Genomic DNA, 114,736 nt, shown 5'->3' on the forward strand with positions numbered 1-114,736 from the left:
CAAGCCGGCGTGCGGCAAGGCCGGTTGCCAGACCTACAAGTGGGAGACCTTCCTGACCTCCGAGCTGCCCTCGTGGCTGGAGGCCAACCGAGGGGTGCGGTCCACCGACAACGCCGCCATCGGTCTGTCGATGGCCGGTTCGGCCTCGCTGACCCTGTCGGTCTACCACCCGAACCAGTTCGTCTACGCCTCCTCGATGTCGGGCTTCCTGAACCCGTCCGAGGGCTGGTGGCCCTTCCTGATCAACATCTCGATGGGTGACGCCGGCGGCTACAAGGCCGACGACATGTGGGGCTCGACGGGCGACCCGAACAACGCCTGGAAGCGCAACGACCCGATGGTGCAGATCCCCCAGATCGTCGCCAACGGCACCCGCATCTGGATCTACTGCGGTAACGGCCAGCCCAACGAGCTCGGCGGCGGCGACCTGCCTGCCACCTTCCTGGAGGGCCTGACCATCCGTACCAACATCACCTTCCGCGACAACTACATCGCTGCCGGTGGTACCAACGGTGTGTTCAACTTCCCGGACAACGGCACCCACAACTGGGCCTACTGGGGCCGCGAACTGCAGACCATGAAGCCGGACCTGCAGCGCGTGTTGCTTCACAGCTGAGTCCAGTAGTCATCGAAAAGGTCCCTCACCCTCGGGTGAGGGACCTTTTCGATATCCGGCGCCGGCCCGGGTGATGTCGTCGCCGGCGCTCGATTGTGTTTGGCTAGAGGCATGAGATTTCCCCGGCTTCGCGCCGTCGCCGCGGCCGCCGCGGCGCTGACCCTGATCCTGACGGGTTGCAGCCCCCCGTCGCACGACAACGACCGCGGCCCGGCCGCCACCGCCACTTCCGCGGCCGATCTGGGGGGACTCGACGGATTGATCGCCAAGGCCAAGGCCGAGGGGGAACTCAACGTCATCGCGCTGCCGACCCGGTGGGCCAACTACGGCGAGATCATTGACGCGTTCACCGCCAAGTACGGCATCAAGGTCAACTCCGCGCTGCCGGACGCCAACAGCCAGGAGGAGATCAACGCAGCCGTCCAGCAGCGTGGCAAGAAGACCGCCCCCGACGTGTTCGACCTCGGGCAGGCCGTCACCCTGGCCAACGTCGACAAGTTCGCGCCGTACAAGGTCGCGACGTTCGCCGACATTGCCGACAAGCTGAAGGATTCCGAGGGCCGCTGGGTCGCCGACTACGGCGGCTTCATGTCGATCGGCTACGACTCCGCCAAGGTGCCCACTGTGGGTTCCGTGGCTGACCTGCTGAAACCCGAGTTCAAGGGCAAGGTCGCCCTCAACGGCGACCCCACCCAGGCCGGCGCCGGGTTCTCCGGCGTGCTGATGGCCTCGCTGGCCCGCGGTGGGTCGGCCGATGACATCGGACCCGGCGTGGACTTCTTCCGGGATCTCAACCAGGCGGGCAACTTCCTGCCGGTCGACCCCACCCCGGCGACCATCGAAGCCGGCCAGACGCCGGTGGTGATCGACTGGAACTATCTCAATGGCGCCGAGACCGAGCAGGTGCCGACGTGGCGGGTGTTCGTGCCCAACGACGCCGCGGTGGCCGGTTACTACTTCCAGGCCATCAATGCCGACGCCCCGCATCCGGCCGCCGCCCGGCTCTGGCAGGAGTTCCTGTTCAGCGACGAGGGGCAGAACCTGTTCGCCCACAGCGGGGTGCGGCCGGTGCGCGCCGACGTCATGATGATCAACCGGACCCTGGACCGCAAGGCCTTCGAAACGATGGTCACCATCGACGGGCCGATCACCATCCCCACCGAGGACCAGGTGCGCGCCGCCACCGTCTACCTCGCCGACAATTGGGCCAAGGCCATAGGGTGATTCGGCGAGACTCGGTGGAGTGGACGGGAGCGCAGCGAGTGGCCGCGGAGCCGAGGGGAGGCCGGGATCACCCGCAGAAACATAGGGTGATTCGGCGAGACTCGGTGGAGTGGACGGGAGCGCAGCGAGTGGCCGCGGAGCCGAGGGGAAGCCGGGATCACCCGCAGAAGTATCGGCTGATGACGGTCCTTCGACGCGTGGTCGCGGCGGCTCCGCTGCTGCCGCTGCTGCTGTTCATCGCGGTATTCCTGGTGGTGCCGTCGGGAACCGTACTGATCAACGCGTTCGTCGACGACGGCTCGTTCACCTGGATCCATATCGAGGCGCTGTTCTCCTCCACCGCGCTGCACGCGCTGGGCCGCAGCCTGGCGCTGTCGGCGGCCAGCGCGGCGCTCGGGGCGGTGTTCGGCGGACTGCTGGCCTGGCTGATCGTCGCGCTGCGGCCCACCTCCCTGGTGCGGCGCGCGGCGCTCGCGCTGTCCGGTGTGCTGGCCCAGTTCGGCGGGGTGGCGCTGGCATTCGCCTACCAGGCCGCGCTCGGGCTCCTCACGCTGTGGGTGACGCAACTGTTCGGCGTGGATCTGGTGCCCGGTCGCTGGATGTACGGACCGGTCGGCCTGACCCTGGTCTATACCTTCTTCCAGATCCCGCTGATGGTGGTGATCTTTCTGCCGGCCCTGGAGGGGTTGCGACGACGGTGGCGTGAGGCGGCGGTCAACCTCGGAGCGACGGAATGGCAGTACTGGCGCGAGGTCGCCGTCCCGGTGCTGTGGCCGGTGTTCCTCGGCTCGACGCTGCTGCTGTTCGCCAACGCCTTCGCCGCCTATGCGACGGCGGCCGCCCTGATCAGCCAGGGCAACCTGATCCTGCCGCTGCTGATCCGCTCGGCGCTGACCAGCGAGGTGGTCCTCGGCCAGACCGGGATGGCCTATGCGCTGGCACTGGAGATGATCGTCGTCGTCGGCGCGGTGATGTTCGGCTACACCCGTCTGGTCCGGCGTACCGCGCGGTGGCTGTCATGATCAGGGAGCGGTGGATCCGCGGCAGTCTGGCGCTGGGGTTCGCGGTCTTCTTTCTGTTCCCGCTGTTCGCCATGGCCGACTTCTCCACCCGCGACCTGCGCACGGGCGGACGGACCCTGGCGTCCTGGCGGAACTTGGTATCCGACCCGGCGATGCTCGACGCCATCGGCGCCTCGCTAGGGCTGGCGGCGCTGACCTCCCTGGTGCTGCTGGTGGTGCTGTTGCCGACACTGATCTGGGTGCGGCTGCGCGCCCGGTGGGCCCAGGGGCCGCTGGAATTCCTTTGCCTGCTGCCGCTGGTGGTGCCGGCGCTGGTGATCGTGGTCGGACTGCGCAACGTCTACCTGTGGATCGCCTACCTGCTCGGTGACTCTCCGCTAACCCTGACGTTCGTGTACGTGGTGCTGGTGCTGCCGTTCGGCTACCGGGCGTTGGACACGGCGCTGGCCGGGGTCGATCTGCGGACCCTGGTGGAGGCGGCCCGTTCGCTCGGCGCCGGCTGGACGACTACCGTCGTACGCGTGGTGATCCCCAACATCTGGTCGGGAATCCTTGCCGCCGCTTTCATTTCGACCGCCGTCGTGCTGGGTGAATACACCATCGCGTCGCTGCTCACCTTCCACACGCTGCCGGTCGAGATCGTGGCGGTCGGTGGGACCGACGGCCGGACCTCGATCGCGGCGTCGCTGGCGGTACTACTGTTCGGTTTCGCGCTGCTGCTGGGCCTGACGCTGTTGACCGGCGGGCGGCGCCGACGGAACTCGGCGGGGGTGTGATGACTGCGCGCCAATCGGTTTCGGTGGACGTGGTCGACCTCGGCCGGCAGTATGGGACAGTCCGCGCGCTCGACGGGTTGACGCTGCGAATCGAACCGGGTGAACTGGTCGCGCTGCTGGGCCCGTCGGGCTGCGGTAAGACCACCGCGCTGCGCATCGTGGCCGGCCTCGACGAACCGAGCACCGGCTCGGTGTATCTGGACGGCGTCGACGTCACCCGGGTGCCGGCCAACAAGCGGGACATGGGCATGGTGTTCCAGGCCTACAGTCTCTTTCCGCATCTGAGCGCGCTCGACAACGTCGCCTTCGGACTGAAGGTCCGCGGCCGCGGTGCCACGCAGCGACGCCGGCGTGCGGGCGAGATGCTGGACTTGGTCGGGCTTTCCGGGCACGCCGACAAGTTCGCCGATCAACTCTCCGGTGGCGAACAGCAGCGAGTGGCGCTGGCCCGGGCGCTGGCGATCGAACCCCGGGTGTTGCTGCTCGACGAACCGCTGTCGGCGCTGGACGCCAAGGTGCGTGCTCAACTGCGCGAACAGATGCGCCACTTGCAGTTGGAACTGGGCATCACCACCCTGTTCGTCACCCACGATCAGGAGGAGGCGCTGGCGCTGGCGGACCGGGTCGCGGTGATGAATGACGGTAGGCTTGAACAGATCGACACCCCAGCCGAGTTGTACGCGCATCCGGCCACCCCGTTCGTGGCCGACTTCGTCGGGTTGTCCAACTACATTCCCGCCCGGGTGATCGACGGTAAGGCCTGGGTGCTCGGCGTCGCGCTGCCGTTGCGCGCGGGGTCGATCGAAGCCGGGCCGGGTCTGGCGATGGTGCGTCCGGAGGCTTTGGCGCTGCGCCCAGTCCAGGACGGCCCCGGCGTCGTGGAATCCAACGCCTTCCTCGGGCCGATCTCCCGGGTGCACGTCGTGCTGCCCGACGCAACCCTGCTGATCGCCGAACTGGGCAGCGCCCGGGCTCGCGACTTTCCGCCGGGAACCCGGGTGAAGGTCGGTGTCCGGCCGGCGCCGGTACTGGTGGTGGCGCCGTGACGGTCGCGGACCGGGACACCGAGGTGGTGGCGGCCGACGACACGGTCGCCGCCGAGGGCGCGGTGGCCGAGACCGCGCGGATCCTGCCCACCGACCGCACCTGGTTCAAGAAGGCGGTGTTCTACGAGGTGCTGGTGCGCGCCTTCCAGGACTCCAACGCCGACGGCTGCGGCGACCTGCGCGGCCTCATCGAGCGCCTCGACTACCTGAAATGGCTTGGTGTCGACTGCCTCTGGCTGCCGCCGTTCTACGATTCCCCGCTGCGCGACGGGGGCTACGACATCCGGGATTTCAACCGGGTGCTGCCCGAGTTCGGCACCGTGGAGGACTTCGTCGCCCTGCTCGACGCCGCCCACGCCCTGGGGATCCGGGTGATCACCGACCTGGTGATGAACCACACCTCCGACACCCACCGGTGGTTCCAGGAGTCCCGCCGTGATCCCGACGGGCCCTACGGCGACTTCTACGTGTGGAGCGACACCGCCGACCGGTACGCCGAAGCGCGCATCATCTTCGTCGACACCGAGGAATCCAACTGGACCTTCGACCCACTGCGCAAACAGTTCTACTGGCATCGGTTCTTCTCCCACCAGCCCGACCTCAACTACGACAATCCGGCCGTCGCTGACGCGATGATCGACGTACTTCGATTCTGGCTCGGTTTGGGCATCGACGGATTCCGACTGGACGCCGTGCCCTACCTGTTCGAGCGGGAGGGCACCAACTGCGAGAACCTGCCGGAAACACACGCGTTTTTGAAGCGCTGCCGAAAGGTGGTGGACGAGGAATTCCCCGGGCGGGTGCTGCTCGCCGAGGCCAATCAGTGGCCCTCGGATGTCGTCGAGTACTTCGGCGACCCGGCCACCGGCGGCGACGAATGCCACATGGCTTTCCACTTCCCGCTGATGCCAAGGATTTTCATGGCGGTGCGCCGTGAGTCGCGGATCCCGATCTCGGAGATCCTGGCCCAGACGCCGCCGATCCCGGCGATGGCCCAGTGGGGCATCTTCCTGCGCAACCACGACGAGCTGACCCTGGAGATGGTCACCGACGAGGAACGCGACTACATGTACGCCGAGTACGCGACCGACCCGCGGATGAAGGCCAATGTGGGTATCCGGCGTCGGCTGGCCCCACTGCTGGAGAACGACCGCAACCAGATCGAGTTGTTCACCGCTCTGCTGCTGTCGCTGCCCGGTTCGCCGGTGCTGTACTACGGCGACGAGATCGGCATGGGCGACATCATCTGGCTCGGTGACCGCGACGGCGTGCGCACCCCCATGCAGTGGACGCCGGACCGCAACGCGGGATTCTCCACCGCCACCCCGGGTCGGCTCTATCTGCCGCCGAACCAGGACGCCGTGTACGGCTATCAGGCAGTCAATGTCGAAGCGCAGCGGGACAATTCGTCGTCACTGCTGAACTGGACCCGGCGCATGCTGGGGGTTCGCCGCCGCCACGCCGCGTTTGCGGTGGGACACTTCGGCGAGCTCGGTGGCTCCAACCCGTCGGTACTGGTGTTCGTGCGCGAGCACCGCGCCGATGTGGTGCTGTGCGTGAACAACCTGTCCCGGTTCCCGCAGGCGATCGAGCTGGACCTGCAGACCTGGGCCGGCTACACACCGGTGGAACTGACTGGGCGCGTTCAGTTCCCGCGGATCGGGCAACTGCCGTATCTGCTGACGTTGCCCGGTCACGGTTTCTACTGGTTCGAACTGCTGAACCTCGGGGCGCCGGAGGAGGCCACAACGTGAGCGCGCAAGTGAACCTGCCATGGATGAGCTGGCTGCCGAACCAACGCTGGTACGCCGGGCGGGGACGGACGCTGACCTCGGCGGAACCGGGCGTCGTCGTCCCGCTCGGAGACCGCCTGGACCTGGTGCTCGTCGATGTCGAATACACCGACGGCGGCACCGAGCGCTACCAGGTGTTCGTCGGGTGGGACGGGGAACCGCTGGCCGAGTACACTGCGCAGGCGACCATCGGATCCGACGGCGACCGCCTCGGTTGCGACGCACTGTACGACCCGGAGGCCGCGGCGTACCTGCTGTCGCTGTTCGCCGAGTCGGCGACCCGGGGAAGGGTGAGATTCTCCGCGGAGCCCGGTGTGGCACTGGATGTTTCGGCCCCGGCGCGGGTGTCGACCGCCGAGCAGAGCAACACCAGCGTCATCTATCACCAGCACGCGATCCTCAAGGTGTTTCGCCGGGTGGTGCCCGGGATCAACCCGGACGTCGAATTGAACCGGGCGCTCGGCCGGGCGGGCAGCCGCCACGTCGCCCGGTTGCTGGGATCGTATGAGACGGTGTGGTCGGGGCAGCCGTGCCCGCTGGGCATGCTCACCGAGTTCGCCGTCAACGCCGCCGAGGGCTGGCGGATGGCCACGGCCAGCTCGCGCGACCTATACGCCGAGGGTGACCTCTACGCCGACGAGGTGGGCGGCGACTTCGCCGGGGAATCCCACCGCCTGGGGATGGCCGTCGCCGACGTGCACACCATGCTGGCGGGTGAACTCGGCTCTGCGGTAGGGGAATTCCCGGTGGACGAGGCGCTGCGCCGACTGGCCGCCGATGTGGAGCGGGCACCGCAGCTGGGCGAGTTCGCCGCGGGATCGCGGGCACGGTTCGAGGCGCTGGCCGGCGTCCCGATCACCGTGCAGCGGGTACACGGCGATCTGCACCTGGGGCAGGTGCTGCGGACCCCGGAGCATTGGCTGGTCATCGATTTCGAGGGGGAGCCGGGCACCCCGTTGGACCAGCGCAGCCGGCCCGATTCGGTGCTGCGCGATGTGGCCGGAATGCTGCGTTCGTTCGAGTACGCGGCGTATCAGCCGTTGATCGGCCAGGGCGGTGACCCGCGGGACAAGCAGTGGGCGGCCCGGGCGCGGGAGTGGACCGGTCGTAACCGAGAGGCGTTCTGCGACGGCTATGCCGAACTCGCGCAGTGGGATCCGCGCGAACACGCCGAGGCGCTGGCCGCCTACGAGCTGGACAAGGCGCTGTATGAAACGGCCTACGAGGCGCGGTACCGGCCGACCTGGCTGCCGATTCCGCTGCAGGCGGTCGCCGATCTCGTCGGGCGCTGAGCCACCTTCGGGCCCTGCTGCGAAAGTGGCTGGTGTTGAGGTCTCGGTGTGCGGTCGGGAGTGCGTCGGGCCGGTTCTTGGGCGTCGGCAGTGCGTTGAGCGTGTTCGGGAGTGCGGTGAGCGTGGTTTCGGGCGTCGAGAGTGCGCTCAGCCGTGGTTGCCGGATCGGCAGTGCAGTGAGCTTGCCGACAAGGCCCGATTCGGGCGAAAGGGCCGCGCCCAGTGCACTCCCGATGCGAAGAACGTCCCTAGATGAGGGTGCGGGTGCAGTACGTCCGCGCCGGTGAGGGATAGGGCCAGACGTGATCGGCGCCGGTCTGCGGGCAGGCGGTCCGGTCGTGGGTGTCGAGGCGTTTGGTGATCTGGACCAGCAGCCCGGCCTCGGGCGGGGCGGCGCAGTTGCTGCGGGCCAGGGTGCCGATCGGCATGTTCAGCAGGTAGCAGTGCTCGGCGACCAGGTTGGGCACCAGGCACAGAGTGTTGGAGTCGGAGTCGGCCCGCTGGTACTCCGGGCTCGGGCAGGTGTTGCCGGCCGCGACGACGGCGCCGACGGTGTAGCTGGGGTCCTCGGTGCAGGACGCGGGCTGGGCCTGGCCCGGCTCGGCGGGGCTGTTCGCGGCCGCAACGGTGACGCAGCCACCGACGGTGAACGACTGGGCCCGCTGGCTGTTGTCGGTAGTGGTGCGTAGGGCATGCAAGGCGGTGATCATGGCGGCCGCCAGCGCGACGGCGGCCACCGCGACGACCGCGATGGTGACCGGTGTGCGTCGCGCGCCGGAGGAACTCATTCCTAGAGACTGCCAGACGCAGTCACACCTGTCTCAACAACCCCATAACACACATTGGTGTAATTCGCTGGAAGGCGCGCCGGGTGGTGTGTCGGCGCAGGTAATGGTGATCGAAACTCACGCCTGGGCTGCTGGCGTCGCAGCGGCACAGCCCGGGTGTCGATCTCGATGCAAAACGCCCGCGCGCAACAGCCCTGACGTCGATCTCGGCGAGTTGGCCACCGGGGAACCGCCAGGGTGTGAATGGCGTGGTTCGCGGTGAGCGCATACGGTGAGCGCACTTCACTGTGCGGTGAAGCTGGCGCATCGCGGTGACGTCAGAAGTGGACCCCAGGAGATCCTGCCGGAAGACAGGGCCTGGGGTCCGAGCCTTTCATGGGTGGGTTTTCGGCATCGTCGCGGAAGACTGGATCAGTGAGTATGAGTCCGGATTACCGCAGCGAAGCTCGGTGACTGCTCCGCAGCACGCGTCAGCGATCCATAGCATCGGTTCTGCGGGTCCGTCGACGTGTTCGAGGTGCAGGCGACCTCCGATGCATGTTTTCTGCGCAGGTTGTCGAGGGTGGTCTGGTCTCTCCGGGCGTCTTTGTAGCCGCGTGATTCGCTGATCGCCTGATCAATGCCGGGGTGACAGAGGACTTCGGCCCGAAGCCCGCCTGTGGATAGATTCGGCCGGCGGCAGATAGTGACTGGCCCGTCGTTCCTGTCGGAGGGCCCCGATAGATTTGCCAGCGATGGCATTTCATCTGCACCGCGCGGAGCGCACCGATCTGCTCGCCCAGGGGCTGGGGGAGCTGCTCGCCACGCCTCCTGACGATCCGTTCGGGATGGACCTGGTGCTGGTGCCGGCCCGCGGTGTGGAGCGGTGGCTCAGCCAGCGGCTCTCCCACCTGCTGGGCGCAACCCGCGGCAACGACGGGGTGTGCGCGGCGGTGCAGTTCCGGTCCCCGGGGTCGCTGATCGCCGAACTCACCGGCGCGGACGATCACGATCCCTGGTCCCCAGACGCCCTGACCTGGCCGCTGCTGCGCGTCATCGACGACGCCCTGGCCGCCGACGCCGGCCAACCGTGGTGTGCGGCACTGGCCGCCCACCTCGGAGCCACCGCCGAGGGCGAGGAAGCCGAACTGCGCCGCGGCCGCCGCTACGCCGTCGCCCGTCGTATCGCCGGCCTGTTCGCCTCCTACGGCTACCAGCGCCCCGCGCTGCTGGCCGACTGGGCGGCCGGCCGCGACACCGACGGCGCGGGCGATCCGCTGCCCAAAGACCTGAGCTGGCAACCGATCCTGTGGCGCCGACTCGTCGACCAAGTCCGAGCCTCTCCACCAGATGAGAGGCACCGCGACACCGTCACCAGGCTGCGGGCCGGCGCACTCGACCTGCCACAGCGACTGTCGCTGTTCGGCCACACCCGGCTGTCGGCCACCGACATCGAACTGCTCGACGCCCTCGCCGTTCACCACGAGCTGCACCTGTGGCTGCCGCATCCCAGCGACGTGCTGTGGCAGCACCTGGCCGACGACAAAGAAACCGTGCGCCGACGCACCGACACCAGCCACCGCAGCGTCGGGCACCCGCTGCTGGCCACCCTCGGCCGCGACTTGCGCGAACTGCAGCGCGCCCTGCCCGCCGGCATCGACGACGACCACCGCGAACTCGCCGACCGCCCGGACACGCTGCTGTCCTGGCTGCAATCCGACCTGGCCGCCGATGCGGTGCGTCCGCAGGGCCGTACGCACCGGTCCGAAGACCGCTCGGTGCAGGTGCACAGCTGCCACGGTCCGGCCCGCCAGATCGAGGCGCTGCGCGAGGTCCTGCTCGGGCTGCTCGCCGACGACGACACCCTCGAACCCCGCGACATCCTGGTGATGTGCCCCGACATCGAACGATTCGCCCCGCTGTTCGTGGCGGACTTCGGCCTCGGGGACCTCACCGGGCGCGCCAACGGAACCGACATCCACGCGCACCCCGCCCACCGGCTGCGGCTGCAACTGGCCGATCGGGCGCTCAGCCAGACCAACCCGCTGCTCGGCGTCGCCGAGACCCTGCTCGCCATGGCCGGCGGCCGCGCCACCGCCACCGAACTGCTCGACCTCGCGCAGCAGCCACCGGTACGTGCCCGATTCGGCTTCACCGACGACGACCTGGAGACACTGGTCGAGTGGGTGCGCACCTCGGGCATCCGGTGGGGCATTGACGCCGAACACCGCCGGCCCTACGGCCTGGACGCCATCCTGCACAACACCTGGCGCTTCGGCCTGGACCGCATCCTGTCCGGCGTCGCCATGTCCGCCGACGCCCCCGGCTGGATCGGCACCACCCTGCCCCTCGACGACGTCGGCAGCAACCGGGTGGACCTGGCCGGCCGGTTCGCCGAATACTGCGACCGGCTCGCCGGCACCCTCGGTGCGTTGTCGGGCACCGCACCCCTGCACGACTGGCTGACCACCCTGCGCCACGGCGTCGACGCTCTCACCCGCGCCGTCGGCGACGACGCCTGGCAGCACGGGCAACTCGACCGCGAACTCGCCGCCGTCGCCACCGCCGCCGCGGGCCACGAGAACACCGAACTACGCCTCGGCGACGTCCGCGCGCTGCTGCGCGACCACCTGGTCGGCCGACCCACCCGCGCCAACTTCCGCACCGGCGCCATCACCGTGTGCACCATGACCCCGATGCGCTCGGTGCCGCACCGGGTGATCTGCCTGGTCGGCCTGGACGACGGCGTGTTCCCGCGCGCAGCGACCGACGACGGCGACGACGTCCTGGCTCGCGACCCGCTGACCGGGGAACGCGACCGGCGCAGTGAGGACCGCCAACTGCTCCTCGACGCCATCGGCGCGGCCACCGACACCCTGGTCATCACCTACACCGGCGCCGACGAGGTCACCGGTCAGGAACACCAGCCCGCCGTCCCGCTGGCCGAACTGCTCGACGCGCTGGACCGCACCACCGGGAAACCGGTCCGCGAGGCGATTCGCGTCGAGCACCCGCTGCTGCCGTTCGATCCTCGCAACGTCACCCCGGGAACCCTGGTCCCCGGCAAGCCGTTCAGCTTCGACCCGGCCGCCCTGGCCGGAGCCCGGGCCGCCGCCATCCGACCCCGACCGACCCCACCGCCGTTCCTGTCCGGACCGCTGCCGACCCCGCCGCCCGGTGACATCGAACTCGACGCCCTGCTGAGCTTCTACCGCGACCCGATCCGCGGCTTCTTCCGGGAACTGGACTTCAACCTGGGCTGGGAGGCCGACGAGATCGCCGACGCCATCCCGGTTGAGATCGACGCGCTCACCGAATGGACTGTGGGCCAACGCATGCTGTCCGATCTGCTCAACGACATGGACCCCAAATCGGTACTGCAGGCCGAATGGCGCCGCGGCACCCTGCCGCCTGGACGGCTGGGCTGGCGACGCGCCGGCGAAATCCTCACCCTGGCAACCGCGTTAGCCGATGCCGCCCGACCGCATCGCAGCGCGGCACCGCGGTCCGTCGACGTCGATGTGGAGCTCGCGGGCGGCCGTCGCCTGACCGGAACCGTGACACCGCTGTACGGCAGTGGACTGCTGTCCGTCTCCTACTCGCGCCTGTCCGGAAAACAACTGCTGCAGGAGTGGATTCGGCTGCTGGCGGTCTCTGCGCAGCAACCCGGAACCCGGTTCACCGCCCGCTGCCTCGGTCGGGCCCGATCCCGCAACCCGGTGTCGGAGACCCTGCTCGCCTCCCCGGCCGATCCGATCGCGGTGCTGTCCGATCTGGTTGCCGTCTACGATGCCGGACGCATCGAACCGCTTCCGCTGCCGATCAAGACGTCGTATGCCTGGGCGCAGGCACGCCGCACCGCCGACGACGCCGAACAGCGTGCGAGGTGGGCCTGGTACACCGACAAATTCCCCGGCGAATGCGAAGACCCCGCCGTCCGCCGCGCCTGGGGCGACAACGGCTGGTCGGTGCTGCAGGCCGAACCCCGCCCCGGCGAACAGACACCCGGCGAGACCACCCGACTCGGTGGCTACGCCGCCCGGGTATGGGGCCCGCTGCTGGCCGCGGAGGAGATCGACTGATGCAGCCCTTCAACCTCCTCGACCCGCTGCCCGCACCCGGCACCACCCTGCTGCTGGAGGCCAGCGCCGGCACGGGCAAAACCTATGCGCTGGCCGCCATGGTCACCCGCTACATCGCCGAGGGCGCGGTCACCCTCGACCAGATGCTGCTGATCACCTTCACCCGCGCCGCAACCCGGGAACTGCGGGAACGGGTCCGCGGCCAACTGCTCGCCGCCGCCGAGGCATTCGAGGACCCGGAAACCGCCACCGGGGACCTTCTACCTGCCCTGCTCGACGTCGACGCACAAGAATTCGCCGCGCGCCGCAAACGCCTGCGCGACGCCCTGGCCGACTTCGACGACGCCAGTGTCACCACCACCCACGGCTTCTGTCAGATCGTGTTGAAATCGTTAGGTATCGCCGGTGATTCGGAATCCGGCGTCACCCTGGTGGACAACCTCGACGACCTCGCCGACGAGATCACCGACGACCTCTATCTGGCCGGCTTCGCCCAGAGCGCCGACCAGCCGACGCTGACCCGTGCCGAGGCGGGAAAACTCGCCAGGCACGTCATCGCCAACCCTGGCGTCGAATTACAGCCCGTCGCACCGCAACCCGGAACCGAGGCCGCCCTGCGCCGGGCATTCGCAGGCAGAGTGCTCGCCGAACTGGAGATCCGAAAACGCCGCAGCGGCATCCTCAGCTACGACGACCTGCTGAGCCGGCTGGCCACTGCCCTGGCCGATCCGCAGGCACCCGCCCGGGAACAGATGCGCCGGCGCTGGAAAGTGGTGATGGTCGACGAGTTCCAGGACACCGACCCGATCCAGTGGCAGATCCTGCACCGCGCGTTCGACGGGCACTCGACGCTGATTCTCATCGGTGATCCCAAGCAGGCCATCTACGCGTTCCGCGGCGCCGACGTGAACACTTACCTGCAGGCTGCGGCGACCGCGGGTATCCAGCGCACCCTGGACACCAACTGGCGCAGCGACGCGCGGCTTGTCGACGCCCTGGCGATACTGACCGGCGGTGCGGCACTGGGTGATCCGGCGATCGTCGTGCATCCGGTGAAGGCCAGCCACGACGGAGGACGGCTGGTGTACCCGTCGGGCGAGTCGGCACCGCCGATTCGACTACGTACCGCCGACCGCGCCCGGTTCCGGGTCAGAGACCGCAAGACGATCCGCATCGACTGGCTGCGTGAACACATCACCGCGGACCTGGTCGCCGATATCGGCCGCATGCTCGCCGACGGCACGAGGTTCGACGGTGAGCCGCTGACCGCCGGTGACATCGCCGTTCTCACCGAGAGCAACTTCGACGCCCGTCGTTGCCATGAAGCCCTACTGGCGGCGGGCATTCCGGCGGTCTACACCGGCGAGATCGACGTCTTCGATTCCGAGGCCGCCGACGACTGGCTGATCCTGCTGGAGGCATTCGACGCCCCGCACCGCTCCGGACTGGTCCGGGCGGCCGCCGCCACCATGTTCTTCGGGCACACCGCCAACACCCTCGCCGAGGGCGGGCCGGCACTGACCGATCGGATCGCCGACACCCTGCGGGAGTGGGCCGGGCACGCCCGGGACCGGGGGATCGCCGCGGTACTGGAAGCCGCGCTGCTCGACGGGATGGGGCAGCGGGTCCTCGGCTGCGTCGGCGGCGAACGCCGGATGACCGACCTGACCCAGCTGGCTCAGCTGCTCGGCGACGCCGCCCACCGCAACCGGCTGAGCCCGTCGGGCCTGCACGGCTGGCTGACCGAACAGCGCCGGGACCGCGGCGGAGCATCCGAACGACGCCGGCGGCTGGACAGCGACGCCCAGGCCGTGTCGGTCCTCACGGTGTGGGCCAGCAAGGGGCTGCAGTTCCCGGTGGTCTACCTGCCTTTCGCGTTCAACCGGCACCTGCACACCGACGACTATCCGCGCTATCACGACGATGCCGGACGGCGCTGCCTGTACATCGGGGGGGATGGGGGCCGGGAGCGTCGCGACGCCGACGGCATCGGGCGACGGGAATCGGCCGGCGAATCGCTGCGCGTCAACTACGTCGCGCTCACCCGGGCGCAGTCCCAGGTGGTCGCCTGGTGGGCGCCGGCCCGCGACGAACCCACCGGAGCGCTGTCTCGCCTGTTGCGCGGGCGGACACCGGGCGGCCCGGAAGTACCCGACGAATGCGACCCGGTGGACACCGACGACGCGGCCCGGACCATCCTCGATGACTGGCAGCGCCGCGGCGCGATCACCGTCGAAGACGCGGAGATTGCCGCGATACCAACCCCGGTTGAGCAACCCCCCGCGACCGGGCAGAGCGTGCGCCGGTTCACCCGCGGCCTCGATTCGGGCTGGCGACGCACCTCCTACAGCGGCCTGCTGCGCGCCGCCGAGGGCATGGTCGTCGCCACCGGAGTGGGCAGCGAACCCGTCGATGTCGGCAAGGACGACGAGCCGGGACCGTCCGTGATCAGCCCGGGCGGTTCGGCGAGCGTAGGCGGAGGTGGCGCGAGCGTAGCGAGTGCCGGCGGACCCGGAGTGAAACCGGGACCGTCCGTGATCAGCCCGGGGGCCCCGGAGGAGATCGCGGTGCCCGGCGGGACAGCGGACGCCCCGGTCTCGCCGATGGCCGACCTGGCCGCCGGCGCGGCCTTCGGCTCCCTGGTGCACGCGGTCCTGGAAAGCGCCGATCCGCAGGCACCGGACCTCGCCGCCGAACTCACCGAACAGGTTCGGGCCCACCAGCTGTGGTGGCCCTGCGACATCGACGCGTCTGACCTCGCCGAAGCGCTGGTCCCCATGCACGACACCCCACTCGGGCCGCTGGCTGACGGGCTGACGCTGCGCCAGATCGGCCGGCGTGACCGATTGCGTGAACTGGACTTCGAAATCCCCCTGGCCGGCGGGGATTCCATCACCGGTTCGAGCCCGCAGATCACCGTCGCGCAATTCGGTCAGGTGATCGCCGACGCGCTGGCGCCCGACGATCCGCTGGCCGGGTACGCCGCGCGGCTGCAGACACCGGAGCTGGGAGGGCAACCGCTGCGCGGCTACCTCTCTGGTTCCATCGACGCGGTGTTGAGAGTTCCCGGCCCCCGCTACCTGATCGTGGACTACAAGACCAACAGGCTCGGCGACCCGTCGCGGCCACTGACCGCCGCCGACTACGGGCCCCGACAACTCGTCGACGCCATGGAGCACTCCCACTACCCGCTGCAAGCGCTGCTGTATTCGGTGGTGCTGCACCGTTTCCTACGTTGGCGCCAACCCGGATACCGTCCCGAGCAGCACCTGGGCGGAGTGCTGTACCTGTTCCTGCGCGGTATGTGCGGACCCGACACCCCCGCGGTCGACGGCGTACCCGCGGGGGTGTTCAGCTGGCGCCCACCGGCGCGGCTCATCGAGGACCTCTCGGATCTGCTGGCCGCGAGCGAGGCCGACGGGCGGGTGAGCAGATGACTACCACCCCGAACACCGGCGTCCAGCAGATCGCGGCACCCGAGGACCCGTTCGACCGGCGCCTGGCACTGGCCGCGACCGGACTGTTGGCCGAATTCAACCGCGCCGGCATCCTCGACGCCGCCGACGTTCACGTCGCAACCCGGCTGTGCGCGCTGCGCCCGGCCGCAGGCAACCCTGCGGAGTCCGATCAGCTGGTGGCCCTGGCCGTGGCGTTGGCCGCCCGAGCGGTCCGCAACGGGTCGGTATGCGTGGATCTGGCCACCGTGCACCAGGATTCACCCGAGGGTCTGGCCTGGCCGGACCGCCACGGCTGGCTGGCTGCTATCCAGGCCAGCCCGCTGCTGGCGTCCGACATGCCGGTCCTGCGGCTCTACCGCGAGAACCTGCTCTATCTGGATCGCTACTGGCGCGAGGAGGAACAGGTCTGCCGGGATCTACTCGACCGGGTCGGCCCGGGACCCGGCGCGGATGAATCCGGCTCGACGGCAATCGAGTCCGGCCTGACCCGAGTCTTCTACCGGGACGGCTCCGACGAGCAACGCGAAGCGGCCCGGATCGCGCTGAACCAGGCCACCACGGTACTCACCGGCGGACCGGGGACCGGGAAGACCACCACGGTCGCGGGCCTGTTGGCGCTGTTGGTCGAGCAGGCTGAAGCCGCCGGCCGGCCACGGCCTCGAATCGCCCTGGCAGCACCCACCGGAAAGGCGTCCGCGAGGCTGCAGCAGGCCGTCGCCGCCGAAGTGGCGCTGCTCGACGACGCCGACCGCGACCGACTGCCGGAACTGCGCGCGGTCACCCTGCACCGGCTGCTCGGCGTGCGACCCGACTCCTCGGTACGGTTCCGCCACCACCGCGGCAATCGGCTGCCGCACGACGTCATCGTGGTCGACGAAACCTCGATGGTCTCGCTGACCATGATGGCCAGGCTGCTGGAGGCGGTACGCCCGGAAGCCCGGCTCATCCTGGTCGGCGACGCCGACCAGCTGACGTCGGTGGAGGCGGGTGCGGTGCTGGCCGACCTGGTCGACGGGCTCGGCGCTCGACCCGACACCCGGATCGCAAAACTGCTGACATCGCACCGATTCGGTTCCGATATCGGCGACCTCGCCGCCGCGATCCGCGCCGGCGACGCCGCGTCGACGCTGAGTCTGTTGCGCGGCGGGTCGCCGAGTATCGAGTTCGTCGAGGTCACCGACCCTGACGATCCCGTATCCACCGGAGTCGAACCGGCGGCCGCACTGCGCGATGTGCTGCTCCCGCACGCCCTGGCGGTGCGCGAGGCCGCTCTGTCCGGCGCCGACCCGGACACCGCGGACCGCGATGCGCTCGCGGTTCTCGACGGCCACCGGCTGCTGTGCGCGCACCGGGAGGGCCCGTTCGGGGTGTACCACTGGAACCGTCAGGTGGAACGCTGGCTTTCCGACGCCACCGGGGAGAACCTATGGGCACACTGGTATGCCGGACGTCCGATCCTGGTGACCGCCAACGACTATGGGGTGGGGCTGTACAACGGTGACACCGGGGTGACCGTCGCCCGGGACGGCATTTTGCGGGCGGTGATCGAAACCGACACGGGTCCCAAGACATTCGCCACAAGCCGGCTGTCCGACGTGGAGACCATGCACGCGATGACCATCCACAAGAGCCAGGGCAGTCAGGCCGCCGAGGTCACCGTGCTGCTGCCATCGGCGCAGTCCCGGCTGCTGACCCGCGAGCTGTTCTACACCGCGGTCACCCGCGCCAAGGACAAGGTCCGGGTGGTCGGCACCGAGGCGGGGGTGCGGGCAGCGCTGGAGCGCAGGGTGATTCGCGCGTCCGGCCTGCGCTATCGGCTGGTCGAATAGCCGCCCAATGCACTGCGGCCCCCACCGCAGAGGTGGAGGCCGCAGGCGAGGGGTTCGGTCAGCCGGCGACCGGAGTCCCGTTGAGCGTCTGCTGCAGATCGGGGATCATTTGCTGCAGCTGCTGGCCCCAGTAACCCCAGCTGTGCGTACCGTTGGCCGGGAAGTTGAAGACCCCGTTGCGGCCACCCGCGGCGATGTAGTTGTCGCGGAAGGTGACGTTGGTCCGCAGCGTCAGGCCCTCCAGGAACTGGGCGGCCATCAGGTTGCCGCCGTCGGCCCCGGCGTCGAGCTCCGACGGGGTGCCGGTGCCGCAGTAGATCCAGATGCGGGTGTTGTTGGCGACCAGCCGGCCCATGTTGACCATCGGGTCGTTGCGCTTCCAGGCCGGGTCCGCCGAGGTGCCCCACATGCTGTTGGCGTTGAACCCACCGGCGTCGTTCATCGCCAGCCCGATCAGCATCGGCCACCAGCCCTCGGACGGGTTGAGGAAGCCCGACAGCGACGCGGCGTAGGTGTACTGCTCCGGATGCCAGATGGCATAGGTCAGCGACGCCGACCCGGCCATCGAGATGCCGACGGCGGCGTTACCGGTCTGCGAGATGCCCTTGTTGGCGGCCAGCCAGCTGGACAGCTCCTGGGTCATGAAGGTTTCCCACTTGTAGGTGTAGGTCTGCCCGTTGCCCTGCGACGGCTGGTACCAGTCGGTGTAGAAGCTCGACTGTCCGCCGACCGGCATCACCAGCGACAGCCCCGAGCCGTGGAACCAGTCGAACGCCTCGGTGTTGATGTCCCAGCCGTTGTAGTCGTCCTGGGCGCGCAGCCCGTCGAGCAGGTAGACGGCGTGCGGGCCGCCGGGCTGGAACTGGACGCGAATGGTGCGTCCCATCGACGGCGACGGGACGTCCAGGTACTCCACCGGCAGTCCGGGCGTCGAGAACGCCCCGGCCGGCGCAGTCTGGCCGGCGATCCCCACCAGGGCGGGCAGTGCGGCGGCGGCCACGGCGGCGGTCGCCATCCGCCGCAGCGAAACCTTTGCGCGCAACTTCTCCACGAACTTCACGACTGAGCTCCTCCGTCATTCGTAATTACACGTCTGTGTTACCTACGTGACGAAAGTGAATCATGTGACCTGTGAGGTTCCCGTGCGGGAAACTCGGCAACCCGATCGCGGTTGGCTAACGATTACGTCACGGGGCCGAGGCCGCGCCGTCGCCGCTTTGTGACCCGGTGTGCAATCCGCCCAGTTCGTAGCCGACCACCACGACCAGCGGCGCCAGGTTGACCAGCAGCAGTCCGACCGGCATCGGCGCCCCGGCGGCAGTAGCCCCCACCGCGGCGGCCAGCCCGGCCATGCTCGCGGACACCATGGCCAGGTGCGCCCGGTCGAAGGTGCCGACCAGGTAGGCGTACATGGCGAATATCGCCAGGATGTACACCCCGACGGGTACCGCCACGGCGAGCAGCGTCTGCGTCGCGCTCAGCCGGGAATGACCCTCCAGATAGATGGCCGCGGTGTGCAGGCCGGCGCCGGTCGCCACGATCGCCCCGAAGATCACGATATGCCCGTAGCCGAATCCGAACGCCCGCTCCGGGCGCGCGTGCAGCGCGGGGGCGGCCGGAACGACGAAGTAGGTCCACCACAGCCCGAAGGTCAACGCCATGCCGGCCAGCGCGACCAGCGCGGCATCCAGGGTCCAGCCGTGTTCACCGACCACCGCCGACAGCGTGGCGACGGTGCCCACCACACCTTCGCCCAACGCGATGATGACCAGCAGGCTGTAACGCTCGGCGATGTGATGCGGATGCCACGGCGTGATCCCGCGAAACCGTTCGGCATACCAGGGGCCGGCGAATTCGACCAGCACCAGCACGGCATAGACGGTGAACGTCGCCGGCACCGAGGTGTGGACGAAAATCGCTGCGATCCAACCGATCTGCGCGACGGTGATGGTGACGGCATAGGTCACGCACGTCCTGCGCCGCGCTGGATCCGCGGCGGCCGCACGCAGCCACTGGGCGACCATGGCCAGCCGCATCACGACGTAGCCGGCGACCGCAATCCGGTTGTCGACGTGCTCGCCGGCGGCGATGGAGGAGTAGATCGGCGGAATACCCAGGGCCAGCACGATCACGCCGATCATCTGCAGCATCGTGGTCAGCCGGTACAGCCAGTCGTCGGTGTCATACGCGGAGGCGAACCAGCTGAAGTTGATCCACGCCCAGGACACGCCGAACGTCGAGAACGCGAAGCCGGCCACCGCCGCGCCGACGTGGCCGTCGGCCAGCAGATCGGCCAACTGCGCCGCCGACAACCCGAAGGCGATGACGAAGGTCAGGTCGAACAGCAACTCCAGCGGCGTCGCCACCCGGTTCTGCTCGTGCGGGTCGCGGCCGGTCATTCGGCGCAGCCGGTGGGAGGGCGCCGCGGTGACCGCCGGCTCGGGTTCGCTCACCCGGGTATCGTGCAACCGCCCGCCCGGGTCTGCAACAACCGGCGCGACGAGTTGGCGTCGGTTCGGGGCCCGGAACCGGGATAGGCTCGATTCGTGAAGGTGCGATCGATGTGCGCGGTGGCCGGTCTCGGCCTGTTGTTGACCGGCTGCACGACGATGGTTTCGGGCACGGCCCAGCCGGCCGACCACGACGGCCCGATCAAGGCGAAGCCGATCAGTGCCTCGGCGATGGCCGGCAAGCTGCTGGACACCTCCGAGGTCGCCGACATCGTCAAGACCAACGGGACGCTGATACAGCGCAGCACCTCCAGCACGATGGGGGACACCGGCGCGGTGGCCAAGAAGGAGTGCCGCGCCTCCTGGTCACCCATGCAGGAGGCCGCCTACAACGGCTCCGGCTGGTCGGATGCGCTGGCCAACACCTACGACGACGCTCCCGACGCCGACACCCGCCCGGAAAACGGCGTGGTCGAGGCCGTCGTACGGTTCGCCGACTCCGACGCCGCCGACACGTTCTTCACCAAGGCGAAGTCCTTGTGGTCGCAGTGCGCGGACCAGTCGGTGGTGTACGACGGTGACTCCAAGCGGATCTGGCGCTACAGCGCGATGACCGAGCCCGAAGGGGCCATCCAGATCAAACAGGCCGCCGAGGGCGCCGGCGGCTGGGGCTGTTCGCGGGTTCTGGGGGTGCGCAACAACATTGCGATCGACGTGATGCACTGCGCCACCGATCCGGCGGACCAGGGCGTCGCGGTGTTCAACGCAATCGCGGCGAACATCGAGAAGAGCTGAACCGCTCCGGTCAGCGCACCAGACGGCGCAACAGTGCCGACGCGCTGAGGATGCCCAGCAGGGCCGCGACCACCAGCACGCCGATATCGGCCCACAGGTTGCCCGGCGTACCGATGAGCAGCGCGCGCAAGGCATTGACCTGGTAACTCAGCGGATTCACCGCCGACAGTGCGCGCAGCCAGGACGGCATGATGTCCACCGGGTACAGCGCATTGGACGCGAAGAACAGAGGCATGGTGATCGCCTGCCCGATACCCATCAACCGGTCCCGGTTGCGCACCAGCCCGGCCAGCGTCATCGACAGGCAGGTGAAGAACATGGTGCCCAGCACCACCACGGCCATGGCCGCTAGGATGCGTAACGGGTTGACGGTCAACGGAATCCGCATCAGGTACGCGATCGCCAGGGTGCCGACCACCTGCGCCACCGACCGCACACCGCCGGCGAATGCCTTGCCGGTCACCAGGGCAGCCGGCGGTGCCGGGGTCACCATCAACTTCGCCAGGATGCCGGCGTCGCGGTCCCAGACGATCTGAATGCCGTAGAAGATCGCGATGAACAGGGCCGACTGGGCGATGATCCCCGGTGCCAGGAAGGCCAGGTAGGACACCGATCCGGTGTCGATCACCCGCAACTGGGAGAACGTCTGCCCGAAGATCAGCAACCAGAGCGCCGGTTGCACCATCCGCATCAGCAGTTCGGTCGGGTCTCGGCGCAGCTTCTGCAGTTCGACCAGTGCGAACGTGCCGACCTGGCCGGCCAGCGCGGTAACCCGACGCCGCCCCCGTGGAGCGGCGAGGACCACCGGCTCAGCCGGCACGACGGGCCACCCTCCGGCTGGCCCGCACGCCGCGGAAGCCCTCGCCGGTGTCGTCGGTGCTGAGATCGCGCCCGGCGTAGTGACGGAACACGTCCTCCAGCGTCGCCTGCGGTGTATCCAGCCCCGCCTTGAGTTCGGCCGGGGTGCCGACGGCCTGCAACCGACCGTGGTGCAGCAACGCCACCCGGTCACACAGTGCGTCGGCCTCCTCCATGTAGTGGGTGGTCAGCAGCACGGTCATACCGAAGTTCGCCTGCATTCCGCGCAGCTGCGTCCACAGTGATTCCCGGGCAATCGGATCCAGGCCGACGGTCGGCTCGTCGAGCAGCAGCAGGGCGGGCCGATTGACTAGGGCCTGGGCCAGCTCGAGGCGGCGCACCATGCCGCCGGAATAGCCGCCGGCCGGCCGATCGGCCACGTCCAGCAGGTTCATCGCGTCGAGCGCATGGGTGATCCGGTCGTCGCGGACACGCCGCGGGACGCCGTAGAGCCGCGCGAACCAGGCCACGTTCTGCCGGCCGGTCAACGCGGGCTCAATGGAAAGCTGTTGTGGCACATAGCCGATGTTGTAGCGGATGTCGGTCGGCGACCTCCGGGCGTCGAACCCCAGGATCGACAGCGTTCCCTGCTGGACGGGAGTCAGCGTCGCCAGCGTCTTGATGAAGGTGGACTTGCCGGCCCCGTTCGGGCCCAGCAGGCCGAACGTCTCGCCGCACTCGACAGACAGCGTCAAGTCGTCGACGGCGGTGAAATCCCCGTAGCGGTAGGTCAACTCGCGACAGTCAATGGCGGGAGTCACACCGTGTCTCCCGTCTCGTCCGGGCCCAACTGGTAGCCCGAGCGGTCGGCCCGGTGATACCAGCCGCCGGCCGCCTCAGTGCCGCCGTCGACGAACAGGGTCTGCCCGGTGAGGTAGCCGGACAGGTCCGAGGCCAGGAACACCGCGGCACCGGCCAGATCGTCGACGTGCCCGGGCCGGCCCAGCGGGATGATCCGGGCCAGCCGGTTCGAGGCCGCCGGGCTCTCCGACAGAGCGGCCAGCCCTTCGGTGATCGTGATGTCGGGCGCCAGGGCGTTGACCCGGATGCCGTGCGGGGCGAGCTCCAGCGCCGCGGTCTTGGTGTAGCTGATCACCCCGGCCTTGGCCGCGGCGTAGGCGGCGTAGCCCGGTGCGGCGCGCACGCCCTCGATCGAGGTGACGTTGATGACGGACCCGCCGAGCCCCGCGTCGACCAGCATGCGGGCCACCCGCTGCGTGCACAGCAGGACATGGTGCAGGTTGGACCGGTAGAGGGTGTTCCAGCCGTTCTCCGAGGTGTCCAGCAACGGCGAGGCGAAGGTGCCGCCGGCGTTGTTGACCAGGATCGTCGGCGCCCCGACGAGATCGCAGGTGCGGGCCAGGGCATCGTCGACGGCCGCGGCGTCCCGTACGTCCAGGGCCATCGGGACCGCACCGATGTCGGCGGCCGCTGCGGCGGCGGTGTCCGGGTTGCGCTCCCAGATCACCACCTGGGCGCCGAACGCGCGCAGACCGGCGGCGATGCCGCGACCGATGCCGGCCCCGGCGCCGGTCACCACCGCGACCCGCCCGGTCAGATCGGTCATTCCCGGGTCAATGGGCATCCGAACACCACCTCCGCACGATTTCCGCTTCGGCGCTCAACCCTATTCACCGAGCCTGTGTGCGGATGGTTGACTGCCCGAATGTCGGATCGTAGAGACCAGCCGGAGGCCCGGACGGAGTTGGTGCGGCTGCTGACGGTCGAACCGGCCGGTTCAAGCGTCGCCGGGCCTCGTGCTCGCGGAACCACACCGCTCGCCGAACCCGGCGGGGAGGAGTTCACCGCAACCGGCTACGGGCCGGCGGACAAGCGGGCGTTCGGTGGGCAGTTCGTCGCCCAGGCGCTGCGCGCCGCCGCGGCGACCGTCACCCCGGAGGCCCGGCCGACCAGTGTGCACGTGCAGTTCCTGCGCGCCGGCACGGCGGGACCGGTGGACTACCGGGTCGAGCGGACCTACGACGGGCGCACCGCGATGACCCGCCGGGTGTCCTCTCGCCAGGGCGGCCGGATCAATACCGTCGCCACCGTCTCCTTCGCGACGGAGTTGCCCGGCCCGGTCCACCCCCGCGTGGGTGACCCGATTCCGGACCCGACGCAGCTGCCGGTCGCCGCACCGCCCGGGCCGGCGCCCGGCGTGCCGCTGCACGACTTCGATCTGCGCTACCGCGAGGATGGCGAAGGAGAGGGCTTCGTCCGTGAATTCCACTGGCGCACCGTGCAACCCCTGTCCGGCGACCCGATCCTGCACTACGCCGTGGCGGCCTATCTCACCGACCTGTACCTGCTGGACACCGCACTCCGAGTGCATGACCACACGGTGACCGACCGACATTTCCGGTACGGCACCACCGACTCCGCCATCTGGTTCCACACCCCGCTGCGGGCCGACGAGTGGAATCTGCTGCGATCGTCCTCGCCGGTGGCAGGCGCGGGCCGGGGACTGGTCACCGCCACCTTGTTCGGTGCCGATGGCCGGCCGGCCGCGACGCTCGTGCAGGAGGGGTTGGTGGCCGCGCGAGAATAGCGTTACCGCAAGATGGGAGAACCGGCCCGGATGAACCGGGCCGCCGACCACCGGAAGGACACCATGCGCACCTTCGCATCGCTCGACGACTTCGCCGCCGCCAAGGGCGAGGTGCTCGGTACCAGCGACTGGTTCACCGTCACCCAGGAGGCCGTCGACCAGTTCGCCGACGCCACCGGCGATCACCAGTGGATTCACGTCGACCCGGTGAAGGCCGCCGCCGGCCCGTACGGCGGCACGATCGCCCACGGCTTCATGACGCTGTCGCTGCTCCCGGTGCTCATGCACCAGATCTACGAGGTCAAGGGCCTCAAGATGGCGCTGAACTACGGCGTCAACAAGGTGCGCTTCCCGTCGCCGGTGAAGGTCGGCAGCAGGGTCCGGGCCACCAGCACCCTGGTTGACGCCGAGGACCTGGGCAACGGGACTCAGCAGATCATCGTCTCGACGGTGATCGAAACCGAGGGCGGCGGCAAACCGGCCTGCGTCGCCGAGTCCGTCCTGCGTTACATGAGTTGAGGAATTCGTCATCACCCCTCTTCCGTCGCGGGGGTGGGGTCGGGTAGACCTGATGCATGAAAACGCATCTGAACTGCCCGTGCGGCGAGTCCATTGTCGGGACCGACGAAGACGACCTGGTGGAGAAGACTCAGCAGCACCTCACGGCGAACCACCCGGGCCACGAGTACAGTCGCGACGAAATACTATTCATTGCCTACTGAGGCCGGTCTGCCCATAGACCACCCCTGATCGAGACGAGGACACCCACCGGATGGACGCTGACGACAACGGTCCGGACCAGACGCTGAACCCGAGCGAGTCGCTGGATTCCGACGAGGTGCGCAACGACGACGGCGACATCGTCGTCGACCCGCCGGAGCGCTGGATTCCGGTGGTGGAAGACCAGAGTCTCGATGAGCGGTTGGCCGCCGAGGTCCCCGATGTGCTGACCGGGGACCCGCAGCCGCCCCGCCCGACCCGCCGCCATCTCGGCCAGATCGACGGCACGCCGGAAGACGGCGACTCGTTCTACACGGTCGTCGACGACAACGAGCCCGAGCTCGCCTGATCGCGGTCAGACGCTCGCTCAGACGCTGAGGATGACCTTCAGGCAGTCCGCGTCACGGGCGGCCACCGCGGCGTAACCCGCCGCGGCGTTGTCCAGCGGCATGGTGTGGGTGAAGATCCCACTGGTGTCCAGGCGTCCGCTCTGGATCAGCGGGATCAGCTCCGGCCAGGTCTGCTGCACCGGTGCGGTGGTCATCCGCAGTGTGATGCTGCGGATCAGGCTCATGGTGGCCGGGAACGGGAACGGGTTCAGGTCGTGCACGCCGACCACTGATACCGTGCCTCCCGCCCGCACCAGGCCCAGTGCATCGGTCAGCGTGGTGTCGTTGCCGACGGCGTCGATCACCGCCGCGGCACCGCGCCCGCCGGTGGCGTCCAGCACCGCCTGCAGAGCGGGCGGTTCCAGCGGAATCGCTCCGGCCAACGCGGCCCGGTCACGGCGGCCGGCGACCGGGTCCACGGCAAAGACCGTCCCCGCGCCCTGAACGATCGCACTGCGCACCGCGCACAGACCCACCGCGCCCGACCCGAGTACGACGACGGTGCCGCCCAGGGGGAAATCGGCCCGCCGGGCCGCGGCCCAGCCGGTGGCCAGGTTGTCGGTCAGCAGCAGTGCTTCCTCGGTGTCGATCCCGTCGGGAATCCGGCACAGTTGGAAGTCGGCGGCCGGTACCGCCAGCAGCTCGGACTGGGCCCCGCCGAGCATTCCGGAACCGAAGATCTGCGGTCCCGATACACAGGTGATCGGGTCCGCGGTGGCGCACCCGACGCAATGCCCGCACCCGGCCACCGAACTCACCAGCACCAGGTCACCGACGGTGACGTGACGCACGTCCGGCCCCACCTCGACGACCGTGCCGATCGCCTCGTGGCCCAGGGCCACCGGCTCCAGTAGCGGGTAGTCGCCCTCGTAGAAATGCAGGTCCGAACCGCAGATGGCGGTGGCGGTGACGGCGACGATCGCGCCGTCCGGGCCGGGCAGAACCGGGTCGGGCCGGTGGTCGATGCGGATCTGTCCGGGGGCGTCGATCACCACACTGCGCATGCGGCCCTCATTTCGTGTCGTTCAATTCGTGCCATTGCGCCCGCACCGGGCGGAATGTGAACAGGTTACCGAAAGTGTTCACCGACGCCCGGCGATTTCTCCGGTGCGGATAGGTCCGCCTGCAACACCAACAGAGCTCGCGCTTGCACGGTGACCTCGGCGCCGGCAGGCACCGGCTCGGCCCTGGCGGGGTCGTCGGCCGCGGTGTCGATGACCGGAAGCCAGTGCTCGCCGAAGTCCGGTGGCGGCAGCCGGAACGAAATCGGCTCGTGATGGGCGTTGAAGCACAGCAGGAAAGAATCGTCGGTGACCCGGTGGCCGCGAGGGTCGAGCCCGGGGATGCCGTTGCCGTTGAGGTAGACGGCGACGGATTTCCCGAACCCGGAATCCCAGTCCTCGTCGGTCATCTCCGACCCGTCCGGGCGGAACCAGGAGATGTCGGGCAGGCCGGTGAAATCGCGGCTGCGCACCGGGCGGCCGGTGAAGAACCGGCGGCGGCGGAACACCGGGTGCGCCGATCGCAGCGCGGAAACCTGGCGCAGGAATTCGGTCAGCGCGGTGTCCGCGTCGGCCCAGTCCACCCAGGTGATCGGGTTGTCCTGGCAGTAGCCGTTGTTGTTGCCGTCCTGGGTGCGGCCGAGTTCGTCGCCGTGCGACAGCATCGGAACACCTTGGGACAGCAGCAGGGTCGTCAGGAAATTGCGCTGTTGCCGGGCCCGCAGCGTGTTGACCTCGGCGTCGTCGGTCGGGCCTTCGGCCCCGCAGTTCCAGGACCGGTTGTGGCTCTCGCCGTCGTTGTTGTCCTCGCCGTTGTCGGCGTTGTGCTTATCGTTGTAGGACACCAGGTCTCGCAGCGTGAACCCGTCGTGGGCGGTGACGAAGTTGATCGAGGCGACCGGTCGCCGGCTGGTCTTCTCGTACAGGTCCGGTGAACCGGTGATCCGGTAGGCGAACTCACCGAGGGTGGCGTCCTCGCCGCGCCAGAAGTCGCGCACGGTGTCGCGGTATTTGCCGTTCCACTCGGTCCATTGCGGCGGGAAGTTGCCGACCTGGTAGCCGCCGGGGCCGACGTCCCACGGCTCGGCGATCAGCTTGACCTGACTTACCGTCGGATCCTGTTGCACGAGTTCGAAAAACGCACTCAGCCGATCCACGTCGTAGAACTCCCGGGCCAGGGTGGCGGCCAGGTCGAAGCGGAACCCGTCGACGTGCATCTCGGTCACCCAGTACCGCAGGGAGTCCATGATCAACTGCAACGAGTGGGGATTTCCGACGTTGAGGCTGTTGCCGGTGCCGGTGTAGTCGCGGTAGTAGCGCTTGTCGTCGTCCATCAACCGGTAGTAGGCCGGATTGTCGATGCCGCGCATCGACACCGTGGGACCGAGATGGTTGCCCTCGGCGGTGTGGTTGTAGACCACGTCCAGGATCACTTCGATGCCGGCCTCGTGCAGGGCCCGCACCATCATCTTGAATTCCTGCACCTGGGCGCCGGGTGTGTCGGAGCTGGAGTATTTGGCGTCGGGCGCGAAGAACCCGATCGTGTTGTACCCCCAGTAGTTTGACAGTCCGCGCTCGATCAGGGTGGCGTCGTTGGCGAAGTGATGAACCGGCATCAGCTCGAGCGCGGTCACCCCCAGGGAATTGAGGTGGTCGATGATCGCCGGGTGCGCGATCCCGGCGTAGGTTCCGCGCAGCTGCTCGGGGATGTCGGGGTGGGTCTCGGTCAGCCCTTTGACATGTGCCTCGTAGATCACCGAATCCGCGTAGTCGCGCTGCGGGGGCCGGTCAACGCCCCAGTCGAAATACGGGTTGATGACCACCGACTTGGGCATGCTAGCCGCCGAGTCGTCGTCGTTGCGGCTGTCCGGGTCGCCGAAGTTGTAGCCGAACAGCGACTGGTCCCAGGCGAAGCGGCCGTCGATGGCCTTCGAGTACGGGTCCAGCAGCAGCTTGTTGGGATTGCACCGCGTACCGGAGGTGGGGTCGTTGGGACCGTGGACGCGGTAGCCGTAGCGCTGGCCGGAGGCGACGCGGGGCAGAAAGCCGTGCCAGACAAAGCCGTCGACCTCGGGCAGGGTGACCCGGGTCTCGTTGCCGTCCTCGTCGAACAGGCACAGCTCCACCGACTCGGCGATCTCGCTAAACAGCGCGAAGTTGGTACCGGAGCCGTCGTAGGTGGCGCCCAGCGGATAGGCCTTACCGGGCCAGATCTCGATGCCGTCCGGTGCGCTGTCCATGCTGTTCGCTCCTCGTCGCCTCGTCTGCAAACCTAGTCGGTGCCCGCGGGGGCGCCTACCAGCCCCAGGCAGGCCGACACCGCGGCATGCGTGATATCGCGGATCCGGCCGCCGTCCTCCATGGTTTGCGCAGTGAGCTCGCGCAGGCCGCCGAGCAGGATGATCACTGTCTCCCGTGACACCGGCGGGATGCCGGCGCGGGCGAATCCCGGGCTGGCCGTGATCTCCAGCAGCAGTGTGGTGAACCGTTCCATGCCTCGGCGCTGGATCGGGCGCGCCGCGTCGCCGAGGGCGGGGAACTCCCGGATCCAGGCCAAGGTGATGGCCGGGCGGGCCTCGATCGCCGCGAGGTAGGACTCCACCGCGGCGTCGATCTGGTCGAGGTAGTCGGCCTGCGGGTCGACGGCCGCGCGGATGGCGGCGATCATCGCGACGTTATCGGCGTCGAGCAGGTCCCGCAGGCAGTCGTCCTTGCTGGCGAAATGGGCGTAGAAGGTGCGCTTGGAGGTTTTGGCGTGCCGGACGATGTCGGCGACCGTGGTGTCGCGGTAGCCGCGCTCGGCGATCGACGCGGTCAGCCCGTCGAACAACCGCGCGGGGAAACCGAGTTCTGCCGCACCGGGATCGGTGAGCGTGGCGGACGGGCTGTTGGTGGGCTGTGGCATCCCGGCCTCACCTCCTTGCCAATGCTGGTACCTGCCGGTACCGTAAGCGTGAACAGCTGGTACTGCACGGTACCAGCAGGCGTTCGCGGAGGTGCCGCCATGACCGAGATTGCCGTTGAGCCCGTCGACGCCCAGCGGCAGCCGGAGGTCAAACTCCCGCCGTCGCCGCGCCGGGCGCCGAAGGTCGTCCAGGGGCTGGCGTTCGTCATGCTGCGCCGCCGGGTCATCAACCGGCTGAGCAAGCGCTACGGCGGCGCGTTCGCCATCGACGCTCCGCTGTTCGGGAAGATGGTGGTGGTCACCGACCCCGCACTGGCCCGACAGGTCTTCGCCGCCAGCCCGGACGATCTGGGCAACGTCCAGCCCAACCTGAGCCGAATGTTCGGCCCGGGTTCGATTTTCGCGCTCGACGGCACCGAACACCGCAGCCGCCGCAAGCTGCTGACCCCGCCGTTCCACGGTAGGGCCATGCACCGCTATGAGGAGATCGTCGAGGAAGAAACCGAGCGGGAGATCGCGAACTGGCGTGACGGGGAGGAATTCCCGACGCTGGAACCGATGATGCGCATCACCCTCAATGTGATCCTGCGGGCCATCTTCGGAGCCGACGGCGCCGAGCTGGCGGCGCTGCGGGAGAAGATCCCGGCCTGGGTCACACTGGGCTCGCGGCTGGTCGTTTTACCCGCTCCCAAGCGGACATTCGGGCCGTGGAAGCGGTTGAGGCAATACCGCGAGGAGTACGACGCCGTCGTCGAGACGCTCATCGAGCAGGCGCTGGCCGACGAGAAGCTCGACGAGCGCACCGACATCCTGTCACTGCTGCTGCGCAGCCGCTACGACGACGGTACCGCCATGACGCAAAGCGAAATCGCCGACGAACTGCTGACCCTGTTGGCCGCCGGTCACGAAACCACCGCATCGACCCTGGCCTGGGCGTTTGAGCGGATCCGCCGACATCCCGAGGTGTTGGACCGGTTGGCCGCCGAGGCCGACACCGACGACGCCGAATTCCGGCAGGCCGTCATCCACGAGGTGCAGCGCAATCGCACGGTCATCGACTTCGCCAGCCGGCACGTCTACGCACCGGTGTTCGCACTCGGCGAGTGGCGGATACCGCGCGGATTGTCGGTATCGGTGGCCATTGCTCAAATGCACTGGAATGAGGCAGAATTCCCGGATCCACAGCAGTTCGACCCGGAGCGTTTCCTGGGCCAGCGAGCCGCGGCGTCCGGTTGGATCCCGTTCGGCGGCGGTACTCGTCGCTGCGTCGGTGCGGCGTTCGCGAACATGGAGATGCACGTCGTTCTGCGTACCGTGCTGTGCCGGTTCCGCATCGAGACGACGGATGGGCCCGGCGAGAAGGCGCACAACCGCGGGGTGGCATTCGTGCCGCGTAACGGCGGGCGGATCACCGTGCACCGCCGGTGACGGTGATGATCGCGAAAACCGCTCCCGTCGTGGCAGCATGTCCGGCATGACCGAATCGCTCGTCGACGCCATGAACGCCGCACTGTCCACCACCATCCCGATCGCCGGGAAGATGGGTGTGCGGGTGGTCGACGCCGGTCGCGGCTACGCAGTCACCTCGGTGCCCGCCGAGGGCAATGGGAATCACTTCGGGGTGATCTACGCCGGCGTGCAGTTCACCGTGGCCGAGGTGCTCGGCGGGATCATCGCGCTGTCGACCTTCGACACCGGCAAGTACTTCCCGCTGGTCAAGAACCTCGATATCAGCTACCGCGCGATGGCCACCACCGACCTGCGCGCCGAAGCGCGCGTCGATGACGAGACCATCGCCCGGATCGAGACCGAGGCCGCCGAGCACGGTAAGTCCGACTTCACCCTGGAGGCGACCGTCACCGACGCCAACGGCACCGTGGTGGCCACCAGCACCGGTCTCTACCAGCTGCGCGCGTTCGGCAAGTAAGCGTCAGGACCGCTGCGGCAGCCGCCAGCCCGGCCGCGGGAAGTGGCAGGTGTAGCCGTTGGGGATGCGCATCAGATAATCCTGGTGTTCCGGCTCGGCGTCCCAGAACGTCTGTGCTGATACGACTTCGGTAACCACCGGGCCCGGCCACAGCCCGGAGTCGTCGACGTCGGCGATGGTTTCCTCGGCAACCCGGCGCTGGTCCTCGTCGAGATAGAAGATCGCCGAGCGGTAGCTGGTCCCGATGTCGTTGCCCTGCCGGTTGCGCGTGCTGGGGTCGTGGATCTGGAAGAAGAACTCCAGCAACCTCCGGTAGTCGGTTGCCTCCGGGTCGAAGACGATCTCGACGGCCTCGGCGTGCCCCGGATGATTCCGGTAGGTCGGATGGTCGTTCTCGCCGCCGGTGTAGCCCACCCGGGTGGCCAGCACGCCGGGCTGTTTGCGGATCAGGTCCTGCATGCCCCAGAAGCAGCCACCGGCCAGGATCGCGGTTTGAGTACTCACCGCTTGGCCAACGTCGCGCGCCGGGGGAAGATTCCCGGGACATTCTGCCTAGAACATGTTCTAGTTGAGGGGTGAGCAGCACTACCGGACCATTCAGCCGCGCCGAACTCCAGGACGCGTTCGCCCGTTTCGAGAAGACCGTCGATGAGGCCGCCAAGGCCCACGACTGGGACCTGTGGGTGGCGCACTACACCGCCGACGTCGATTACATCGAACACGCCGCCGGCACTATGAAGGGCCGCGACGAGGTCCGCACCTGGATCCGGCGCACCATGGGCACCTTCCCCGGCAGCTACATGACGGCTTTCCCGTCGCTGTGGTCGGTGATCGACGAAACCCGCGGCCGCATCATCTGCGAGCTGGACAATCCGATGCGCGATCCCGGCGACGGCACCATCATCAGCGCCACCAACATCTCGATCATCGACTACGCCGGCGACGGCCTGTGGCGCCGGCAGGAAGACGTCTACAACCCGCTGGAGTTCCTGGCCGCCGCGAAGAACTGGTGCCGTAAGGCCGCCCGGCTCGGCACCCTCGATGACGAGGCCGCTGCCTGGTACGAGAAGTTCGGCGGAGCGAAATAGGGGGTCAGGGGTTCTCGGCGCGAGCCTTGAGCCGGGCCAGGGTGGTCTCGATGTGCTGCCGGTTGACCGTGTCGCGGTCGGAAACCCCGGTCAGCAACCCGGCCAGCGGGCTGAACCAGCCCGGCCGGCGGTCCCAGGTGCTCTCGGTCAGCCGGGAACCGGCCTCGGTCGCCTCCAGCTGGTAGCTCCAGTGCGCGATCGGGATGCCCATCGCCCGCACGTCGAAGCTGAACTCCCGGCCCGGGACGGCTCGGGTGACGGTGCAGTTGGTCGACCAGGTCTTGGTGCCGTTGCGGTTGCGACCGGTGAACACCGCGCCGGGCTCGGCGGAATCGCCCTTCTTCCACACCATTTCGGTGGTTTCCTCGGCCAGCGCGGCCAGTGTCGGAAGGTCGGTGACCAGCGCGTAGACGGTCTGCGGATCGGCCGCGATGTCGACGGAGGCGGTCGCGTTGGGCGCGGATTGCGGTGTCATGCCCGCAGCCTATGCCGACGGACCGAATACCTCGAGGGCCAGGTTGGTGTCCCCGTACACCCGCAGCGCGGTGATCAGCCCGTCGTGGGTGTCGAAGAGGAACACCAGCGGGATCTCGTAGTGTCGCCCGTCGGCGGTGATGCCCTCGGCCTGCGCCTCGATCACCGTGTTCTCGGCGTCGTTGAGACAGCGGATCAGGTGGAACTCGACGCTGTTGTGCTGCCGGAAGCCCTCCAGAAGGGTGCGGAACGCCGCCGCGTCACAGGTTCGCCCGGCGGTGTTGGTCCAGTAGGTGAAATCGTCGCTGACCAGGGAGAACGCCTCGTCCAGGTCGCCGTCGGCGCTGATGGTCTGCACGAACAGCCAGCCCAGCTCGGCCTGCGGGTCGTCGAACGGCGTGGTCACGACGACCATCCTCGCCGTTGGCCGCGCCGGTCGTCAACGAGACGGGACCGGCCGCGTCGTCGGTAGCATCGAGAAGATGAGCAGTACACCCGGAAGCATCAGGCGTGGCAATCCGTTGGAGACCGGGCACCGGCTGCTGTTGAAACTGACCGGCGGGCGCTTCCCGCGCACGGTGATGGGCATGCTTGCCGTCGAACTGCACACCGTCGGCCGGAAATCCGGACGCCCGTTCGCGAACATGCTGACCAGCCCGGTGCACGACGACAACCGCATCGTGCTGGTGGCCTCCAAGGGCGGCGACCCGAAAGATCCCGACTGGTACCGCAATGCCATCGCCAATCCGGATGTCACCCTCACCGTCAACGGCGTGGACCGGCTGATGACGGCCCGTACCGCGACCCCCGCCGAGCGCGCGGAGCTGTGGCCGCAGGTGGTCAAGGCGTACCGCGGCTATGCCGGGTACCAGGAGAAGACTGACCGGGAGATCCCGCTGCTGATCTGCGAGCCGCGGGCCTGAGGCCTATCCGGCGTCGAGATCACCGGCGATGAGCCCGGCGATGCGCTCCAGAAGGGCGGGGTCCTGGCAGCAGACGGTGACCTCGGTGCCCTTGGCGGCGCCCAGGGTCATCAGCATCAGCGCCGATCCGGCGTCGACGGGTGCACCCCCGGCGCACGACACCGTCACCTCGGCGCCGGAGGTGGTGACGGCGTCGGCGATGATCGCCGCGGGACGTGCGTGCAGGCCGACGGCGGACCCCACGGCGACAGTTTTGGAGGGCATCAAGGCATCATGCCTGGCATGACGTCACCGAGAACGCACGGCCCGCTGTGGGGCGTGCCCGTCGTTCCGGGTGTGCGTTACGCCCCGGTGATCCGGCCGGAAGCCGCACCGCCGCCCGTGCCCGCCGCGTCGACCCCGGCGGACCCGGACGCCGAGGCCACCCGGTTCGAGGCGGCTGTCGGCGTCGTCGCGGAGCGGTTGCGTGGGCGCGCCGCGCGGGCCACCGGCCCCGCCGCCGAACTGCTTGCCGTCACCGCGGCACTGGCCACCGATAAGGCCTGGCTGGCGGCGGCGCGCACCCGGATCGCCGGCGGCGCCCCAGCCGAGTGGGCGACCGCCGAGGCCATCGCGGGGTTCGCCGAGATCTTCGCCGGCCTGGGCGGGTTGATGGCCGAACGGGTCACCGACCTGAACGACATCCGCGACCGGGTGACCGCGGAACTCGTCGGTTGGCCGGAACCCGGTGTGACACCGCCTGATTCGCCGTCGATCCTGTGCGCCGACGACCTCTCCCCGGCGGATGCGGCCCTACTGGATCCAGCGCTGGTGGTCGGTTTGGCCACCACACTCGGCGGCCCGACCAGCCACACGGCGATCATCGCCCGTCAGCTCGGTATCCCCTGTGTGGTCGCCGTCGCCGGACTCGGCGGGGTCGCCGCGGGCACCATGGTGTTGATCGACGGCACCCGCGGCACCGTCCTCATCGAACCGGATCCGGCGGCGGCCGCCGCCGAGATCGCGCGTGCGGAGTCCGAAGCCGCGGCCCTGGCGTACTGGTCGGGACCCGGTGTCACCGCCGACGATCACCGTGTCGAACTGCTGGCCAATGTCGCCGACGGCGCCGCTGCACGCGCCGCGACCGCCACACCGGCCGAGGGGGTCGGGCTGCTGCGCACCGAGCTGTGTTTCCTGCACGCCGGAGCCGAGCCGACGGTCGAGGAGCAGGCCGGCGCCTACGCCGAGGTGCTGCGGGCCTTTCCCGGGGGCAAGGTCGTCATCCGCACGTTCGACGCGGGTTCGGACAAGCCGCTGGCGTTCGTCGGCGCGACGGGCTCCGATGAGGCCAACCCGGCACTCGGCGTCCGCGGCTACCGGGTGTCCGCCGCCGATCGGGGGCTGCTGGAACGCCAGCTGACCGCGATCGCCCGCGCGGCCGAACAGTCCGGTGCGGCGCCGTGGGTGATGGCGCCGATGATCGCCACCCCCGCCGAAGCGGCCGAGTTCGCCGAGCAGGCCCGCGCGCACGGACTGAGCCCGGGCGTGATGATCGAGGTCCCGGCCGCCGCCCTGCTGGCCGACCGCATCCTCGCTCACGTCGACTTCCTCTCGGTGGGCACCAACGACCTGGCCCAGTACACGATGGCCGCCGATCGGATGTCGGCGGAACTCGCGGCGCTGACCGACCCGTGGCAGCCGGCGGTGCTGGCCCTGGTGGCGATGGTGGCTCGGGCCGGCCGCGACGCCGGAAAGCCGGTCGGTGCTTGCGGTGAGGCCGCCGCCGATCCGCTGCTGGCCTGCGTGCTGACCGGGATGGAGCTGACGTCGCTGTCGTCCGCGCCGGCCGCGGTGCGGGCGGTCGGGGCCCGGCTGGCGACGGTGTCCCTGGCGCAGTGCCGGGACGCGGCGGAGGCCGCGCTGGCGAGTTCGAGTGCGGCCGAGGCCCGCGCTGCGGCTGCCGCGGTGCTGGAGCAGGGCATCCGGGAATAAACGGACCGCAGTCCGGTTTATCTGGGTATCCCATTCACGAGGAGGTACCGAAATGCCCGCCGTCACCGCAGACACCATCACACTGCCCCGGATCGGCCCAGCCACCGCCGCCGACGCCGAACGCCCGGTCCGGTCCATCACCACCGGTCCGCGCGGCCACGAGGGGGAGGGGTTTCCCGTCGTCCGGGCGTTCGCCCGGGCCAACGCCGCAGACCTCGACCCGTTCATCCACATGGACCAGATGGGCGAAGTCGACTACCAGCCCGGCGAACCGCGCGGCACCGATTGGCATCCGCACCGCGGCTTCGAAACGGTCACCTACATGATCGACGGCCGCTTCGCCCACCAGGATTCCCACGGTGGCGGCGGCCTCATCGGCGACGGCGATACCCAGTGGATGACCGCCGGAGCGGGCATCCTGCACATCGAAACGCCGCCGGCCGAACTCGTCGTCAGCGGTGGACTGTTCCACGGCATCCAACTGTGGGTGAACCTGCCCCGCGCCGACAAGTTCACCGCACCGCGCTACCAATCCATCGAGGGCGGTCGGGTCACGCTGCTGGCGTCGGCCGACGGCGGTGCGCTGGTGCGCATCATCGCCGGAGAGATCGATGGCCACCGCGGCCCGGGAGTGACGCACACGCCGATCACCTTGGCGCACGCCACGATTGCACCGGGAGCCCAGCTCGGTCTGCCGTGGAACCGGGCGTTCAACGCGCTGGTGTACGTGCTGTCCGGTCGGGGCAGCGTCGGGCCGGCGGGGCACCCGATCGAGCAGGGCCAGCTCGCGGTGCTCGGCCGCGGTGACCGGATCACCGTTGCCGCCGCGGCCGGCCAGGATTCGAATCGCCCGGCGATGGAGGTACTGCTGTTGGGCGGCAAGCCGATTCGCGAACCCGTCGCGCACCTGGGCCCGTTCGTGATGAACACCCGGGCCGAGGTGGCCACCGCCATGGCGGACTACCAGGCAGGACGGTTCGGCACCATCCCGCCGGATGCGTTGCGGCCCTACCGAATCAGCTGAGCGAATACAGCTCGGTCAGTTCGCCCAGGTTAGCGGCGACGGTGATCAAGGGCAGGGCATCGGAGACGGGATCGGCGACGCTGGGCGCCTCCGACCGCAGCGTGGGCACCAGCTCGTCGAGCAACTGCCGCTGTACCGGGGGCCCGTCGTGCCCGCGCATCTGTGCACACAACTGCTCGGCCTCCGCGCCCAGGATCGCCCGGGTTCGCGGGTACGCCCCGGCGCTGGGCGGTTCCGGGACGTCGGCGATCAGATCCGCGGCCGCCCGCAGCTTGGCGACGCGGTTGATCTCCCGGACGACCGGCGTCGGACGTTCCGGGCGGCCACCGCCCTCGGACAGGAACTGACGCGCACTGTCGTCGACGATGCGGGCCGCCGCCAGAGCCCGCCCGCCCAGTTCGGCGACCGTCGGGTCCGACGCCGACCGGTCGGCCGAGTCGGTGGTGATCCGGTCGACGGCGGCGTTCAGGTAGTCGAGGCTGGCCGACACCTCGGCGTCGAGTGCCCGGTGCAGCGCGTTGCCGGACCCGCGGGGCCACAGCAGCAGCGACACGGTCGCCGCGACCAGTCCGCCGACCAGGATGTTCTCGATGCGCAGCAGCCCGACCTGCCAACCCGACGGCTGAATCAGGTTGAACACGATCAGCACCTGCATGGTGAACGCGGCCTGCCCGGCGGTGAACGACCACAGCTTCGGCACGAACGCCGCCAGGAACGAGGCGATCGGCAGCAAGAGCCACAGCACCGCGGGATTCACGCCGATCAGTGCGATCAGCGCGGCTCCGAGGGCGAAGCCGAGGGTGGTGCCGACGATGGCGCGGACCACGTTCGTACCGGTCGACAGCGCGGTGTTGCGCAGCACCGACATGGCGGCCAACACCACCCAGAAGCCATGTTCCACGGGAAACAATTGGGTAACGGCCACCGCGAGCGCCAGCCCCAGACCGGTGCGCAGGCTGTTGCGGACCGCCACCGAGCGGGCGGCCAGATGACCCGACGGGATCCGGGTGACGGCCTGGGTCTCCGACTGCACCCGGACCGCGGCCTGGGTCGGTGGGAGACCGCGACCCAGGACGCGCGCCAGCAGCGGACGGGCATCGGCGGCCGCCGCTCCGGCGATGAGCCGGCCGACGACCGCGACTTGGGCGTTGACGGTTCGGCGATCCAGCAGCTGCCGGCCCACCTGCGCGGCCTCGTCGTCGTCGCCGGCGCGCAGCATCTGCTCGATGTCCGTGCGGTAGCCGCTGAAGGCCACGGTCCGCATGTCCTCGATCGCCGCGGTCAACTCGGCGCGTTGCCGATCACGGTCGCCGGGATCGCCGCCGCGCAACAGTTGCGCCGAGGCTCGCAGCACCCGCACCGCGGGTGCGGCGTCCGGGCCGAGGCCGGCCGCGGTGTCGTCGTCGACCCGGTCGCACAGCCAGCCCAGATCGTCGACGACGCGCACCAGCGCCCGGCTGCCGGCGGTCAGGCCGACGGGCCGGTACTCGCTGTCGACGTAGTGGGCGAACAATCCGTTCATCGCGTTGTTGACCGCGCGGGCGCTGCCCTGGCCGGCCAGTCGGTCGGCCAGCGCCGAGGCGACCTGACCGCAGCGGCGGCGCAGTTCGTCGTGGTGCCGCGGTGGGAACACCCACACCGCGGCCGGGATGCACACCGCGGCCGCGATGAGCCAGCCGCCCAGCCGGTCGCCGACGGGTCCCGGCGGCGTGCACGCGGGAAAGACGAAGGGGACCAGGATCGCCCGTTTCGCCGCGGCCGCCGACGAGGACAGCACCCCGGAGAAGGTTGCCGTCGCACCGACGGCGAACGTGGTGGCCACCGCCGCCCACGGGTATGGGGCCACCAGCGTGCCGAGCACGATCAGCGCGGCGCCGGAGAGCGTCAACCCGGCATAGGACACCGCGCGGCGGGCCGGCGTGCCGGGGAAGTCGACCATGATGAGCATCGCGGTGGCCCCGAAGATGGCGAACAGCGGGCCCTGCCCGTGGCCGAGGGAGAAGCCGAGTGCGGCCGATGCCGGGACACCCAGACCGGCACGGGCCGCCCGGCGCAGCCCGTCGAAGCCCGGGTCGCGCGCGGCCAATGCGGACCGGAACCCGCGGAACGCGCTAGGCGCATGCATGACACTGCAGGGTAGTGCCGGTGCGGGCGTTCGGCTCAGCCGTCGTCGCCGGGTTCGTCGGAGGCGATGGTGGCCGCCGCCCCGTCGGGGGTGAAGCCGTCGCCCCACCAATCGGTGTTCAGGCTGTCGGTCAACCGCCGGAACATCCAGCCCAGGTCATCGGGATTGTGCGGCAGGGTGGACTGCTCGTACCCGGTCAGCAGGAACACCGCGCATTCGGCGAAGATCTTCGCCTGCCGCTCGTCGCCGGTGATCTCGCGGACCGACGAGACGATGATGTCGAAACGCTGGAAGTCGACCTCGACCTGGGCGGCCCGCACATCGGGATCCATCGAGGCCCAGGTCCGGATCGCCGCGTCGGCGTCCCAGGACAGGTTCAGCCCGATGTGCATCAGCCGTTCCAGCCGCTTGTGCGGGTCGGTGATGGAGCGCAGGACCGCCACGCGCTCCCGGGTGGTGCCCAGCCAGTACTCGATCAGCGCCCGGGTGTAGTGCCCCCAACTGGGAAAATAATGGTAGAACGAGCCGGTCGTCACGCCGAGGCGGTTGCACACCACCGCCAGTTTGAGGCCGCCGTAGCCGACATCGGCGAGCACTTCGAGACCGATCTCGAAGTACGCCTCGCGGGACACCACACTCGCCATGACATCGCACCATATGTCGCGTGATGGCACTGTGGGGAGTCAGGGCTGGGAAATGCCCGAGACTTCTTTGCAGTCGAGAACAGTTGCGGTGGATAGCATCGGGAAACAGCCCGCTACGTTCTGGAGGATCCGACCGATGAGTGCACTTCGCAGTGACGACGACAGTTGGGACATCGCCACCAGCGTCGGCTCGACCGCGGTCATGGTCGCCGCTGCGCGCGCGGCCGAGACCGCGAGCGCCGATCCGCTCATCGAGGACCCGTATGCCGCGCTGCTGGTCGACGGCGCGGGCCACGGGTTGTGGTCCGAGGCGCTGCTGTCCGACGACAATCTGGTCCGACTCGCCGACATCGACGAGGAGCTGGCCGGGGTGGCTCGGCATATGCGCAACTACCAGGCGGTCCGCACCCACTTCTTCGACGCGTTCTTCACCGCAGCCGCCGCCGACGGGATCACCCAGGTGGTGATTCTCGCGTCAGGACTCGACTCCCGGGCCTACCGGCTGGACTGGCCGGCCGGCACCCGGATCTTCGAAATCGACCAGCCCAAGGTCCTGGAGTACAAGGCCGCGGTGCTGGACCGGCACGGCGTGCGTCCGGCCGCCGAGCTGACTCCGGTGCCGATCGACCTGCGGGCCGACTGGCCGGCCGCCCTGCGGGCCGCCGGGTTCGACCCGGAACTGCGTTCGGCGTGGCTGGCCGAGGGGCTGTTGATGTACCTGCCGTCGGAGGCCCAGGACCGGTTGTTCGAGAACATCGGAGAACTCTGCGCCCCGGGCAGCCGGGTGGCCGCCGAGACCGCGGTGAACCGCAGCGAGGAGCGGCGCGCCGAACTGCGGGAGCGGCTGGAACGGGCGACGGCGATCCTGGGACTGGAACCCGGCATCGACGTCGGCGAACTCATCTATCACGACCCGCAGCGCACCGAACTGGTCGGCTGGCTGGGCGATCACGGCTGGCGGGCGACCGGGGTCCGGGCGAACCGGGAGATGGCCCGCCTCGGCCGCGGGGTCGCCGGCCCCGACGCCGACGACGAGTCGTTTTCCTTTCTGGTGACCGCCCAGCGGCGCTGATCCCGTCATCGCCACCACCGGTCGACGACGGCCTGCCTACGATGGAGGCCACTGGCTGTCGCCGGAACTTCCGCAGGGCCGAAGGAGAACACCATGACCGCCCAGATGACCAACACCACCGCCGTCGGGCCGGATATCCCCGGGCTGGTGGCCGCGTTGCGGGCCACCTTCGCCACCGGGCGGACCCGCCCGGTGGAATGGCGCCGCGCCCAGCTGCGCGCGCTAGAGAAGCTGATGACCGAGAACGAGACCCGGATCGCCGAGGCGCTGAACACCGATCTCGGACGAAAGCCGTTCGAGGCCTGGCTGGCCGACATCGCGACCACCGCGGCGGAGGCCCGCGACGCCGCCAAGAACGTCGGGAAGTGGTCCAAGCGCCGCTACCGGTTGCTGGAGAAGTCGCAGCTGCCCGGCCGCGGCTGGGTCGAGTACGAGCCCTACGGCCTGGTGCTGATCATCGGGGCGTGGAACTTCCCGTTCGCCCTGACGCTGGGACCGCTGGTGGGTGCGCTGGCCGCCGGGAACGCCGTCGTGCTCAAGCCGTCCGAGCTGGCCCCGGCCTCCTCGGCGCTGATGGCCGAACTGATTCCCAAGTACCTGGACCGCTCGGCCGTCGCCGTGGTGGAGGGCGACGGCACGGTCAGCCAGGAATTGATCGCACAGGGCTTCGACAAGCTCTGCTTCACCGGTGGCACCGAGATCGGCCGCCGGGTGTACGAGGCCGCCGCGCCGCACCTGACCCCGGTCACCCTGGAGCTCGGTGGCAAGAGCCCGGTGATCGTGGCGGCCGACGCCGATGTCGAGGTGGCCGCCAAGCGGATCGCCTGGACCAAGCTGATCAACTCCGGGCAGATCTGCATCGCGCCGGACTACGTGCTGGTCGACCGGTCGGTGCGGGATCAGCTGGTCGGCGAGATCGCCAAGGCGATCGAGCATTTCCGCTCCCAGGACACCGGTGGCATGCGGATCGTCAACCAGCGGCACTTCGACCGGCTGGCCGGTGCGCTGTCGGTGACCCGCGGCACCGTCGCCCTCGGCGGCGGCACCGACGCCGCCGCCATGACCATCGAACCGACCGTCGTCGTCGACCCCGATCCGGCCGAGCCGTTGATGACCGACGAGATCTTCGGACCCATCCTGCCGGTGGTGACGGTCGACGACGTCGACGCGGCGATCGAGTTCGTCAACGCGCGGCCCAAGCCGCTGGCGGCGTACCTGTTCACCAAGACCAAGGCCGTCCGGGAGAAGGTGATCACCCGGGTGCCCGCCGGCGGCATGCTGGTCAACCACCTGATCTTCCACTTCGCGACCGCCAAGCTGCCGTTCGGCGGCGTCGGGCCGTCGGGCACCGGCGCGTATCACGGGCGCTACGGCTTCGAGGAGTTCAGCCACCGCAAGACGGTGATGACCAAGCCGACCCGACCCGATCTCGCGGCGATGATCTACCCCCCGTATACAGAGAAGGCATGGAAGTTGGCGCGCCGGCTGTTCTGACGGCGCGGAATCAGAGAGGAAGTTCATGCCCGGAGTTGCAGATCGCGTCGTCATCGTTACCGGAGCCGGTGGGGGACTGGGCCGCGAATACGCCCTGACACTGGCGCGCGAGGGCGCCTGCGTGGTGGTCAACGACCTCGGCGGCGCCCGTGACGGCAGCGGTGCCGGCCACAACATGGCCGACGAGGTGGTCTCCGAGATCACCGCGGCCGGCGGGCGGGCCGTCGCCAACTACGACAGCGTCGCCGAGGCTGCGGGTGCGACCAACATCATCAAGACCGCTATCGACGCGTTCGGCGCCGTGCACGGTGTGGTGAGCAACGCCGGCATCCTGCGCGACGGCACCTTCCACAAGATGAGCGACGAGAACTGGGACGCCGTGCTCAAGGTGCACCTCTACGGCGGCTACAACGTCATCCGCGCGGCGTGGCCGCACTTCCGGGAGCAGAGCTTCGGCCGGATCGTGGTGGCCACCTCGACCAGCGGGCTGTTCGGCAACTTCGGCCAGGCCAACTACGGCGCCGCCAAGCTGGGTCTGGTCGGTCTGATCAACACCCTCGCCCAGGAAGGCGCCAAGTACAACATCAAGGCCAACGCGATCGCCCCGATCGCGGCGACCCGGATGACCGAGGACATCCTGCCGCCCGAGGTCCTGAAGAACCTCACCCCCGAGTACGTCGCCCCGGTGGTGGGCTACCTGTGCACCGAGGAGGTGCCGGACTCGGCGTCGGTGTTCATCGTCGGCGGCGGCAAGGTGCAGCGCACCGCGCTGTTCCAGAACGAGGGCGTCACGTTCACCTCCCCGCCGTCGGTTTCCGACATCGCGGCCCGCTGGTCGGAGATCGACGATCTGTCCGCGGCCAAGCAGGCAACCTTCAGCCTGCAGTGAGCAGCTGCGAATGAAAGCCTGTGTTGTACAGGAACTCTCGGGGCCGTCGGGCGTGTCCTACCAGGACGTGCCCGACCCCGTCCCCGCTGCGGACCAACTGCTGATCGAGGTCCGCGCCGCCGGGGTGTGCTTCCCCGACCTGCTGTTGACCAAGGGGGAGTACCAGCTGAAGCTGGAACCGCCGTTCGTTCCGGGCCTGGAGGTCGCGGGCGTAGTGGCCGCGGCTCCGGCGGATTCGGGATACGTGGCCGGCGAGCGGGTGTACGCGGCCTCGATGATCGGCGGCTACGCCGACCTCGTCGCCGTACCGATTTCCTCTGTGCACCGCACACCCGCTGAACTCGATGACGCGCAAGCGGTTTCGTTGTTGGTGAACTATCACACCATGTATTTCGCCTACTGGCGCCGGGCCGGCCTGCAGCCCGGCGAGACGGTGCTGGTCCTCGGCTCGGCCGGAGGGGTCGGCAGTGCGGCGATCCAGGTGGCCAAGGCCATGGGCGCCAGGGTGATCGCCGCCGTGCACCGCAGTGCGGCAACGGAATTCGTCTCCTCGCTGGGGCCCGACGAAGTGATTCCACTGACCGACGGCTGGGCGCAGCAGGTGCGTGATCTCACCGACGGGCGCGGTGTCGATCTGGTGGTGGATCCGATCGGCGGCCCGGCGTTCGACGACGCCCTGCGGGTGCTGGCACTCGACGGCCGGCTGTTGGTGATCGGCTTTGCCGCCGGGGGCATCCCGACGGTCAAGGTCAACCGGCTGTTGCTGCGCAACATCGGTGTCCTTGGTGTCGGCTGGGGCGAATACGTCCGACGGGATCCGGGCACTGGAACCGCGGTCACCGCGGGGCTGCACGAACTGGTCGCCGCCGGACTGCGTCCCCCGGCACCGCAGCGCTATCCGCTCTCCCGGGCGGCCGAGGCGCTGGCCGCCCTGGGTGACGGTGCGGTGTTCGGGAAGCTGGTGTTGGAACCCTGAGCCGATGAGCACGCTCGGGGTGCTGATCGTCGGCCTGGTCATCGCCCTTGGCCTGGTCGGCATCGTGGTACCACTGCTGCCCGGCGGGCTGCTGGTGTTCGCGGCGATCGCAGTCTGGGGCGTGATCGAGGGCGGTCCCTGGGGCTGGGGAACCGTGGGGGCGGCCGCGGCGCTGTACCTGGCCACGGTGGTGGTCAAGTATCTGTGGCCGGCCCGGCAGATGCGCGCCGCCGAGGTGCCCGGCTGGGTGCTGGTGCTCGGCGCGGTCGGCGGCGTCGTGGGGTTCTTCGTCATCCCGGTACTGGGGCTGCCGATCGGATTTCTGCTCGGGGTGTTCGCCGCCGAGCTGGTGCTGCGCCGCGATCTGCGTCGGGCCGCGGTGTCCACCTGGTTCGCGGTGAAGGCCGTGCTGTTGTCGGTGGGGGTTGAGTTCACCGGCGCGCTGTTGTCCGCGCTGGTGTGGTTGGTGGCGGTGTTAGCCGGCTGAACCGGGTGACGCGGGTCCTGGCTTTCCTTTGATGAGTGCGGCCGGCGGTTCCTCTGTGGCGCCGGTGGGCAGCGGCAGCTGCGCATATTGCGTTTCACGCGCCTCAGGAGTCACTTCAGGATCGCCGGAGCGCGGGATCGCCAAAAAAGTGCGGTGAATTTGCTGCGCGCCAGCCTGCGGAATCCTACAGTCCGTAGCAACGACGCCAGGCGAGCGTGCGCCCCCTGCCGTCGCATCAGGATCCACCCGGATGCCACGGCCCACCGCGTCCGGGACGGATGGGTGTTCGGCGGGCCAGGGGGCTCGGGCTCATGGGGTCGGTTCTTCGGATACTCGGTGGGGTGGCGCTGGCGTTCGCCGGAGCGCTGGCTGCGGCCTGGTCGGTGATCGTCGCGGCGGTCGTGCCGGCGGCCACGGTGACCGGGTTGGTCATGGGCGGTACGGGTACGCCGCTGATGAATGTGGGGCCGATCGCCACGCCGGACGCGGCTACCGCGGGCTATCTGGATTGGACGAAAACCAAGTACATCCTGCCTTCGCTACGGACCGGCGATATGTACAGCACGGACCGTTCGGGATCGGTCGCCGTGTACACGCCGGAGGAGTTCTGGCCGCTGCCGAACCAGCAGTTGACGTTCAACGAGTCGGTCAAGTACGGCCTGACGAACTTGACGACCTGCGCCGGGCGTCAGGCGGGATGCGTGTACAACGCGTCAGCGGTCGCCAACGGTGCTACGCCTTTCGCGAACGGTCCCGTGGGCGATGACCGCTATCTGGTGTTCGGCTACTCGCAGAGCGCCCGTATCGCGACGAATCTCAAGCAGTCCCTGGTGGCCAACTACAACTTGAATGGGTGGGACGGCGTGCCGGCCATGGACTTCGTTTTGATCGGCAATCCGAACCGGCCCAACGGCGGGATCCTGGAGCGGTTCAACGGCCTGTCCATCCCGTTCGTCGGCATCAATTTCGACGGTGCAACCCCGACGGACAGCAAACAGGACGGCGACGGCACCTATCGCTTCGCTACCACCGACTTCTCCGGCCAGTACGACGGCTACTCGGACTTCCCGATGTACCCGCTGAACCTGCTGGCCGACCTCAACGCACTCGCCGGCATCGCCACCGTGCACGGCAGCTACTTCGCGTTCAATACGACGAAGAACGACGGCACGCTCGACCCGAACGCGCTGATCAACCAGGACACGTATGGCGACTCCCAGTACTACATGATCCCCACCGCGCGGCTGCCGATCCTGGCCATCGTGGAGAACGTCATCCCGGACCCGGTCAAGGGCTGGGTCGATCCGGTGTTCACTCTGCTGGATGCGCCGCTGCGGGCGGTGATCGAGACCGGCTACGACCGCGGCATCTCGCCCGGATCTCCGGAACCCATGCGGCTGATCCGGCTGAAGCCGATCACCGACCTGCTGACCATCGGGTACGCGGTCGGCGTCGGCATCGACAACGCCGCGTCCCAGATTGCCAACAACCCCGGCTTCCGGCCGCTGGGCACCGTCAAGCCCGCGGCAAACAGCTACGGCGTCACCGAGATCAGTCTGTCCAGCCTCTTCGGTGGATCCTCGCCGAACCAGCCGGTCGCGCCCGCCACCGCGCGGATAGCCCTCAACAGCAACGACAACAAGCCCGACCTCCCGGACGGCGAGGGCCCCAAGGAGGGAGACCCCGAGGGCGGGGCCAAGATCGACCTAGCCCAGGTTGCCGGCAGCGGGCCCACCCGCACCAACCCCCGACGTTCCTTCGAGGCGAACTTCGCCGGACGGAATCCGTTCCGCAGCAACCCGATCAGCGCGACGGCGGCAACCGGGCAGGAGCTCGACAAGACGGACACCGGCGGGCCGACTCCGCCTGCGTCGGAGCCGGATACGACCGTGGCCCCACCGACGGGTAAGCGGATCTGGCAACACCGGATGAAGCCAGAAGCCGCCACCGCGACCGCCTCTGGGCCGACGGCGGAAGCGCCGGATAAGACCCGCGAAGACCGGCGACCGGTACGTCCTGCCCCGCCGCCGGACAAAACGGAAACCCGTGCGGTGCAGCAGGACAACACCAACCCGGCGCCGGGGCAACGCCAATCGCGGCACGATCGACACGCCGACGGCAACGATGCGGCCAAATCGCCCCACCAGGCCAGCCGTCACCACGTCGGCAAGGCGGCCTGAATTACTCAGGCGCGCAGGGCAGTCCGCAACGCGGCCAGATCACCCTCGGTGACACCGCAGGCCTCTAGGTAGCCTTGTGCCGAGCCGAAATCGGTCTCGATGCGGCCCAGTGCTGATTCCAGATACTCCGCGCGCACACCGAGGACGTCCTCGGACAACCGCGCTTCGGTGAACTCCCTGGCATCGGCGGGGATCTCCCCGTCGAACCGGGTGCGGATGCGCTCCAGGATCTGTTCGCGCAACTGCGGGACCGCGTCGTTGCTGGCGAGGTAATCCGCCATCACGGCGTCGCGTTCGACACCGGTCGCCTCCAGTACGACCGCCACCGAGAACCCGGTGCGGTCCTTGCCTGCGAAACAGTGCGTCAGCACCGACGCGCCCGAGCTGAGCAGTGCCACCGTCTGCTGCATGGCGCGCTGCGCGCCGGATGCGGTTGCGAACCTCGCGTACTCCTCGAGCATGAACCGGCGGGCGGCTTGGATCAGTGATTCGTCGTCGGGTTTCTCGGTCATCAGTCGTTGAAACGCGTGCTCGTGCGGTGCATCCCCGTCGACCGACGCGACGACCTCGACGAACGGCAGGTTGTGTACGACGACACCGGCCGGCACCAGGTCGGCGCCGTGTTTGATGACTTCCGGGGGGCTGCGCAGGTCGGCGACATCGGTCACGGCCAGCGTCCTCAGCTGGTCCAGTCCGGTGTCGTCGAGTTTTGTCAGTTCGCCGGCCCGAAACAGCAGCCCGGGCCGGATGGCCCCCGAGGTGGACGTTGAGACGTCACGGAAATTCCAGGCGCCGCTCAGCCGATCGGTCACTGCGGGACCACCGCGGCCGCCAACGGGCTCTTCTCGGCACCGAGTTCGGCGCGCGCGATCGAGCGCAGGTGCACCTCGTCGGGACCGTCGAAGATCCGCATGGCGCGCTGCCATCCGTACATGCGTGCCAGCACGGTGTCGTCGCTGACGCCGGCCGCTCCGTGCACCTGAATCGCCCGGTCGATGACATCGCACGCCATTCGCGGTGCGACGGCCTTGATCTGGGCGACCTGGTTGCGGGCGGCCTTGTTGCCGTGCTGGTCGATAGTCCAGGCGGCCCTCTGGCACAGCAGCCGCGCCTGGTCGATCTCGTTGCGCGACACCGCGATCGCCTGCTGCACCATGCCCTGGTCGGCAAGCGGTTTGCCGAACGCGATGCGCCGGTTGGCCCGGTCCACCATCAACGCCAGCGCCCGCTCGGCCACGCCGATGGCCCGCATGCAGTGATGGATGCGGCCCGGGCCCAGGCGCGCCTGGGCGATCGCAAACCCGGATCCTTCCTGGCCCAACAGGTTTGATGCCGGAACCCGCACGTTGTCGTAGACGATCTCGGCGTGGCCGTGCTGGTCCTGCCAGCCGAACACACTGGTGGAACGCAGGATCTGCACACCGGGGGTGTCCACGGGAACCAGGATCATCGACTGCTGCTGATGCGGCGGGGCGGTCGGATCGGTACGGCCCATCACGATCAGGATCTTGCACCGCGGATCGTTGGCGCCCGAGGTCCACCACTTGCGGCCGTTGATGACGTAGTCGTCGCCGTCGCGGGTGATCAGCGTCTCGATGTTGCGGGCGTCGCTGGAGGCCACCGCCGGCTCGGTCATCGAGAAACCGCTGCGGATCTCCCCGGCCAGCAGGGGTTCGAGCCAGTCGCGGCGCTGGGCCTCGGTGGCGAACAGGTGCAGGGTTTCCATGTTGCCGGTGTCGGGCGCAGCGCAGTTGATCGCCTCCGGTGCGATCTCGGTGCTCCACCCGGAGATCTCGGCCAGCGGCGCGTATTCCAGATTGGTCAACCCGGACTCGTCGGGCAGGAATAGATTCCACAGGCCGCGCTTCTTGGCCGAGGCCTTGAGTTCTTCGACCACCGGCGGGACGGTGAAGTCCCTCGGGCCGGCGGCGGCCCGGTAGGCGTCGTAGGACTCCTCGGCCGGTAGCACCTCGGTCACCATGAAATCGGTGAGTCGTTTCTGGTAGTCCTGTGCCTTGTCCGACATCGCGAAGTCCATATTTGCCACCATAGACACCCGGGCCGGCGCGCGAATGCGGACCCGGTGTGCCGAACGTGGGGGCTACTGGACGGCCGGGTTGGTTGCGGCTCACGGTCGACGGTGAGTGGGGCGGCGGTGTCGCTTCGGGGGGCGATATTCGCTGTCGTCGGGCTTCGACACCGGGGTAGCGTCGGCAGCTGTGAAACGCAAGGTGGCCGCCGCGGTCGTGCTTCTGCTGGTGGTGCTGCTGAGCATCAATGCCGTCCTCACCGCGCGCCAGCAGCGGCCGGCCGAGGCGTTCGCGGGTGGCCGGGTGCTGGAGCTGGCCGGACCCGATCTCAACATCCGCGAGTACGGGCCTGCCGGGGGAGACGCCGTCGTCCTGCTGCACGGCTATTCGGCGTCGATCGAGTGGTGGGAACGGGTGGCCCCCGCACTGGCCGCCGACGGTCACCGGGTGATCGCCATCGACCTCGTCGGGCACGGGGGTTCGGAGGCCCCGAGCGACGCGGCTCGCTATGGCGCCGACGGGCAGCGCGACGCCGTGCGCCAGGCGCTGGACGCACTCGGGGTACGCCGCGCCGTGCTGGTCGGGCATTCGATGGGCGGGGCCGTGGCGACCGCGCTCGCCCAGGATGATCCGGGCCGGATCACCAAGGTCGTCGTCGCCGACACTCCGGCGGCCGACGGGATGACCGCCATGCCGTTTCTGGCCAGGGCCGTCTGCTGGCCGGTGCTGGGACCGGCGCTGGACCGCTTCCGCGGTATCAAGGCCGTCGATGAGGACGCACTGCAGACAGGTTTCGCCGCCGACTACCCCGTCCCCGATTTCGCCTACCGATCGCTGAGCCGGCTGACCCACACCGGAGTGTGCGACTCCGACGTCGTCGAGGACCTCGATGCGCAGCAGGCGGTGGCCGATCGGCTCGCCGGTCTCGGCAAACCGGTGCTGGTGCTCTGGGGTGAGCGCGACGTGCTGACCCCGACGGCGGCCAACGTGGCGCGCTACGAACAGGCGGGCCTGAAGCCACGGGTGATCGCCGGCTCCGGGCACTCCCCGATGGTGGAGAAGCCCGACGATTTCCTGGCTGCGCTGCGCGAGTTCCTCAAGAACTAGGCGCCGGGGCCGCCTTCCCTTGCCGGACCGCCAAGTCTTCTGTGGGTGGCCCCGGCGTCGCCGGCGCGGCGCAGTGTCGGCGCGAACACCCACCAGATCAGCAGCGATCCCAGTGACAGTGTGCTCAACAGCAGGAATGCTGGCCGGAACCCGGCGTGCTGCGCGATCATCCCGCCCAACAGTGAGCTCAGTGCCGCGCCGATCCCCTGGGTGGTCAGCACCGCTCCCTGGCCGATATTGATGTGGCCGGTGCCGTCGAGCAGCCGGGCCACCAGCCCCGGTACGGCGACCGAGAGCAGGCCGGTGCCGACACCGTCGAGGATCTGCACCGGAACCACACCCCACCCGGTGATCACCGTCGCCGCGATCAGCCCGCGGACCGGCAGGGCCAGGAACGCGATCAAGATCACCACCCAGTAGCCGCGCCTCCCGGCGATCCGCATGGCCGCCAGTGACGCCACGATCATCACCACCTGCGCGATCACCACCGTGCTGGCAACCGTGGTGAACGGGTTGCCGTGGGCCACCACCACGGCGAGCCCGTAGAGCGGCAGCATGGCGGCGTTGCCCAGGTGAAACAGCAGCAGCGCACCTGCCAGTGCCAGCAGCGGTCGACATTCCAGCAGCGCCCGTAGCTTCTCGACCGGGGCCCGACCGGCATCGTCGGAGGCCCCGCGTGCGGAGCGGTGGTCGATGCGCGACGACGGCACGCACAGCACAGCCACGACGGTGAACACCGCGAAGACGGCGGCAAGCCAGAACACCGCGGCGAATCCGAAGCGCCACCCCAAGAGACCCGACAGGCCCGCCCCGAGCACGTTTCCGGCGTGGTTGCAGGCCTGGTTGCGGCCGTTCTGGGCGAAGAACCCGGCCTGGCGCACGACACCCAGGGTGATGCCCATGACCGCCGGGCCGATCACGGCGCCGGCGATCGCGCCGGCAACCTGGGCACCTGCGATCACCCAGATCCGCTCGGAGACCAGGATCAGACCGGACGCGCCCACCGCGCACAGCCCGGCAACGATGACACAGGACCGCTTGCGTCTGGTGGCGTCGATCATCGCGCCCGCCGGTGCGGCTGCGATCATTCCGGCGACGCCGCCCAGCGTGCTCAGCGCGCCGATCAGCCCGGTGCTCCAGCCTCGCTCAAGCAGCAAAACCCCTACAAATGGTCCGATTCCGGCCTGCATATCGGCCATGAAGAAGTTCACCGCCTGCAGCGCCGCGCGAACCCCCGTACCCACCCGCGGCGCCGGCGCCGCCACGCTGACCGTCACCGAGTCTCCTTCCGGGGAATCTCTGCGCCTCCTCTTCGATCGTTGGCTTCCCGCCCGATCAGGGAGTGGGCGGCGGCACGGCCCGCGGCCCGGCGGGCTGAGGCGGCCCGGCGGGCTGAGGCGGCGCGGCGGGTGCAGCCGGGCCGGGTTGCAACAGCGCCGGCTGCGGGGGCGCGAGCGCAGACCCGGCGGGCAGCGGTCCGGGCGGCGGTCCCCACCCCGGGGGTGCCGGGTTGGACCAGGCGCCCGCAGGTGACGGGACGTCCCAGACCCCGGGCGGCGACGCCGGTCCGAAGAAACGCAAACCGGCCGTCGCGAGTATCGCGCCGGTGAGCAGTCCGGCGATACCGGTGCCGACGGCGAGGGCGATACAGCCCGGCCGGCGGGGAGAGATCGACGTGGCCGGAGGGCCGACGACCGTGGGGGAAACCGGGTGCAGAGGAGGAGTCGGGGTCAGCGGTGCAGCGCCGGGTCCGGGGTGTTCGCCACCGGCGGCGTGTGGAGCCGCGGAAATGGATTGGGTGTCGGCCATCATGCCTCCAGAAACTCAATAAGGGTGCGTCGATGTGGGCGACGCTAGGAGGCGAGTGTGAAATCAACCTGAAGACCCGGCACGCAGGGGGATTTCTTCAGGTCGGATTCAGAAACTCGCGTGGACAGCGCCGAGAATGGAGCCATGACCGACCGTGTCCGCCCGCAGGCTGCGCCTCGACGTCCCGGGGAGCGTGCACTGAAACCGGCCGCCGCACGCGTGCTCGTGGTCGAGGATTCCGAAGCGATCCGTGAAATGGTCAGCGAGGCGCTGACCGACGCCGGGTATGTCACCGCGACACGCCCCGACGGGGCCGGACTCGAAGATGTCCTGGAGGGATTTCGGCCCGACCTGGTGGTGCTGGACGTCATGATGCCGGGCCGCGACGGTTTCGTGCTGGTCGACGTGGTTCGCGACTGGGGCGACGCCGCAATCGTGTTGCTCACCGCCCGAGACGGGTTGTCCGACCGCGTGCGCGGGCTCGACGGGGGCGCTGACGACTACCTGGTCAAACCATTCGAACTGGTCGAGCTGGTCTCGCGCATCGGTGCGGTGCTGCGCCGGCGCGGTCGACTTGCGACAGTTCTGCAATACGGCGACCTGGCACTGGATCTCGAAGCCGGGGTCGCCGCCCGGGCCGGACGTCGCCTGGACCTGACCGGTACCGAGTTGCGATTGCTGAGCTTCCTGGCCGAACAACGCGGCCGCATCGTCAGCACGAATCAGATCCTGACCGCGGTGTGGGGTTACGACGCCTACGACACCAACCTGGTGCACGTCCATGTCAGCGCGATGCGACGCAAACTGGAAGCCCACGGCCCGCGCATCCTGCACACGGTGCGCGGAATCGGTTATCGACTGCAACCCCACCGGCCGTGACCGCCGCACCGAACCCGGTCACCCGCACCCCGTCGCTGCGCCGCCGGGTGACGCTGATGACGCTGGCTGTGCTCGCAGTACTGCTCCTGGTTCTCGGCCTTACCGTCGATACGTTGCTGGGAGCTCAAACCCGCCGCAGTGTGCATGACCGGCTGCTGGCCACCGCGGCCCGTGCCGACGCGCTCGCCGCTGCGCACACCCCACCCGACCAACTCGTCGCTCAACTCGGCGGCGGCGGTATCCGGGCACTGCTCATCACCGCCGACGGCACCGGCTACGGAGACGACGCGATCCGCGCCGACACCGCAACCGGGCCCACCGTCCCCCCGCCACCTCCTCGGGGACCGGACCCGGGACCGTTGCCGCCCGACCGGGGGGCACCGCCGCCACCGCCGAACGAACCGCCTCCGGATGCCACCGCCGCCGCGGTCGTGCACCCATTGATATCCGGCGGGCGGGTCATCCTGGTTGCCGACACCACCGCGACGACCGCACTGATCCGCCGGTTACGGGAAGTCATGATCGGCGCTGGGGTGATCACCCTGGCGGTCGCGGCCCTGTTGCTGGCCGCGGTCACCCGTGTGGCGCTGCGTCCACTGGATCAGCTCACCACGCTTGCCGAAACCATCACCGGGGGCGACCGCGGACGCCGCTTGCGGCCCGATCGGCCCGACACCGAACTCGGCAACGCCGCAGCGGCGTTCGACGGCATGCTCGACGCGTTGGAGGACTCCGAGGAGCGCGCCCAGTGCTCAGCCGAGGCCGCCCAGCGTGCTGAGGGCGCCACCCGCCGATTCCTCGCCGACGCCGCTCACGAGCTGCGCACACCGATCGCCGGGATCCGCGTCACCGCGGAGCAACTGCACTCCACCGCCGCCCAGTTCGGCGAGGACCCGCACGCGACCGGACAGTACCGGCGCGCGGCGCTGCTGCTCACCGAGGCCCGTCGCGCCAGTCGGCTCATCGCGGACATGCTCGACCTGACCCGCCTCGACGCCGGCGTGACCCTGGACCTCACGGACACCGACCTCGCCGCACTCGCGGATGCCGAATGCGAGCGCGCGGCGCTGCTGTCCCCGGAGGTGACCGTCGTCCGCACTGGCGAGTCGGGCCTGCACGTCCGTGCCGACGCCAACCGGATCAGCCAGATACTGTCCAATCTGGTCGACAACGCCCGCCGGCACACCCCGCCGGGCGGGGACATCCGCATCGATGTCGGCTACACGGAACCGAACCGGTCGCCCGGTGGCGCCGACCCATGCGCCGAAGTAACCGTGACCGACACCGGCCCCGGCATCACCGATGCCGACCGCGAACGCGTATTCGGCCGCTTGGTACGTCTGGACTCCGCCCGGGACGCCGATCGCGGCGGCGCCGGCCTCGGCCTTGCCATCGCACGTGCGCTCGCCCGCGCTCACCACGGCGACCTGGTCTGCCTACCCCACGGAGGTGGCGCTCGCTTCCGGCTAACCCTGCCGCTACCGGGCGGTACCGACACCGGCGGCCAACCCGACGGTGTCGTCGGTGGGTGACCTCAGCCGGTGAGGGTGCGGGCGATCACCAGGCGCTGAATCTGGTTGGTGCCCTCGAAGATCTGGGTGATCTTGGCCTCGCGCATGAACCGCTCCACTCGGTAGTCGCGGGTGTAGCCGGCGCCACCGAACACCTGCACGGCGTCGGTGGTCACCTTCATCGCGGCGTCGGTGCACACCAGCTTGGCGACGCTGGCGTGCTGGGAATACGGCAGCCCGGCGTCGCGGCGCCGCGCCGCATCGAGGTAGGTGGCCCGCGCCGAGGCGACCGCGGCGGCCATATCGGCCAGCAGGAAGCCCAGACCCTGGTGCGAGATGATCGTGCGGCCGAAGGTGGTGCGTTCGTTGCCGTACCGGACCGCCTCGTCGAGAGCGGCCTGCGCGATCCCGACGGCCACCGCCGCGATGCCGAGGCGCCCGGAGTCCAGCGCGCTGAACGCGATCTGCAGCCCCTGACCCTCGGCACCGATCAGCCGGTCGGCATCGAGGCGGGCGTTGTCATAGAACGCCGACGTCGTCGGGACCGCCGCCAGGCCCATCTTCTCCTCGGGCTTGCCGAAGGACAGTCCGGGCAGATCGCCGGGCACCAGGAAGCAGGAGATGCCCCGGCTGCCATCACCGGTGCGGGCAAACAGCGTGTAGAAGTCGGCGATGCCGCCGTGGGTGATCCACGCCTTGGTGCCGTTGAGCAGCCAGCCGTCCTCGACGCGGCTCGCGCTGCAGCGCAGTGCTGCGGCATCGGATCCGGCCTGCGGCTCGGACAGGCTGTAGGCGCCGATCTGGCTGCCCGACAGCATGCCGGGCAGCCAGCGCTGCTGTTGTTCGGCGGATCCGAAGTTCAGCAGCGGGTGCGACGAGAGGCTGTGCACGCTGACCGCGACGGCCACCGCCGCCCACCGCGCGGCGAGTTCCTCGAGAACCTGCAGGTACACCTCGAACGGTTGCCCGGCGCCGCCCCACTGTTCGGGTTGGGGCAGGCTCAGCAGCCCGGCCGCGCCGAGGGTGGCGAAGACCCCGTCGGGATAGGTCTCGGTGCGTTCGTGCTCGTCGACGATGGGATCGAGAACCTTGTCGACGATGTCGCGGGTGAGCGCGATCAGGTCGGCGGCCTCCGCCGAGGGCAGCAGTCGGTCGACCGGCATAGTTGCATCTCCTAGTAATTGCGGATCTGCAAACTTTAGCGGGCGGGGTTGAGCGACGAAGGCCCGGTCGATTCGACCGGGCCTTCGTGCGAGCGGACAAGCTACAGCGCGGCGAGGATGTCGTTGACCCGGTCGCGGGCGTCGCCGAACAGCATCTGGGTGTTCTCCCGGAAGAACAGCGGGTTCTGCACACCGGCGTAACCGGAAGCCATCGACCGCTTGAACACGATGACGTTGTTGGCGTTCCACACCGTCAGCACGGGCATGCCGGCGATCGGACTGCTCGGATCCTCGGCGGCCGCCGGGTTCACCGTGTCGTTGGCGCCGATCACCAGCACGACGTCGGTGTCGTCGAAGTCGTCGTTGATCTCGTCCATCTCCAGCACGATGTCATAGGGCACCTTGGCCTCGGCCAGCAGCACGTTCATGTGCCCGGGCAGCCGGCCGGCCACCGGGTGGATGCCGAACCGGACGTTGACGCCGCGCTCGCGCAGCTTGCGGGTCAGGTCGGCGACACCGTACTGGGCCTGGGCCACCGCCATGCCGTAGCCGGGGGTGATGACCACCGAATGCGCCGACGCGAGCAGTTCGGCCGCGCCCTCGGCGTTGATCTCCCGGTGCTCGCCGTAGTCCTTGTCCTCGGCGGGGCCTGCCTCGATGCCGAAGCCGCCGGCGATCACCGAGATGAACGAGCGGTTCATCGCCTTGCACATGATGTAGGACAGGTAGGCACCGGAGGAGCCGACCAGCGCACCGGTGATGATCAGCAGGTCGTTGGACAGCAGGAAGCCCGCGGCCGCCGCGGCCCAGCCGGAGTAGCTGTTGAGCATCGACACCACGACGGGCATGTCGCCACCGCCGATGGAAGCCACCAGGTGCCAGCCCAGCAGCAGTGCCAGCACGGTCACCCCGGCCAGCAGCCACAGCTGAGTCTGCGGATCGTCGGTGATGACGAACCAGACGGTCAGCGCGACGAAGGCGACGAGCGCGCCGACGTTGATGAAGTTCTTACCGGGCAGCATCATCGGCGCGGACTTCATCTTCGCCGACAGCTTCAGGTTCGCCACGATCGAACCGGTGAAAGTCACCGCACCGATGAAGACGCCGATGACAACCTCGGCGGAGTGGATGCCGAGCAAGCCGTTCTTGACCATCTCGACGGCGTCGTCGCCCTGCGGATGGGCCTCAATGTGCAGGTAGCCGTTCCAGCCGACCAGCACCGCGGCCAGGCCGACGAACGAGTGCAGCAGGGCGATCAGCTCGGGCATGCCGGTCATCTCGACGACCTTGGCCTTCCACAGGCCGATCGCGGCGCCGATGGCCATGGCGCCGAACATCAAGGCCACGCCGATCGGCTGCAGCGTGTGGTGGAAGGCCAGCGTGATAGTGGCGACCAGGGCGATGAGCATGCCGCCGATACCGAAGCTGATGCCGGCACGGGAGGTCTCGTGCTTGGACAGCCCGGCCAGGGACAGGACGAAGAGCAGCGCCGCCACAACGTAGGCCGCGTTGGCGGCCAACGTCAGGGGATCGAGTGGGGTATCTGTGGCCGCATTGGCGAGCAGATGGACGTTTTCCAGCATTGAATGTTCCGATCGGGTAGGCAGGCTGCTAGCTGCGGGAGAACATCGCGAGCATGCGACGCGTGACCGCGAAGCCGCCGAAGATGTTGATACTGGCGAGCAGGATGGCGAGCGTCGACAGCGTCGCGATGGCGACATTGTGGTCGCCGACCTGGAGCAACGCGCCGACCACGATGATGCCGGAGATCGCGTTGGTCACCGACATCAGCGGAGTGTGCAGCGCATGGTGCACATTGCCGATCACGTAGTAGCCGATCACGATGGCCAGCGCGAAGACGGTGAGATGGGTCTGGAGCGCGGCGGGTGAGATCGCGAGCAGCGCGAAGACCACGGCGGCGCCGGCGAAGGTGATGCCGAGCCGGCGGCCCGTCGTCATCGGCGCCTTTTCGTCGCGCACGACCGGCGCTGCCGCCGCGGCGGCCACCGGCGCAGCCGAGACCTGCACCGGCGGCGGGGGCCACGTTACGTCGCCGGCGCGCACCACCGTCATCGAGCGCTGCACGACGTCGTCGAAGTCCAGGGTGAGCTGCCCGTCCTTGGCTGGGGTGAGCAGCTTGAGCAGGTTCACCAGGTTGGTGCCGTAGAGCTGCGAAGCCTGTGCGGACAGTCGACCGGCCAGGTCGGTGTAGCCGATGATGGTCACGCCGTTGTCGGTGACGACGGACTTGTCCTTGACGGTGCCCTCGACGTTGCCGCCGTTGGCTGCGGCCATGTCGACGATGACGCTGCCGGGCTTCATCGACGCGACCATGTCGGCGGTGATGATGCGCGGCGCCGGCCTACCCGGGATCAGCGCGGTGGTGATGATGATGTCGACGTCCTTGCACTGCTCGGCGTACAGCGCCGCCTCGCGTGCCTTGTAGTCGTCGTCCATCTCCTTGGCGTAACCGGTGGCCGAGACCTCGGCCTTGTCGTTCGCGACCGACAGGTACTCGCCGCCGAGAGAGGCGACCTGGTCGGCGACCTCGGGACGCGGGTCGGTGGCGCGCACGATGGCGCCGAGGCTGCCGGCCGCGCCGATCGCGGCCAGACCCGCCACGCCGGCACCTACCACCAGCACCTTGGCCGGCGGGACCTTGCCCGCGGCGGTCACCTGGCCGGTGAAGAACCGGCCGAAGGCGTGTGCGGCCTCGACGACGGCGCGGTACCCGGCGATATTGGCCATCGAGCTCAGCACGTCGAGCGACTGGGCGCGGGAGATACGCGGCACCGAGTCCATCGACAGCACGGTGATCGGCCGGGCGGCCAGCTTCTCGACCAGTTCGGGGTTCAGCGCCGGGGAGATCAGGCTGACCAACGTCGCGCCGTCCTTGAGCGAGGCGATCTCGGCGTCGTCGGGGGCGTTGACCTTCAGCACCACGTCCGCGGACCAGACGGCCGCCGTCGTACCGATCTCCGCGCCGGCGTCGACGTAGGCCTGGTCGGCGAAGCTGGAGGCGTCGCCCGCGCCGGTTTCGACGAGTACCGAGTAGCCCAGTTTGATGAGCTGACCGACGGTCTGCGGGGTGGCGGCGACGCGCGTTTCTCCTGGTAGAGACTCGCGCGGGATCCCGATGATCATGGAATTGCGTTCCGATCTGGTTGCTGCAGCCCGGTGCCGGCGCGTATCGGATGCGCCGGCGGCTGACGGGTTTAGCGTCTCAGTGTAAAAGCTCGGGCAAATCGCGGGTGTGCCTGCCCGGGGCCCGGCGTAGCTGCTACTCACGGTGCGCCCGACGGGAGGGGCCGGTGCGACGTGGTCGGACGTGGATACACTACTAACCGGTTGATTGGTAGCCCACCGGTGGGCGCAGACGCGAGGGGAGGTCAGTAATGGCCGCGGACAACGGACAGACCCGTCGCGAGGAACTGCTGACCGTCGCCACCAAGCTCTTCGCGGCCCGCGGCTACCACGGCACCCGGATGGATGACGTCGCCGACGTGGTCGGACTGAACAAGGCGACCGTCTACCACTACTACGCCAGCAAGTCGCTGATCCTGTTCGACATCTACCAGCGGGCTGCCGAGCGGACCCTGGCCGCCGTGCACGACGATCCGTCCTGGACCGCCCGTGAGGCGCTGTATCAGTACACCGTGCGGCTGCTGACCCAGATCGCCAGCAACCCCGAGGGTGCGGCCGTCTACTTCCAGGAGCAGCCCTACATCGCCGAGTGGTTCACCGCCGAGCAGGTGTCCGAGGTCCGCGCCAAGGAGGTTCAGGTCTACGAGCACGTCCACGGGCTGATCGATCGCGGCATAGCCAATGGCGAGTTCTACCCGTGCGATTCGCACGTCCTGGCACTGGGCTACATCGGTATGACCCTGGGCGCCTACCGCTGGATGCGGCCCGGCGGCCGGCGCACCGCCACCGGGATCGCCGAGGAGTTCAGCACCGCGCTGCTGCGCGGACTGATCCGGGACGAGGCGATCCGGGAGCAATCCCCCTTGGGAGACCGGCCCGCGGTGACGGCCGAATAGGATTCGGGCATGCCCATCGTCAGCAAGACCGTCGAAGTTGCCGCCGAAGCCGCCCTCATCCTGTCGATCGTCGCCGATTTCGAGGCGTATCCGGAGTGGAACGACGAGGTGACCGGCATCTGGGTGCTGCACCGCTACAACGACGGCCGGCCCTCGCAGCTGCGCCTGGACATGAAGGTCTCGGGCTTCGAGGGCAGCTTCATCCAGGCCGTCTACTACCCGGGTGAGAGCCAGATCCAGACCGTCATGCAGCAGGGCGACCTGTTCTCCAAACAGGAGCAGCTGTTCTCCGTGGTGGCGATGGGGCCGGCGTCGCTGCTGACCGTCGATATGGACGTGGAGACCTCGATGCCCGGGGTGCCCGCCATGATGGTGAAGAAACTGGCCAACGACGTGCTCGACCATCTGGCGGACGCGCTCAAGAGTCGCGCCGAACAGTTCGCGGCCGGCTGACCGCCCACATGCGTATCGGGGCACTGGCCGTCGCGCTGACCGCCGTGATCATCGGCGCCACGACGGCCGGCTGCGGCGGCGATCCCGGCGCCGCGCCGACGACATCGGCCGTGGCGAACTCCGGGGAGCCCGACGGTGGCTACGACGTCGGCCGGCTGACCTCCGCGACCGGGATCTTCCCGGACGGCGTCAAGGTCACCCAGATGCCCAAGGAGACGCTGAGCCGCGAGCAGGCCGACCAGAGGGCCGGGCTGTACGGCAGTATCCCGATGACCTACGACCCACCGGATTGCCGCGCGCTGGCCGATCCGTTCCAGATGAGCGAGGGCAGCGAGGTGGCCGGGATCCGGTCGGCCCAGCCGCCGTCCATCGTGGTGATGGCCTCGCGGGCCAAGATCGGCGACCCGGATTGGGTGGTCGGTCCCGAGTGCCAGAAGGTCAACGTGACCTCGCCGCAGGGGGTGTCCAAGGCCGGCTACGAACGGATCCCCGGGCCGGCGATCGACGGCGTGACGACGCTGGGCACCCGCGCGCAGCTGCAGTCCGGCGGTGGGTCCGAGACCCGGACTCTGTACACATTCGTCGCGGTGCTGAGCCCGCAGACCTCGGTGATGATCCAGGGTTCGGAGAATCCCGACCAGCTCAAGGCCATGCTGGTCAAATCCGTGGCGGCCATCCGCGGGTAGCGGTGACGCGGGCTTCCGGCAGTACCAAATGTTGACCGTGGGCGGCCGGCAGAGGGACTATCCACTTGGCGGCCGCCGTAGGCGACACTTCGGTACTCAGTTGAGGGGCACTCAGTTGAGGGGCACTCAGTTGAAGGCGAGCCAGCTCGGCAGCGCCCGCTCGCGGGAGTCGCAGAGCACCTGGACGGTGTCGCACGAACCCTTGGGTACGCCGGCCCCGGCCCACATGCCGCCGGTGTCGCGGCGCAGCACGATCGCCGAGGAGCCGCCGCCGTCGAGCAGCAGGGCGGTGTCACTTCCCATGGCGCGGAACAGATCCTGGATCTGGTCCGGGGTGTAGGAGCCGCCCTGGAAGACGTACATCTCGTCCTTGCCGCGGTTGTAGGCCAGGGCGGTGCGTGCGGCCGACGGTCCGTTGTCGCGCAGCTGGCCGGTGTCACCGGGGGACAGCAAGCCGATGCCGCTCACCGCGACGAACCGCACCCCCTTGTTCATCAGCCCGACGACGACCGGGCCGGCGGCGTCGAAATCGCTGCCGCCCTTCGGGGTGACCATGAACGGCTGCCCGGACACCGGGATGATCATCGTCGACAGCGGGGTCCAGGATTCGTTGCCGCCGGACAGCCCCTGCTTGCCGGCGTAGGGGATGGTGCCGGTGACCGCGGCGTTGGTCTTGCCCATGCCGTTGGTGTTGTCGACGTAGGTGCCCAGCGGCGAGGAGCAGCCGGTCGACTTCCACGAGCCGCCCTTCTGGCCCCGGACGTCGAAAAAGTTAGCGTTGATCGCGATGGTCGGCTTGCCGAGCACCTGCCACGCCGTGACCGGGGCGTACACCTCGGAGGCCTGCGGTAGTCCCTCGGAGGTGCGGGCGCGCGGGTCGCGTTCGCAGCGGGCCTGGTACCCCGAGTGGGAGTCGGTCAGCAGTCGCGGCGCGATGCGCGAGGAGGCGGCCTTGATGATCATCAGGTGGCCGCCGTTGTTCATCTCGTAGGCGTGGCCGTCGGCGGAGAGCATGGGCGCGGGAAAGCCACCGCCGAAGTTGTAGACGAGATAGGACCCGCGGGTGTTGGCGATGGCGGCCGCCAGCAGATCCGCGCCGGCCGCCCGGCTGGTGGGTATTCCGGTGGTCGCCGAGGAGAGCGCGCACAGCAGCGCGACGGCGGCGCCGGCCGCGGCGCGCCGCACCAACGCGACGGGAGTGCTCACGCATCCCCTTTCGGCAAGAGTCACTACGACAGCTAACTCATAAACCCCTGTAGAAACACTGTCAACTTTGGTCACAACCGGGTGACGATTGAGTTCCCAGCGAATCTCTTTACCGCCAACCGTCTTTCGCCGCCGCCCGGGCTGGCTATCGTGCGCGGCGGTGACGCCGCCCGGCTCCGCGCGTCGGAGCTCCCCCGGTGCGCGTGCACCCGGGTACGGGCTCGACGGGCAACCTCGCTGCGGGCCGCCGTCGACGGGCGTTTTACTCTGTCGGCATGGATATCAACGGAGCAAGTGCAATTGTCACCGGTGCCGCCTCGGGCATCGGCGCCGCAGCGGCCCGCCAGCTGGCGGCCAAGGGCGCCTTGGTCGTCGTCGCGGACCTGCAGGAGGACCGCGGGACCGAGCTGGCCAAGGAGATCGGCGGGGCGTTCGTCCGCGTCGACGTCACCGAAACCGCCCAGATCGAGGAGGCGGTCAACAAAGCCACCGAACTGGGACCGCTGCGCGCTCTGGTGAACTCCGCGGGCATCGGCTGGGCTCAGCGCACCATCGGCAAGGACGGCGAATTCGCCTCCGCGCACAACCTGGACTTCTACAAGAAGGTCATCGCGATCAACCTGGTCGGCACCTTCGACTGCATCCGGCTGGCCGCCACCGCGATGAGCCGCAACGAACCGCAGGCCGACGGCGAGCGCGGTGCCATCGTCAACATGGCCAGCGTCGCGGCCTTCGACGGCCAGATCGGCCAGGCCTCCTACTCGTCGTCCAAGGGCGGCGTCGTCGGCATGACCCTGCCCGTTGCACGCGACCTGTCGGCGGTCGGCATCCGGGTGAACTGCATCGCCCCCGGCTTGATCGACACCCCGATCTACGGCGAGGGCCCGGACTCGGAGGCCTTCAAGGCCCGCCTCGGCGAGTCGGTGTTGTTCCCGCACCGGCTGGGCCGGCCCGACGAGCTGGCCTCCATGGTCGTCGAGCTGATCACCAACTCCTACATGAACGCAGAGGTCATCCGCGTCGACGGCGGCATCCGGATGCCTCCGAAGTAACTCGCCCGCCGCCCGCGAACCCCGGTAGACCCCCGGTGAACACCGGGTGGTCTGCCGGGTTTCGCGTCTGTTGGGCCAGCGGCGGCGGCCGGTTGCGGTGATGATGGACAGGTGAGCCTCGAACGCAACACCAAGGTGTCCATCGTCGGTGCGGGCAGCGTCGGCACCGCCATCGCCTATGCGTCCTTCATCCGCGGCGGCGCCGGGCAGATCGCGCTCTATGATCTCGATGCCAAGAAGGTCCGCGCCGAGGTGCTCGACCTCAACCACGGCCGCCAGTTCGTGCCGCACTGCCGGGTCACCGGATCCGACGACCTGGACGTGACGGCCGGCTCGGCCGTCATCGTGGTCACCGCGGGTGCCAAGCAAAAGCCGGGTCAGAGCCGCCTCGACCTCGCGGCGGCGAATGTGGCGATGGCACAGACGCTGACCCCACAACTCATCGAACGCTCGCCGCACGCCGTCATCGTGTTCGTCACCAATCCCGTCGACCTGGTCACCTACGCCGCCATCGAGGCGGTCGACGCCGCACCCGGGCAGATCTTCGGGTCGGGAACCGTGTTGGACTCCAGTCGATTCCGCAACCTGATTGCCGAACGTGCCGACCTCTCGGTGGGCAACGTGCACGCCGTGGTGGTCGGCGAGCACGGCGACTCCGAGATCCCGCTGTGGTCGAGCGCCTCGATCGGCGGTGTGCGGGTCGACCAGTTCCGCATCGACGGCAAACTGCTGTTCGACGAGGACGTGCGCGCGCAGATCTCCGACGACGTGATCAACGCCGCCTACGAGATCATCGCCGGCAAGGGGGCGACCAACCTGGCGATCGGCCTGTCCTCGGCCCGGATCATCGAGGCCATCCTCAACGACCAGCACCGGGTGCTGCCGGTATCCACCCTGCAGACCGGTGCCTTCGACATCGCCGACGTGTGCCTGTCACTGCCGACGGTGGTGTCCGGCCGCGGCACCGGCGCGGTATTCGAGGTCCCGCTGTCGGTGCCGGAACTGCTCGGCCTGCAGGCCTCGGCCCGGACGCTGCGGCAGACGTGGGAGGCGCTGGCCGCCGAATAGCCGCGTCCCCGGCTCGACGGCGGCGGGCCGATAGGCTGGCCGCATGGCAACCTCGCGCACCGAACGCAGCTTCGACGGGGTCGGCGGGATCCCGATCGTCTACGACACCTGGCTGCCCGACGGCGACCCGCGCGCGGTGGTGGTGCTGTCCCACGGGCTGGGGGAGCACGCCGGGCGCTACCACCACGTCGCCCGTCGGTTCGGCGAGGCCGGTCTGGCCACCTACGCGCTGGATCACCGCGGGCACGGCCGCTCCGGCGGCAAGCGTGTCTACCTGCGCCGCATCGAGGAATACACCGGTGACTTCGCGACGCTGCGCGACATTGCGACCGCCGAACATCCCGGGCTGCCGGTGATCGTGCTCGGGCACTCGATGGGTGGGGCGATCGTGTTCCGCTACGCGTGCGATCACCCCGACGACTACCAGCTGGTGGTGTTGTCCGGCCCGGCCGTCGCCGCCCAGGACAGCGTCAGTCCGGTGCTGCAGTTCGTGGGCAAGGTCCTGGGCCGGCTGGCCCCGGGGGCGCCGGTGCAGACCCTGGACGCCGACGCTGTCTCCCGGGATCCGGAGGTGGTGGTCGCCTACAAAGCCGACCCGCTGGTCTGGCACGGCAAGGTCCCCGCGGGTATCGCCGGTGAACTGCTGCGGGTCGGCGAGAGCATGCCCGAACACGCCCGCGCCCTGACCGCACCGCTGCTGGTGGTGCACGGCAGCGACGACCACCTCGTCCCGTACCCGGGCAGTGAACACCTGGTGAAGTGCGTGGCCTCCGACGACGTTCACCTCAAGGTGTACCCGGGGCTCTATCACGAGGTGTTCAACGAGCCGGAGAAGGCCGTCGTGCTCGGCGACGTGGTGTCCTGGATCGACGCGCGCCTGTGACCGGTTATGCACAGGGCGAACACCCGGTGCACGGGCCGAATCGCCGCTGCGCCTTACCCTGTGGACATGGCTGAGGACAAGTTGCTGGCGCGGATCGCGGCACTGCTGCGCCAGGCGGAGGGCACCGACAATCCGCATGAGGCGGAGGCGTTCATGACGGCCGCGCAGCGGCTGGCGACTGCGACCTCGATCGACCTGGCGGTGGCACGATCGCACACCGCCAAACGCGAAGCGGCACAGGCGCCCACGCAGCGTACGGTGACCATCGGCGAGGCCGGCAGCCGGGGGCTGCGCACCTACGTGCAGCTGTTCGCGGTGATCGCCCACGCGAACGACGTGCGCTGCGACGTGGCATCGAACTCAACGTATGTGTACGCCTACGGTTTTCGCGAGGACCTCGACGCCGTGGAGGCGTTGTACGCGAGCCTGGTGGTGCAGATGGTGCGGACCTGCGACGGGTACCTGGCCACTGGTGCGCACCGTCCCACCCCGACCATCACCGCCCGGCTGAACTTTCAGCTGGCCTTCGGCTCCCGGGTGGGTGCGCGGCTTGCCGAGGCCCGTGAGGCCGCCCGGGCCGAGGCGGTGCGCCGGCCGGAGACCTCGACGGGAACCGCTCTTGCCCTGCGCAACAAGGAGATAGAGCTGCACAATCACTACCGTTCGGTGTCCCGGGCACGCGGTCACTGGCGTGCCGCGCGGGCAGACGCCGGCTATTCCTCCGCCGCGCGACGGGCGGGCGACCGGGCCGGGCGGGCCGCCCGGCTCGGCGGGGGCTCGGAACTGCCCGGGGCTCGCAAACCGCTGACCTCGTGACCGATCGCGACGTCCAGCGGGCCAGGGTCTACGCGGCCGAATCGTTCGTGCACACGGTGTTCGAACGCGCGGATCAACACGGTTGTCGCAGTATCGATTTCTTCGGCACGGCCCTGACCCTGCCGCCGGAGGCGCGGTTCGCTTCGATCGAGGCAGTGCAGCGCTACGTGGACCGGGTGCTGGAACTGCCGGCCGTGGCGAACACCTGGACGGTCGGTCCGGTGCGGGTGCGCGGACGCCGCGGTGTAACCCGGGCGCACTACGAGGTCGTCGACGGGGTGGGGGTGATCGCCGTACCGGATCGGTCCGATGACGACGGATCACGCTGGGCCATGCGCGAACTGGTCGTCCTGCACGAAATCGCGCATCATCTGACCCCCGGCGGCGCGCCGCACGGTCCGAGCTTCGTCGCCACCTTCTGCGAACTGGCGGGTCATGTCATGGGTCCCGAGGCCGGCCATGTGCTGCGGGTGATCTACGCCAAGGAGGGCGTGCGCTGAGCGGTGCTCAGCCGCGCAGCGCCGAGGCGAAGATGGCCGGCAGTTTGGCCGGCGACCGCTTGGCGGCGAAGCTCACCAGGTGCCGTCCCGTGCCGGCGGCGGTGCGGTTGTTGACGAACCACGGCGGCTTCGGGGAGATCGAGGCCTCACCGTGCAGGATGGACCGCGGCATCGGCCGGAACGGCCCGCGAACCACGGTGCGCTCGGTCTTGTCGATCAGGAAACCGTTGTGCACCACGCCGATTCCGCTCTGCACATCGTTGCGGGTATGGCCCGGGAAGGCGCCCCAGGTGGCCGTCGCGGTCAGGTAGCCGACGCCGGTCCAGGCGTTGACGGCGATCGTGCCGTAGCGCAGCGAGGCCACGAACTCGTCGAACCGGGCACCCATGGACTTGATCGCGGCGGGATCGCCGATGACGTTCACGCCCAGCGTGCCGACGAATTCCCCGTTGACCACGCGGGCGGCCTCATCAGGGAAATCCAGTTCGTCACAGTCGAGTTCGATGATGCCGAGCACCGGACCGAAGTACTCGGTGCACAACAGCGCGGTGCGATCCTCGGGATCGACGACGAGTACCCGGGCCCCGTCGCGGCCCAGACGCTGCGCCTCGGCGTAGGTGTCGGTCGCGGCGGCCACCCGGTCGTCGGAGCCCGGGTAGTAGGCCGGCCGGGCCGGGGCGGCCTCGATCGCGCGGGTCAGCGCGTCGATGAACTCCTGGCGCTGGGCCCACCGCTTGGGTAGCACCACCACCTGCGCCGCCACACAGTTGTAGCCGTTGTTGTGCAACCGCTGGGTGGCCACATGCTGGGCCTGGAACCGGATATCGGCCTTGCTCCACTTCCCGGGCAGCACGATGGTGGGCGAGACCCCACCGAGTTCACTGGTGACCGGCTTGTCCAGGACGGGCTCGTCGGCGGCCTTGCGGAGCGCGCCTTCCTCGCCGGTCCCGTACACGATGGCGTCGTGGGTCAGGGAACTGCCGGTCATGTGCACGTGATCGACCAGGCGGTGGGAAACCAGGTAGCCGCCGGTCTCTGCGCCGCCGGTGAGGATCCGGACCACGCCGAGGTGGATGAACGGGCGCAGCACCGCGGTCCACACCGGGAGCAGCGCATCGGTGACCGGGTTGAGCTTGAGCGCGACGACTCGGTTGTGCGCGAACAATTCGTAGAGGGTGTCCAGCGGGGCGATGGAGAAGATATTGCCCGCACCCAGCACCGCGCCGACACCGTGGGTGCGGCCGGGATCGCGTTCGGCCAGGCCCGCCTCGCGCAGGGCCTCGTCGCTGCTGACGCCGGGCTGCAGCCACACCTTTGCCGAGAAGCCGGACAGCAGCAGCCGGTCGTAGAAGTTGAGGGGGAACACGTCGACGGTGGTCCGCCCGCCGGGTGCGGTGCCGAAGCGGACTCCGTCGAGCGGGCTCTTCCCGGCCTCCAGCTTGGCCAGGGAATGGGCCAGGGCGGTGGCGTTGATGGCGAGCGCGTACGGCCCGGTGATCCATTCCTCACCGCGCAGCGGCGAGTCCGTCGCCAGGCCCTTGATCCCGGCGGCGGCGTCGACCCAGTCCTGGGCGTGCACGGCGACCAGATCGCGGACCTGCTCCAACAGTCGGCGGCGCTCGCCGAGCGGCGTCGCGGCCCAGATCTTCTCCCCGTCGACCAGATCCTGCAGGGCCTTGTCGACCGCGTCGTTGTCCGACATCGTTGGTACTCCCGTCGTGTTGGGCGGTACCTCCGGTACCCGCAACCCTCAGTTTACGAATGTGCGCCGAACGGCCGCTACCGTGGGTCGGGTGACCGAAGCCTCAGTGCGACCCGAAATCGTCGACGAGCTGCTCAACCGGCTGCTGCTGGACAACGATCCGGGGCTGGCCGAGGTGCTGGTGTCCAGCCGGGCGGCCGGGCTGCCGGATATCTCGGTCACCCCGCAGTTCGCGCAGCTGCTCGGCCTGCTGGTGCGGATGTCGGGGGCCCGCCGGGTGCTGGAGATCGGCACCCTCGGCGGCTACAGCACCATCTGCCTGGCGCGCGGCGTCGGCGCCGAGGGGCTGGTGGTGACCCTGGAACGCGAACCCCGCTACGCCGAGGTGGCCGCGACCAACCTGAACCGCACCGGTCTGACCGACCGGGTGGAGATCCGGGTCGGCGCCGCGCTGGACACCCTGCCGACGCTCAGCGGCGACTTCGACCTGGTGTTCATCGACGCGGACAAGGAGAACTACCCGGCCTACCTGGACTGGGCGATCAGGCTCGGCCGCCCGGGCACCGTGATCGTGATCGACAACGTGGTCCGGGCCGGGGAAATACTGGCGCCGGCCGAACAGGATGCCGCGGCGCGCGCCACCCTCGACATGCTGGAAGCGATGGGCGCACGCCCGGAACTGGACACCGCGGCGATTCAGACCGTCGGCGCCAAGGGCTGGGACGGTTTCGCGCTCGCACTGGTCAAGCGGCGCCAGAGGCGCTACGCCGAGCGCAGCGCAGAGTAAATCAGTCCCGCAGCGGTCGGCCCTGCGCGTCGGGCACCTTGCCGGTGAGCATCATGATGCCGTCGATCAGCGTCCAGATACCGCCGATTCCGCAGGTCAGCCAGACGACGGCGATCTGTGCAATGCCCAGACCGGTGTAGCCCAGGTAGAACCGGCCGACACCGAAGCTGCCGAGCAGGATCTGCAGCAGGCCCGCGGTGGTCTTGGACTTGTCCGACCAGCCGTAGGCGGGCTGGCCGTAGGGCGCCGGGTAGCCCGGCTGGGCAGCCGGGTAGCCGCCGCTTGCCGGGGGGTACCCCGGGTAGCTGGCCTGCCCGGACGGTGCCGGATAGCCGGGGGTGCCGTACGGGTTCGGCTGGTTGGGGTTCTGATTCGGCTGGAATGACGACATGTCGTCCGATTATGCCGCACGCAGCTGTCAGGCCCTTCCCGCATTTGCCGGGGGCGGCCCGTCGGCGGTGGAAAACGTCACACGAACGGAGTATCCGGGCGTCACACGAACGGAGTATTTTGCCGGGTCATCCTCGACGGGGTGGGTGACGCGGGTTAGCGTCAGCAAGTCGTTGGGGGGGCGCGTCGCAGACGGCGCGACTATCACCCCAGGTCCGATAGGAAAAGTGGGGGCAAAGTGAACAAGATTCTCGGGGTCGTTGGTGCCGGTGTGTGTGTCGTGGCGGTGCTGGCGGGCTGTTCGTCGAACAAGGGCGGGGACACCACCTGCGGTGACTTCAACAAGATGGACGCCAAGGGCCAGACCGAGGTGATCACCGCGATGCTCAAGGACGAAAAGGGCAAAGAGCCGAACAATCTGGAGATTGCGGCCACCAAGGCCTCTGCCAAGGCGTTCTGCAAGACCCTCGGCAAGGATTCCTCCAAGGTCAAGGACATCAAGACCGGTTAATCCGGGTCTGTCGGCAGCGGGTCATCGCGCCGGTAACCGTCAAGTATCAGGAGAACATTCGTGGGAGTAACTTTCGCGCCCAACGGCATTTACGTGGGCATCGGCCTGGGCGTCGTCGCCGGTCTGGCGAGCGAGAACCTGGTGGTCGGCATCGTCGTCGCGATCGTCGGTTCGGTCGCCGCCTGGTGGGCCATCGTCGGCATCGAGCATCTGATCGGGCGTGGGGTCGAAGCCGGAGCGACGGCCATCGGCAACGCCTACCAGTCACGCAAGAGCAGACAGGCCCCGCAACCGCCGCCCAGCCCGTACCCGGGCGCCTACGGAAGCCAGCCGGGCGCCTACGGAAACCAGGCCGGTTGGCCGGGGCAGCAGCCCGCGGCGGGCTATCTGAGTCCGGCACCGCCGCCGCCCGGCCCCGCGGCCGCACCCGGATACGACAACGCACCGGCCCCGCAGTGGCCGACCTATGGAAGGGGCTGAGCGATGGAAGGCATTGTTTTCGTCATCGGATTCTTCGCCGTACTCATCGGTATCTCGTGGGGCTACTACGCCTTGAAGTCGGTGGCCAAGCGCAAGCTCTTCTTTAAGGGCCAGTACGAACGCCAGCGGACGATGATCGACAACGATCTGGTGCTGACGACCGTCGTCCCGATGCCGGTGGTGATGGACAGCCTGTCCCGCCACATTCCCGACGACCGCTCGGCGAAGGCGGCGTTCCTCGGCGGGGCCATGCGGGTGAACATGGACGGCCCGAACCGGCTGGTGTACACCCACCTGCCGAAGTTCACCACCGGTGGCGGCGGTGACCGTTTCGCCGCGAGCATCACCTTCGAGCAGTCCGGCCCTCAGCAGCTGCAGGCCGTCGTCAGCATCGACGAGTGGCGGGAGAACGACGGTGTCACTCGACGCGCCGGCATCGACGCCATGGAACGGTTCCGCAACGAGGTCGTCGCGGCGTTCCGCGCCGTCGATCCCAATACCGCCATCGGCGGCCGCGGGCAGCAGCTTGCCCAGCCCGGCTCCATGTGATGCCGTACTGTCCATCTGAAATCATGAAAACCATGGGGGAACAATGTCTTTGACTTTCGAACTACTGTCATCCGTCCACTCCGTCGGCACCGGTCTCGGCCCCGATCAGACGGTCGACTACCTGGCCAGGGGCGGCCGCGGTGGTGGTGGACGCGGGGGATTCCGGTTCTTTTTCGGCCCGATCGGCTTCCTGCTGGTCGCCATGCTCATCGGCGTCGCGTGGCGGGTCATCAAATTCCTGATCGCCAAGCCGACCAACACCGCGCAGGGGTACCCGCCGGCCCAGGGTCACCCGAATGCCCACGGCTACCCGAACGCGCAGGGATTCCAGAATCCCCAGGGCTTCCAGAACGCCCCTGGATTCCAGGGCTACCCGAACGTGCAGAATCCGGGATCTCCGGTGCCGCAGCAGGTTCCGACACCCGGGTACCCGCAGCAGTAAGTGCGCGGCCGGACGTGATCGACTCGGCGCCGTCGACTCAGATGTCGGCGGCGCTGAGCAGTCCGTCCTCGATGGCGCGGGCCAGCAACGCCGATTTGGTCGAGGCGGGCCGGCCGACCGCCGCGTACTTGGCCCGCGCGCGCTGCAGATGCGTCCGGACCGTGGCGGGTGAGATGAACAGGCGCTTGGCCACGAGTTCCTTGTTCTCCGTTTGGAACCAGGCGGTCAGCACTTCCTTCTCACGCTCGGTCAATCCGGTGCGGCCGAAGGTTTCGTCGGCCAGCAGTGCCTTCGCCATCCGTGGACCGACGTAGGGGTGGGACGAATGTGCGGCGTGCACAGCGGCGACCAGATGATTGCGACCCTCGTTCTTGGTCAGATACGTGACGGCGCCCAGATCCAGACAGGTGAGGATGACCTCGTCGGAAAGCATGTGGGAGTACACGATCACCGGCTGCCCGGCGTCGACGAGTTTTTCCAGGGCGGCGAACTCGGGTCGGCTGCCGATGAACTGCAGGTCCAGCAGCACCACATCGGCGTTTGGCGCATCGGCGGGCCGTGCCTGATAGGCGGTCGGGCTCTCGTAGCAGCCCACCACCTCAATGGGCGGATCCGCCTGTGCGCACCACGCCTCGATGCCGGCGTGCACCACGTCGTGATCGTCGATCACCGTGACCGTCACCGGACGGAGCCGTTCCGGTTGCGACGCCGTCATGCCCTGCCTTCCCCATGCTGCACCGAGGGCAGCACCGTCCTCATCGTAATGTGCTGACCATGGGGTGGGGCGAGCGGGAACCGGGCACCGGGGAGAGTGCCTCGCTGCGCCAGCTGAACCGGCGCGCGGCCACCGTCGGACTGCTCATGCGCAACTGTGTCGGCCTGATGGTCACCGGGGTGGCGCTGGCCGATCCGGCTTCGCAGGCGTCCCCCGGCGGCGAGCTGCTGCTGGGCGCAGTGGCGCTGTGGTCGGCCTACCGGCTGGCCACCCGCAGCCACCGATGGCAACCCGCCGTCGTCGACTATCTGCTGGTGGTGATGCTGAGCCTGGGACTGCCGCTGCTGGTGTCGGGCGCCGGGTTCTACCGGTACAACACCGCGCCGCTGGCGGTGGCCGGCACCGGTGTCATCAGCTTCGCGGTGTCGGTGGGGCCGGCCGTCAGCCTGGCGCTGACCGTCGGTATCGCGATCAGCTACGCCTGCGGCGCGGCCGGCGTGGTCGGTTGGGAGCATGTCGCCGGGGTGTCGACGCTGTACTACTTCGGTCTGCAGTGGGCGACGTCGGCTGCCATCCGGCTGATGGTGCAGCGGGTGGCCGCCGCCGTGGACCGGGCCCGGGCGGCCCGACAGGCTGCCGAACTCGAGCGGGAAATCGACGATGCCGTCCGCGCCTACGAGCAGGAGCAGCTGTCGCTGCTGCACGACACCGCCGCGTCCACCCTGATGATGGTCGGTCAGGACTCCGAACTCGATCCGGCCCGGCTGGCCGGCCAGGCCCGCCGCGACCTAGACCTGCTGTCCGGAACCACCTGGACCGACACCTCAGGCCCGGTGGAACTGGTCGCCGCGCTGCGCCACTGCGCCCAACACCGGATCACCCCGGTGCGGTTCGCCGGCCGCGTCGAACTCCTGCTGGACGGGCGCACGGCGGGACCGCTGACCGCCGCGGTCGCCGAGGTCCTCAACAACGTCGACCGGCACGCCCGCGCCGCATCCGCGGTGATCACCGTGTCGGACCGGGCGGTCACCGTCGCCGACGACGGCGTCGGATTCGACCCGGCCCGGGTGCGTCGCGGACGCGGGGTCGACACCTCCATCACCGCCCGGATGCGGGCTGCGGGAGGCGCGGCGACGATCGTCTCGGCGCTCGGCGCGGGCACCGAGGTGACCCTGACCTGGCGGGGGTGGCCCGACGAGCCCCCCGCCGCCGGCCCTCCGCCCGCCGAACCGCCCGATGCGGTCCGGCTGATCGCCCGGGTGCGGCGGACGTTCGGACTCGCGCTGACGGTGTACGCACTGGCCAACCTGGCGTTCGCGGCCACGGCCGGCGGCAGCGGCGGGTTCGACGCGGTGCTGGTGGGGATCAGCGCCGCCGCCACCCTGTGCGCGCTGCCGGGGATCCTGCGCGACGACTGGCGGCTGCGCGGGCCGGCCCTGGTTGTGCTGGCCGCGGTGGCCGTCGTTCAACCGTTGCTGCTGGACCCGGCGCAGATCGGCGACAGTACCCACTGGACGCAGGCGTCGATCGGCTGGTGCGTCGTTCCACTGGTGCTCACCCGCAGCACGCCGGTCGCGGTCGGCACGGTGGTGAGTTACTGGGTGCTGGGGGGCGCCGTGGCGTTCCTGGTCGACCCGTCGGCGGCGGTGCTGGTGAACCTCGGCCTGGGGACGGCCAGCATCCTGGGGGTGCAGTTCTTCGCGCTGGTCTTCAACGGGATGGTGCGCGAGGCGGCCGTCGTCGCCGACGCCGAATGTGAGTCGCACCAACGCCTGGTCGCCGGCGAGGAACTCGCGCGGGCACTGCGCGCCGAACACCAGCGCCGGTTCGGCCGGCTGCTGGACAACGTCATGGCGCTGCTGGGCGAGCTGGCCACGGGTGAACCGCTGACCGACGATCTGCGCAGCCGGTCCCGTGCCGAATCACGAAGATTGCGGGCGCTTTTCGACCAGGCGGCGACTTTCGAGCAGCCGTTGATGCGGGAGCTGCGGACACTGGTGGATGATGCCGAAGACCGTGGTGTGGAGGTCACCGTGGATCTCGGCGGCGACCTGGACGAACTGGACGCAGCCGAAGTCCCGGCGCTGGTCGACCCGATCCGGGTGATCGTCGCCGATGCCCGGACATTCGTGCGGCTGGTGGTTACCGGGCTGTCGGGGGAGGTCAGCGTCAGCGCCGTATGCGACCGGTCGGCCGGACCGGAGACCTTCGAGCGGAGCGCCGGAGCCGAGTATGTGTGCACCGACGACACGGTGTGGGTGGCAGTGGGCCGGCGGACCGCGGCAGCCGTGGGGTGAGCCCGGCGTATCACCGGAAGCGATTGGGAATTCGTATGTTCGGAGGACGCGGAGAAGTGACGCGGGGCCAGACAATAGATTGCATCGCCGAGGGCTCGGGGGGTACCGGGGGGTACATGAGGGAGCCCTCGGCGATGTCACTCTCGGCGACCGCGCACCGTGTGCTGCGGCGGTCTCGGGTTCAGTCGTCCTCGGGCGTACCGTGATTGATGGTGGCCACCCGGGCGGAAATCCAGTCGACGTAGGCCAGCCCGAGGGCCGAGGCGATGAACGCCATGTGGATGATGGTCTGCCACTTCAGCGTCTCGGGCGGGATGTTCTGGGCGTTGATGAAGGATTTGAGCAGGTGGATCGACGAGATCCCGATGATCGACATCGCCAGCTTCACCTTCAGCACGTTCGGGTTCACGTGGCTGAGCCATTCCGGCTTGTCGGGATGGGAGTCCATCCGGATCCGGGACACGAACGTCTCGTAGCCGCCGATGATCACCATGATCAGCAGGTTCGCGATCATCACCACGTCGACCAGGCCCAGGACGATCAGCATTACCGACGCCTCGTCGAGGTGGTTGAAATCCTTGACCAGGTGGACGAGTTCCTTCCAGAACACAACCACGTAGACGGCCTGGGCGACGATCAGGCCCAGATACAGCGGTGCCTGCAGCCACCGGCTGACGAAGATGGACGTGCCGATGAACCCGGTGAACGACCGGTACGGCGGTTCCGTCACGGCGCTGTCTGACGCGGACATGTTCCCCCTGTGAATCTGCTGTATGCCCGATGATCTTTACACAGAGCCCGTCGTCGCCGTCAGAAGCGGGTCAGACGATACAACTCGGTGCCCGATTTCGTGTACACCGTTGCCGCGTCGTCGCCGTGGAACTCCACCAGATAGGTGCCCCGGTTCCCGCCCTGGACGACCTTGAGCGTGTACCGACCCGACGAGTCCTGTGAACTCGACAGCTGGCAGCTGCTCGGTCCGCCGATATCGAGGGCCTTACCGGTGGAACTGTCGTAAAAAAAGTTCTGACAGGCACCGTTGGAACCGAACATCTTGTCCTCCCCGTCGGAGGACGTCCAGCTGCCGACCAGGGAACCCGTGGTGCCCTGGACGGCCGACGTGGTGGCCGGTGCGGCGGCCGGGGACCCGGCGGAGCGGGTCACCGTCGATGCCGAACCCGTCGAGGAATGGTCGGCCTGACCGGAACAGCCGGCCAGTGCGGCGGTGGCGATACCCGCCGCGACGAAGGTCAACGACCGCACCGGCCTCCGACCCCTGCTGGATGTGAACGACATGTGCTCCCCCTGCTTGCGCGTGAATCTCTCGGTGCGATCCTGCCACCTGCCCGCTCGCCGGGATGTAGCACGAACGTACGAAATTGGGATTCTCCGCTGTCCGCAATGCCGCATCCGTGGGTAGCGTTCGCCGCGTCCGGAATGGTGATGTGCGAATCGCACAGGGATGTTTAAGGAGGGCCCGCCATGGAGGGTCTGGGTCTGGTCCTGCTGATCTTCGTGGGGCTGTTTGTGATCGTCTGGGTCCTGGAAACCGTTCTCGACGGCGTCGTCTCGGGACTCATCGCGCTGATTGCAGCGCCCTTCAAGGCGTACAAGAAGAAGGAACAGGAGAACAAGCTCGACACGTACGTCAACGGCGTCTACTTCGAGACCGCCGTCCCGCCGGCGCAGTTGTATGACGCGCTTTCCGCGCATTTGCGCGAGGGCGACTTCCATCCGACGAACCTGGTGATCGTCCAGCACGAGGAGATGGGGCGCCACAACGTCGGGTTCGCTTGGAAACCCGAGGTCAAATTCCACGTCGAGGGCGGGGACGAGCTTCAGGGTTCGGGTGAGCCGGTAGTGGAAGCCGAAGTGTCCTACGATGTTTCGGGTCCGCGAACAGTGGGCAGGATGCGCCTGACCCGCTTCTCCCGGGACCGGGACTGGACGGACGAAGCGCTCATGGAGAACGCGCTGCCCTGGTGCTTCGAGCCCATCCACAAACTCGATCCGAACGCGAAGCTGACCAGGACCCCGCCGCCGCCGCTCTAGGTGCAGACGGCACCGACGGCGGCCGAGCCCACCAGCTTGGTGTACTTGGCCAGCACGCCGGTGGTGTAGGTCGGCGGCAGCGGCTCGAAATCGGCCTTGCGGGCCTCGAACTCGTCGGCGTCGACCAGCACGTCGAGGGTGCCCTTGCTGACGTCGAGCCGGATTCGGTCGCCGTCGCGCACGAACGCGATCGGGCCGCCGTCGACCGCCTCGGGCGCCACGTGGCCCACGCACAGGCCGGTGGTGCCGCCGGAGAATCGGCCGTCGGTCATCAGCAGAACGTCCTTGCCCAGCCCGGCGCCCTTGATGGCGCCGGTGATCGCCAGCATCTCGCGCATGCCCGGTCCGCCCTTGGGGCCCTCGTAGCGGATGACGACGACGTCGCCGGCGGTGATGGTGCCGTTCTCCAGCGCGTCGAGCGCGGCCCGCTCCCGCTCGAAAACCCTTGCGGTGCCCTCGAACACGTCGGAATCGAAGCCGGCGGACTTGACCACCGCGCCCTCGGGCGCCAGCGTGCCGTGCAGGATGGTGATGCCACCGGTCGGGTGGATCGGTTTGTTCAGCGCGCGCAGCACCTTGCCGTCGGGATCCGGCGGGGCGATGTGGCGCAGGTTCTCGGCCATGGTCTCGCCGGTCACCGTCATCACGTCACCGTGCAGCAGGCCGGCGTCCAGCAGCGCCTTCATCACCACCGGGACGCCACCGATGCGGTCCACGTCGTTCATCACGTACGCGCCGAACGGCTTGACGTCGGCCAGGTGCGGGACCTTGGCGCCGACCCGGGTGAAGTCGGCCAGGGTCAGCGGCACACCGGCCTCATACGCGATGGCCAGCAGGTGCAGCACGGCGTTGGTGGATCCGCCGAACGCCATCACCACCGCGATCGCGTTCTCGAACGCCTCCTTGACCAGGATGTCGCGGGCGGTGATGCCACGGCGCAGCAGTTCGACGACGGCGATGCCGGATTTGCGGGCGAAGCCGTCGCGGCGGCGGTCGGTGGCCGGAGGGGCCGCGCTGCCCGGCAGCGACATGCCGAGTGCCTCGGCGGCGCTGGCCATCGTGTTGGCGGTGTACATGCCGCCGCAGGCGCCCTCGCCCGGACAGATGGCGCGCTCGATGGTGTCGACGTCCTCGCGGCTCATCAGCCCGCGGGCGCACGCGCCGACCGCCTCGAACGCGTCGATGATGGTGACGTCCTTCTCGGTGCCGTCACTGAGCTTGGCGCGCCCCGGCAGGATCGAACCGGCGTAGAGGAACACCGCCGCCAGGTCTAGGCGGGCGGCCGCCATCAGCATGCCGGGCAGCGACTTGTCGCAGCCGGCCAGCAGCACCGAACCGTCAAGGCGCTCCGCCTGCATGACGGTCTCCACCGAGTCGGCGATGATCTCCCGGCTGACCAGGGAGAAGTGCATGCCCTCGTGGCCCATAGAGATGCCGTCGGACACCGAGATGGTGCCGAACTCCATCGGGAAGCCGCCGGCCTCGAACACGCCCTCCTTGACGGCCTTGGCGAGGCGGTCCAGCGACAGGTTGCACGGGGTGATCTCGTTCCACGACGACGCCACGCCGATCTGCGGTTTGGCGAAGTCCTCGTCGCCCATTCCCACCGCCCGGAGCATGCCGCGGGCGGCGGCCTTCTCCAGTCCGTCGGTGACATCGCGGCTGCGGGGTTTCATGTCGGGAGCTGCGGGCTGAGCAGGCTGTTCGGGCATCGGTTCAGTATGCCAAAAACACGTTTTCTGATACCCCATGGGGGTATCAGGTAGGGTGGGGGCATGAGAAACGCCCCGCGCCCTCTGGCAACCCGGATCACTGCGCTGGCCGGCGGCGCCGCGCTCGCCGTCGCGCTCAGCGCCTGCGGCGGTTCCGCCAAGGAACCCGCCGCCGGTCACGACGGCCACGAACACGATCACTCCGCAACGTCGGTGACCAGCAGTACGACGGCGGCGTCGCCGTTCAATTCCGCCGACGTCAACTTCGTGACCATGATGATCCCGCACCATGCCCAGGCCATCGAACTGGCCGGACTGGTCGACGGGCGCAGCGCCAACGCCGAGTTGATCACGCTGGCAGGCAACGTCAAGAACGCGCAGCAGCCCGAGATCGACACGATGAAATCGATGCTGCGGTCCTGGGGATACGCCGACGACCAGGCGGACGGCAACGGCCACGGCGGCCACGGCACCGGCATGGCCGGCATGGTCGACGACGCCACCATGGCCAAGCTCAAGACGCTGTCCGGGACCGATTTCGACACCCTGTGGCTGCAGTCGATGATCGGCCACCACGAGGGTGCCATCGAGATGGCCCGCGCCGAGATCGGCGAGACCGGCGGCGGGATCAACCCGCCGGCCAAACAGCTCGCCCAGTCGATCATCACCACCCAGCAGGCCGAGATCGATCAGATGAAGGGGATGCTGGGTCATGGCTGAACATGAGGGTGCGCACGGGTATTCGGCGAACAAGGAGAACTACGCCAAGCGGCTGCGCCGTATCGAGGGCCAGGTCCGCGGCATCGCCAAGATGATCGACGAGGACAAGTACTGCATCGACGTGCTGACGCAGATAAGCGCGGTGACCTCGGCGCTGCAGTCGGTGGCGCTGGGGCTGCTCGACGAGCACCTGGGACACTGCGTCAGCCACGCCGTGGCGGCCGGCGGCGCCGACGCCGACGCCAAGCTCGCCGAGGCGTCGGCGGCCATCGCCCGGCTCGTGCGTTCGTGACGCGCGGAGCCGGCACAGCACGGCCGGGGGATGGCTGTTCGGCGCCCGTTGATCGAGCGTCGGCGGCCATCGCCCGGCTCGTGCGTTCCTAGCCTCCCGGTTCGAGGGGCGGTGTAGTTCCGCGTAGTTCCGCGACGAAGAGGCCGGGCGTATGGCGTTGGCGGAGGTAACGAAACCACCACCGGAGGCGATGAACCTCACAACCGCGGGCGCCCCGTCGTTCACTGTTTTCCCAGGTCGCAGCCTTGCCGGCCGGGCGGGAGACGGGGCCGGGCACCGTTGTCATGGCACACTGGAAGCTATCCAGGATTTGGAGGATCTGTATGCGCACCCACTCTGGGCGATCGCTGGCAGGGCTGTTCGGGGCGGCCGTCATCGTGGCGAGCTCGGTATTCGCCGTCGCACCCGCCTACGCCGACCCCGACCCGGTCGACCCGGGCGTCGTCGACGCACCGGGCGTCCCGGCACCCGCCGACAATCCGGCGCCGGTCAACCCCGCGCCAGCCAATCCGGCTCCTGCCGCGGCGCCGGCCGACAACCCGGCTGTGCCCCCGGCAACCCCGGCGGTCCCGAACAACTACGGCGCACCCGCGGTCATCCCGGCGGGCACCCCGGCCGGGCAGAACCCGACCCCGTTCGTCGGTGAGGCGCCGTTCAGGCCGCCGACGTTCAACCCGGTGAACGGCTCCATGGTGGGCGTCGCCAAGCCGATCTACATCACCTTCGCGGTGCCGATCGCCAACCGCAAGCTGGCCGAGGACGCCGTGCACATCACGTCGAACCCGCCGGTGCCGGGCCGGTTCTACTGGGTCAGTGACACCCAGCTGCGCTGGCGCCCGCAGGATTTCTGGCCGGCCAACACCGTGGTGAACATCGACGCCGGCGGTACCAAGTCGAGCTTCCGCACCGGTGACTACCTGGTGGCCACGGTCAACGACAAGACCAAGACCATGGAGGTCATGCGCAACGGGAAGCTGGAGAAGACCTTCCCGGTGTCGATGGGTCGCCCCGACGGCAAGCACGAGACCAAGAACGGCACCTACTACGTGCTGGAGAAGTTCGCCGATATGACGATGGACTCGTCCACCTACGGCGTGCCGGTGAACTCGCCGGAGGGCTACAAGCTCAAGGTGCAGGACGCCGTCCGGATCGACAACTCCGGGGTGTTCGTGCACAGCGCGCCGTGGTCGGTGGCCCAGCAGGGCAGTTCCAATGTCAGCCACGGCTGCATCAACCTGAGCCCGGCTAACGCCAAGTGGTTCTACGACAACTTCGGCAGCGGTGACCCCGTGGTCATCAAGGGCACGGGTGGCGGTTGGTACAACCAGCCCGACGGTGCTTCCGACTGGCAGATGTTCTAGCCCCCGTCGTCCACCGAGGCAGAACCTACGCAGGAGCGCACCGGCGTGTCGCCTGCACCAGTTCTGCCTCGATGCTTCAGGTCAGCAGGTCAGCGGCGGCAGGGGCTCGGTGCGGACGATCACCGGCGTCAACGGCGCGGACTTGTCCGCCGGTGCCTTCAGCGCGGCGAGCGTGCCCCCGCCGACAGCGGCCACCTGATACGGCAACTCGACGGAGGCCCCGGACCGGGTGTCGACGACGGTCGCCGTCGGCGCGTGGGACCCGAACACCAGCGGGCCGGACACCCATAGCTCCGAGGCACCGGGCAGATCGCCGGTCACCCGAACCGTGCCGGCATCGGCCGACCACCAGGTCAGGCCGCCGTCGCTGCGCCAGGCGTACGCCTTGCCGTCGGTGACCACACCGGCGCGTTGCTCGCCGACGGCGTCGGCAACCGCGGCGGGCAGTTCGGCGGGCACACCCACCACGGCGGGATCGTCGGCGACGTCCCACAGCACGCCCGCGGCGCCGGTGCGCAGCGAGGACAGCGAGCCGGAGGTCACCTCGGCGGTCGCCCCGGAGTTCGCGTCGAACGACCGGACGGTGCCGTGCGCACCGGCGAAGGAATCGCGGGTCAGCCAGTACACCGTGTCGCCGGACAGCGCGACCGAGTCGATGGTGGCGCCGCCGTCGCGCAGGTCGTCGGCGGAGGTCTCGGCGACCGTGCGCACCGAGTGGTCGGCGCGGTTGATCACCTCGACCCGGACCAGGGTGGGCAGCACCCCGTTGGCGCCGCGCGGGTTGTGCCGCACACCGACGACGATCCACTTGTCGTCCAGCGCCGCGAACCCGACGTCGCGGTTCGCGGGGTCGGCGACGGTGTAGACCGTGGTGGCGGCACCGTCGGCGCCGATCAGCGCGGCGTCGCGCACGGTCCCGTCGTCGCGGGCGACTACCACGTCACCGGCTGGGCCGACGGCCAGCGGCACCTCGGCCGGCGCGACGGTCCGGGCGCCGTCGTCGAACGCCGTGCGCCAGCCGTCGGGCAGGCTCGCCATGCAGGAGGCGTGTTCGGGCGTGGTGGGTTTCTCCGGAGCGGGTGCGGCGCAGGCCGCCACCGCCGATACCGCCAAGACTCCGACCCCGATCCGCCACCCCAGCATGGCCCGAGTTTATTCGTCGAGGCAGAACCCACGCAGGCGAAAATCGAAGGAAGACCAGCGTGGGGGCTGGCTCAACGCGACGGATGGGCGTGTCGGGCCGGGGACACGCACGCTCGCCGAGATCCGGCGGTCAGCTCCAGATGCGGACCCGGTCCTCGGCCGCCAGGAACAGCTCGTCGTCCGAGGTCACGCCGAAGGCGTCGTAGAACTCGTCGATGTTGCGGATGACGCCATTGCAGCGGAATTCCGGAGGCGAATGCGGGTCGGTGGCCAGCCGCCGGATTGCCTCGGCGTCTCGGGACTTGGTGCGCCACACCTGCGCCCAGCCGTAGAACACCCGCTGCACACCCGTCAGCCCGTCGATCACCGGCGGCTCGGCGCCGCCCAGGGACAGCCGGTAGGCCAGCAGGGCGATGGACAGCCCCCCGAGGTCACCGATGTTCTCCCCCACGGTGAACGCGCCGTTGACGTGATGGTCGGGCCCCAGCGCCTTCGGCGCATACGCGTCGTACTGCTCGATCAACGCCGTTGTCCGAACGCCGAATTCGGCGCGGTCGTCGTCGGTCCACCAGTCCACCAGGTTGCCGTCGCCGTCGTACTTGGCCCCCTGGTCGTCAAAACCGTGCCCGATCTCGTGGCCGATGACCGCGCCGATACCGCCGTAGTTCGCCGCGTCGTCGGCATCGGCGTCGAAGAACGGCGGCTGCAGAATCGCTGCGGGAAAGACGATCTCGTTCATCCCCGGGTTGTAGTAGGCGTTGACCGTCTGCGGGGTCATGAACCACTCGTCGCGGTCCACCGGCCCGCCGAGCTTGGCCAGCTCGTGGTCGTAGCCCACCGCGTAGCCGCGCCGGTAGTTCCCGTAGAGATCGCCGCGGTCGACGACGAATGCCGAATAGTCGCGCCAGCGCGCCGGATAACCGATCTTGGCGGTGAACTTGTCCAGCTTCACCAACGCCCGCTGCCGGGTTTCCGGTGTCATCCATTCCAGATCGGAGATGCTGACCCGGTAGGCCTCGCGCAGGTTGTGCACCAGCTCGTCCATCCGGGCCTTGTGCCCGGGCGGGAAGTGCTTGGCCACATACAGTTTCCCGACGGCATCGCCCATCAGAGTCTCGACCAGCGAAACGCCGCGCTTCCACCGGTCGCGGATCGCCTCGGTTCCTGACAGGGTGTGCCCGTAGAACGCGAAGTCCTCGGTCACCAGCGCCTCGGTCAGGAAACCCGCGCGGGAATGGATGACCCGCCAGCGGGCCCAGTCCTGCCAGTCGGCCAGCGGCTCGTCGGCCCACAGCGCGGCGAACGCGCTCAGGTACGAAGGCTGGCGCACCACCAGCTCGGCGGCGATCTCCGGCGAACCGCCGAGCGCCCGCAGCCAGCCGGCCCAGTCGAATCCCGGTGCCTGCTCGGGCAATTCGGTGAAGACGCGTAGGTTGTAGGATAGGTCCGCATCCCGGCGGCGGACCACGTCCCAGTGTGCCGCCGCCAGTTTGGTCTCCAGCGCGACGATCCGGGTGGCGGTCTGTTGGTGATCGCCGGGGCCGTACACCAGCTCCAGCATTCGGGCGATGTGGCGCGGGTAGGCGGCCAGCACCTCGGCGTGCGCGGGGTCGCGGTAGTAGGACTCGTCGGGCAGTCCCAGCCCGGACTGCGACAGGTGCAGAAGGTAGCGCTCGGAGTTCTTCGCGTCGGTGTCGACGTACAGCCCGACGCCGCCGCCGACCCCGGTGCGGGCCAACTCGCCGAGCAACCCGGCTAGCGCGTCGGGGTCACCGGCGTCGTCGATGCGGCCCAGCTCGGCCAGCAACGGCGCCAGGCCGATGGCCTCGACGGTCTCGGCGTCCAGGAAGCTCGCGTACAGGTCGCCGATCCGCTGCTCGTCACCGCCCGAGGCATCCTCGGCCGGATCTGATGGCGGCCGACCTCTTCCTCGCAGAACTACACTGCTCGTCGAGTCGGCCGCACTCAAGATCAGCTCGCGGACCTGCTCCTCGGCCCGGTCGTAGAGGGTGCGGAAGGCGCCGTCGGTGGCGCGGTCGGCGGGGATCTCGTAGTCGGCCAGCCAGCGACCGTTGACGTGGCCGAACAGGTCGTCCTGTGGCCGGGCGTGCTCGTCGACGTAACGCAGGTCCAGGCCGGAGGGGTGGGTTTCTACCGTCACCCCGCCATCCTTCCAGAAGCCGTCGCGGCACCGGGTAGCCTCGGGCGATGCCCACCCAGGACACCGACGGGGACCCCGCAGACGACACCGCGGCGGACGCCGCCACCGCCGACGGGGACCGCGCCGACGGCCCGGTGTTCTCCCGCTACGGGATCGTCTCGGCGCTGCTCGCGCTGATCACCGTCGCCGCCATCGCGGCCGGCGGTGTCATCTGGAGCACGCACCGTCACGCCGAGGACACCCGCGCGCACCAGAGCGACGTGCTGCAGGCCGCCGCGGCGTGGACCACCGTCCTGATCAACATGAACGCCGACAACGTCGAGGCCAGCATGGCGCAGCTGCGCGACGGCACCGTCGGTGAACTCAACAGCGGCTTCGACCGCAATATGGCGCCCTACCGGGAGCTGATGCAGAAGCTCAAGACCCGCACCTCCGGCCAGATCGACGCGGTCGCCCTAGAGACCGTGCACAACGCGCCGGCGCAGAACCGCGGCGAGACACTCGTCGACGACGCCGCGACCAGCAACGACACCGTGCTGGTCGCGGCACGGTCGGTCAGCGACTCGGCGGCCGGCAAGGGCAACACCATCGGCTGGCTGCTGCGGCTCGGGGTGGTCGACGTCGACGGCACCCTGATGATCTCCAGCCTGGAGACCCTGCGATGAGGAACATCGCCCGGCTGGTCGCCTTCGACGTGCTCGCACCGCTGGTCACCGTCGCCGCGCTGGCCGCCATCGGGATCGTGCTGATGTGGCCGAAGTGGTGGGTGGCGGTGTTCGCGGCGCTGTGTGTGCTGATCGCGCAGGCGGCGGCGCTGAACTTCTTCCTGCTGCGCCGCGACGGCGTCACCGTCGGCACCGACGACGACGGGCCCGGGCTGCGGCTGGCGGTGACTGCGCTGATGGCCGTCGTGGTCATCGCGGCCGCCACCGTCGGCTACACCCAGTGGACCCGGCCGGACCGCACTTTCGACGCCGACCGGAGCCAGGCCGTGCAGGTCGCGACTCAGGTCGCCGAGGCTACCGCGACGTTCAGCCCATCCGATCCACTGGCCGGCATCGAGAAGGCCGCGGCGATGATGACCGCCGACACCGCCAAATCCTTCCGCACCAGCTACGCCGGAACCACCGCCGAGCTGGCCAAGAACAAGGTCTCCCAACAGGGACAGGTGGAGTCGGCGGGCATCCAGGCGCTGGTGCCGAACGCGGCGACGGTGCTGGTGGTGCTGCGGCTGACCCAGAGCACGCCCGGCAAGGCGGCCACCCAGGGTGCGGCCGGGCTGCTGATGTCGATGACCAAGGACGACGGTCGCTGGCTGGTCGCGGACATCGCGCCCCTGCAGCGCGGCGCTGCCTGATCGGGCGGTTCGGCGAAGCCGGAGTGACACCGGGACCGCCCGCAAAAGACCGGAGCCTAATCCTCGGTGGGGGTCTCGCGCTGCGCGCGCATCCGGGCGAACCGGTCCGAGAGCCGGCGCATCCGGATCATCAGCGATGCGGGCGGGCACACGGCGCCGGTCAGATAGTCGGCGAACACGGTGGACTGGGTGCCGATCCGGGAGGCGAATTCCCGCTGGCTGAGCCCCGAGCGGTCCAGCAGCACCCGGACGTGGCGGGCCACCTCGGCGCGCTCGGCGGTCTCCAAGTGGGTGCGGCTGCGGTTGAGCACCTCCCGCATGGCCTTGGCGATGCCGTGCGGCTCGCCCGCGTCCGCGCGGGTCTCCAGGATCTCCTCGACCTGCCGTGAGGTCCGCCCGAACGGGTCGCGCTTGATGGCCACCACGATGCGCTGCCATACCGAGATGTCGCCGTCCTCCAGCGCGGCGCGGATCGCGGCGGTGGACCAGAACTCGACCGGCCGGCCGCCGTCGGACACGGGGCCGGCGGCATCGGCATCGCTGGCTGCCACCGTCACCTCGTCTCCTCCAGCATCGCAACCGCAACCGACAGGCAGCGGGTCTTGACCCGATCCCATTTCCGGTCATCGCCGGGGGCCGCGTCCTCGTCGGTGTCCGACGGTTGGGGATCGGCCAACTGGCGAACCAGATGAGTGCTCACCCAGGGACGGTCGGCGGGTTGGCAATCCGACCACCGACCACAGTAATACGTGTCGATCTCGGTCAGCACGGCCGCCGCGGTCTCCGCATCGCAGGTGTCGATGAGCTCCACGAAGTCGGCGAAATCCTGGCTGCTGTTGCGCGTCATCAGCAGGTAGCTCATCAGCCGCAGGGTCTCCGCGCCGGTCGGGATCCGCAGCCGGTCACCGGTCGGCAACTGCACATTGGTGGTCTCCACCGGGCTGTTGCGCACCAGCTTGGGTTCCAGCCGGTCGGTCTCGTCGTGCAGTGCCTCCAGGGCGACACCCAGCCGTCGTCGCCACACCGTCACCGGATGCACCAGCCGGGCGAACTGCTCGGTCTGCACGGTGCGCAGCCGGGCGGTGTCGTCCAGTTCGGCGCCGTCGCCGCCGCGGATCCGGCCGTCCAGCCCGGCGCAGCCGGCGAAGGCCATGGGGTCGGGCACGGTGACCGCGTCCGGCGCCAGCCGCTGCAGCTTGGCCGCACCCTTGACCACCATCCGCACGTCGGCGTTGGGTGCGGGCAGGCCCGGCAGGTCGTCGGCGAAGCTGACGCCTTCCGCGCACTCGGCGACCGGCACCGGCTTCTCGAAGTCGACCGACGGCAGGATCCGGTCCAGCCAACGCGGCAGCCACCAGTTCCACTGCTCGAACACCACCATCAGTGCCGGGACCAGCACCAGCCGCACCACGGTCGCGTCGACGGCGATGGCCACCGCGCACGCCACGCCCAGCTCGGCGACCAGCGGCATGCCGGCGAATGCGAAGCCGACGAACACCGCGATCATGATCAGCGCGGCGCTGGTGATGGTGCGGGCGCTGGTCGACACCCCGTAGCTGACGGCGTCGCGGGTGTCGGCGGTCTGCAGGAAGCGTTCCCGGATCCGGGTCAGCAGGAAGATCTCGTAGTCCATCGACAGGCCGAAGGTCAACGCCAGGACCAGCGGCGGCACGGTGCTGTCGATCGAGGTCAGCGGTTCGAAGCCGAGCCCGCGCAGCCATCCCCACTGGAAGACCACCACCAGGCTGCCGTAGGCCGCGGCCACCGACAGCACCGTCATCACGATGCCCTTGAACGCCAGGAACACCGACCGGATCGACAGCAGCAGCATGAGGAACGCAACGACGGACACGAACAGCAGCACCCGCGGCCCGGTGTGGTCGACGCGGTCGTCGAAGTCCTTCATCAGGGCGGTCGGTCCGCCCACCGACACGACGGGCGCCGACGTCCCCGCCGCGCTCGCCGCCTCGCCGGCCGTCTTGGGCAGCTGCTCGCGCAGCCAGTCGACTGTGTGGCGGGCGGCCAGATCCTCCGGGTCGACGGTCAGCACCCCGGACACCAGCACGCTGTGGTCGTCGTCGGAGTACACCGGCGGCGGGTTCACATCGGCGATGTTGATGGCCCGGTGCATCTCGCCGGCGATCGCGTCGGTGATCGCGGCGTTCTGCGGGTTCGACGCGTCGCCGTCGGGGAAGGTCACCAGCACCCGCACCGGGCCCAGCGCTCCGGGACCGAGCGCCTTGGCGGCGGCGCTGACCCCGCCGCGAATCTCGTGGCCGGGCGGGAATTGGCGCAACAGGCTGTTGCCGAGCACCATCGAGAACGCCGGGGCGGCCAGGATCAGCAGCAGGACCGTCGCCAGCAGCGCCGACAGCCAGGGCCGGCGCATCACCCGTCGTACCCACACCGACCAGAACGGTTCGTGGTCGGGCTTGGACCGGGACAGTTGCAACAGCGGGGACCGGCGGGCGGCGGTGCGACCGAAGGTGGTCAGGATCGCCGGGGTCATCGAGACCGAGGTCAGCACCGAGACCACCACGGCCAGAATGGCGCCGGTGGCCATCGAGCTCAGCACCGGGGTGTTGATCAGGTAGATGCCGGTCAGCGAGGCGATGACGGTCATGCCGGACAGCACCACCGCCAGGCCGGAGGTGGCCATCGCCGCGTCGGTGGCCTGCGCGACGGTGCGGCCCTGGCGCAGTTCCTCGCGGTAGCGCATCAGGATGAACAGGGAGTAGTCGACCGCCAGGGCGATGCCGAACATCGACACCGTCGACGACACGAACACGCTCATGGTGGTGAACTGGGACAGCAGGTAGACGATGCCCATCGTCACCAGAACTGTGCACAGGCCCAGGATCATCGGGACGGCGGCCGCGGCCAGCGAGCCGAACACGGCGATCAGCACGATCAGTACGATCGGCAGGTTCCATTTCTCGGCGGCGGCGATGTCGTGCTTGGTGCTGGTGGCTGCGGCCGCGCCGAGCGCGCCCTGGCCGATCACGTACAGCCGCACCGACTCGTTGGCGGTCTCGCCGGGATCGGCGCCGTTGACGCCGACCTTCTCCCGCAACTTCTTGGCCACGTCGACGGCGCCGGTGTTGTTGAAGTCCACCCGCAGCTGCACGACGTAGGGCCGGTCCGGTTGGGGCGGCCGCTGACTGGGGATGGGGACGACGGTGACGCTGGGCACCTCGGCGGCGATGCGTTCGAGCTTGTCGACGGCGCCGGTCATGTCGGCGTAGGTGGCGGTCGCCTGGGGCGCGGCGACCAGCGCCAGCGGTGAGGCACCCTCGGTGGGGAAGTGGTCCTCGATGGCGTACTGCACCCGCAGCGACTGCGAACCCGCAACCTCGAAACCGCCGCCGGTCAGCTGGTTGGAGCCGGTCAGCAGCAGCGAGACCGCGGGCACCAACGCGACCAGCCAGCTGGCGAACACCAGCCAGCGGAATCGTCGGAGTGTGGCACTCAGCCGCATCATGAATTGCTGAATGACGACTCTCCCTGCGGTGTGCAGAACGGCTGGTGAGCCCGAGCCTACAGGAGCCGGATGTGCGTGGTGGAACTCCGCTGACCTGCAACGAAAGCGTTATCTGACGGGCTTCGAGGCCGGCTGGCGGCGCCGGCCGGCCGGTGACTGCGATTGCTTGACCTGACAGCACCGGCCGCGATCTGTTTAGCTGATCGGAATACCGGGAGAACGGAGCGCCATGATGAGGAAGTCTTTGCAAAGCGCGGCGGTGGCCGCCATCGGTTCGGGCGCTGTATTCGGCGCGCTGCTGGCCTCGGCGCCGTCGGCGATCGCCGATCCGCCGCCCAACTGCACGGCCGCCGACTTCGCCGGCGTCGCCTCCGGAGTATCGGCCGCCTCGTCGGCCTATCTGTTCACCCACCCGGACGTCAACGATTTCTTCACCGGGCTGCACGGCAAGCCCCGCGCCGAGATCAAGACCGCGGTGGCCGACTACTTCAAGGCGAACCCGCAGGTCAAGGATGAGATGACGGGTATCCGTCAGCCGCTGGTGGACATCAAGAACCGGTGCGGGTTCACCGGCGTCCCGCCGTCGTAGCGGTTGGTGTCAGCGCCGGCGGTTGAGCGCGAGCGCCCCGGCGCGCCAGCCCAGCAGCAGGACCGCCGTCGACACCGATGCGACGACCAGGAAACTGGGCTTGAGCTCGGTGGATTGACCACTCACCAGGCGCAGCGCCATGCCGACGACGACGGTGCTGATCCAGATGACCACGCCGGTGGGCATCAGTGCGGCGGGACGGCGCCAGGCCCGGGCCAGTAGCCAGCCGAGCGCGGTGCCGACCAGGAAAGGCCAGGCGGTGGTCGCCACGCCGGCCAGGGTGATGCCCTCGTCGTGACTGTTGCGCCCGGTCGCCGCGAACAGCAGCACGGCGGCGAGGTCGAGGCCGGTGGCGGCGGCCACGGCGCCGCGCCGGTCGGTGTTCGGGGTGGGTGCGTCAGACATCGACGGTCAGCCTACCGGGGGAGCCCGACGGGCTCAGTCGAGGTGGGAGCGGTCCGGGTCACCGAGCGCCGCGCTGCGTCGGGCATCCGGCTCGGGCGAGGCGTGGTTGTCGGTGCGGAACATGAAGAAGAACACCACCCAGCCGATCGACGAGATGAAGATCCAGCTCACCAGCCGGTAGATCAGCATGGCCGAGATGGCGTCGGGCAGCGTCATGCCGCTGGACACCAGCCCGGGCACCAGCACCGCCTCCACCACCAGCAGACCGCCGGGCATCAACGGGATGGCGCCGACCGCGCGCGCCGCCGCGTAGGCCACGATCACCCCGCCCAGCGACGGATGCCCACCGGCGGCGTACGCCGCGAACAGCAGGCACGTCACGTCGGCGATCCAGTTGAACATCGACCAGCCGAACGCCACCCCCAGCTGTCGGCGGCCCAGCTTCACCGCCTCCAGCTGCCGCAGGATCTCCCGCCAGCGGTCCACCCAGGTGTCGGCCGGCTTGCCGCGCAGCTGGTTGAACCAGGCCAGCACCTTCACCCCGATGCCGTCGAGCAGTTCCGGGCGGGAGGCGACGGCCTGGGCGAACAGCAGCAGCAGGATGAACCCGCCGACGGTGAACAGCAGCGAGAAGGGGTTGTTCTTGGCGCCCAGCATGACCGCACCGGCCAGTCCCAGCACTGCCAGACCCACCACCTGCAGCGCGCCGGACATGACCAGCTGCCAGGACGCGACCAGCGGCGAGGCGCCCCACATCCGCTGTTGCCGGTAGACGAACGTCGCCGAGAGCACCGGCCCGCCCGGCAGCGTCGTGGACAGGGCGTTACCGGCGTAGAACGCGGCCTCGGATCGCCACTGGCGGACCCGGACACCGGCCGAGCGCAGCAGCTCCCGCTGGATCTGGGCGAAGCTGTGCATCGAGCACATGGCGGCCACCACCGCGGCCAGCACCCAGGCGGGGTTGGCGTCGACCAGGCTGTGCCAGGCCTGCGACAGTTGATCGCGCACCAGCGTCGCCTCGACGGCGAGCACCACCAGCACGGCACCGAGGATCACCCAGCGCAGCCACCAGTATTTTCCGCGCGACGATGCGCCCGGGGAATGGGCCACCGAGACAGCGTAACCGCGCCAGGATGGCCTCCGCGCGCATTGCGCGATGCGTCGCACACACGGGACCCGACCGTTACCGTTGAGCGATGGTGACGTGCGACGACGACTCGGTTTCCCCGCTGGTCCGCAGGTCGGCGGCCTGGGCGTGGCGGCTGCTGGTACTGCTTGCCGCGGTTGTCGCGGGGCTGTGGGTGGTCGGCAAACTGGAACTGATCGTGGTGCCGGTGCTGATCGCCACCATGCTCACCGCGTTGCTGCTGCCCCTGGTGGACTGGCTGGACCGGCATCGGGTGCCGCGCGGGGCGGCCGTCGCGCTGATCCTGCTGGCCGCACTCGCCACCATCGGGGCGTTGCTGACCTTCGTGGTCAGCCAGTTCATTGCCGGCCTTCCCGACCTGTCCGAGCAGGTCGCCCGCAGTATCGACTCGGCGCGGCACTGGCTGGTCGACGGGCCGTTGCGGCTCAGCCACGAGCAGATCGACAACGCCGGGAACTCCACGATCGAAGCGGTCCGCAACAACCAGTCGAAGCTGACCAGCGGGGCGCTGTCGACGGCGGCCACCGTCACCGAGATCATCACCGGCGCGCTGCTGGTCATGTTCACCCTGATCTTCTTCCTCTACGGCGGGCGGAGCATCTGGGCGTTCGTGGTGAAGGTGTTCCCGGCCGACGTGCGGGACAAGGTCAGCGACGCCGGTCGGGCCGGTTTCGGCTCACTGATCGGTTACGTGCGGGCGACCTTCGTGGTGGCGCTGGTCGACGCCGTCGGCATCGGCGCCGGGCTGGCCATCATGTCGGTGCCGCTGGCGCTGCCGTTGGCGTCACTGGTGTTCCTGGGCGCGTTCATCCCGCTGGTCGGTGCCGTCGTCACCGGATTCCTGGCCGTGGTCGTGGCGCTGCTGACTAAGGGTCTGGTCTACGCGGTGCTGACCTTCGGCCTGATCATCGCCGTGCAGCAACTCGAGGCGCACGTGCTGCAGCCGCTGGTGATGGGCCGGGCGGTGTCGATCCACCCGCTGGCCGTGGTGCTCGGCATCGCCGGCGGCAGCGTGCTGGCCGGCATCGTCGGAGCCCTGCTGGCGGTGCCGCTGATCGCGTTCGCCAACAGCGCGGCCCGGGTTCTGGTGGCCGGTGACGAGACCGCCGAGGAACAGGTCGACGCCATCGAGGGCCCACTGGTCCCCGACGCCCCCGGTCCGCCGGGCGACTCTTAGAGCCGGCCCTCCCGGCGCAGCAGGTCCTGTGCGCTGACGCCACCGCCGCGGTGGGTGGGGTTGTCCTCGTGCTCGCCGGGGGCGTCCAGCCGCGCGGTCTCCGGCTCCTTGCCCTCTTGTGAACCGCCCGGGGTCTGCTTGGGGATCGCCCGGGTGGCCGGGTCGTCGCCGACCGGCAGCGCGGTGGTCGCGGCGTCGGCGTCCGACGGCGGACCGGCCGGCTTGCCGCGCAGTTCACCCAGCCAGGACTCGATCTGGCGTTCGCCGCCCTCGGGGGCCGCGGCCGGGGCCGGCGGCCGCTGATGGCGGGGCATCGCGTTGCCGGCCGCCCGGCGCACCGCGTTGCGGGCTCCGGCCAGCCCGGCGAACCGGGTGGTGGGGGCGTCCTCGGTCTGCCGCGCGGGCGGCGGCCCGGGCCGGGCCGGCGGTGCGGCCTCGGCCGTCGGGTCCGGGATCCGCGAGGTGGGGGCCTGAGCCACCGGGTCCGGCGCCGGCATCCGTGCCGTGCCACTGGCCGACGGGGTCTCCCGCGGCGGGACCGGTTTGCGGACCGGGGTCGGGCCCGACGGGCCCGGGTGGGTCGGATCCTGCGGCCGTGGCGGGGCCGTGCCCGCAGCGCGCGCGGTCAGCGCCCCGACCGGGACGGCGCCGACGGGTGCGTCGGTGCGCACCGGCGCGGACTTGCGCTCGTCGGGCAGATGCGTCTCGCCCAGACCCAGCTTGACCTGCAGCACCTTCATCCAGCGCGGCGCCCACCAGCAGTCGTCGCCGAGCAGCTTCATGATGGCCGGAACCAGGAACATCCGGATGATGGTGGCGTCCAGCAGCAGCGCGATGAGCAGGCCGAAGGCCAGGTACTTCATCATCACCAGGTCGGAGAACACGAACGCGCCGGCGACGACGGCCAGCACCAGCGCCGCGGCGGTGATCAGCCGGCCGGTGGTTGCCGTGCCGATGCGGATCGATTCGGCCGTCGACATGCCGCGTTCCCGGGCCTCCACCATGCGGGAGACCAGGAAGACCTCGTAGTCGGTGGACAGGCCGTAGATCACCGCGATGATCAACCCGATCATCGGCGCCATCAGTGGCTGCGGCGTGTAGTTCATCAGCCCGGCACCGTGGCCCTCGATGAACATCCAGCTCAGCACGCCCATGGTGGAGCCCAGGGTCAGCGCGCTCATCAGCGCCGCCTTGATCGGCAGCACCAGCGAACCGAACGCCAGGAACATCAGCACCGTGGTGGTGGTGATCAGCAGCAGCACCATCAGCGGCAGCTTGGCGAACAGGCTGTGGATACTGTCCTGCTCCAGCGCAGGGGTGCCGCCGACGGACACCCGGGTGCCGGCCGGCGCGTGAATGTCCTCGCGCAGCTCGGCGATCTTGTTCGACGCGTTGGTGCTGGAACTGTCCTCCAGACCGTTCTGCAGCACCCGCACGTTCGGGTTCTTCGACGTGCCGCGGTCCTGCCACAGCTTGCCCTCGGTGGGCACGAATCCGGACACCTTGGTGGCCTGGTTGCGGGCGTCGTTGACCTGGGCGTCGGTCAGCGCCTGGCCGTTGGTGCTCTCGATGACCAGCGTCAGCGGGGCGGTCCGGAACGTCGGGAACAACTGGTCGAAGTGCTCCTGGGCCATGCGGACCGAGTTGTCCGGCGGCAGGTACTTCTCGCTGATGCCGGCGAAGGTGAGTTTGCCCAGCGGAATGATCAGCGCGACCATGAAGATCAGGATCGGTATCGCGAAGGTCAGCGGCCGTTTCATCACCATGTTGACCAGCCGGCCCCAGAAACCGTTCTCGACCTCTTCGCGGGTCTTGGTCTTCTGGGTCTTGGCCGCGAACCAGTCGATGAGCCGACGGCTGAAGCTCCAGTTCCGCAGGAACGGCACCCGCAGCAGGGTGTTGACGCCCAGGGCGTCGACGTTCGGTCCGAGGATGGCCAGGATGGCCGCCAGCACGGTGATCGACAGGATCGCCGAGAGCATGACCGAGGCGATGATCGCGTAGGTGATCGACTTGAGGAAGCCCTGCGGGAAGAGCAGCAGCGGCAGCGACGACGCCACGATGATGACGGCGGAGAACATGACCGTCCGGCCCGAGGTCATCACGGTTCTTCGGACCGCCGCTTCGGTGTCGTAGCCCTCGGCTATCTCCTCGCGGAACCGGCTGACGATGAACAGGCCGTAGTCGATGGCGATGCCCAGACCGATCAGCGTCACCACCGGCTGGGCGAAGAAGTGCACCGGGGCGTGGTCGGCGACCAGCCGCATGATGCCCAACGCGCCGGCGATGGACAGGCCACCGATGATGGCCGGCAGGGTGGCGGCCACCACGCCGCCGAAGACGAAGAACAGCAGAATGGCCACCAGCGGAATCGCGGCCACTTCGGCGCGCTGCTGGTCGACGGCGATGGTGCCGGTCAGTTCACTGGCCAGCGGGTTGAGCCCGGCCAGTTCGACGTTGCCGCCGTTGATCTGGCGCAGGTCGGGTTCGACCTTCTGGTAGTTCTTCAGGATCTCGTCGTCGTTGTTGCCCTGCAGCGGCAGCGTGATGAACGTGTGCCGCAGGTCCGAGGTCTTCATCGCCTGCAGTTTGGCGCCGTTCTCCGTGGCGGGGTCGGCGTCGGGCTGGCGGATCCAGCCGACGCCGGCGGTCGGCTTGCCGTCGGGGCCCGGGAAGGTCTCCAGCTGGTTCTTGTGCTTTTCGGCCAGTGCGCTCAGGTCGGCCTTGACGCTCTTCTGCCAGGCGAGGTCGGTGACCTTCTTGTCGTCCGGCGGGGTCAGGATCGCCACCACGTGGCTGGTCCGGTCTCGTCCGTAGGCGTCGTCGGCGACCAGCGAGGCGTGCACCGACTCACTGGTGTCGTCGTAGAAGCCACTCTGGGTGACGTGCTCGCCGAGCGAGATGCCGTAGACGCCACCGCCCAGGCACAATGCCACCATCACGCCGATGACGATGTACCGGAAGCGGTACACCATTCGACCCCACCAGGCGAACACCTAAGCTCCTAACGCTGTCCTATAAGTATTTCGGCGGCCTCGCGGCGTATCCGTGTCACGCTTTTGCCGCCAGTAGCGACGACAGCGGCCGGAACGGCTGCAGCCATGCCCCTTGTTCGGGCAGCGAATCGAGGCCGATTCGCGGGAGCGGTTCCCGGAAGACACCGTCGATGTCCTCCAGGTCGACAAACTCCAAGGTATCCGACGCTAGCGCCCAGCTGGCATGTTCGCGAAATCCGAGCACGCTGACCGGGGTGTGGTCGTCGCGGGCGATCTCCTCCAGCGGCAGCCGGAACGCCTGCCCGTCGGCCGAGGCCACCAGCAGCGCGGCCAGACCCTCGGATCGGCGCAGTGCGATGTGGGCGAGCATGTCGGCATCCACGTCGGAGTCTTCGTCGATCTTGGGTTTGGCGAACACCGCGAAACCGACGTTGCGCAGCGCCTCGACCCACGGCCGCACCACCTCGGCGGTGCCCGGGGCGATATTGGTGAAGACCGTGGCCTCGGGCTCGAGGACGACGCCGTCGCCGTCGCCGCCGAGGGCGGCGCTGCGCTCGGCGGTCACCTGCAGCAGCCAGCGGCCCAGCGCGTCGAAGCGGGGCCGGTGCGCCGCCGTCGGGCGGCCGCCCAGAATCGAGCCCAGACCCATATCCAGGTTGGGGGCGTCCCAGACCAGCAGCACCCGCGGCGGGGTGCTCGTCGCCGGCACCGTCGCCGGCTCGGCCGTCGGCTCGGTCCCCGGTTCCGCGGTCATCACGGCGGTGTCCGACATCACACCCGCACCCACACGAATTCGTTGATCGGGCTGCCGACCACGGCGGCCTTCGCCTCGTACTTGGTGGTGGGGCGGTGCACCGAGATCGGCAGGGCGTCGAGTTCGTCCGGGTCGCTCACCCGGCGCAGCCGCGGTTCCCCGTCGCCGACCTCGCCGATCTGCTCGGCATAGTCGGCGTGATCGGTGGCGGCGTGGAACACCCCGCCGGGCACCAGCCGGTCGGCGATCAGCGCGACCGTCGCCGGTTGCAGCAGCCGCCGTTTGTGGTGCCGGCTCTTGGGCCAAGGATCCGGGAAGAACACCCGCACGCCGGTCAGCGTGGCATCGCCGACGAGATGCTCCAGCACGTCCAGACCGTCGCCGCGGATCAGCCGGATGTTGGGTTCCCAGCCGGTCGCGGTGGCGTCGCGGTCCATCGCGCACAGCAACTGGGCCAGACCCTTCTTGTAGACCTCGACGGCCAGCACGTCCAGCTCCGGTTCGGCGTGTGCCATGGCCAGCGTCGAGACGCCGGTTCCGCAGCCCACCTCCAGCACCAGCGGCGCCGTCCGGTGAAACCACGCCGGCACGTCGAGCTGCGGGTAGCCGTCGTCGTCATCGCGGGCCAGCGCACCCCAGGCCGGCCAGCGGCGATCCCAGGTGGCCTGCTGGGAGTCGGTCAGCGTGGACCGGCGGGACCGGAAACTGGTGACCCGGCGATGCGGGTGGGCGGGCTGTTTTTCGGCAGCCTCGGGCCCGCAGTGCGCATGCATCCCCCCATCGTCCCTCATGACCGGCGGTACCCGGGCATCGCGCGGAAAATTGATATCCAACGGTTGCCTGGTGTCCGCGCCTCGTTGGCAGGGTCAGCAACAGGGGGTGACCCAGTCGGCGTCGCCGTCGGCGTAGCTCTCGTACTTCCAGATCGGCACCGTCGCCTTGATCTCGTCGATCACCTGCGCGCACACCGCGAACGCCTCGCCCCGATGGGCGGCGGCCACCGCGACCACCACCGCCACCTCGCCGACGGCCAGCGCGCCGACTCGGTGCTGCGCGGCCACCCGGATGTCGTCGCGCCGATGGGCGGTGAGCACATGCTGCAGGAACTCGTCGGCGCGCGGGTGCGCCTCGTAGCGCAGGCCGGTCACCGCGCGACCGTCGTGGTGATCGCGCACCACCCCGGTGAAGGTGACGACGGCGCCGTCGGCGTCGGTGTGCACCCGGGCCTCGCAGTCCCGCGGGTCCAGCGGGTGCTCGACGATGCCGGTCACCGGTGCTCCCGGGGGCCGCCCGGTGTGCCGGGCCCGGGTACATGCGGCGGTCCCAGCTTCCCCTCGGCTCCGTCGGCACTCGCTCCGCTCGCGCCACCTCCGCCTACCCAATGGTCGGATCCGGCCAGCGCTGGCTCCGCAGGCTCCGCCAGCTCGGCCTCCTCCTCCGGCCTCGCTGAACCGCCGGCCAAACCGACCAGGTGGTCGAGCAGCGGGCCGAGCACCGCCAGCCCGTCGGCGACCCCGCCGGTCGAGCCCGGCAGGTTGACCACGAACGTGGATCCGGCCAGCCCCGCCAGCCCGCGGCTGAGCGCGGCGAACGGGGTGGACCGGCGGCCGTCGGCCCGCATCGCCTCGGCGATCCCGGGCATCGGCATGGTCAGCCGCGCCGCGGTGGCCTCGGGTACCCGGTCGTCGTTGGTGGGCCCGGTGCCGCCGGTGCTGATCAGCACGGCGGGTGTTTCGGCGAGCGCGGCGGCCAGTGCCGCGGCGAAGTCCGCGTCGGCGACCACCCGGGGGTCGCCGACGGCAAAGCCGCGGTCGCGCAGCCAGTCGGCGATCACCGGCCCGGTCTTGTCGGTGCGCTCCCCGGCGGCGATCCGGGTCGAGGACACCAGCACGATCGCCGTGCCGGTGTCGGCCAGCGCCACCCGGCCCGGCGGCGGTGCGGTCTCGGCGCCCGGCCGGGTCCAGTGACCGTGTTTGCCGCCGGTCTTCTCCCGCAGGGCGATATCGGTCAGCACCGCGGCCGGATCCATCGCCTTGACCATGTCGTGCAGGGTCAGCCCGGCGACGGTCACCGCGGTCAGCGCCTCCATCTCGACACCGGTACGGCCGGTGGTGGCGGTGGTGGCCGTCACCTCGATCCGGTCGGCGTGCAACCGGAAATCCACCGCGACCCGGTCCAGCGGCAGCGGATGGCACAGGGGGATGAGCTCCGCGGTGCGCTTGGCGGCCATGATCCCGGCGATCCGGGCGGTGGCCAGCACATCGCCCTTGCCGACGGTGCCCGCGGTCACCGCGGCCAGCACCGCGGGGGTGGTGATGAAGGTGGCTCCGGCCACCGCGACCCGCGCGGTCACCGGCTTCCCGCCGACGTCGACCATGGCGGCCGTGCCGTCGGCGCGCAGGTGGCTCAGTTCGTCAGCGGCCATGTCCGCACCTCCTGGTCGGCGTTCACCCGGGTGGTCGTGGCGTCGATCTCGATCAGCACGTCGGCGTCAGCGGCGGTCACCGCCAGGTGGCTGCCCGGACCGCCGACGACGGCGACGGCACCGGAATCCGTTCGGCCGCGCAGGAACTGGGTGCGCCCGGGGATCGACGTGATGTCGTGGGACACCCGCGCCGTGTCGGCGACCACCGGGGGAAGGCCGGCGGACTGGCGAATGATGTTGCGCAACAATACCTCGAAGGACACCAGGACACTCACCGGGTTGCCCGGGAAACACACCACGGGTGTGCCGTCCCAGTCGGCCAGACCCTGCGGGCCGCCCGGCTGCATGGCGAGCGGGCCGAACCAGCCGCGGGAGCCCAGCAATTGGCGCACCGGTTCGCGCTCGCCCATCGAGACGCCACCGGAGGTGAGGATCAGATCGGCGTCCGGCGCGGCGGCCGATAGGGCTCCACCCAGGTCGGCGTCGTCGCCGAGCGCCGTCGCGACGGTGACCTCGGCACCGTTCCGGGCCAGCAGGGCCGACAGCAACAGCGAATTGGATTCCCAGATCTGGCCCGGGACAAGCGGCCTGCCGGGTGCGACGAGCTCGGAGCCGGTGGAGAACACCGCCACCCGCGGGCTCCGGTGCACCGTGACCTCGGCCGCGCCGGCGGTGGCCAGCGCACCGATATGCCTTGGTGTCAGCCGAATCCCACCATCCACCACCCGGGCGCCGACGGTGACGTCCTCCCCGGAGCGGCGGACGAAGGCCCCGCTCCGCGGTTCGGTGTCGAATCGCACCGCGCCGTTCTCTTCGCGGGACTGCTCGACCGGGATGACCGCGTCGGCGCCGGCCGGCAGGGGTGCGCCGGTCATGATCGCCGCCGCCCGTCCCGGCGGCAACGCCGGCACCGCCACGTCGCCTGCGAAGATCCGGCCGGACACCGGAAGGGGCCGTCCCGGCCGTACGTCGGCGGCGCGGACGGCGAAACCGTCCATCGCGGAGTTGTCGAACAGCGGCAGCGCACAGCCGGCCCGGACCGCGGTCGCGGTCACCCGGCCCAGCGCCGCGCCGATCGGCACCCGGCACGTCCCGCACACCGACGCCAGTGCCGTGGTCAGCGCCGCGCGGTGCTCATCGACCGACCGTCGTTCCACATACCCAGACTAGATGCCCGGGCACGCGGGCAGCGGCTGGATCGGTTAGCCTGCAGATGTGGCAGGTACCCAGGCTCTGCGGGTTGCCGAACTGCGCGACGGATTCGGCCGTCGCGCCCGTGATCTGCGCATATCGCTCACCCAGGACTGCACTCTGCGCTGCCGCTACTGCATGCCCGCCCACGGCCTGCCGTCGTTGCCGACCCCGGAGCTGTTGACGGCCGAGGAGGTGTGCCGGCTGGTGGACGTCGCCGTCGATCGGCTCGGTATCGCGGAGGTGCGCCTGACCGGGGGCGAACCGCTGGTCCGCCGCGACCTGGAGCGGATCATCGCGATGATCCGCGCGCGCCACAGCGAGCTGCCGGTGGCGTTGACCACCAACGGAGTCGGCCTGGCACACCGGGCGGCGGACCTGGTGGCCGCCGGTCTGAGCCGGATCAACATCTCGCTGGACACCGTGGACCGCGCCGCGTTCGTCGCACTGGCCCGGCGGGATCGGCTGCCCGATGTGATCGCCGGGATCGACGCGATCCGCGCCACCGGCATCGGGCCGGTCAAGATCAACGCGGTGCTGCTGCCGGAAACCCTCTCCGGCGCGGTCGATCTGCTGCGCTGGTGCATCGACCGGGGACTGCAGCTGCGGTTCATCGAGGCGATGCCGCTGGACGCCGAGGAGACCTGGCGTCCGGACACCCTCGTCACCGCCGCGGATCTGCTGGCGGAGCTGGGACGGCACGTGGCGCTGACCCCGCTGGGACGCGACGATCCCGGAGCCCCGGCCGAACTGTGGCGGGTCGACGACGGGCCCGCGACCGTCGGGGTGATCGCGTCGATGACCCGGTCGTTCTGCGGTACCTGCGATCGCACCCGGATCACCGCCACCGGCCGGGTGCGGCCGTGCCTCTTCTCCGACGACGAGCTCGACCTGCGCGCGGTGCTGCGCGCCGGCGGGGACGACGACGCGCTGGCCGAGGCCTGGCAGGCGGTCACCGCGCGCAAATCCGCCGGGCACGATCCGGTTGCGCGCCTGCAGCATCCGCGTCGCTCGATGGGCGCCATCGGTGGTTGAGAAGCAAGTGCAATCTGCGGGCGGTCCCGGTTTCCCCTCGGCTCCGCGGCCACTCGCTGCGCTCGCGTCCACTCCGCCGAGCCTCGCCGAACCGCCCGTGGTCACCGTCACCTACTACGCGGCGCTGGCGGACCTTACGGACTGCCGCAGCGAAACCCTCGCCGTCGCCGGAGCCACCGTGGGCGCGCTGCGGGCGGCGGTCGCCGCGGCCCATCCGGGTGCGGCGGAACTGGTCCGGGTCAGCGCGGTGCTCGACGGCGACGCGCTGCTGTGCAACGACGAGGCAGTGCTGGGGGCGACCGTGGATCTGCTGCCGCCGTTTGCGGGAGGGTGAAAAATGGCTAGGCGCAACATGTTCCGGGTATTCGCGGCGGTGATCGCGATTACCGTGCTGCTCGGCGGCGTCACCGGGTGCGGTTCGGGCGACCGGAAAACGCTGCGGGTGTTGGCCGCGGCATCGCTGGTCGACGTGATGAACACGCTGACGAGTGCCTTTCACGACGACCATCCCGAGGTGACGGTGCAGGTGGACACCGCGGCCTCCTCGGAGCTGGTGCGTCGCCTGGCCTCCGGCGCCGACGGGGACGTACTGGTCACCGCCGACACCCGCACCATGGACCAGGCCGTCGAGCAGAAGGTGGCCGCGGACCCGGTGGTCGTCGCCACCAACGTGTTGGTCATCGTTGTGCCGCAGGGTAATCCGGGGCATGTGACCGGGCTGGACTTTTTCGCCCGCCCCGGGGCGCGGTCGGTGGTCTGCGCCAGCGAGGTGCCCTGCGGGGCGGCCGCCGACGCCGCGCTCGCCGGTATCGGGGCGACGCCGCAGCCGATCAGCCGGGCGCCGGACGTGCGGGCCGCACTGGGCTCGGTGACCCGCGGGGAGGCCGACGCCGCCCTGGTCTACGCCACCGACGCCCGCTCCGCCGGCGACAAGGTCGAGACCATCGCCATTCCCCACGCCCCGGTCAACCAGTACCCCGCGGCATCGCTGACCGACGCCGGCCGCGACTTCGTCACGCTGATGACGTCATCGCGGGGCCGCGACATCTTCACCGCCGCCGGCTTCGGCGTGCCGTGAATCGGGCCCGGTGGCGGGCCGTGATCGGGGGCCCGCGCTCCGGGCTGCCCGCGCCGATGGTGCTGGTGGCCGCACTGGGCGCCGTCGTGCTGGGGGCGCCGGTGATCGCGTTGGCCGCCGCCGCGCCGTGGGCGCGGATCCCGGAGTTGCTGAGCGCGCCCTCGGCCCGGTCCGCGCTGCTGGTGTCGCTGTCGGCGGCTGGGCTGGCGACAGCGCTGGCCCTGGTTTTGGGGGTGCCGCTGGCGGCGGTGCTGGCCGGTGACCGGATGCGCGGCACCCGTTTCCTTCGTCTGCTCGTGGTTGTGCCCATGGTGCTGCCGCCGGTGGTGATCGGCGCGGCGCTGCTGAGCCTGTTCGCCCGGCGCGGCCTGATCGGGCGCTACCTGGAGGCCTGGTGGCACTGGACGCCCACCTACACCTTCGCCGGGGTGGTGATCGCCCAACTGGTGGTGGCGATGCCGTTTCTGGTGATCAGCGTGGAAGCCGCGCTGCGCGCCCGGGACCGCGACGCGGAAGAGGCCGCCTACACGCTGGGGGCGGGGCGGATGCAGACGTTCCTGCGGGTGGTAGTGCCCCAGATCCGGTCCGGCATCGTCGCCGGCGCGGTGATGTGCTTCGCCCGGGCGCTCGGTGAGTTCGGCGCCACCGTCACCTTCGCCGGAAATGTGGCCGGCGTCACCCAAACCCTGCCGCTGGCAATCTATCTGCAGTTGCAACGCGACGACGACGCGGCGATCGCGATGGCGGTCGGGTTGTTGGGGATGAGTCTGCTGGTCCTGGTGGTTATGCGGCGCCGCTGGATTCCCGCGCTCACGGCCTGAACGGCCGGTTCTCACAACCGATACCGGAAGCGGTGAGAGGTAATGCTTACGTCGCGGTGACCGCCGCCGCCGGTTCCGGCAACATCGCCTTCCTAGGTTGAATATCGATCGGGCCGACCCCGACCGCGCCCACCGGCGGCGCCGATACCTGGAGGCACATGTGGCAGCGAAACGCGCACGCACCCTGACCGATTGGGATCCCGAGGATCGGAACGCCTGGGACAACGGGGGTTCGGCGATCGCCCGCCGGAACCTCGTCTGGTCGGTGATGGCCGAACACATCGGCTTCTCGGTGTGGTCGCTGTGGTCGGTGATGGTGCTGTTCATGCCGACCGAGGTGTACGGGATCTCGGTCGCCGACAAGTTCCTGATCGCCGCCACCGCGACGTGTACCGGTGCGCTGCTTCGCTTTCCGTACTCGATGGCCACCTCCCGGTTCGGCGGCCGCAACTGGACCGTGTTCTCCGCGGCGGTGCTGTTGGTCCCGGTCCTCGCGACGGTCTGGATCCTGGCCAATCCGGGTCAGGGGCTGTGGGTGTATCTGGTGTGCGCGGCGCTGACCGGCCTGGGTGGCGGCAACTTCGCGTCGTCGATGACCAATATCAACGCGTTCTATCCCCAGCGGCTCAAGGGCTGGGCGCTGGGACTCAACGCCGGTGGCGGGAACCTGGGCGTGCCGGCCGTGCAGCTGTTGGGCCTGCTGGTGATCGCGACCGCCGGTGACCGTCAGCCGTACTGGGTGTGCGCGTTCTACCTGCTGGCGCTGGCCGTCGCCGCGATGGGCGCGGCGGTCTTCATGGACAATCTGGAGGGACCCGGGGTTGATCTGCGCGCCATGCGCGCGGCGCTGGGCAATCGGCACACCTGGGTCATCTCGCTGCTCTACATCGGCACCTTCGGGTCGTTCATCGGGTTCTCCTTCGCGTTCGGCCAGATGCTCATGCTGAACTTCCGGGCGCACGGCCTGGACGCCGGGACTGCCGCCCTGCACACCGCGCAGATCGCCTTCATCGGTCCGCTGCTCGGCTCGATCAGCCGGGTCTACGGCGGCCGGCTGGCCGACCGGATCGGCGGGGCCACCGTGACGTTCTGGGTGTTCATCGCCATGTTCGGTGCGGCCGCGGTGCTGCTGGCCGGTGGCGGCTCGATCGCAGTGCTGTCGGTCGCGTTCGTCGCGCTGTTCGTGCTGTCCGGGCTGGGCAACGGCTCGGTGTACAAGATCATCCCGTCGGTGTTCGACGCCGCCTCGCGGTCTCTGCCGCTGGACGAAGCCGGCCGGACTGCCTACTCGCGGTCGATGTCCGGTGCGGTGATCGGCATCGCCGGTGCCATCGGCGGGCTGGGCGGTGTCGGGATCAACCTGGTGCTGCGGCAGTCGTTCCAGGCCACCGGCACCGCGACCGTCGCATTCGCCGTGTTCGCCGCCGGGTATCTGGTTGCCGCGCTGATCACCTGGCGGGCCTATGTGGCGATGCCGGGCGGGGCGACCGGGCGTATTGCCGCCGTGTCCGACGCAGTGGGTGGGAAAATGCCTGTATGAGTTCTGAGTCGACGGCCGGTGCGGCCTCCCCGCTGGCGGGTTTCACCATCGCCATCACCGCCGCCCGCCGATCCGAGGAGCTCGCCGCACTGCTGGTCCGCCGCGGTGCCCGGGTGCGCTCCGCGGCGGCGATCGCGATGGTTCCGTTGGCCGACGACACCGCCCTGCGGATGGTGACCGATGCGCTGATCGACGAGCCGCCGCAGCTGTTGATCGCCACCACGGGTATCGGATTCCGCGGCTGGATCGAGGCCGCCGAGGGTTGGGGGCAGGCCGACGCGCTGCTGGCCGCGCTGGCCGGCGCGCGGGTGATCTCCCGCGGGCCGAAGGCCACCGGTGCACTGCGGGCCGCCGGACTGCAGGAGGAGTGGTCGCCGGCCTCGGAGTCCTCGGCGGAGGTGCTGGCGCACCTGAGCGACGGGGATCTGGACGGCAAGCGGGTCGCCGTGCAGTTGCACGGCGCGATCGAGGCGTGGGATCCCAACCCCGGGTTTCTGTCCGGCCTGCGCGAGCGGGGTGCCCAGGTGATCGGCGTGCCGGTCTACCGGTGGGAACAGCCCGCCGACACCGGCGCCTTCGACGAGTTGATCGGCGAGATCGCCGCGGGCGGCGTCGATGCGGTGACCTTCACTTCCGCACCCGCGGTGGCCTCGATGCTGTTGCGGGCGAGCGAGATCGGGGTGTCCGACGCCCTGCTGGCGGCGCTGCGCGGTCCGGTCGTCAGCTACTGCGTGGGCCCGGTCACGGCGGCCCCGCTGCTGGCCGCCGGGGTGGATCCGGTGGTGCCGGAACGGATGCGGCTGGGCGCGCTGGCCCGGCTGGTCAGCGAGGACCTGCCGGCCCGCCGGCCGGAACTGCGGGTGGCCGGGCGCCGGGTCGGTATCCGGGCCGCCGCCGTCGTCGTCGACGGGCAGGTGCGTGAGGTGTCCGGATCCGGACTGGTGATCCTGCGGGCGCTGGCCGCCCGGCCCGGTGATGTGGTGTCCCGGTCGGACCTGCTGGAACTGCTGCCCGTCGGCGGCACCGACCCGCACGCCGTCGAGGTGGCCGTCGGGCGGCTGCGGACGGCACTGGGTGCCCGGGAGATCATCGGGACGGTGGTCAAACGGGGTTATCGGCTGGCCATGGACTGAGACCCGGGCGGTTCGGCGAGGCTCGGCGGAGTGGACGCGAGCGTAGCGAGTGGCCGCGGAGCCGAGGGGAAGCCGGGACCGTCCGCATTGAACCCCGCGATCAACCCGCGACCAACCGGGCTGGTCGCCAGTTCGCACAGGGCCTCGATGACCGCCGGATGCAGACCCAGCGGCTCGGCCACCACATCGGCACCCGTGGCGTGCAGCCGGCGGGCGAACAACCCGTCGGCCAACAGGTACGACGCGATCGCCACCCGCCGGGCGCCGCCGGCCCGCAGCTCGGCGACCACGTCGGGCACCGACGCGAACTCGCCGTGCGGAGCACCGGCGAACCCGATCCGCACCGGCGCGCCGATGCGGTCCGCGAGCAACCGTCCCGTCCGACGGATATCACTGTGCGCCAACGGATCCGAGGACCCCGCCGCGGCCAGTACCACGGCGTCGCCCGCGCGGTACCCGGCCTGGCACAACCGGTCCGCCAGTGCCTCGACGATGCCGCTACCCTGGCACAGGGCCGGCGTAACCACCGCGTTCGGGAAGTCGCGCAGCTGGGCCGGCAGATCGACGCGCACGTGGTAACCGCGGGTCAGGAAGGCCGGTACGACGGCCACCTGCGATCCACCCAGCGTGCTGAACGCCTCAGCCGGCCGCGGGCCGAGTACGTCGACGAAGCTCACCGCCACCGTCTCGCCGAGACGGGCGGATATCGCGGCCGCGAGGTCACCGATCATCGCCACCCCGCGGGTGTGCCGGGTGCCGTGCGCGACCAGCAGCACCGTCATCAGGACGCCGCCGCCAGCCGCGGCCGGAAACCGAACCGGATCTCCGGGGAGTTGGCCACCAGGACGGTGCCGTCGAGGTTGATCCGGGTGGCGTACACCGGGATCCGGATGCCCTCGACGTCCAGGCAGCGGCCGTCGAGCAGACTGAACGCCTGCTTCTTCAGTGGTGAGTGCACCACCGGGAAACCGTTGCGGTCACCGACGATGCCCCGCGACAGCACCGCCGCCCGGCCGATCGGGTCGATGTTGCCGACCGCGCGCAGACTGTCGTCGGCCAGCCGGAACAGCGCCACCTGGGAGTTGTCCGGCAGCAGCACCGCGACGCCGCGGGTGCGCTGCAGGTGTTCCATTCCGCAGGCGGCGGTCCAGTCCCGGGACCAGTGCTTGAGGTCGAAGGCCAGGGTCATGACGGGCTCACTTTCTCCGATCGGGTGGGCATTGCGGGGTCGCCGAGCAGCACCGGGACCTTGCGGCCGTGGTGTTCGCCGAACACGATGGTCGGGTCGGGAACGTCCGGGGCGTTGACGAAGCTGACGAACCGCGACAGCTTGTCCGGGTCGTCGAGGACGCCCTTCCATTCGCACGAGTAGCCGGCGACGTGGCGGGCCATGTCGGCCTCGAAATCGGCTGCCAGGCCCAGCACGTCGTCGATGACGACGGCGCGCAGGCGATCCATGCCGCCGTCGAGGGCCTCCAGCCACGGTGCGGTGCGCTGCAACCGGTCCGCCGAGCGCACGTAGTACATCAGAAACCGGTCGATGTAGCGGATCAGTGTCTCGGTGTCCAGATCGCCGGCGAGCAGCTGCGCGTGCTTGGGCGTCATGCCGCCGTTGCCGCAGACGTAGAGGTTCCAACCGGATTCGGTGGCGATCACCCCGACGTCCTTGCCGCGGGCCTCCGCACACTCCCGGGCGCAGCCCGACACGCCCATCTTGATCTTGTGCGGCGACCGCAGCCCCCGGTAGCGCATCTCTAGGTCGATGGCCAGCTGCACCGAGTCCTGCTGGCCGTAGCGGCACCAGTCCGAGCCGACGCAGCTCTTCACCGTCCGCAGCGACTTACCGTACGCCTGACCGGATTCCATTCCGCCGTCGACCAGCCGACGCCAGATCAGCGGCAGCTGATCGACGGTCGCCCCGAACATGTCGATCCGCTGGCCGCCGGTGATCTTGGTGTAAAGACCGAAATCCCGCGCGATCTCGCCGATCAGGATCAGCTGCTCGGGGGTGATGTCGCCGCCGGGCACCCGGGGGACCACCGAATAGGTGCCGTTGCGTTGGATGTTGGCCAGGAAGTGGTCGTTGGAGTCCTGCAGCGCGGCGGCCTCGCCGTCGAGGATGTGGTCACTGCTGGTCGACGCCAGGATCGAGGCGACGGTGGGTTTGCAGATGTCACAACCGGTTCCGGTGCCGAACCGGTCGATCAGCCCGGAGAAGGACCGGATGCCGCTGGCCCGCACCAGCTCGAACAGCTCGGCACGGGGCATCGCGAAGTGCTCGCACAGCGCGCTGGACTGCTCGACGCCGGCGTCGGCGAGGATCGCCGACAGCAGCGGAACGCACGATCCGCAGGACGTGCCCGCCGCGGTGCAGCGCTTCAGCGCCGCCACGTCGCAGGCCCCGGCGGCGATCGCCGAGCACAGGTCGCCCTTGGAAACGTCGTTGCAGGAACAGATCTGGGCGTCGTCGCCGAGCGCGGAGACGCCGAGCGCCGGGGCGCCGGCGGCCGGCGAGATCAGCGCGACGGGATCGCCGGGCAGGGCGGAACCGACCAGCGGCCGCAGCAGGCCGTAGCCGCCGGCGTCGCCGACCAGCACACCGCCGAGCAGGGTCGCCGCGTCGTCGGAGAGCACCAGCTTCTTGTAGGTGCCGTTGATCGGGTCGCTGACCACGACGCTCAGCGCGCCCGGCGTCTCGCCGAGGGCGTCACCGAAGCTGGCGACGTCCACGCCGAGCAGCTTGAGCTTGGTGGACGTGTCCGCACCCGGGAACTCGGCGTCACCGCCGAGCAGTCGGTCGGCGACCACCTCTGCGGTGGCGTAGCCGGGCCCGACCAGGCCGTAGCAGCGGCCGCCGACGGCGGCCACCTCGCCGATCGCGTAGACGGACGGATCACTGGTGGCACCGGTGAGGTCGGTGAGCACCCCGCCGCGGTCGGCCAACTCCAGGCCGGCGGAGGCGGCCAGCTCGTCGCGGGGGCGAACCCCGGCGGCGAACACCACCACCGCGGCCGCCAGGGACCGGTCACCGGACAGCTGTACGGTCAGACCGCCGGACTCGCCCGCTTCGATGGCGAGGGTGTCGGCCGACAGGGTGATCCCGATGCCCAGCTCGCCGATCATCCGGGCCAGATGCTCGCCGCCGGCCTGGTCGACCTGGCGCGGCATCAGGCGCGGGTTGCGTTCCACCACGTGCGGCGACAGACCCATCAGCGACAGGGCGTTGGCGGCTTCCAGGCCGAGCAGGCCGCCGCCGATGACCACACCGACCGGTGCCTGTTCGCGGGCCAGAGCGGCGTCGGCGTCGGCGCGGATCGCGTCCAGATCGTCGAGGGTGCGGTAGGCGTGGCAGCCGGGCAGCTCCCGCCCGGGCACCGGGGGCACGAAGGCGCTCGATCCGGTGGCCAGCACCAGCGCGTCGTAGCCGAGAGATTCGCCGGTCTCGGTGATCACCAGGCGGTCGGCGCGGTCGATGCCGGCGACCCGGGTGCCCAGGCGCAGCGTGACGGCGTCGTCGTCGGCGTAGTCGTTGCCCGGCAGCGCCAGGGCGTCGCGTTGCCAGCTGCCCACGTAGCCGGACAGACCGACCCGGTCATACGCCGCATCGGCCTCTTCGCCGAGAACCACCACCTGCCATCGGCCGTCGGTGTCCCGGGCGCGCAGCGCCTCGACGAAGCGGTGGCCGACCATGCCGTGGCCGATGACGATGACGGTGTTTCGCATCGCTGTCCTCTCGTCGTATCTGCCGATGACGCTAGGCAGCCGGTGTTACCCGCCGGTGCAACGGTTTTTGCGTCCGGGTGTCGGGCGCCGCACAGTGTTACCGAACGTGCTGAGAGGTGTGATTCAGTACACGTCTCGCTGGTAGCGGCCGTCGGCGGCCAGTGCCCGCAGGTAGGAGTCGGCGCTGTGCGGCGCCAGCCGGCCGTGCTCGGCGATGATCGACCGCAGGGTGTCGTCGACGTCGCGGGCCATCCGGGACGCGTCCCCGCACACGTAGATGTGCGCGCCCCGCCCGATCCACTCCCACAGTTCGGCCGCCCGGGCCAGCATCAGGTCCTGGACGTAGACCTTGTCCGGCTGGTCGCGGGAGAACGCCACATCCAGGCGGGTCAGCAGACCGGAGTCGAGATGGCCCCGCAGTTCGTCGCGGTAGTAGAAGTCGGTGGCCTCGTGCTGCTCACCGAAGAACAGCCAATTGTCGCCGGTGGCACCGCGGTGCGCGCGGTGGTCCAGGAATCCGCGGAACGGTGCCACACCGGTGCCCGGGCCGATCATGATCATCGGTGCGTGGTCGTCCGGCGGCGGCCCGAAACTATTGTTGCGCTGCACGTAGATCCGGGGCTCGGCGTCGTCGGCCGCGTCGGCCAGATACGTCGAGGCGACCCCGCCGCGCGGGCGGTCCCCGGTGCCGAAACGCACCGCCGAGACGGTGATCTCGACGCGATCGGGTGCAGCCAGCGGGGACGACGAGATCGAGTACAACCGCGGCGTCAGCGGGCGCAGCACAGCCAGCCAGTCGTCGAGCGCGGCGGACACCGGGTATTGGGCCAGCACGTCGACGCACTGGCGGCCCCACGCCCATTCGGCGATCCCGTGCGGGTCGTCGACGAGCGCGGCCAGCGCCGGATCGTTGTGGTGGGTGTTGACGAAAATCAGGAAATCGCGGGTGATCCGGGTGATGTCGTAATGCTCGCGCAGCGCCTCGGCCAGCGTGGTGTCACCGCCGCCGGCGCTTACCGGGGCCTGCCCGTCCAGCCCGGTGAGTTCCAGCCATTCGCCGACCAGCGCGGCGCTGTTGCGCGGCCAGACGCCCAGTGCATCGCCCGCGCTGTAGGTCAGAGTGTCCGGCGGCAGGGCAAACGCGAACCGGCGCACCTCTTTTGCCGAACCCGCTCCGGTCAGCAGCTCGTTGTCCAGCAGCCGGGTGGTCAGCGGGTTCTTGCGGGAGTACTCGGCCGTCGGCGCGGGCTCGGCCGGTGTGTCCTGCCGCAGCGCATCGACGACGGCCGCCACCCAGCCGTCGGCCTCGGTGTCGTAGTCCGGTTCGCAGCTCGCCCGCTTGGCGATCCGGGTGGCTCCCAGATGCGCCAGCCGGGCGTCGAGTTTGCGGGCGAATCCGCAGAAGTCGGCGTACGCGGAATCGCCGAAACCCAGCACCGAATAGCGCAGATCCGCGACATCGGTGGCGACCGCCGCCGTCAGCGCATCCCACAGCGCGATGCCGTTGTCCGGAGCGTCGCCGTCACCGGTGGTGGCCACCACGAACAGCACCGTGCCGCGCAGCTCGTCGATGCCGACCCGGTCGGCGCAGCGGGCCGATACGGTGAACCCGGCCTCGGTCAGCAGTTCGGTGCAGCGCGGTATGTAGTCCTCGACCGTCCCGGTCTGTGACGCCCACACCAGGGTGAGCCGGGCGCCGCCGGCGGGTTCCTCGGCCGGCGCTGCGATCAGCGGGACACCGCTGGGGGACAGGGGGATTCGGGAGAAGTAGCCGGCCAGCACACCCTCGGCCCAGGCCCGCACGGGCGCCGACAGGGGTGCGGTCGCGGGCAGCGTCGGTACCGAGTCGACCGGCGGGTTGGCGGTGATGCCGCTGACCAGGCCGGCCAGGTAGCCGCGCTCGGTGTCGGTGAGCTGGTCGGTGGGGGAGCCGGTCACCCCGAACGCGGCGGCCAGCGAGGTCGGTGCGGTACCGGCCGGTGCGGTCATCGGTGCCTCCTGCGGTGTCGGTGCGGGCGGCGCCGCTACCGGGGTGAGTGCGACGGCGCACGCCTTGAACTCGGGCTGCAGGGAATCCGGGTCGACGGCGTCGTTGGTGACGGCGTTGATCGCCAGGTCAGGCCCGATCGCGTCGTTGAAATGCATGGGTACGAAACAAGTTCCGGGTCGGATGTCGGTGCTGATGTCCACCGGGACCCGGGCCGCGCCTCGCCGGGACCGGACCTCGACGGTGTCGCCGGCGACGATGCCGTGGGTGGCGGCGTCGTCGGGGTGCAGTTGCACGAAGCTGGTGGGGTTGAGTTTGTTGAGTTTGGCTACCCGGCCGGTCTTGGTCATGGTGTGCCACTGGTGGGCCAGCCGCCCGGTGGTCAGCAGCATCGGGTACGTGTCATCGGGCGGTTCGGCGATGCTCATCGGAGTGGACGGGAGCGAAGCGAGTGGCCGCGGAGGAGTAGGCCGAGCTGGCGGAGCCTGCGGAGCCAGCGCTGGCCGGATCCGACCGTCGGTTTCAGATGAGGGGAAGCCGGGACTGCCCGCATCTGACCCGGGCAGTTCGGCCGGGGGGAGCGCGGGGCGCGGCAAGAACTGGGCGCGCCGGGTGGGGGTGGGAAACGCCAGCCGGGGCACGTGGCCGTCGGAGCCGACGTGGCGGTGCTGGCTGACGCCGTCGTTGAGGTAGCGAATCGGGTTGCGGTCCGGGCAGTCCGGCGGTGCCGGCCACTGCACCGGGCCGCGGCGCAGGCGCGGGTAGTCGACGCCGCGCAGGTCCCAGCCGGTGCGGGGGTTGTGGAAACGGGCGAGCTCGTCGAAGACCGCGGCGGCATCGGGGTGGTCGAAATCGCCGGGCCGGTCGAAGCCCATAGCCCGGGCGACGTCGTTGATCAGCCGCCAGTCTGCGCGGGCCTGCCCCGGCGGGGAGACCGCCGGTGCGCAGAGCGTCAGGTTGCGCTCCGAATTGACCATCACCCCTTCGGATTCCGTCCACAGCGCGGCGGGCAAGATGACGTCGGCGAACCCGGCGGTCTCGGTGCCCTGGAAAACTTCCTGCAGCACCACGAATTCGGCGCGTTGCAGCGCGGCGGTGACGATGGACCGGTTGGCCACCGAGGCGACGGGGTTGGTGCAGATGATCCAGGCGGCGCGGATCTCGCCGGCCGCCATGCGTTCGAACATGTCGATGGTGCCCGCGCCGGGGTCGGTGGAGATGCTGCCCGCCGGTATGTCCCACAGTGTTTCGGTTTCCCGACGGTCGGCGTCCACTAGGGCGCTGCGCTGTCCGGGCAGCCCCGGACCCATGTAGCCCATCTCCCGGCCGCCCATGGCGTTGGGCTGGCCGGTCAGCGAGAACGGGCCGGAACCGCGGCGGCAGATCGCCCCGGTGGCCAGGTGCAGGTTGCAGATCGCGTTGGTGTGCCAGGTGCCGTGGGTGGACTGGTTGAGACCCATGGTCCACAGGCTCACCCAGTTGTCGGCCTCGATGATCCACGCCGCGGCGCGGCGCAGGTCCTCGGCGTACAGGCCGGTGGTCTCGGCCACCCGGTCGACGGGGTGGTCGGCCAGCAGTGGTGCCATGTCCGCCCAGCCGTCGGTGTGCTCGTCGATGAACTTCTGGTCCAGACCGCCGCCGTCGGCGACCAGCCGCAGCAGCCCGTTGAGCAGGGCCAGGTCGGTGCCCGGGCGCACCGGCAGGTAGAGGTCGGCCTTGGCGGCGGTGGCGGTGCGCCGCGGGTCGATGACGATCAGCCGGGCCCCGGCGGCCACCCGGTCCATCATCCGCAGGTAGAGGATGGGATGGCAGTCGGCCATATTCGCGCCGATCACCAGGAACAGGTCGGCATGGTCGAGGTCGTCGTAGCTGCCCGGTGGCCCGTCGGCGCCGAGTGACTGCTTGTATCCGGTGCCGGCGCTGGCCATGCACAGCCGGGAGTTCGATTCGATCTGGTTGGTGCCCAGGAATCCCTTGGTGAGCTTGTTGGACAGGTACTGGGCCTCCAGCGACATCTGGCCGGACACGTAGACGGCGATGGCGTCCGGGCCGTGCTCGGCGCGGATCGACGCCAGCCGCGCCGCGGTGTGAGCGACAGCCGCGTCGACGTCGGTCGGCACCGGTGCGGCGCTGCGTTCGGTGCGCTGCCAGGCGGTGGTCAGTCGGCCGGGTGCGGCCAGCAGGTCGGCGGTGGTGGAGCCCTTGGTGCACAGCCGGCCGCGGTTGGCGGGGTGGGTCGGGGTGCCGCGGGAGGTGCGCACCACGCCGTCGCTGACCTGCAGAGACATCCCGCAGCCCACGCCGCAGTAGCCGCAGACGGTGTCCACGGCCATCGACGACGGGCGTTCGGGCATGTCCCGATGGTTGCGGCGGTGTGTTTCGCGGTGCCCGCGGGGCGATTGCGCGACGGTCAACAGCCCCGCACACCGCCGACTTCGGCTATGTGAGTTTGCGGGGTTTTTCGAGGTCACCGGCCGGCGGCAGCAGCGCCAGGCCCGGATGTCCCAGCATGGCGCGCAGCTGCCCGGTGCCGTAGCCGGGGGCGGCCGACCACCCGCCCGCGCCGTCGGCGGCCACCGGCACCACCCGCCAGAACCGCGGGTGCGGGTCCGCGCCGTGCACCTCGATGAGCTCGGCCGGTGCGGGTGTCGATCTGGTCAACCCGTCGACCAGGGCCGGGACGGTCAGCGCCACACCGGCCACCGCGGCCAGCGGGTTGCCGCCCAATCCCAGCAGCACGGTGTCGTCGGGCAGCTGGGCGACCAGCAGCGATCCGCCGGGTCGCACCGCGATGCCGTCGAGCAGCCATCGCGCGCCCAGCGTCGCGCCCACCGTGCGGAGCTGATCGGCGACGCCGTGGCCGGTACCGCCGACGACTACCACCAGGTCGGAGTCGGACTGGCGCAGCGCGGCGGTGACGGCCTCGGCATCGTCGGGCAGGTGCCCGCCGAGCCGGGTCGTCACACCCCGGTCCCGCAGCGCTGCGGCCACCGGGCCGGAGGCGGTGTCGGGCAGCCGGCCCGGCCCGGGGACGCCCGTCGTGACGATCTCGTCGCCGGAGCTGTAGACCACCGCGCGGACCGGCCCGCGCACCGACAGCCGCGTGGTGCCCGCCGAGCGGGCCACCGAACACACCGCCGGATCCACCCGGGTGCCGGCCGGGGCCAGGGGGTCCCCGGCGGCCCAGGTCTCGGCGCGGCGGCGGGTGTCGTCGCGGCCGGGGCCGGTCTCGCGCAGCATCGCGGCGTCCTCGCCGACTGAGGTGTCCTCGTGCCGAATGCTGCGGTCGGCGCTCTCGGGCAGCGGCGCGCCGGTGGCGATCGGTACCGCCTGCCCTGCGGACAGCGGCGGGCCACCGGGGCCGCCGGCCGCGCGCGGCGGCCCGGTCAACCGCCACGGGCCGGGCCCGGCCACGGCGTACCCGTCCATCGCCGCGGCGTCGAACGGCGGGAACGGTTCGACGGCGACCAGCGGGTCGGCCAGCGTCGCGCCGACGGCGTCGTCGGCGGCGACGGTGCGCACCGCCAACGGGGTCAGTTCCGCGCGCAGCAGTTCGGCGGCCCGGAGCGGGTCGGGGCGGGGATCGGTGGCCGCGCGGTGATCCGCCGGGGTGTCGATATCGGCGGTGCCGGTCAGCGCGAGCGTCACCGCGCCGTCGGGGACCAGAGCCCGCATCGACGGGCCGTCGTGGTCGGCCAGCGCGGACCGCAGCGCCGGGACCGACCAGGCGCTCAGCAGGTACTGCCGCCGTCCGGCCGGGTCGATGCCCAACACGACCGGCGCGCCGGTGCGCACCAGCGCCGCCAGCAGCGCCGCGACGGTATCGGCCGTCACCGCCGGCAGATCGCTGGCCAGCAGCACCACCGGCCGCGCGGACCCGGGCGCCGGGACGTGGGCGTCGAGCGCGGCCAGACCGGCCGCCACGGCCGCCGCCGGTCCGGCGAACGGCGGGTCTTCCCGGGTCTGGATGACCGCTTCGGGCAGATCGCGGGATGGCCCCACGACGACGATGTGTGCGGCGCCGGCGACGGCGTCCAGGGCGACGTCGATCAGCCGTCGGCCACCGACCAGCAGGTTCGGCTTGTCGGCGCCGTCCAGACGCCGGGCGCGACCGCCCGCGAGCACGATGGCGTCGAACCGCATGGGTTCAGCGTAGGCGGGCCTGTGCATGACGGATGCGCCTCCGGCGCCGGTCGGTGTCACGGTTGGCACATCGAAAGACCGGGCTCATCGAGTGAACGGGAAGGGGCCGGGCATGACGGGGCTGCAGCGCTTCGCCGCGACACTGACCGAGCGCTTCGCCGGGCTGCCCCCGCCGGCGGTGACCGAACTCGCCGACCGGCTGACCGCCGCGCTGCGGGTGTCGGTCACCGGCCGCCCCGGCGTGGGCCGGCGCACCGTCGCCGCGGTGCTGAACCGCGCCGCCGGGATCCGGGTCACCGACGCGGACGCGGAGGTTCGCATCCGGGTCCTCGCTGAGGTGGTCAAACCCGAAGACGCCGCCGCGCTGCGCGCGCGCCCGGACCTGCTGATCC

103 protein-coding genes and 1 pseudogene (2 of these 104 running past the window's edge) are annotated in these 114,736 nt (G+C 69.6%); 59 read left to right on the forward strand and 45 right to left on the reverse strand.

From position 1 onward, the window contains the following. The 7 genes from G6N16_RS03475 to G6N16_RS03505 form a co-directional block, all read left to right on the forward strand. Positions 1–616: the 3' portion of an esterase family protein gene (locus tag G6N16_RS03475; RefSeq protein WP_083032435.1), read on the forward strand. 368 nt of this gene lie to the left of the window's left edge; 616 of the gene's 984 nt are visible here — the last part of the coding sequence; its start codon lies off the left edge, out of view; its stop codon occupies positions 614–616. Between the two features lie 111 nt (positions 617–727). Next, on the forward strand, positions 728–1,840 hold the full coding sequence (locus G6N16_RS03480; protein WP_083032437.1) for an ABC transporter substrate-binding protein: 1,113 nt from the start codon (positions 728–730) through the stop codon (positions 1,838–1,840). Positions 1,841–2,019: 179 nt separating this feature from the next. Further along, positions 2,020–2,862, forward strand: a complete 843-nt coding sequence (locus G6N16_RS03485; RefSeq protein WP_083032438.1) for an ABC transporter permease — start codon at positions 2,020–2,022, stop codon at positions 2,860–2,862. Continuing rightward, the gene (locus G6N16_RS03490) at positions 2,859–3,638 is read left to right on the forward strand and encodes an ABC transporter permease (protein ID WP_083032440.1); all 780 of its coding nucleotides are present in this window, start codon (positions 2,859–2,861) and stop codon (positions 3,636–3,638) included. Before G6N16_RS03485 ends, G6N16_RS03490 begins: the two co-directional genes overlap by 4 nt. After that, positions 3,638–4,684: an ABC transporter ATP-binding protein gene (locus tag G6N16_RS03495; protein WP_083032441.1), complete on the forward strand. Its 1,047-nt coding sequence runs from the start codon at positions 3,638–3,640 to the stop codon at positions 4,682–4,684. Before G6N16_RS03490 ends, G6N16_RS03495 begins: the two co-directional genes overlap by 1 nt. A 62-nt stretch (positions 4,685–4,746) precedes the next feature. After that, positions 4,747–6,438: a maltose alpha-D-glucosyltransferase gene (gene treS / locus G6N16_RS03500; RefSeq protein WP_234805954.1), complete on the forward strand. Its 1,692-nt coding sequence runs from the start codon at positions 4,747–4,749 to the stop codon at positions 6,436–6,438. A gap of 8 nt (positions 6,439–6,446) precedes the next feature. Next, entirely contained in the window at positions 6,447–7,769 is a 1,323-nt protein-coding gene (locus G6N16_RS03505) for a maltokinase N-terminal cap-like domain-containing protein (RefSeq protein WP_272937585.1), read from the forward strand. Between the two features lie 248 nt (positions 7,770–8,017). Here G6N16_RS03505 and G6N16_RS03510 read toward each other — a convergent pair whose 3' ends face one another. Beyond that, positions 8,018–8,557, reverse strand: coding sequence for a hypothetical protein (locus G6N16_RS03510; RefSeq protein WP_234805953.1), 540 nt, complete (start codon positions 8,555–8,557; stop codon positions 8,018–8,020). A gap of 734 nt (positions 8,558–9,291) precedes the next feature. On the opposite strand from G6N16_RS03510, the gene recC reads away from it, so the two are divergent. The 3 genes from recC to recD are packed head-to-tail and all read left to right on the forward strand — an operon-like array spanning position 9,292 to position 17,905. After that, complete coding sequence (gene recC / locus G6N16_RS03515; protein WP_163787758.1) at positions 9,292–12,618, forward strand: exodeoxyribonuclease V subunit gamma; 3,327 nt, start codon at positions 9,292–9,294, stop codon at positions 12,616–12,618. Next, complete coding sequence (locus G6N16_RS03520) at positions 12,618–16,055, forward strand: UvrD-helicase domain-containing protein (RefSeq protein WP_083033187.1); 3,438 nt, start codon at positions 12,618–12,620, stop codon at positions 16,053–16,055. The genes recC and G6N16_RS03520 overlap by 1 nt, the downstream gene beginning before the upstream one ends. Then, on the forward strand, positions 16,052–17,905 hold the full coding sequence (recD, locus tag G6N16_RS03525) for an exodeoxyribonuclease V subunit alpha (RefSeq protein WP_083033188.1): 1,854 nt from the start codon (positions 16,052–16,054) through the stop codon (positions 17,903–17,905). Before G6N16_RS03520 ends, recD begins: the two co-directional genes overlap by 4 nt. Before the next feature lie 58 nt (positions 17,906–17,963). On the opposite strand, the gene G6N16_RS03530 is transcribed toward recD, so the two are convergent. Next, complete coding sequence (locus tag G6N16_RS03530) at positions 17,964–18,965, reverse strand: esterase family protein (protein ID WP_083033190.1); 1,002 nt, start codon at positions 18,963–18,965, stop codon at positions 17,964–17,966. 127 nt (positions 18,966–19,092) lie between these two features. Beyond that, positions 19,093–20,304: a low temperature requirement protein A gene (locus G6N16_RS03535; protein WP_083033212.1), complete on the reverse strand. Its 1,212-nt coding sequence runs from the start codon at positions 20,302–20,304 to the stop codon at positions 19,093–19,095. Positions 20,305–20,451: 147 nt separating this feature from the next. Here G6N16_RS03535 and G6N16_RS03540 point away from each other — a divergent pair, with 147 nt between their 5' ends. After that, on the forward strand, positions 20,452–21,150 hold the full coding sequence (locus G6N16_RS03540) for a sensor domain-containing protein (protein ID WP_083033191.1): 699 nt from the start codon (positions 20,452–20,454) through the stop codon (positions 21,148–21,150). Positions 21,151–21,160: 10 nt separating this feature from the next. On the opposite strand, the gene G6N16_RS03545 is transcribed toward G6N16_RS03540, so the two are convergent. Genes G6N16_RS03545 through G6N16_RS03555 form a run of 3 tightly spaced genes read right to left on the reverse strand, consistent with a single transcriptional unit; the run spans position 21,161 to position 23,593 of the window. Further along, positions 21,161–21,970, reverse strand: coding sequence for an ABC transporter permease (locus tag G6N16_RS03545; protein WP_083033193.1), 810 nt, complete (start codon positions 21,968–21,970; stop codon positions 21,161–21,163). Then, positions 21,960–22,769 carry an ATP-binding cassette domain-containing protein gene (locus G6N16_RS03550; protein WP_083033194.1) on the reverse strand — a complete coding sequence of 270 codons (810 nt, stop codon included), beginning with the start codon at positions 22,767–22,769 and terminating at the stop codon, positions 21,960–21,962. Before G6N16_RS03550 ends, G6N16_RS03545 begins: the two co-directional genes overlap by 11 nt. Continuing rightward, positions 22,766–23,593 (reverse strand): SDR family NAD(P)-dependent oxidoreductase, encoded by an 828-nt coding sequence (locus G6N16_RS03555; RefSeq protein ID WP_083033196.1) that lies wholly within the window; start codon positions 23,591–23,593, stop codon positions 22,766–22,768. The genes G6N16_RS03550 and G6N16_RS03555 overlap by 4 nt, the downstream gene beginning before the upstream one ends. Positions 23,594–23,674: 81 nt before the next feature. Here G6N16_RS03555 and G6N16_RS03560 point away from each other — a divergent pair, with 81 nt between their 5' ends. From G6N16_RS03560 to G6N16_RS03575, 4 genes are all read left to right on the forward strand, one after another. Beyond that, positions 23,675–24,556: an acyl-CoA thioesterase gene (locus tag G6N16_RS03560; RefSeq protein ID WP_083033197.1), complete on the forward strand. Its 882-nt coding sequence runs from the start codon at positions 23,675–23,677 to the stop codon at positions 24,554–24,556. Positions 24,557–24,619: 63 nt separating this feature from the next. Beyond that, on the forward strand, positions 24,620–25,075 hold the full coding sequence (locus G6N16_RS03565; RefSeq protein WP_083033214.1) for a MaoC family dehydratase: 456 nt from the start codon (positions 24,620–24,622) through the stop codon (positions 25,073–25,075). Between the two features lie 56 nt (positions 25,076–25,131). Beyond that, a complete protein-coding gene (locus G6N16_RS03570) occupies positions 25,132–25,278 on the forward strand; it encodes a DUF1059 domain-containing protein (protein WP_083033199.1) in 147 nt (48 codons plus the stop codon). Between the two features lie 50 nt (positions 25,279–25,328). Next, the gene (locus G6N16_RS03575) at positions 25,329–25,625 is read left to right on the forward strand and encodes a hypothetical protein (RefSeq protein ID WP_083033201.1); all 297 of its coding nucleotides are present in this window, start codon (positions 25,329–25,331) and stop codon (positions 25,623–25,625) included. A gap of 18 nt (positions 25,626–25,643) precedes the next feature. Here the strand turns inward: G6N16_RS03575 and G6N16_RS03580 are convergent, their stop codons facing one another. From G6N16_RS03580 to G6N16_RS03590, 3 genes are all read right to left on the reverse strand, one after another. Continuing rightward, on the reverse strand, positions 25,644–26,669 hold the full coding sequence (locus G6N16_RS03580; RefSeq protein WP_083033202.1) for an alcohol dehydrogenase catalytic domain-containing protein: 1,026 nt from the start codon (positions 26,667–26,669) through the stop codon (positions 25,644–25,646). Between the two features lie 65 nt (positions 26,670–26,734). After that, a complete protein-coding gene (glgX, locus tag G6N16_RS03585; RefSeq protein WP_083033204.1) occupies positions 26,735–28,906 on the reverse strand; it encodes a glycogen debranching protein GlgX in 2,172 nt (723 codons plus the stop codon). 32 nt (positions 28,907–28,938) lie between these two features. After that, positions 28,939–29,571: a TetR/AcrR family transcriptional regulator gene (locus tag G6N16_RS03590; RefSeq protein ID WP_083033206.1), complete on the reverse strand. Its 633-nt coding sequence runs from the start codon at positions 29,569–29,571 to the stop codon at positions 28,939–28,941. A 99-nt stretch (positions 29,572–29,670) separates the two neighbouring features. On the opposite strand from G6N16_RS03590, the gene G6N16_RS03595 reads away from it, so the two are divergent. Continuing rightward, entirely contained in the window at positions 29,671–30,999 is a 1,329-nt protein-coding gene (locus G6N16_RS03595) for a cytochrome P450 (RefSeq protein WP_083033207.1), read from the forward strand. A 46-nt stretch (positions 31,000–31,045) separates the two neighbouring features. Next, complete coding sequence (locus tag G6N16_RS03600) at positions 31,046–31,498, forward strand: PaaI family thioesterase (RefSeq protein ID WP_235674059.1); 453 nt, start codon at positions 31,046–31,048, stop codon at positions 31,496–31,498. Positions 31,499–31,501: 3 nt separating this feature from the next. Here the strand turns inward: G6N16_RS03600 and msrA are convergent, their stop codons facing one another. Next, positions 31,502–32,002: a peptide-methionine (S)-S-oxide reductase MsrA gene (gene msrA / locus G6N16_RS03605; protein ID WP_264025486.1), complete on the reverse strand. Its 501-nt coding sequence runs from the start codon at positions 32,000–32,002 to the stop codon at positions 31,502–31,504. Positions 32,003–32,073: 71 nt separating this feature from the next. Here msrA and G6N16_RS03610 point away from each other — a divergent pair, with 71 nt between their 5' ends. Beyond that, positions 32,074–32,586 carry a nuclear transport factor 2 family protein gene (locus tag G6N16_RS03610; protein WP_083033537.1) on the forward strand — a complete coding sequence of 171 codons (513 nt, stop codon included), beginning with the start codon at positions 32,074–32,076 and terminating at the stop codon, positions 32,584–32,586. Positions 32,587–32,590: 4 nt separating this feature from the next. Here G6N16_RS03610 and G6N16_RS03615 read toward each other — a convergent pair whose 3' ends face one another. Together G6N16_RS03615 and G6N16_RS03620 are read right to left on the reverse strand one after the other, a co-directional pair. Further along, the gene (locus G6N16_RS03615) at positions 32,591–33,061 is read right to left on the reverse strand and encodes an SRPBCC family protein (RefSeq protein WP_083033535.1); all 471 of its coding nucleotides are present in this window, start codon (positions 33,059–33,061) and stop codon (positions 32,591–32,593) included. A 9-nt stretch (positions 33,062–33,070) separates the two neighbouring features. Further along, the gene (locus tag G6N16_RS03620) at positions 33,071–33,466 is read right to left on the reverse strand and encodes a nuclear transport factor 2 family protein (RefSeq protein WP_083033541.1); all 396 of its coding nucleotides are present in this window, start codon (positions 33,464–33,466) and stop codon (positions 33,071–33,073) included. A gap of 76 nt (positions 33,467–33,542) precedes the next feature. On the opposite strand from G6N16_RS03620, the gene G6N16_RS03625 reads away from it, so the two are divergent. Beyond that, a complete protein-coding gene (locus G6N16_RS03625; protein ID WP_083033532.1) occupies positions 33,543–33,983 on the forward strand; it encodes a nitroreductase/quinone reductase family protein in 441 nt (146 codons plus the stop codon). A 3-nt stretch (positions 33,984–33,986) separates the two neighbouring features. Here G6N16_RS03625 and G6N16_RS03630 read toward each other — a convergent pair whose 3' ends face one another. Continuing rightward, complete coding sequence (locus tag G6N16_RS03630) at positions 33,987–34,247, reverse strand: HPr family phosphocarrier protein (protein ID WP_083033530.1); 261 nt, start codon at positions 34,245–34,247, stop codon at positions 33,987–33,989. Positions 34,248–34,256: 9 nt separating this feature from the next. Between G6N16_RS03630 and G6N16_RS03635 the strand changes: the two genes are divergently transcribed. Continuing rightward, positions 34,257–35,954, forward strand: a complete 1,698-nt coding sequence (locus G6N16_RS03635) for a putative PEP-binding protein (protein ID WP_110810974.1) — start codon at positions 34,257–34,259, stop codon at positions 35,952–35,954. A 52-nt stretch (positions 35,955–36,006) separates the two neighbouring features. After that, a complete protein-coding gene (locus G6N16_RS03640; RefSeq protein ID WP_083033526.1) occupies positions 36,007–36,978 on the forward strand; it encodes a pirin family protein in 972 nt (323 codons plus the stop codon). Here the strand turns inward: G6N16_RS03640 and G6N16_RS03645 are convergent. Both G6N16_RS03645 and G6N16_RS03650 read right to left on the reverse strand, forming a co-directional pair. Beyond that, positions 36,971–39,103, reverse strand: coding sequence for an FUSC family protein (locus G6N16_RS03645; protein WP_083033525.1), 2,133 nt, complete (start codon positions 39,101–39,103; stop codon positions 36,971–36,973). The two genes, G6N16_RS03640 and G6N16_RS03645, sit on opposite strands and share 8 nt — an antisense overlap. A 35-nt stretch (positions 39,104–39,138) precedes the next feature. After that, positions 39,139–39,747: a TetR/AcrR family transcriptional regulator gene (locus G6N16_RS03650; protein WP_083033523.1), complete on the reverse strand. Its 609-nt coding sequence runs from the start codon at positions 39,745–39,747 to the stop codon at positions 39,139–39,141. A 136-nt stretch (positions 39,748–39,883) separates the two neighbouring features. Here G6N16_RS03650 and G6N16_RS03655 point away from each other — a divergent pair, with 136 nt between their 5' ends. The 6 genes from G6N16_RS03655 to G6N16_RS03680 all read left to right on the forward strand — a co-directional run bounded on the left by G6N16_RS03655 (position 39,884) and on the right by G6N16_RS03680 (position 46,845). Next, complete coding sequence (locus tag G6N16_RS03655; RefSeq protein ID WP_083033521.1) at positions 39,884–40,819, forward strand: SAM-dependent methyltransferase; 936 nt, start codon at positions 39,884–39,886, stop codon at positions 40,817–40,819. 51 nt (positions 40,820–40,870) lie between these two features. Further along, positions 40,871–42,313, forward strand: coding sequence for an aldehyde dehydrogenase family protein (locus G6N16_RS03660; protein WP_264026305.1), 1,443 nt, complete (start codon positions 40,871–40,873; stop codon positions 42,311–42,313). A gap of 25 nt (positions 42,314–42,338) precedes the next feature. Beyond that, positions 42,339–43,202: an SDR family oxidoreductase gene (locus G6N16_RS03665; RefSeq protein ID WP_083033517.1), complete on the forward strand. Its 864-nt coding sequence runs from the start codon at positions 42,339–42,341 to the stop codon at positions 43,200–43,202. A gap of 10 nt (positions 43,203–43,212) precedes the next feature. Next, positions 43,213–44,178, forward strand: coding sequence for an NADPH:quinone oxidoreductase family protein (locus G6N16_RS03670; RefSeq protein ID WP_083033514.1), 966 nt, complete (start codon positions 43,213–43,215; stop codon positions 44,176–44,178). 4 nt (positions 44,179–44,182) lie between these two features. Then, positions 44,183–44,665, forward strand: a complete 483-nt coding sequence (locus G6N16_RS03675) for a DUF456 domain-containing protein (protein WP_083033512.1) — start codon at positions 44,183–44,185, stop codon at positions 44,663–44,665. A gap of 311 nt (positions 44,666–44,976) precedes the next feature. Further along, complete coding sequence (locus tag G6N16_RS03680; RefSeq protein WP_163787760.1) at positions 44,977–46,845, forward strand: PE-PPE domain-containing protein; 1,869 nt, start codon at positions 44,977–44,979, stop codon at positions 46,843–46,845. Between the two features lie 5 nt (positions 46,846–46,850). Here the strand turns inward: G6N16_RS03680 and G6N16_RS03685 are convergent, their stop codons facing one another. Both G6N16_RS03685 and G6N16_RS03690 read right to left on the reverse strand, forming a co-directional pair. Beyond that, on the reverse strand, positions 46,851–47,657 hold the full coding sequence (locus G6N16_RS03685) for a tyrosine-protein phosphatase (protein WP_110810941.1): 807 nt from the start codon (positions 47,655–47,657) through the stop codon (positions 46,851–46,853). Further along, on the reverse strand, positions 47,654–48,883 hold the full coding sequence (locus G6N16_RS03690; protein WP_234805996.1) for an acyl-CoA dehydrogenase family protein: 1,230 nt from the start codon (positions 48,881–48,883) through the stop codon (positions 47,654–47,656). Before G6N16_RS03690 ends, G6N16_RS03685 begins: the two co-directional genes overlap by 4 nt. Before the next feature lie 181 nt (positions 48,884–49,064). Here G6N16_RS03690 and G6N16_RS03695 point away from each other — a divergent pair, with 181 nt between their 5' ends. Beyond that, complete coding sequence (locus tag G6N16_RS03695; protein WP_083033038.1) at positions 49,065–49,982, forward strand: alpha/beta fold hydrolase; 918 nt, start codon at positions 49,065–49,067, stop codon at positions 49,980–49,982. Here the strand turns inward: G6N16_RS03695 and G6N16_RS03700 are convergent. After that, the gene (locus tag G6N16_RS03700; protein WP_235674060.1) at positions 49,979–51,259 is read right to left on the reverse strand and encodes an MFS transporter; all 1,281 of its coding nucleotides are present in this window, start codon (positions 51,257–51,259) and stop codon (positions 49,979–49,981) included. The genes G6N16_RS03695 and G6N16_RS03700 overlap by 4 nt on opposite strands. Before the next feature lie 676 nt (positions 51,260–51,935). On the opposite strand from G6N16_RS03700, the gene G6N16_RS03705 reads away from it, so the two are divergent. Together G6N16_RS03705 and G6N16_RS03710 are read left to right on the forward strand one after the other, a co-directional pair. Next, positions 51,936–52,670: a response regulator transcription factor gene (locus G6N16_RS03705; RefSeq protein WP_083033047.1), complete on the forward strand. Its 735-nt coding sequence runs from the start codon at positions 51,936–51,938 to the stop codon at positions 52,668–52,670. A gap of 56 nt (positions 52,671–52,726) precedes the next feature. After that, a complete protein-coding gene (locus G6N16_RS03710) occupies positions 52,727–54,202 on the forward strand; it encodes a sensor histidine kinase (protein WP_083033045.1) in 1,476 nt (491 codons plus the stop codon). Positions 54,203–54,204: 2 nt separating this feature from the next. Here G6N16_RS03710 and G6N16_RS03715 read toward each other — a convergent pair whose 3' ends face one another. The 3 genes from G6N16_RS03715 to G6N16_RS03725 all read right to left on the reverse strand — a co-directional run bounded on the left by G6N16_RS03715 (position 54,205) and on the right by G6N16_RS03725 (position 58,488). After that, positions 54,205–55,344: an acyl-CoA dehydrogenase family protein gene (locus G6N16_RS03715; RefSeq protein ID WP_083033036.1), complete on the reverse strand. Its 1,140-nt coding sequence runs from the start codon at positions 55,342–55,344 to the stop codon at positions 54,205–54,207. 101 nt (positions 55,345–55,445) lie between these two features. Further along, complete coding sequence (gene pntB / locus G6N16_RS03720) at positions 55,446–56,927, reverse strand: Re/Si-specific NAD(P)(+) transhydrogenase subunit beta (RefSeq protein WP_083033035.1); 1,482 nt, start codon at positions 56,925–56,927, stop codon at positions 55,446–55,448. 28 nt (positions 56,928–56,955) lie between these two features. Then, on the reverse strand, positions 56,956–58,488 hold the full coding sequence (locus G6N16_RS03725) for a Re/Si-specific NAD(P)(+) transhydrogenase subunit alpha (RefSeq protein WP_083033033.1): 1,533 nt from the start codon (positions 58,486–58,488) through the stop codon (positions 56,956–56,958). 251 nt (positions 58,489–58,739) lie between these two features. Between G6N16_RS03725 and G6N16_RS03730 the strand changes: the two genes are divergently transcribed. The 3 genes from G6N16_RS03730 to G6N16_RS03740 are packed head-to-tail and all read left to right on the forward strand — an operon-like array spanning position 58,740 to position 60,523. Next, positions 58,740–59,384, forward strand: coding sequence for a TetR/AcrR family transcriptional regulator (locus G6N16_RS03730; RefSeq protein ID WP_083033031.1), 645 nt, complete (start codon positions 58,740–58,742; stop codon positions 59,382–59,384). Positions 59,385–59,393: 9 nt separating this feature from the next. Then, positions 59,394–59,837 carry an SRPBCC family protein gene (locus tag G6N16_RS03735; protein ID WP_083033030.1) on the forward strand — a complete coding sequence of 148 codons (444 nt, stop codon included), beginning with the start codon at positions 59,394–59,396 and terminating at the stop codon, positions 59,835–59,837. An 8-nt stretch (positions 59,838–59,845) separates the two neighbouring features. Then, positions 59,846–60,523: a DUF5642 family protein gene (locus G6N16_RS03740; RefSeq protein ID WP_163787761.1), complete on the forward strand. Its 678-nt coding sequence runs from the start codon at positions 59,846–59,848 to the stop codon at positions 60,521–60,523. A 126-nt stretch (positions 60,524–60,649) separates the two neighbouring features. On the opposite strand, the gene G6N16_RS03745 is transcribed toward G6N16_RS03740, so the two are convergent. Next, positions 60,650–61,729, reverse strand: coding sequence for a phosphodiester glycosidase family protein (locus G6N16_RS03745; protein WP_083033027.1), 1,080 nt, complete (start codon positions 61,727–61,729; stop codon positions 60,650–60,652). A 275-nt stretch (positions 61,730–62,004) separates the two neighbouring features. On the opposite strand from G6N16_RS03745, the gene G6N16_RS03750 reads away from it, so the two are divergent. From G6N16_RS03750 to G6N16_RS03770, 5 genes are all read left to right on the forward strand, one after another. Further along, complete coding sequence (locus G6N16_RS03750; RefSeq protein ID WP_083033025.1) at positions 62,005–62,781, forward strand: SDR family NAD(P)-dependent oxidoreductase; 777 nt, start codon at positions 62,005–62,007, stop codon at positions 62,779–62,781. Between the two features lie 111 nt (positions 62,782–62,892). After that, a complete protein-coding gene (locus G6N16_RS03755) occupies positions 62,893–63,849 on the forward strand; it encodes a lactate/malate family dehydrogenase (protein WP_083033024.1) in 957 nt (318 codons plus the stop codon). A gap of 43 nt (positions 63,850–63,892) precedes the next feature. Further along, positions 63,893–64,732, forward strand: coding sequence for an alpha/beta hydrolase (locus G6N16_RS03760; RefSeq protein ID WP_083033022.1), 840 nt, complete (start codon positions 63,893–63,895; stop codon positions 64,730–64,732). Between the two features lie 66 nt (positions 64,733–64,798). Then, complete coding sequence (locus tag G6N16_RS03765) at positions 64,799–65,548, forward strand: DUF2786 domain-containing protein (RefSeq protein ID WP_083033044.1); 750 nt, start codon at positions 64,799–64,801, stop codon at positions 65,546–65,548. Further along, complete coding sequence (locus tag G6N16_RS03770) at positions 65,545–66,048, forward strand: TIGR04338 family metallohydrolase (RefSeq protein WP_083033021.1); 504 nt, start codon at positions 65,545–65,547, stop codon at positions 66,046–66,048. Before G6N16_RS03765 ends, G6N16_RS03770 begins: the two co-directional genes overlap by 4 nt. A 7-nt stretch (positions 66,049–66,055) precedes the next feature. Here the strand turns inward: G6N16_RS03770 and G6N16_RS03775 are convergent, their stop codons facing one another. Next, complete coding sequence (locus G6N16_RS03775) at positions 66,056–67,750, reverse strand: aldehyde dehydrogenase family protein (RefSeq protein WP_083033019.1); 1,695 nt, start codon at positions 67,748–67,750, stop codon at positions 66,056–66,058. 91 nt (positions 67,751–67,841) lie between these two features. On the opposite strand from G6N16_RS03775, the gene G6N16_RS03780 reads away from it, so the two are divergent. Beyond that, entirely contained in the window at positions 67,842–68,537 is a 696-nt protein-coding gene (locus G6N16_RS03780; protein ID WP_083033018.1) for an O-methyltransferase, read from the forward strand. A 1-nt stretch (position 68,538) separates the two neighbouring features. Here G6N16_RS03780 and G6N16_RS03785 read toward each other — a convergent pair whose 3' ends face one another. Continuing rightward, positions 68,539–68,928 (reverse strand): TM2 domain-containing protein, encoded by a 390-nt coding sequence (locus G6N16_RS03785; protein ID WP_083033016.1) that lies wholly within the window; start codon positions 68,926–68,928, stop codon positions 68,539–68,541. A gap of 237 nt (positions 68,929–69,165) precedes the next feature. On the opposite strand from G6N16_RS03785, the gene G6N16_RS03790 reads away from it, so the two are divergent. Genes G6N16_RS03790 through G6N16_RS21660 form a run of 4 tightly spaced genes read left to right on the forward strand, consistent with a single transcriptional unit; the run spans position 69,166 to position 70,909 of the window. Continuing rightward, positions 69,166–69,438: a hypothetical protein gene (locus G6N16_RS03790; RefSeq protein ID WP_083033014.1), complete on the forward strand. Its 273-nt coding sequence runs from the start codon at positions 69,166–69,168 to the stop codon at positions 69,436–69,438. A gap of 60 nt (positions 69,439–69,498) precedes the next feature. Next, the gene (locus tag G6N16_RS03795) at positions 69,499–69,918 is read left to right on the forward strand and encodes a hypothetical protein (RefSeq protein ID WP_133052993.1); all 420 of its coding nucleotides are present in this window, start codon (positions 69,499–69,501) and stop codon (positions 69,916–69,918) included. A gap of 3 nt (positions 69,919–69,921) precedes the next feature. Then, complete coding sequence (locus tag G6N16_RS03800; protein ID WP_083033011.1) at positions 69,922–70,467, forward strand: hypothetical protein; 546 nt, start codon at positions 69,922–69,924, stop codon at positions 70,465–70,467. Between the two features lie 43 nt (positions 70,468–70,510). Beyond that, a complete protein-coding gene (locus tag G6N16_RS21660; RefSeq protein ID WP_083033010.1) occupies positions 70,511–70,909 on the forward strand; it encodes a hypothetical protein in 399 nt (132 codons plus the stop codon). A gap of 37 nt (positions 70,910–70,946) precedes the next feature. On the opposite strand, the gene G6N16_RS03810 is transcribed toward G6N16_RS21660, so the two are convergent. Then, a complete protein-coding gene (locus G6N16_RS03810; protein ID WP_083033008.1) occupies positions 70,947–71,624 on the reverse strand; it encodes a response regulator transcription factor in 678 nt (225 codons plus the stop codon). Between the two features lie 59 nt (positions 71,625–71,683). On the opposite strand from G6N16_RS03810, the gene G6N16_RS03815 reads away from it, so the two are divergent. Beyond that, positions 71,684–73,921, forward strand: a complete 2,238-nt coding sequence (locus G6N16_RS03815; protein WP_163787762.1) for an ATP-binding protein — start codon at positions 71,684–71,686, stop codon at positions 73,919–73,921. Positions 73,922–74,102: 181 nt separating this feature from the next. Here G6N16_RS03815 and G6N16_RS03820 read toward each other — a convergent pair whose 3' ends face one another. Both G6N16_RS03820 and G6N16_RS03825 read right to left on the reverse strand, forming a co-directional pair. Next, on the reverse strand, positions 74,103–74,672 hold the full coding sequence (locus G6N16_RS03820) for a TIGR00645 family protein (protein ID WP_083033087.1): 570 nt from the start codon (positions 74,670–74,672) through the stop codon (positions 74,103–74,105). A 59-nt stretch (positions 74,673–74,731) separates the two neighbouring features. Then, complete coding sequence (locus G6N16_RS03825) at positions 74,732–75,184, reverse strand: hypothetical protein (protein WP_083033088.1); 453 nt, start codon at positions 75,182–75,184, stop codon at positions 74,732–74,734. A 219-nt stretch (positions 75,185–75,403) separates the two neighbouring features. Between G6N16_RS03825 and G6N16_RS03830 the strand changes: the two genes are divergently transcribed. Continuing rightward, on the forward strand, positions 75,404–75,973 hold the full coding sequence (locus G6N16_RS03830) for a hypothetical protein (protein WP_083033090.1): 570 nt from the start codon (positions 75,404–75,406) through the stop codon (positions 75,971–75,973). Here the strand turns inward: G6N16_RS03830 and ilvD are convergent. Further along, positions 75,970–77,685: a dihydroxy-acid dehydratase gene (gene ilvD, locus G6N16_RS03835; RefSeq protein ID WP_083033092.1), complete on the reverse strand. Its 1,716-nt coding sequence runs from the start codon at positions 77,683–77,685 to the stop codon at positions 75,970–75,972. The genes G6N16_RS03830 and ilvD overlap by 4 nt on opposite strands. A 63-nt stretch (positions 77,686–77,748) precedes the next feature. On the opposite strand from ilvD, the gene G6N16_RS03840 reads away from it, so the two are divergent. The 3 genes from G6N16_RS03840 to G6N16_RS03850 all read left to right on the forward strand — a co-directional run bounded on the left by G6N16_RS03840 (position 77,749) and on the right by G6N16_RS03850 (position 80,058). Further along, positions 77,749–78,405, forward strand: coding sequence for a DUF305 domain-containing protein (locus G6N16_RS03840; RefSeq protein ID WP_083033093.1), 657 nt, complete (start codon positions 77,749–77,751; stop codon positions 78,403–78,405). Further along, on the forward strand, positions 78,398–78,697 hold the full coding sequence (gene ricR, locus G6N16_RS03845) for a copper-sensing transcriptional repressor RicR (protein WP_083033095.1): 300 nt from the start codon (positions 78,398–78,400) through the stop codon (positions 78,695–78,697). The genes G6N16_RS03840 and ricR overlap by 8 nt, the downstream gene beginning before the upstream one ends. A 323-nt stretch (positions 78,698–79,020) precedes the next feature. Further along, positions 79,021–80,058, forward strand: a complete 1,038-nt coding sequence (locus tag G6N16_RS03850) for a L,D-transpeptidase (RefSeq protein WP_083033096.1) — start codon at positions 79,021–79,023, stop codon at positions 80,056–80,058. An 81-nt stretch (positions 80,059–80,139) separates the two neighbouring features. Here G6N16_RS03850 and G6N16_RS03855 read toward each other — a convergent pair whose 3' ends face one another. Both G6N16_RS03855 and G6N16_RS03860 read right to left on the reverse strand, forming a co-directional pair. Continuing rightward, on the reverse strand, positions 80,140–81,201 hold the full coding sequence (locus tag G6N16_RS03855) for a hypothetical protein (protein ID WP_083033098.1): 1,062 nt from the start codon (positions 81,199–81,201) through the stop codon (positions 80,140–80,142). Positions 81,202–81,331: 130 nt separating this feature from the next. Beyond that, positions 81,332–83,362, reverse strand: coding sequence for a M13 family metallopeptidase (locus G6N16_RS03860; RefSeq protein ID WP_083033099.1), 2,031 nt, complete (start codon positions 83,360–83,362; stop codon positions 81,332–81,334). A 47-nt stretch (positions 83,363–83,409) separates the two neighbouring features. Between G6N16_RS03860 and G6N16_RS03865 the strand changes: the two genes are divergently transcribed. Then, positions 83,410–84,027 (forward strand): Rv1363c family protein, encoded by a 618-nt coding sequence (locus tag G6N16_RS03865; protein WP_083033101.1) that lies wholly within the window; start codon positions 83,410–83,412, stop codon positions 84,025–84,027. After that, positions 84,024–84,719, forward strand: a complete 696-nt coding sequence (locus G6N16_RS03870) for a hypothetical protein (RefSeq protein WP_083033102.1) — start codon at positions 84,024–84,026, stop codon at positions 84,717–84,719. The genes G6N16_RS03865 and G6N16_RS03870 overlap by 4 nt, the downstream gene beginning before the upstream one ends. A gap of 56 nt (positions 84,720–84,775) precedes the next feature. On the opposite strand, the gene G6N16_RS03875 is transcribed toward G6N16_RS03870, so the two are convergent. Both G6N16_RS03875 and G6N16_RS03880 read right to left on the reverse strand, forming a co-directional pair. Next, a complete protein-coding gene (locus G6N16_RS03875; protein ID WP_083033104.1) occupies positions 84,776–85,276 on the reverse strand; it encodes a transcriptional regulator in 501 nt (166 codons plus the stop codon). Next, a complete protein-coding gene (locus tag G6N16_RS03880; RefSeq protein WP_083033106.1) occupies positions 85,273–88,200 on the reverse strand; it encodes an MMPL family transporter in 2,928 nt (975 codons plus the stop codon). The genes G6N16_RS03875 and G6N16_RS03880 overlap by 4 nt, the downstream gene beginning before the upstream one ends. Before the next feature lie 232 nt (positions 88,201–88,432). On the opposite strand from G6N16_RS03880, the gene G6N16_RS03885 reads away from it, so the two are divergent. Then, on the forward strand, positions 88,433–88,789 hold the full coding sequence (locus G6N16_RS03885) for a heme-binding protein (RefSeq protein ID WP_083033116.1): 357 nt from the start codon (positions 88,433–88,435) through the stop codon (positions 88,787–88,789). Positions 88,790–88,798: 9 nt separating this feature from the next. On the opposite strand, the gene G6N16_RS03890 is transcribed toward G6N16_RS03885, so the two are convergent. Continuing rightward, positions 88,799–89,194 (reverse strand): DUF3054 domain-containing protein, encoded by a 396-nt coding sequence (locus tag G6N16_RS03890; RefSeq protein WP_083033107.1) that lies wholly within the window; start codon positions 89,192–89,194, stop codon positions 88,799–88,801. A 33-nt stretch (positions 89,195–89,227) separates the two neighbouring features. Further along, positions 89,228–90,304 (reverse strand): lysylphosphatidylglycerol synthase transmembrane domain-containing protein, encoded by a 1,077-nt coding sequence (locus G6N16_RS03895; protein WP_083033109.1) that lies wholly within the window; start codon positions 90,302–90,304, stop codon positions 89,228–89,230. Positions 90,305–90,390: 86 nt separating this feature from the next. Between G6N16_RS03895 and G6N16_RS03900 the strand changes: the two genes are divergently transcribed. Continuing rightward, complete coding sequence (locus G6N16_RS03900) at positions 90,391–91,518, forward strand: AI-2E family transporter (protein WP_083033110.1); 1,128 nt, start codon at positions 90,391–90,393, stop codon at positions 91,516–91,518. Here the strand turns inward: G6N16_RS03900 and G6N16_RS03905 are convergent. From G6N16_RS03905 to G6N16_RS03930, 6 genes and pseudogenes are all read right to left on the reverse strand, one after another. After that, positions 91,515–94,514 carry a trehalose monomycolate exporter MmpL3 gene (locus G6N16_RS03905; RefSeq protein ID WP_163787763.1) on the reverse strand — a complete coding sequence of 1,000 codons (3,000 nt, stop codon included), beginning with the start codon at positions 94,512–94,514 and terminating at the stop codon, positions 91,515–91,517. The genes G6N16_RS03900 and G6N16_RS03905 overlap by 4 nt on opposite strands. A gap of 55 nt (positions 94,515–94,569) precedes the next feature. After that, on the reverse strand, positions 94,570–95,286 hold the full coding sequence (locus G6N16_RS03910) for a PIN domain-containing protein (protein WP_110810948.1): 717 nt from the start codon (positions 95,284–95,286) through the stop codon (positions 94,570–94,572). Beyond that, positions 95,286–96,059 (reverse strand): tRNA (guanosine(46)-N7)-methyltransferase TrmB, encoded by a 774-nt coding sequence (gene trmB, locus G6N16_RS03915; protein WP_083033119.1) that lies wholly within the window; start codon positions 96,057–96,059, stop codon positions 95,286–95,288. Before trmB ends, G6N16_RS03910 begins: the two co-directional genes overlap by 1 nt. A 75-nt stretch (positions 96,060–96,134) precedes the next feature. Then, positions 96,135–96,539 carry a molybdenum cofactor biosynthesis protein MoaE gene (locus G6N16_RS03920; protein ID WP_083033113.1) on the reverse strand — a complete coding sequence of 135 codons (405 nt, stop codon included), beginning with the start codon at positions 96,537–96,539 and terminating at the stop codon, positions 96,135–96,137. A gap of 173 nt (positions 96,540–96,712) precedes the next feature. Then, positions 96,713–97,693: pseudogene (gene moaCB / locus G6N16_RS03925) on the reverse strand (bifunctional molybdenum cofactor biosynthesis protein MoaC/MoaB); the annotation flags it as partial. Next, positions 97,675–98,850, reverse strand: coding sequence for a molybdopterin molybdotransferase MoeA (locus G6N16_RS03930; RefSeq protein WP_163787765.1), 1,176 nt, complete (start codon positions 98,848–98,850; stop codon positions 97,675–97,677). The gene G6N16_RS03930 and the pseudogene moaCB, both read right to left, overlap by 19 nt. Before the next feature lie 58 nt (positions 98,851–98,908). On the opposite strand from G6N16_RS03930, the gene moaA reads away from it, so the two are divergent. The 6 genes from moaA (at position 98,909) to G6N16_RS03960 (ending at position 104,491) form a co-directional block, all read left to right on the forward strand. Continuing rightward, on the forward strand, positions 98,909–99,919 hold the full coding sequence (gene moaA, locus G6N16_RS03935) for a GTP 3',8-cyclase MoaA (RefSeq protein ID WP_083033611.1): 1,011 nt from the start codon (positions 98,909–98,911) through the stop codon (positions 99,917–99,919). Positions 99,920–100,016: 97 nt separating this feature from the next. Then, on the forward strand, positions 100,017–100,253 hold the full coding sequence (locus G6N16_RS03940) for a MoaD/ThiS family protein (RefSeq protein WP_083033609.1): 237 nt from the start codon (positions 100,017–100,019) through the stop codon (positions 100,251–100,253). Positions 100,254–100,256: 3 nt separating this feature from the next. After that, positions 100,257–100,997 (forward strand): molybdate ABC transporter substrate-binding protein, encoded by a 741-nt coding sequence (gene modA / locus G6N16_RS03945; protein WP_234806030.1) that lies wholly within the window; start codon positions 100,257–100,259, stop codon positions 100,995–100,997. 20 nt (positions 100,998–101,017) lie between these two features. Next, positions 101,018–101,818, forward strand: a complete 801-nt coding sequence (locus G6N16_RS03950) for an ABC transporter permease (protein ID WP_234806029.1) — start codon at positions 101,018–101,020, stop codon at positions 101,816–101,818. 160 nt (positions 101,819–101,978) lie between these two features. Then, positions 101,979–103,358 (forward strand): MFS transporter, encoded by a 1,380-nt coding sequence (locus tag G6N16_RS03955; RefSeq protein ID WP_234806028.1) that lies wholly within the window; start codon positions 101,979–101,981, stop codon positions 103,356–103,358. Next, positions 103,355–104,491, forward strand: coding sequence for a uroporphyrinogen-III synthase (locus tag G6N16_RS03960; RefSeq protein WP_083033605.1), 1,137 nt, complete (start codon positions 103,355–103,357; stop codon positions 104,489–104,491). Before G6N16_RS03955 ends, G6N16_RS03960 begins: the two co-directional genes overlap by 4 nt. Here the strand turns inward: G6N16_RS03960 and G6N16_RS03965 are convergent. The 5 genes from G6N16_RS03965 to G6N16_RS03985 form a co-directional block, all read right to left on the reverse strand. Next, entirely contained in the window at positions 104,470–105,273 is an 804-nt protein-coding gene (locus G6N16_RS03965) for a sirohydrochlorin chelatase (protein WP_083033603.1), read from the reverse strand. The genes G6N16_RS03960 and G6N16_RS03965 overlap by 22 nt on opposite strands. Then, the gene (gene nirD, locus G6N16_RS03970; protein ID WP_083033601.1) at positions 105,273–105,680 is read right to left on the reverse strand and encodes a nitrite reductase small subunit NirD; all 408 of its coding nucleotides are present in this window, start codon (positions 105,678–105,680) and stop codon (positions 105,273–105,275) included. Before nirD ends, G6N16_RS03965 begins: the two co-directional genes overlap by 1 nt. After that, the gene (gene nirB, locus G6N16_RS03975; protein ID WP_083033599.1) at positions 105,677–108,214 is read right to left on the reverse strand and encodes a nitrite reductase large subunit NirB; all 2,538 of its coding nucleotides are present in this window, start codon (positions 108,212–108,214) and stop codon (positions 105,677–105,679) included. Before nirB ends, nirD begins: the two co-directional genes overlap by 4 nt. Before the next feature lie 123 nt (positions 108,215–108,337). Continuing rightward, positions 108,338–112,555 (reverse strand): bifunctional nitrate reductase/sulfite reductase flavoprotein subunit alpha, encoded by a 4,218-nt coding sequence (locus G6N16_RS03980; protein WP_163787766.1) that lies wholly within the window; start codon positions 112,553–112,555, stop codon positions 108,338–108,340. A gap of 85 nt (positions 112,556–112,640) precedes the next feature. Continuing rightward, a complete protein-coding gene (locus tag G6N16_RS03985; RefSeq protein WP_163787767.1) occupies positions 112,641–114,344 on the reverse strand; it encodes an NTP transferase domain-containing protein in 1,704 nt (567 codons plus the stop codon). Positions 114,345–114,456: 112 nt separating this feature from the next. Here G6N16_RS03985 and G6N16_RS03990 point away from each other — a divergent pair, with 112 nt between their 5' ends. Next, positions 114,457–114,736: the 5' end (the start) of a hypothetical protein gene (locus tag G6N16_RS03990; protein WP_234805852.1), read on the forward strand. 683 nt of this gene lie beyond the right edge of the window; only the first 280 of its 963 coding nucleotides appear in the window; the start codon lies at positions 114,457–114,459; the stop codon falls past the right edge of the window.

This window comes from Mycolicibacterium insubricum (assembly GCF_010731615.1).
GTDB lineage: Bacteria > Actinomycetota > Actinomycetes > Mycobacteriales > Mycobacteriaceae > Mycobacterium > Mycobacterium insubricum.

Excerpts from the sequence above, each read along its gene's own strand:
- G6N16_RS03480 (WP_083032437.1), top strand. The coding sequence starts at position 728 with ATGAGATTTCCCCGGCTTCGCGCCGTCGCCGCGGCCGCCGCGGCGCTG.
- G6N16_RS03485 (WP_083032438.1), top strand. The coding sequence starts at position 2,020 with ATGACGGTCCTTCGACGCGTGGTCGCGGCGGCTCCGCTGCTGCCGCTG.
- G6N16_RS03490 (WP_083032440.1), top strand. The coding sequence starts at position 2,859 with ATGATCAGGGAGCGGTGGATCCGCGGCAGTCTGGCGCTGGGGTTCGCG.
- G6N16_RS03495 (WP_083032441.1), top strand. The coding sequence starts at position 3,638 with ATGACTGCGCGCCAATCGGTTTCGGTGGACGTGGTCGACCTCGGCCGG.
- G6N16_RS03510 (WP_234805953.1), bottom strand. The coding sequence starts at position 8,557 with ATGAGTTCCTCCGGCGCGCGACGCACACCGGTCACCATCGCGGTCGTC.
- recC (WP_163787758.1), top strand. The coding sequence starts at position 9,292 with ATGGCATTTCATCTGCACCGCGCGGAGCGCACCGATCTGCTCGCCCAG.
- G6N16_RS03520 (WP_083033187.1), top strand. The coding sequence starts at position 12,618 with ATGCAGCCCTTCAACCTCCTCGACCCGCTGCCCGCACCCGGCACCACC.
- recD (WP_083033188.1), top strand. The coding sequence starts at position 16,052 with ATGACTACCACCCCGAACACCGGCGTCCAGCAGATCGCGGCACCCGAG.
- G6N16_RS03535 (WP_083033212.1), bottom strand. The coding sequence starts at position 20,304 with ATGACCGGCCGCGACCCGCACGAGCAGAACCGGGTGGCGACGCCGCTG.
- G6N16_RS03555 (WP_083033196.1), bottom strand. The coding sequence starts at position 23,593 with ATGCCCATTGACCCGGGAATGACCGATCTGACCGGGCGGGTCGCGGTG.
- G6N16_RS03560 (WP_083033197.1), top strand. The coding sequence starts at position 23,675 with ATGTCGGATCGTAGAGACCAGCCGGAGGCCCGGACGGAGTTGGTGCGG.
- G6N16_RS03565 (WP_083033214.1), top strand. The coding sequence starts at position 24,620 with ATGCGCACCTTCGCATCGCTCGACGACTTCGCCGCCGCCAAGGGCGAG.
- G6N16_RS03570 (WP_083033199.1), top strand. The coding sequence starts at position 25,132 with ATGAAAACGCATCTGAACTGCCCGTGCGGCGAGTCCATTGTCGGGACC.
- G6N16_RS03575 (WP_083033201.1), top strand. The coding sequence starts at position 25,329 with ATGGACGCTGACGACAACGGTCCGGACCAGACGCTGAACCCGAGCGAG.
- G6N16_RS03580 (WP_083033202.1), bottom strand. The coding sequence starts at position 26,669 with ATGCGCAGTGTGGTGATCGACGCCCCCGGACAGATCCGCATCGACCAC.
- glgX (WP_083033204.1), bottom strand. The coding sequence starts at position 28,906 with ATGGACAGCGCACCGGACGGCATCGAGATCTGGCCCGGTAAGGCCTAT.
- G6N16_RS03590 (WP_083033206.1), bottom strand. The coding sequence starts at position 29,571 with ATGCCACAGCCCACCAACAGCCCGTCCGCCACGCTCACCGATCCCGGT.
- G6N16_RS03595 (WP_083033207.1), top strand. The coding sequence starts at position 29,671 with ATGACCGAGATTGCCGTTGAGCCCGTCGACGCCCAGCGGCAGCCGGAG.
- G6N16_RS03600 (WP_235674059.1), top strand. The coding sequence starts at position 31,046 with ATGACCGAATCGCTCGTCGACGCCATGAACGCCGCACTGTCCACCACC.
- G6N16_RS03615 (WP_083033535.1), bottom strand. The coding sequence starts at position 33,061 with ATGACACCGCAATCCGCGCCCAACGCGACCGCCTCCGTCGACATCGCG.
- G6N16_RS03625 (WP_083033532.1), top strand. The coding sequence starts at position 33,543 with ATGAGCAGTACACCCGGAAGCATCAGGCGTGGCAATCCGTTGGAGACC.
- G6N16_RS03630 (WP_083033530.1), bottom strand. The coding sequence starts at position 34,247 with ATGCCCTCCAAAACTGTCGCCGTGGGGTCCGCCGTCGGCCTGCACGCA.
- G6N16_RS03635 (WP_110810974.1), top strand. The coding sequence starts at position 34,257 with ATGCCTGGCATGACGTCACCGAGAACGCACGGCCCGCTGTGGGGCGTG.
- G6N16_RS03640 (WP_083033526.1), top strand. The coding sequence starts at position 36,007 with ATGCCCGCCGTCACCGCAGACACCATCACACTGCCCCGGATCGGCCCA.
- G6N16_RS03645 (WP_083033525.1), bottom strand. The coding sequence starts at position 39,103 with ATGCATGCGCCTAGCGCGTTCCGCGGGTTCCGGTCCGCATTGGCCGCG.
- G6N16_RS03650 (WP_083033523.1), bottom strand. The coding sequence starts at position 39,747 with ATGGCGAGTGTGGTGTCCCGCGAGGCGTACTTCGAGATCGGTCTCGAA.
- G6N16_RS03655 (WP_083033521.1), top strand. The coding sequence starts at position 39,884 with ATGAGTGCACTTCGCAGTGACGACGACAGTTGGGACATCGCCACCAGC.
- G6N16_RS03665 (WP_083033517.1), top strand. The coding sequence starts at position 42,339 with ATGCCCGGAGTTGCAGATCGCGTCGTCATCGTTACCGGAGCCGGTGGG.
- G6N16_RS03670 (WP_083033514.1), top strand. The coding sequence starts at position 43,213 with ATGAAAGCCTGTGTTGTACAGGAACTCTCGGGGCCGTCGGGCGTGTCC.
- G6N16_RS03675 (WP_083033512.1), top strand. The coding sequence starts at position 44,183 with ATGAGCACGCTCGGGGTGCTGATCGTCGGCCTGGTCATCGCCCTTGGC.
- G6N16_RS03680 (WP_163787760.1), top strand. The coding sequence starts at position 44,977 with ATGGGGTCGGTTCTTCGGATACTCGGTGGGGTGGCGCTGGCGTTCGCC.
- G6N16_RS03690 (WP_234805996.1), bottom strand. The coding sequence starts at position 48,883 with ATGGACTTCGCGATGTCGGACAAGGCACAGGACTACCAGAAACGACTC.
- G6N16_RS03705 (WP_083033047.1), top strand. The coding sequence starts at position 51,936 with ATGACCGACCGTGTCCGCCCGCAGGCTGCGCCTCGACGTCCCGGGGAG.
- G6N16_RS03710 (WP_083033045.1), top strand. The coding sequence starts at position 52,727 with ATGACGCTGGCTGTGCTCGCAGTACTGCTCCTGGTTCTCGGCCTTACC.
- G6N16_RS03715 (WP_083033036.1), bottom strand. The coding sequence starts at position 55,344 with ATGCCGGTCGACCGACTGCTGCCCTCGGCGGAGGCCGCCGACCTGATC.
- pntB (WP_083033035.1), bottom strand. The coding sequence starts at position 56,927 with ATGCTGGAAAACGTCCATCTGCTCGCCAATGCGGCCACAGATACCCCA.
- G6N16_RS03725 (WP_083033033.1), bottom strand. The coding sequence starts at position 58,488 with ATGATCATCGGGATCCCGCGCGAGTCTCTACCAGGAGAAACGCGCGTC.
- G6N16_RS03730 (WP_083033031.1), top strand. The coding sequence starts at position 58,740 with ATGGCCGCGGACAACGGACAGACCCGTCGCGAGGAACTGCTGACCGTC.
- G6N16_RS03735 (WP_083033030.1), top strand. The coding sequence starts at position 59,394 with ATGCCCATCGTCAGCAAGACCGTCGAAGTTGCCGCCGAAGCCGCCCTC.
- G6N16_RS03740 (WP_163787761.1), top strand. The coding sequence starts at position 59,846 with ATGCGTATCGGGGCACTGGCCGTCGCGCTGACCGCCGTGATCATCGGC.
- G6N16_RS03750 (WP_083033025.1), top strand. The coding sequence starts at position 62,005 with ATGGATATCAACGGAGCAAGTGCAATTGTCACCGGTGCCGCCTCGGGC.
- G6N16_RS03760 (WP_083033022.1), top strand. The coding sequence starts at position 63,893 with ATGGCAACCTCGCGCACCGAACGCAGCTTCGACGGGGTCGGCGGGATC.
- G6N16_RS03765 (WP_083033044.1), top strand. The coding sequence starts at position 64,799 with ATGGCTGAGGACAAGTTGCTGGCGCGGATCGCGGCACTGCTGCGCCAG.
- G6N16_RS03775 (WP_083033019.1), bottom strand. The coding sequence starts at position 67,750 with ATGTCGGACAACGACGCGGTCGACAAGGCCCTGCAGGATCTGGTCGAC.
- G6N16_RS03785 (WP_083033016.1), bottom strand. The coding sequence starts at position 68,928 with ATGTCGTCATTCCAGCCGAATCAGAACCCCAACCAGCCGAACCCGTAC.
- G6N16_RS03800 (WP_083033011.1), top strand. The coding sequence starts at position 69,922 with ATGGAAGGCATTGTTTTCGTCATCGGATTCTTCGCCGTACTCATCGGT.
- G6N16_RS21660 (WP_083033010.1), top strand. The coding sequence starts at position 70,511 with ATGTCTTTGACTTTCGAACTACTGTCATCCGTCCACTCCGTCGGCACC.
- G6N16_RS03810 (WP_083033008.1), bottom strand. The coding sequence starts at position 71,624 with ATGACGGCGTCGCAACCGGAACGGCTCCGTCCGGTGACGGTCACGGTG.
- G6N16_RS03815 (WP_163787762.1), top strand. The coding sequence starts at position 71,684 with ATGGGGTGGGGCGAGCGGGAACCGGGCACCGGGGAGAGTGCCTCGCTG.
- G6N16_RS03820 (WP_083033087.1), bottom strand. The coding sequence starts at position 74,672 with ATGTCCGCGTCAGACAGCGCCGTGACGGAACCGCCGTACCGGTCGTTC.
- G6N16_RS03830 (WP_083033090.1), top strand. The coding sequence starts at position 75,404 with ATGGAGGGTCTGGGTCTGGTCCTGCTGATCTTCGTGGGGCTGTTTGTG.
- ilvD (WP_083033092.1), bottom strand. The coding sequence starts at position 77,685 with ATGCCCGAACAGCCTGCTCAGCCCGCAGCTCCCGACATGAAACCCCGC.
- G6N16_RS03840 (WP_083033093.1), top strand. The coding sequence starts at position 77,749 with ATGAGAAACGCCCCGCGCCCTCTGGCAACCCGGATCACTGCGCTGGCC.
- ricR (WP_083033095.1), top strand. The coding sequence starts at position 78,398 with ATGGCTGAACATGAGGGTGCGCACGGGTATTCGGCGAACAAGGAGAAC.
- G6N16_RS03850 (WP_083033096.1), top strand. The coding sequence starts at position 79,021 with ATGCGCACCCACTCTGGGCGATCGCTGGCAGGGCTGTTCGGGGCGGCC.
- G6N16_RS03855 (WP_083033098.1), bottom strand. The coding sequence starts at position 81,201 with ATGCTGGGGTGGCGGATCGGGGTCGGAGTCTTGGCGGTATCGGCGGTG.
- G6N16_RS03865 (WP_083033101.1), top strand. The coding sequence starts at position 83,410 with ATGCCCACCCAGGACACCGACGGGGACCCCGCAGACGACACCGCGGCG.
- G6N16_RS03870 (WP_083033102.1), top strand. The coding sequence starts at position 84,024 with ATGAGGAACATCGCCCGGCTGGTCGCCTTCGACGTGCTCGCACCGCTG.
- G6N16_RS03880 (WP_083033106.1), bottom strand. The coding sequence starts at position 88,200 with ATGATGCGGCTGAGTGCCACACTCCGACGATTCCGCTGGCTGGTGTTC.
- G6N16_RS03885 (WP_083033116.1), top strand. The coding sequence starts at position 88,433 with ATGAGGAAGTCTTTGCAAAGCGCGGCGGTGGCCGCCATCGGTTCGGGC.
- G6N16_RS03890 (WP_083033107.1), bottom strand. The coding sequence starts at position 89,194 with ATGTCTGACGCACCCACCCCGAACACCGACCGGCGCGGCGCCGTGGCC.
- G6N16_RS03900 (WP_083033110.1), top strand. The coding sequence starts at position 90,391 with ATGGTGACGTGCGACGACGACTCGGTTTCCCCGCTGGTCCGCAGGTCG.
- G6N16_RS03910 (WP_110810948.1), bottom strand. The coding sequence starts at position 95,286 with ATGTCGGACACCGCCGTGATGACCGCGGAACCGGGGACCGAGCCGACG.
- trmB (WP_083033119.1), bottom strand. The coding sequence starts at position 96,059 with ATGAGGGACGATGGGGGGATGCATGCGCACTGCGGGCCCGAGGCTGCC.
- modA (WP_234806030.1), top strand. The coding sequence starts at position 100,257 with ATGGCTAGGCGCAACATGTTCCGGGTATTCGCGGCGGTGATCGCGATT.
- G6N16_RS03960 (WP_083033605.1), top strand. The coding sequence starts at position 103,355 with ATGAGTTCTGAGTCGACGGCCGGTGCGGCCTCCCCGCTGGCGGGTTTC.
- G6N16_RS03965 (WP_083033603.1), bottom strand. The coding sequence starts at position 105,273 with ATGACGGTGCTGCTGGTCGCGCACGGCACCCGGCACACCCGCGGGGTG.
- nirD (WP_083033601.1), bottom strand. The coding sequence starts at position 105,680 with ATGACCCTGGCCTTCGACCTCAAGCACTGGTCCCGGGACTGGACCGCC.
- nirB (WP_083033599.1), bottom strand. The coding sequence starts at position 108,214 with ATGCGAAACACCGTCATCGTCATCGGCCACGGCATGGTCGGCCACCGC.
- G6N16_RS03980 (WP_163787766.1), bottom strand. The coding sequence starts at position 112,555 with ATGCCCGAACGCCCGTCGTCGATGGCCGTGGACACCGTCTGCGGCTAC.
- G6N16_RS03985 (WP_163787767.1), bottom strand. The coding sequence starts at position 114,344 with ATGCGGTTCGACGCCATCGTGCTCGCGGGCGGTCGCGCCCGGCGTCTG.